We start from the raw sequence: 115,343 nt of genomic DNA, 5'->3' as shown, positions 1-115,343 counted from the left end.
CGGTCAAGCTCGTCGCCAAGACTCCGGTGAAGGTGATGGTGCACAAGAACGGCAGCGACAAGCTGATTGCGCGCGTCGTCTATAGCGGCCCGGTGCGGGCGCCGGTCGAGGCCGGCCAGAAGGTCGGAGTGGTCAGGGTCTGGCGCAGCGGCAACATCGCGGTGGAGACGCCGGTCTATGCGGCTGAAGCAATCGGCACCGGCTCGACCGTTCGGCGCGCGATCGACGGCGTCAGCGAGCTCGTGATCGGCATGTTCCGCGCAGGCGCCGAGAAGCTCTGATCATGAGTGAGAGCGCAGGACAGCGGCCGTCCGGACGCGGACGCTTCATCACCTTTGAAGGCGGCGAGGGCACCGGCAAGTCGACCCAGATCAAGAAGCTGGCCGACCGCCTCAAGGCGGCCAAGCTCCGCATCCGCGTCACCCGTGAGCCGGGCGGCTCGCCGGGCGCCGAGATCATGCGTCATCTGGTGCTGTCGGGGATGGGCAGGCTGCTCGGTCCGGAGGCGGAGACGCTGCTGTTTGCCGCCGCGCGCGACGATCATGTCCGCACCGTGATACTGCCTGCGCTCAACCAGGGCGTCTGGGTGCTGTGCGACCGCTTCGTCGATCTCGACGCGGGCCTATCAAGGCAGCCTCGGCCGCGTGCCTGAAGGCCTGATCAACGCGATGCAGCGGGTCACGATCGGCGATCTCAAGCCGGATCTCACCATCATCCTCGACCTCCCGGTCGAGATCGGCCTCCAGCGCGCCGCCGCGCGCCGCGGCAACGGCACGCCCGACAGGTTCGAAAGCGAGAAGCTCAGCTTTCACCAGGGCCTGCGCGAGGCCTATCGCAAGATCGCTGCGGACGATCCGGCGCGCTGCGTGCTGATCGACGCCAATTCCGACCCTGACACGGTCGCGGCCCGAATCTGGGCTGCGCTGCGCGATCGTCTCCTTCCCCACCCCGGCTTCGGTGATTTCAGCATGAGCCCGCGCCAGTCCGAGCGTGAAACCGCCATTCCGCATCCGCGCGAGACCGGTCGCCTGTTCGGCCATCGCGAGGCCGAGGCGGCGCTGCTATCAGCCTATCGCAGCGGGCGGATTCCGCATGCCTGGCTGATCGGCGGGCCGCAGGGCATCGGCAAGGCGACGCTGGCGTATCGCATGGCGCGCTTCGTGCTCGCCCATGGCCAACCGCTGGCGCCCGCCGTGCAGCACGCCCAGGACCTTGCGGTCGACCCCGATGACGCCGTGGCGCGGCAGGTGGCGGCCGGCTCGCATGGCGGACTCCTGACGCTGGAGCGCACCGCCAACGATCGCGGCGTGATGCGCACCGTGATCACCGTGGACGAGACGCGCGAGACGATCGGCTTCTTCGGCTCGACCGCGGCAGCCGAAGGCTGGCGGGTCTGCATCGTCGATACCGTCGACGAGCTCAATCCCAACGCGGCCAACGCGCTGCTGAAGATTCTCGAAGAGCCGCCGCAGCAATCGCTGTTCCTTCTGGTGAGCCACGCGCCGGCGCGCGTGCTCGCCACCATCCAGTCGCGCTGCCGCAAGCTGCGCCTGCGGCCGCTCGCAACGGACGACGTGGTCGGGGCCGCGGCTGCGGCCGCCCAGCTCGATCCGAGCGATCCTGCGCTGCGCGAGGCGGCGGAGGCTTCCGAGGGCAGCGTTGCGCGGGCCCTGACGCTGCTCGGCGGCGACGCGCTGAAGCTTCAGCAGCGCACCGCCGCGCTGCTGGCGCGCCTGCCACTGGTCGACCCGCGCGAACTGCACACGCTCGGCGATTCCCTCGGCACCAGCGACCGCGTCGCGCTCGCCGCCTTCATCGACGGCATCGATCGCTGGATCGCCGAACGCCTCCATGCGGACGAGGCCAATGCCAACCAGAATTTGCCGCGCCTTGCGCGCTTAAGCGAGGTATGGGGAAAAGATCGTCCGCGCCGCGCGCGACACCGAAACCTACAATCTGGAGCGCAAGCCCTTGGTTTTCTCGGTGTTCGGCTGGCTGGCGGACGCAACGCGCTAGAGCATGATCCGAAAAAGTGCACGGCGGTTCTCCGAGAAGATCATGCTCAAGACAATAACGGAAGCGCAGAACCGTTTCCAAATTCGAGAAGCCGGTAAAGGAATTCGTCGTGGCAACGCGAGCTAAGAAAACCGTGAAGCGCAAGAGCGGCAAGAAGGCTGCGAAGAAGTCCGCCAAGACAGCAGCGAAGACGGCGACGAAGGCGCGCGCGCGCAACGCTGCCAAGAAGGGCAAGAAGGCTGCCACCAAAAAGGGCGTGAAGAAGAGCGCAGCTAAGACGGCAAAGAAGGTCGGCAAGAAGGCTGCGAAGAAGCAGGTCGTCGCCAAGAAGGCGAAGGCGACCAAGAAGCCAGCCAAGAAACCAGCTAAGAAACCAACCACGACTTCGGCGAAGGGGGTCGCCAAGAAGGTCAGGGTAGCTCCTTCGGCTGCGATCACGGCACCGGCTCTCGTGGTGGCGCCGCCGAAAGCTGCCAAGCCGAAGGCGCCGCGCGCGCCGAACCCTGCCGCAGCTTCGCAAGCCGCAGCGCCGGCAGCCACCCCAAAGGCCGCAGCGCCCGTTGCCGCCGCCGCGCGCGACAACGTCTTCTATATCACGACCGCGATCGCCTACCCCAATGGCAGCCCGCATATCGGCCACGCCTATGAGGCGATCGCGACCGACGTGCTGGCGCGTTTTGCGCGGCTCGACGGCAAGGACGTGTTCTTCCTGACCGGCACCGACGAGCACGGCCAGAAAATGGTCCAGACCGCGGCCGGCGAGGGCATGTCCGCAGCAGCCCTCGCAACCCGCAATGCGGGCCGCTTCAAGGAAATGGACGAGCGTCTGAATGTGTCGTTCGACCGCTTCATCCGCACTACCGAGGAGCAGCATCATCGCTCCAGCCAGGAGATCTGGCGGCGCATGGAGGCGAACGGCGACATCTATGCCGACACCTATGCCGGCTGGTATTCGGTGCGCGACGAGGCCTATTACGCCGAGGACGAGACGCGCCTGAACGACGACGGCGTGCGGCTCGGTCCGCAGGGCACGCCGGTCGAATGGGTCGAGGAGAAGAGCTACTTCTTCCGCCTGTCGGCGTACCAGGACAAGCTCTTGAAGCTCTATGCGGATCATCCCGATTTCATCGGGCCGGATTCCCGCAAGAACGAGGTGGTCAGCTTCGTCAAGGGCGGCCTGCGCGATCTCTCGATCTCGCGCACCACGTTCGACTGGGGCGTGAAGGTGCCTGGCGACGAAGAGCACGTGATGTATGTCTGGGTCGACGCGCTGACCAACTACATCACCGGCGTCGGCTTTCCCGACGAGAGCGACAAGAACTGGCGCTACTGGCCGGCCGACGTGCACATCATCGGCAAGGACATCATCCGTTTCCACGCCGTGTACTGGCCGGCGTTCCTGCTGTCGGCCGGCATCCCGCTGCCGAAGCGGGTCTATGCCCACGGCTTCCTGTTCAACAGGGGCGAGAAGATGTCGAAGTCGGTCGGCAACGTCGTTGATCCCTTCAACCTCGCCGACCAGTACGGCGTCGACCAGATGCGCTATTTCTTCCTGCGCGAGGTGCCGTTCGGACAGGACGGCAACTACAATCACGAAGCGATCGTCGCGCGCATCAACGCGGACCTTGCCAACGATCTCGGCAACCTGGCGCAGCGCTCGTTGTCGATGATCGCCAAGCAACTGGGCGGCGTGCTGCCGGAGCCCGGCGAGTTCAGCGACAACGACAAGGCGATTCTGACGATGGCCGACGGCATGGTGGCCGCGTCCCGCGAAGCCATGGCGACGCAGCAGATCCATCACTGGCTCAACGCCGTCTGGGCCGTGGTCGCGGAGGCCAACCGCTATTTCGCCGGCGAGGCGCCGTGGGCGCTCGCCAAGACCGATCCGGCCAGGCAGAAGACGGTGCTCTACGTCACCGCCGAGGTCGTGCGCCAGATCGCGATCCTGGCTCAGCCCGCGATGCCGACGGCATCAAGCTTGCTGCTCGACAGCCTCGGTATCCCGCAAAGCGAGCGCAGCTTCGCCATGCTGGGCGGGGACAAGCGGATCGCGCCCGGCTCGACGCTGCCGGCTCCGACGCCCGCATTCCCGCGCTACATCGAGCCGGCGGCCTAGAGGCATTCGCCGATGCTTGTCGACAGCCACTGCCATCTGGATTTTCCGGATTTTGCTGAAGATCTCGACGGCATCGTGTCGCGGGCACGCGCGGCCGGCATCGGGCGCATGGTCACGATCTCGACGCGGGTTCGGAAGCTCAATCAGCTTCTTGCCATCGCCGAACGCTACGACGACGTCTATTGCTCGGTCGGCACCCATCCGCACAACGCGGATGAGGAGGACGGCATTGCATCGGACGAGCTGGTTGCGTTGACGGAGCATCCCAAGGTCGTCGCGCTCGGCGAGGCCGGGCTCGACTATTTCTACGACAACGGCTCGCCGGACGCGCAGGCGCGGGGCTTTCGCGCCCACATCGCCGCCGCCCGCGCCACCGGCTTGCCGCTGGTGATACACACCCGCGAAGCCGACGAGGACTGCGCCCGCATCCTGGAAGACGAGGCGGCCAAGGGATCGTTTCGCGCCGTGCTGCATTGCTACACGGGTGGGCGCGAGCTGGCGCTGAAGGCGGTGTCGCTCGGGCTCTATATCGGTTTCACGGGCATTCTGACGTTCAAGAAGTCGGAAGCGCTGCGCGCGCTTGCGGCCGAACTGCCCTCCGATCGTATCCTGGTCGAAACCGACTCGCCCTATCTTGCGCCAGGCAATTTCCGCGGCAAACGCAACGAACCGGCCTATGTAGTGGAGGTCGCAAGAGTGCTGGCCGAGACGCGCGGCGTGCCGTTCGACGAGATCGCGCGCCAGACCAGCGAAAACTTCTTCCGCCTGTTCTCGAAGGTGAAGGCTTGAAACCGGGAGCCGCATGACGCTGACATTGACGATCCTGGGCTGCGGCTCCTCCGCCGGCGTGCCGCGCCCGGCGCTCGGCTGGGGCGCTTGCGATCCCAGCAATCCCAAGAACCGCCGCCGCCGCTGCTCGCTGCTGGTCGAACGGAAATCCGAGCATGGCACCACGCGCATCCTGATCGACACGTCGCCGGACCTGCGCGAGCAATTGCTCTCGACCAATGTCGATCACATCGATGCGGTGTTCCTGACGCATGAGCACGCCGACCAGACCCACGGCATGGACGATCTGCGATCGGTCGTGATGCACATGCGCCGCCGCATCCCGACCTATTTCAACCAGTCGACCGCCAAGGACATCCTGTCGCGCTTCTCCTATTGCTTCATCTCGCCGGAGGGCAGCGACTATCCGCCGATCCTGACCCGGCATTCGATCGAGGCCGGCGAAAGCCAGACCATCCTGGGGAAGGGGGGCGCCGTGACGATGACGGCCTTTCTGGTCCAGCATGGCAACATTCCCGCGCTCGGCTATCGCATCGGGAATGCAGCCTACACACCCGACCTCAACGACATCCCGCGCGAAAGCTGGGATGCGCTGGAAAATCTCGACCTCTGGATCGTCGACGGCCTGCGCTACACCAACCACGTCAGCCATTTCAGCATCAATGACGCGCTGTCCTGGATCGAGCGGTTCAAGCCAAAGCGCGCCGTCATCACCAACATGACCGCCGACGTCGATTACGAGGTGATCCGGCAATCGCTGCCCGCGGGCGTCGTGCCCGCCTTTGACGGGCTGCGGCTGGAGACGCATTGAACCTGCGGTAGAAATTCGCCCGCCGGTAGGCATAGTCCTTGCTTGCGCTGGCTCCATCATGTTGATCTAACGTCTGAAAGACAGGGTGTTGGCCAAGGGCGATATTGAGGCAGGATCGGCGGGCGCGCGATATGCGATCGCTGGACCCGCCGAAACGCCTCCGTGCGAGGATGGGATTGCGTGGCAGGGGACGACGTAACGGCTGGGGGACTGGTGCGCCGCGCGCTGGATCTTCTTTATCTAGGGGCAGGCTACGCCGCCGGCGTCTTTCTGGTTGCGATCTTTGCCATCATGATGGTCATGTCGGTCGGTCGCCAGTTTGCGATCAACATTCCCGCCGGCGATGACTTCGCATCGTGGTGCATGGCCGCGATGGCTTTCCTCGGCCTTGCGCATACCTTCAAGCGGGGAGAGATGATCCGCGTCGGCCTGCTGCTGGAGCGCCTGCACGGGCGGACCAAGCAGGTCGCGGAGATCGTGGCGCTGGGTATCGCCACCGTCTTCATTCTCTATTTCACCCGCTATGCTGTGCAGATGACCTACGATTCCTGGCGCTTCAACGACGTAGCGCAGGGCGTGGTCGCGCTTCCGCTCTGGATTCCCCAGCTCGGTTTCGCCGGCGGTCTTGCGATCCTGTCGATCGCGCTCATCGACGAAATGGTCAACGTCGTCGGCGGCGGCCGCCCAAGCTACGAGAAAGGCTCGCCGGACGAGACGCCGGAAGAATTCGTCGAACGCATCTCGCAGGGCGGCGGAGGTTGACCATGGCCAATCTCGGCATGATCGAACTCTCCTTCATCCTGCTCGGCGTCATGATCCTGCTGCTGGGAAGCGGCGTCTGGATCGCGGTCTCGCTCGGGCTCGTCGGCTTCGTGGCGATGTCGTTGACCACGAGCCTGCCGCTCGGCGCGGTGCTTGCGACCACCACCTGGAGCGCCAGCTCGTCCTGGACCCTGGCCGCGCTGCCGCTGTTCATCTGGATGGGAGAGATCTCTTCCGCACCAAATTGTCGGAAGAGATGTTCCGGGGATTGTCGCCCTGGGTGCAATGGCTGCCCGGGCGCCTGACCCATGTCAACGTGATCGGCTGCGGCATCTTCGCGGCGGTCTCGGGTTCTTCGGCCGCGACCTGCGCGACGATCGGCAAGATCGCGCTGCCCGAGCTCGACAAGCGCGGCTACGATAAAGGCTTGAGCCTCGGATCGCTCGCAGGCTCGGGCACGCTCGGCCTTCTGATCCCGCCCTCGATCCCGATGGTGGTCTACGCGGTCACGGCCAATGTCTCCGTGCTGCAGGTGTTCCTCGGCGGCTTCCTGCCGGGCGTGCTGGTGATGGTGCTCTATTCCGGCTACATCGTCGTCTGGTCGCTGCTCAATCCCAAGAAGGTTCCGCCGCGCGATCCGCCGATGCCATTCCGGCAGAAGCTGCGCGAGTCGGCGAAGCTCGCGCCGTGCCTGCTGCTGATCTTCGGGGTCTTCCTTTCGCTCGTGCTTGGTTTTGCGACCGCGACCGAATGCGCCGCCTGGGGCGTCACCGGGGCATTGCTGCTGGCCTGGTGGAGCGGCACGCTCACGCGGAAAAACTTCCTCGAGAGCATCATGAGCGCCACGCGCCTGACCTGCATGATCATGCTGATCCTGGCGGGCGCTGCCTACACCACGGCTGCGATGGCCTATACGGGCATTCCGGCGGCACTCGCCACCTGGGTGCAGGGGCAACAGCTCACGCCGGGAATGCTCGCGCTTTATCTCAGCATCATGTACATCATCCTGGGATGCCTGATCGACGGCATCTCGATGATCGTCCTGACCGCCGTCATCGTGCTGCCCATGGTCAGGCAGGCGGGCCTCGATCTGGTCTGGTTCGGCGTCTATCTCATCATCCATGTCGAAATGGCGCAGATCACCCCGCCGGTCGGCTTCAATCTGTTCGTGCTCCAGAACATGAGCGGGCGCGACACGTTCACCGTTGCGCGGGCGGCGTTTCCGTTTTTCGTGCTGCTGCTCGCCTCCGTGTTCATCATCACGGAGTATCCACAGATCGTGCTGTTCCTGCCCAAGCTCGCCTTTCCAGACTGACGAAGCCACGCTTTCAATTTGACCGGGAGGAGAAGTTCAATGAAGTCTCGTTTCATCGGTGCAGGCCTGATGGCCTGCGCAATTCTGGCGGCAACGCCCGCTTTGGCCCAGACCAAATGGAATCTGCCGGCGGCCTATCCCGCCGACAATCCGCACTCCGAGAATCTCGTCGCCTTCGCCAAGGACGTCGAGGCCGCAACATCAGGCAAGCTGCAGATCACCGTCCATCCCGGCGCCTCGCTGTTCAAGGCACCCGACATCAAGCGCGCGGTGGTGACCGGTCAGGCGCAGATGGGCGAAGTGCTGCTCTCCATCCACGAGAACGAGGATCCCGTGTTCGGCGTCGACGTCGTGCCGTTCCTCGCGACCAGCTTCCCGGACGCGATGAAGCTGTATCAGGCCTCCAAGGCTGCGATCGTCAAAAAGCTCGATGCGCAGGGCCTCAAGCTGCTGTTTGTCGTGCCGTGGGCGCCGCAAGGCGTCTATGTCAACAAGCCGCTCGCGACCATCGAGGACATGAAGGGCCTGAAATGGCGCGCCTATAACGTCGGGACCGCGCGCATCGGCGAGCTGGTCGGCGCGCAGTCTGTCACGATCCAGGCTGCTGAACTGCCGCAGGCGCTGGCGACCGGGGTGGTCAATTCCTTCATGTCGTCGGGCGGCACGGGCTACGACGCGAAGGCCTGGGAGTCGCTCAAATATTTCTACGACGTTCAAGCCTGGATTCCGAAGGACTACACCTTCGTCAACAAGGCCGCGTTCGACGCGCTCGACAAGCCGACCCAGGAAGCCATCCTCAAGGCGGCGGCAACGGCGGAAACCCGTGGCTGGAAGGCCTGGCAGGACAAGAGCACCTGGTATCTCGATCAGCTCAAGGCGAAAGGCATGAATGTCGAGCCGCCGAGCCCGGCGCTCAAATCCGGCTTCCAGAAGATCGGCGAGCAACTGACGGCCGACTGGCTCAAGAAGGCCGGCGCCGATGGTCAGGCGATCGTCGACGCCTACAAGAAGATGTGAGGATGAGGCCTTCCGCCCGCTGCCTTCCGGCGTGCGGGCGGAAGCTCTTCTGCCGTCAGCTCAGGCCGAGATCGCCTTCGCCGATCCGACCTCGTTGCGCAGCAGGAATTTCTGGATCTTGCCGGTGGACGTCTTCGGGATCGGGCCGAACACGACGGCCTTTGGCGTCTTGAAGCCGCTCATGTGCGAGCGGCAGAAGGCGATGATGTCGGCTTCGCTGGCGCTGGCGCCGTCCTTCAGCTCGACGAAGGCGCAGGGCACTTCGCCCCACTTGGGATCGGGCTTTGCGACCACGGCCGCGAACAGCACGGCCGGGTGCTTGTAGAGGATGTCCTCGACCTCGACGGAGGAGATGTTCTCGCCGCCGGAGATGATGATGTCCTTGGAGCGGTCCTTGATGATGACGTAGCCGTGCTCGTCGAGCACGCCGAGATCACCGGTGTGAAACCAGCCGCCCTCGAACGCCTCCCTGGTCGCCTTCTCGTTCTTCAGGTAGCCCTTCATCACGATATTACCGCGGAACATGACCTCGCCGATGGTCTCGCCGTCGCGCGGCACCTGCTGCATGGTCTGCGGGTTAATCACCGTCACGGCTTCCTGAAGCGGGTAGGGCACGCCCTGCCGGCGCTTCATGCGCGCGCGCTCGGGCGCGGGGAGCTCGTCCCAGCCGGGCTGCTCCGCGCAGACGGAGGCGGGGCCGTAGACCTCGGTCAGGCCGTAGACATGCGTGAGCTTGATGCCGATGCTCTCGGCGCCTTCCAGCACCGCGACCGGCGGTGCGGCTCCGGCGATCAGGCCGACGACGCGGCGGGCCGCACTGCCGGTTGACGTTTCCTTGGGCGCGTCGGGGGCGTTGATCAGCGTGTTGTAGACGATCGGCGCGCCGCACATGTGGGTGACGCCGTGCGCCTTGATCAGCTCGAAGATCTTGGTTGGCTCGACCTTGCGCAGGCAGACATTGATGCCGGCGGCCGCCGCGATGGTCCACGGGAAGCACCAACCATTGCAGTGGAACATCGGCAGCGTCCAGAGATAGACCGGATGCTGGCCGAGATTGCCGGCGAGGATGTTGCTGACCGCGTTGAGATAGGCGCCGCGATGATGGGTGACGACGCCCTTGGGATTGCCCGTCGTGCCCGAAGTGTAGCTCAGCGCGATCGCGTCCCATTCGTCGTTTGGCGTGATCGCCGCGAAGTTCGGATCGCCCTCGGCGACAGCCGCCTCATACTCGATCTCGCCGATGCGGCTGCCGCCTTTGAACGATGCGTCGTCGACGTCGACCACGAACGGCCTCGGGCCCGTCATCTGCGCCAGCGCGTCGGTGATGACGCCCGAGAATTCGGGGTCGACCAGGATGATCTTCGCGCCGCCGTGGTCGAGCTGAAACGCGATCGACGGCGCGTCGAGACGGATGTTCAGCGCGTTGAGCACGGCGCCGGTCATGGGCACGGCGAAATGAGCCTCGTTCATCGCCGGGATGTTCGGCAGCATCGCAGCGACGGTGTCGCCGACGCCGATCCCCTTGCGCGCGAGCCAGGACGCAAAGCGCCGGCAGCGCTCACGGGTCTCGGCCCACGTGAAGCTGCGGCCCTCATAGACCGTGCTGACATGATCGGGATAGACGGCGGCGCTGCGCGCGAGAAAGCTCAGCGGGCTCAGCGGCACGTAATTGGCGGGCGTCTTGTCGAGTCCGATATTGTACTGGTTCTGCCGCTCGCTCATCGACACCCTCCTTAAACCGCGCCTCAAAGGAATCCGATCGAGATCCAGGGGAAGATCGCGACGATGATCAATCCCGCCAGCAACGCCAGCAGATAGCCCCAGATCGGCCGGATACCTTCGGCCGGATCGACGCGTCCGATGGCGCAGGCCGCATAATAGCCGACGCCGAAGGGCGGGGCGAATAGTCCGATGCCCATGGCGAGAATGATCACCATGGCATAGTGCACCTCGTGCACGCCGACGGCCCGGGCGATCGGAAACAGCAGCGGCCCGAACAGCACGATCGCCGGAATGCCTTCCAGCACGCTGCCGAGAACGACGAAGGCCAGGATCGAGACGGCAATGAAGGTCGCAGCTCCCCGGGCAATCCGGTCATCGCGGCCGCCAGCGAGCGCGAGAAACCGGATTGCGTCAGGCCCCAGGCCATGCCAGTCGCCGTGCCGATGATCAGCAGGATCGCGCCCGACAGCGCCGCGGTCTCGACCAGCATCGGGAACAGCCGCCGCCCGTCGAAGCGGCGGTAGACGAGGAGGCCGACCAGCGCGCCATAGACGATGCCGATGGTGGAAACCTCGGTCGCGGTCGCGATGCCCTCGACCACGGCGTAGCGGATCACGAAGGGCAATGCGAGCGCGGGCAGGGCGACGACGAAGGTCCTGCCGATCTCGGATGCCGTGGCGCGGCGGACATGGCTCATGTCCTCGTGGCGGTAGCGCCACCACACCAGCATGCAGAGCGTGATCGCGAGCACGACGCCGGGCAGCAGGCCGCCGGTGAATAGCGCTGCGATCGACACGCCGGTGACCGAGCCGATCGTGATCAGCACGAGGCTCGGCGGGATGGTCTCGGTCTGGGCGCCGGTCGCCGCCAGCAGCGCGACGAGATCGCCGGGCTTGGCGCCGCGCTCTTTCATCTCGGGAAACAGCACGGGCGCGACGGCCGCCATGTCGGCCGCCTTGGCGCCTGATATGCCCGAAACCAGATACATGGCGCCGACCAGCACATAGTGCAGGCCGCCCCTGATATGGCCGAGCAGGCTCGCCAGGAACGCCACCATGGCCCGCGCCATGCCGGTCATCTCGATCAGGACGCCCAGGAACACGAACAGCGGCACCGAGAGCAGGATGAGGTGGCTCATGCCCTCGTCCATCCGTCCGACCAGGACCATCACCGGGGTCCGCGTCGCCAGTGCCAGATAACCGAAGATCGCCAGGCCAAAGCCGAACGCAATGGGAACGCCGGCAAAGACGCAGAAGCCGGCGACGCCGACGAAGAAAATGACGAGGTTGAGATTGCCGAGCGAGCGCAGCAGCGGCTCCGCCAGCCAGAACAGCCCGACCAGCACAGCAACCGACAGCATCGCGGCCGCGACCATCCGGTAGTCGGCCGCGCGCAGCAGCCGCAGCAAGGCAAAGGCCGCCATCAGGCCGATGCCGGCCGGCAGCGCGGCGGCGCGCCACATGTTGGAGATCTGGAGCGCCGGCGTCGTGATGTAGCTTTCCTCATAGGCGTAATCGCAGGCGGGCCAGACGATCAGGATCAGGAACGCCAGGGCCGCTGAGGTTGCGACCAGATCGAGATAGGCGCGCATGGCCGGCCGCGCGCTGGCGACGATCGCGGTCATGCGCATGTGCTCGGAGCGGCGGAACGCAACCGCCGCACCCAGCATGGCGAGCCACAGGAACAGGATCGAGGCGAGCTCGTCCGACCAGATCAGCGGCCGGTGCAGGCCGTAGCGCGCGACCACGCCGGCAAACAGGATCACGATCTCGGCGACGACCAGGATCGCCGCCGGGATTTCGACGGCGAGACCGAGCAGGCGCTCGAGCGAAGCCAGCAACGATGGTCGGCGAGGGGGCTGAAACGCCGCCTCGCCCACCACTGCGATCATCTCGACCTCGACATGAGCCATGACGGCCCCAACGCGTTACGACAGCTTGCCGACGGCCTTTTCCAGCAGATCCCAGGCCTGATCGCCATACTTGCCCTTCCACTCGGCATAGAAGCCGGCGGTGCGCAGCTTGTCGCGGAACGGCGCCACCGCAGGCTGATTGAAGGTCAGGCCCTTGGCCGCGAGTTCCTGTTGCAGGTTGGCGTTGAGCTTGGCGGTATCGGCGCGCTCGTTGACTGCGGCGGCGTTGATGTTCTTGGCGACGATGGTGCGGACGTCCTGCGGCAGCTTTTCCCAGGCCCGGCGGTTGGCCAGGAACCAGAAGCCGTCCCACATGTGGTTGGTCAGCGAGCAGTACTTCTGTACCTCGTAGAGCTTGGCCGTCGAGATGATCGCCAGCGGGTTCTCCTGGCCTTCGACGATCTTGGTCTGCAGCGCCGAATAGACCTCGCTGAAATTGATCGAGGCGGGCGCGGCGTCGAACGCCTTGAACATCGAGGTCCAGAGCGGCGAGACCGGCACGCGGATCTTGAAGCCCTTGAGGTCGTCAGGACCGGTGATCGGCTTGCTCGACGACGTGGTCTGGCGGAAGCCGTTGTCCCAGATCTTGTCCATGACCTCGAGGCCGGCCTTCTTGATCTCGCCCCGGACGAAGCCGCCGAGGTCGCCGTCCATGGCCTTCCAGACCGTGTCGTAGTCCGGGAACGCAAAGCCGATGCCGTTGATGGACGCGGCCGGCACCAAGGTCGACAGAATGAGCCCCGACAGCGTGAAGAACTCGACACCGCCGGAGCGGATCTGGCTCAGCATGTCGGTATCCGAGCCAAGCTGGTTGTTCGGGAAGATCTGGAGGTCGAACTTGCCGTTCGTCTCGCTCTTGATTGCCGCTGCCATCTCCTTGGCGCGGACGTTCAGCGGATGGGTGTCGGGCAGGTTATTGGCATATTTGTAGGTGAACTCGGCGCTCTGGGCGCGGGCCACATGGGGCGCACCGATGCCGCCCAGGACCGCGGTCGCGGCGGAGGCCTTGAGAAGCGTGCGTCGGGAAAAGCTCATGGGTTTGCTTCCTCGGAAGGTTTGTTGTTGTTCTGAGACGCAAACCTATACGGACGGAAGGTCAGAAGGTCATCTGCGATCTCGCGAGGTCTTGCTTATTGCAGCCGGCCAAGGGCACGGCAATATCGGCTTTCGCAGAGATCGAGCCGATGCAAAATCTGCAAAACAACCCCATGCACAGTAGCGGCCGAGAACCCGGACCGGGCTTCGAGGCCCGAACCGAAAACCAGCTGAAGCGAAGGCTCAATGGCAGGAATGCCATACAAGTAATTGATCTACCTGTAGATAAAAATATTCCATAATATACCTTATGCGAATTACGGATTGGGCTATGGCCGCACGCGCCTGGCTCGGCCAGATCTCGCCTGACGTCACCCGCGGTATCGATGTGCTCGGAATCGTCGTCGAAGGCTCCCGTATCCACTGCCCCGGCCGAGTCGCTATGCAAGGACCAGCGCAGCAGTTTGGCGTGGCTGCCGCAGGCGCGTCAGTCCGCCGCCAATGATCGCAGCCAGGCCAGTCTCGAGATCGCGCGCTCGGCAAGCCGCTGCAGGCGTTCGAGGTCGGCCGCCTCGCTCGACCGCTCGGCGCCTTCGAGGTAACCGTCGACGAGCGCTTCGGCGATCTCCAATGGACCTTTGCGTTCCATGGACGCCGGAAAGCTCCCGAGGCCCGTGGCGGCGTCGGCCATGTCGACCGCCTGTTGGCGAATGTCCCGGATCCGGAGCGCCGCCGGCCCGCTCAGGCGTTGTTCGATCTCGCTGAGTTGCGCAACCAGGCGGCGCTCGAGCCGAGCCGCATCGATGTGAGGCAGCGTCGTCTCGGCATTGCTCCGGTCGTGCTCATGATGATAAGCGCGCCGCCGCTCCTTTCGCAGTGCGGCGACATGACCGAGTTCCTCCTTGGCCATCGCTTCCGACGCCTTCTTGACCTCGGGGTCGTGCGAGTAGGCGGCCAGATAGGACCAGAAGGCGAAGGCGCGCTCCTCGTTGCGCACCGCGATGGCGAGCGCGCGGTATGGCGTCATCAATTGTGACGTTTTCACCTCGGCCGTGGCTTCCGGAGCCAGTGCTTCCGGCGCCTCCCAGCGCACCATGGCGGGATCCGGGCGTTTGCCGCGGCGCGATTGCGACCACTGCGTCACGCTGTCCACGTGCTCGCGCTCGGCGGCCGCGAGATGTGTGAACACTGCTGCCAGATCATCCTTGCCCTGCCCGCGCATCTCATTGGCAAGAGAATCGTACTTGTCGGCGGCTTCCTCCTCCATTGCATGCGCTAGCGCAAAGAGCTCGTCGAGAGACTCCAATACACCGGCGGGCTCAGCGCTGAGCAATGAAGTGCGCAGAAGCGGCATAGCAAGGTTCCCGACACAAACGGATGAGTAGGTTCCGCGAGGATACAAATATTTTGGTTCGGCTTGACACGGGTAGACGTGCGCGATGAGTGTGGCACGTCAGCGGCGACAAATCATCGAAGAAGAATCACAAGGCATGCGCGGCCCGGTTGGTCGCGCAGATGGCATTTGAATCGAGATGTCGAAGCGGCCGGATAGCGAGATCGCCCTAGGGAGTCGTGCAGCGTTAGCGCTTGCCGGCCTGCTGCTGATATGTCTGACATATATTTCACCTGCGTACGCCGCCGGTGATTTGCCGGCATACCTGCCGAAGATCGCACCCGCGGACTTCTTCACGGGAGCGGATCGCTTCGGCCCCCCGCAAGGCGATCCGCCGATCGTGCCGGTCTACCGCGGCGACCAACTGCAGGGATTTGTCTTCCTCAACTCCGATTTCGCGAACTCTGTCGGCTATTCCGGCAAGCCGATCCACCTGCTGGCCGGGATCGACCCGAAAGGCGTGATCACGGGCATCAAACTGGTCGATCACAAGGAACCGATCGTGCTGGTCGGTATCCCGGAAGCGCGCATCGTCGCGGCCGTGAACGGTCTGATCGGTAAGGACATGAAACCTGTCGCAAGCGGTGCCGAGAGGCCGCCGCAGGTCGACATCGTGAGCGGCGCAACCGTCACCGTGCTGGTGATGGGCGACAGCATCGTCCGCGCCGCGTCCAAGCTCATCCGGAACGGTCGCATCGGCGGCGGTGACGGCGCCGCGGTTTCAGCAGCCCTGCCCCCCGTCATCAAGACGCTCGATCTCGAACGCAGTGACGTCCGCGACTGGGAAAGTCTCGTTGGCGACGGATCGATACGCCGGCTTCATCTCAGCATCGGCGACATCAATGATGCCTTTGCAAAATCCGGCAGCGCGGCGGCGATCCAATACCCTGAGCCAGGCGAGGCCGACGACACCTTCATCGACCTCTATGTCGCGCTCGTGAGTGCGCCAACGATCGGCCGCAGCCTGCTCGGCGAAGACGGCTATCGACGGTTGAAGGACGGCCTGAAGCCCGGGCAGCAGGCGATCATCGTCGCCGGCAACGGTCCCTATTCGTTCAAGGGCTCGGCCTATGTCCGCGGCGGCATCTTCGATCGCATCGAGATCCTGCAGGAAGGCAACAGCACCCGCTTCCGCGACCGCAACCACACCCGCCTTGGCGCACTGGACGCGGTCGGCGCGCCGGAGTTCAGAGAAGTCGGCCTGTTCGTCACCCCTCCCGAGTTCACCCTGGATCCGACGCAACCGTGGCAGCTTCAGCTGCTGGTGCAGCGCAGCCTTGGCGGCCGCGACAAGGCGTTCCTGACTTTCGACCTCGGCTACGCCCTGCCCGACAGCTACATACGCCGCGAGCAGCGCGCGGTGACGGTGCCGGAAAGCGCGGCGCCGCCGGCCTCGCAGGCAAGTGCTGCGGCCGCGCCGTCTGGGGAAGTAGACGAGCCACTCTGGATGCGGATCTGGCGGTCGAGCACGGTCTCGATCGGCATCACCGCCTTCATGCTGGCCGCCCTCACCGGCATCTTCTTCTTCCAGAATCTCCTGGTGCGGCGGCCGGTGCTCTACACCTGGGTGCGGCGGGGCTATCTCGCCGTCGTTCTGGTCTGGCTCGGCTGGTACGCCAACGCGCAGCTCTCGGTCGTGAACGTCGTCACCTTCACCAACGCGCTGGTGACGGGCTTCCGCTGGGAATTCTTCCTTGCCGCGCCGTTGATCTTCATTCTGTGGGCCGCCACCGCGGGCGGGCTCCTGTTCTGGGGCCGCGGGCCCTTCTGCGGCTGGCTGTGTCCCTTTGGCGCACTCCAGGAGCTCACCAACACGGCCGCGAAATGGCTCAAGGTGCCGCAAATAACGGTGCCCTGGGGACTGCACGAGCGGCTGTGGCCGGTCAAGTACATCATCTTCCTCGGTCTGTTCGGCCTGTCACTCTATTCGGTCGAGATGGCCGAACGGTTCGCCGAGGTCGAACCGTTCAAGACCGCGATCATCCTGAAGTTTTCGCGGAGCTGGCCGTTCGTCGCCTACGCCGTCGCCCTGCTCGTTATCGGCCTTTTCATCGAGCGCTTCTTCTGCCGCTACCTCTGTCCACTCGGCGCGGCGCTCGCCATTCCCGGCCGCATGAGGACGTTCGAGTGGCTGCGTCGCTGGGAAGAATGCGGATCCCCCTGCCAACGCTGCGCCAAGGAATGCCCGGTGCAGTCGATCCATCCCGAGGGTCACATCAACGTCAACGAGTGCATCTACTGCATGCACTGCCAGGAACTCTATTACGACGACCACCGCTGCCCGCACATGATCCAGGTGCGGCTGAAGCGCGAGAAGTTCGCGGCCATGTCCTCGCCCTCGATGCGCTCGAGCGGCAAGGGTCCCGCAACCGTCATCACCGCCGGCGGCAAACCTGTCGGGGCGTCGGCAGTCATTTCTCCACCACCAAACTGAAACCGGAAGCCGAGGAGGCAATCATGAGCGACAACGAGAAAACCAAGGGCGTCAGCCGACGTACCGTGCTGGGAACGACGGCGGCCGCAGCGGGCGTGGGCCTTGCCGGCGGAGTGACGCTGAAAGATGGCGGCTTCGTCACACCTGCCGACGCGCAGACCAAGACGGCTGCGCCGAAAGCGCCGGCGGCGCGGCCAGCCGTGCAGAAGACCGAGGTCGCGCCGGGAGAGCTCGACGAATATTACGTGTTCTTCTCCAGCGGCCAGTCCGGTGAGATGCGGGTCGTCGGCCTGCCGTCGATGCGCGAATTGATGCGCGTGCCGGTGTTCAACCGCTGCAGCGCCACCGGCTGGGGCCAGACCAACGAGAGCATCAAGGTCCTGACCGAAGGGATGCAGCCCGCGACCCGCGAATTCCTCAAGAACCGCGGCGGCACCTACCTGAACGGCGATCTCCACCACCCGCACATTTCGTTCACGGACGGCACCTATGACGGTCGCTATGCCTTCATGAACGACAAGGCCAACAGCCGCGTCGCGCGCGTGCGGCTCGACATCATGAAATGCGACAAGATCATCGAGCTGCCGAACCAGCACACCGTCCACGGCCTGCGCCTGCAGAAATATCCGCGCACCGGCTATGTCTTCGCCAACGGCGAAGATGGCGTGCCGCTGCCCAACGACGGCAAGGTGCTCGACGATCCCAAGCAATATCGCTCCATCTTCAGTGCGATCGACGGCGACACGATGAAGGTGGCCTGGCAGGTGATCGTCAGCGGCAATCTCGACAACGTCGACGCCGACTACCAGGGCAAATACTGCTTCGCGACCTGCTACAACGGCGAGGAAGGCGTCACGCTGGCGGAGATGACCGCCGCCGAGCAGGACTGGGTCGTCATCTTCAACATCAAGCGGATCGAAGAGGCCGTGAAGAAGGGCGACTTCAAGGAAATGAACGGCGTGCCCGTCATCGACGGCCGCAAGGGCTCGGCCTACACCCGCTACGTTCCGGTCTCGAACAATCCGCACGGTATGAACACCGCTCCCGACGGCATCCACATCGTGGCGGCCGGAAAGCTCTCGCCGACCGTGACCGTGATGGACGTCCGCAAGTTCGACGATCTGTTCGACGACAAGATCAAGCCGCGCGACGTCGTCGTCGCCGAACCCGAACTCGGCCTTGGCCCGCTGCACACCGCCTATGACGGCAAGGGCAACGCCTACACCACGCTGTTCCTCGACAGCCAGGTCTGCAAGTGGAACATCGAAGCCGCCAAGCGCGCCTTCAAAGGTGAGAAGGTCAATCCCATCCTCCAGAAGCTCGACGTGCACTATCAGCCCGGTCACAACCATACCTCGATGGGGCAGACCAAGGAGGCGGATGGAAAGTGGCTCATCTCGCTGAACAAGTTCTCGAAGGACCGCTTCCTGAACGTCGGCCCGCTCAAGCCGGAGAACGATCAGCTGATCGATATCTCAGGCGATCAGATGAAGCTGGTGCATGACGGCCCGAGCTTCGCCGAGCCGCATGACGCCACCATCGTCCACCGCTCCAAGATCAATCCGATCTCGATCTACGACCGCGCGGATCCGATTTTTGCGGATGCGGTCAAGCAGGCCAAGGCCGACGGCATCAACCTCGAGGCGGATTCGAAGGTCATTCGCGACGGCAACAAGGTGCGCGTCTACATGACGTCCACCGCCCCCGCCTACGGCCTCGATCAGTTCCAGGTCAGGCAGGGCGACGAGGTCACCGTCTTCATCACCAATATCGATGCGGTCGAGGACCTCACGCACGGCTTCTGCATCGTCAACTACGGCATCAACATGGAGATCGGGCCGATGGCCACCTCGTCGGTGACCTTCACGGCCGACAAGCCAGGCGTATACTGGTACTATTGCTCATGGTTCTGCCACGCCATGCACATGGAGATGAAGGGCCGCATGTTCGTCGAGCCCAAATCCGTTTGAAGTCGGTCTGATCGGAGCGACCTCGTGGGTCCATTGTTACGCATGTTTCCGGCGGCGCTGGCCGCCGCCGGATTGTCCGGCTTCGCCAGTGCGGAGACGTTGACGGCCGTGCCCGGCCAGTCGCTGCAAGCTGTGCTGGACGGCGCGCGCGCCGGCGACGTCGTCGAACTCGCTCCGGGGCACTATCGCGGCTCGATCCGCATCGAGCGTCCCCTGCAGCTGGTCGGGAGCCGCGAGGCGGTGCTCGACGGCGACGGCGACGGCAACGTCATCACGGTCAGCGCGCCCGACGTCACCATCCGCGGTCTGACCATCCGCGCCTCGGGCCGCGATCTGCAGGCGATGAATTCGGGGATCTTCCTGCAGAAGACGGCCGAACGCGCGACCATCGAGAACAACCGGCTGGTGGAAAACCTGTTCGGCATCTATGTGCATGGCGCCCAGGGCTCGCGGGTCGTCGGCAACGAGATCGAGGGACTGCGTGGCGGGCGGCTCAGCGAGGCCGGGAACGGCGTCTCGCTGTGGAATGCGCCCGACGTCACCATCGCCGGCAACAATTTCCGCTACGGCCGCGACGGCATCTTCACCATTTCAAGCCGAAAGGACCGCTTCGTCGGAAACCGCTTCGAGCACGTGCGCTTCGCGATCCATTACATGTACACCAACGACAGCGAAGTGAGCGGCAACGTCTCGATCGGCAACCATGTCGGTTACGCCATCATGTACTCGAACCGGCTGGTGATCCGCGACAACATCTCCGATCACGATCGCGACTATGGGATGCTCTTCAACTACGCGAACTATGCCCGGATCGAGAACAACCGAGTGACCGGCGGCCCGCTGAGCGCGGCGCTACAGACCATGCAAGACAGCCCCGACGACGAGCGAGGCATGCTTCCGCAGCCGAAACGGGAGAGCACTCTGAAGAGTGGCCCGGAGAAATGCGTGTTCATCTACAACACCAATCACAACAAATTCCGCGACAACTGGTTCGAGCGCTGCGCCATCGGCGTGCACTTCACGGCCGGGTCCGAAGGCAACGAAATCGCCGGCAATGCCTTCGTCAGCAATGCCAACCAGGTGAAATATGTCGGCACCCGGCACCTCGACTGGTCGACCGGCGGGCGCGGCAATTACTGGAGCGACAACCCGGCCTTCGACCTCAACGGCGACGGCATCGCCGACACGGCCTACCGGCCGAACGACCTCATCGACCGCGTGCTGTGGACGGCGCCCGCTGCGAAGGTCCTGATCAACAGCCCCGCCGTCCAGGTGATCCGCTGGGCGCAGGCGCAGTTTCCGGCGCTGCTGCCGGGCGGCGTGGTCGACAGCCGTCCGCTTGTATCTCCGCCGCGGAGCGCGGCTCCGAAGGAGACGCGATGACCGGCACGGTACGCGTCAGCGACGTCACCAAGCGGTATGGCCGGGTCGAGGCCGTGCGCGATGCCTCGTTCTCGCTTGCGCAGGGCGAGCTGGTCGCCTTGATCGGCCACAACGGCGCCGGCAAGACCACGCTGATGAAGCTCATGCTGGGGCTGATCCGGCCAACCAGCGGCTCCATCGAGGTTCTCGGAGACAATCCGGCCGCCGGCGAATTCGCCGGCCGGCGCCAGCTCGGCTACCTGCCCGAGAACGTCTCCTTCGACCCTGCCCTCACCGGCCGCGAGACCCAGGCCTTCTACGCCCGGCTGAAGCGAGAGCCGACGGCCAGGGCGCTGGAGCTGCTCGACGCCGTCGGGCTGGGCGCCGCCAGCCGGCGCCGGGTGAGCACCTACTCGAAGGGCATGCGCCAACGGCTGGGGCTCGCGCAGGCGCTGCTTGGCACCCCGCGCGTGCTGCTGCTGGACGAGCCGACCACCGGCCTCGATCCGGAATTGCGGCAGACATTCTACGACATCATCGCACGGCTCGCGGCCGGCGGCGCAACGGTGCTGCTGTCGTCGCATGCGCTCACCGAGCTCGAGGAGCGCGCCGGCCGGGTCATCATCATGAACCGCGGCATCAAGGTCGCGGACGGATCGATCGACGAGCTGCGTCGTCTCGCCCGGCTGCCCACCAGGATCCGTCTCAAGGTGGCAGGCCTCGCCCCGAGCGAGATGCCGGGCTGGGCTCCGCAGGATGCGACCTGCCGCCGCCTCAACGGCCACATCGTCGAGATCGACGCCGCGCCGGAGCGCAAGATCGAGCTGCTGCATCGCGCGACGGCCGCCGGCAATGCCGTCGAGGACGTCGACGTGGTGCCGCCGACCCTCGACGAGCTCTACGCTCACTTTCTCCGGCAATCGGAGCAGGCGCCATGAACGTCCTGATCATCGCTGCCAAGGAAATCCACCAGGCCATCCGCAATCGCTGGGTGCTTGCCGCAACGCTCCTGCTCGCCGGGCTTGCGCTGTCGCTGACCTTTCTCGGCAGCGCGCCGACCGGGAACGTCGGCGTTCGCACGCTCGACGTGGTCGTCGTCAGCCTGTCGAGCCTGACGATCTTTCTGGTTCCGCTGATCGCGCTTCTGATCTCCCACGACGCCATCGTCGGCGAGATGGAGCGTGGGACGATGCTGTTGCTGCTAAGCTATCCGGTGGCGCGATGGCAGGTGCTGCTCGGCAAGTTCCTGGGCCACCTTGCCGTGCTCGCCTTTGCGACCTGCCTCGGTTACGGCGCGGCGGTCGGAGCGTTGGCGGCGACCGGCAGCCAGATCGATCGCGACAGTTTCCTGGCCTTCGCGGCCATGGTGGGCTCCTCGGTGCTGCTCGGCGCCGCTTTCGTCGCGATCGGATATCTGATCAGCGCGCTCGTGCGCGACCGCGGCACCGCAGCCGGCATCTGCATCGGATTGTGGCTGCTGCTGGTGCTGATCTACGACATGGCGCTGCTCGGCGTGCTGGCGCTCGATCAGGGACGCAGCATCTCGGCAGCGGTGCTCAACGCCATGCTGCTGGCGAACCCGACCGATGCCTATCGGCTGATCAACCTGACCGGCTTTGCCAATGTCAGCACCTTCGCCGGCATGGCCGGTCTTGCCCAGACCACGTCCCTGACGATTCCAGTCCTGCTGACCGCCCTGCTCGGCTGGACGCTGCTGCCGCTGGGGCTGGCCGCGCTCGCCTTCTCGCGGAGGGAGCTATGAAGCGCCGAACGTTGCTTCTCGCCCTGCTCGTGCCGCTGGCGCTCGCCGGCTGCAACGACAAGCAGGCCGCGAAGGTCCCGCCGCCGCATCGGATGACCGCGGAGGACATCGGTCATTACTGCGGCATGAACGTGCTCGAGCATCCGGGGCCGAAGGGCCACATCTTCGTCGCGAGTCTGATCCAGCCCGTCTGGTTCTCGTCGGTGCGCGACACCATCGCCTTCACCATGCTGCCGGACGAGCCCAAGGACATCCAGGCGATCTACGTGTCCGACATGGGCAAGGCGGCCGACTGGGACAAGCCCGGCGCCGACAATTGGATCGAGGCGCGCAAGGCGCTGTTCGTGATCGAGAGTCGGGTCAAGAGCGGCATGGGCGGCGACGAAGCCGTTCCGTTTTCGGAGCGGGCGGCCGCGGAGAAGTTCGCCGCTGAGAACGGCGGCAGGATCGTCGGCTTCGACGAGGTGCCGCGGGATTACGTCCTGTCGTCGGCAAATGCCAGTGGCGCGGCCGTGGCCGACCAATCCGCCGAGGGCTCGCCAAGCGGACCACCGAGGAGGACGCCATGACGCGCACCCTGACGCGCCGACGCTTCATCCGGATCAGCGCGGCGGCAGCGGGCCTCGGCGCGCTGGCTCCGTGGCATCTCGTTCGTGCGGAGGTCGCGCCGGTGACCTGGCGCGGCACGATTCTTGGCGCGGTCGCGACGATGGAGATCCACGACGAAGATCGCAGGCGTGCGGAGCGGCTGATCGCGCTGGCCCGTGCCGAGGCACGGCGCCTCGAGCGGCTATTCAGCCTTTATCGCGAAGATTCCGCCCTGGTCGTGCTGAACCGGACCGGTATCCTGATCGATCCCGCCGCCGAGATGGTCGATCTGCTCTCGGCCGCGCAGCGTTATGCCACGCTGACCGGCGGCCTGTTCGACGTCACCGTGCAGCCGCTGTGGGAGCTCTATGCCGGTCATTTCGCGCGAGATGACGCGGATCCCGCGGGGCCTTCATCGGCCGCGATCGAGGCCGCGCTGGCGCGGATCGGCAGTCACCGGCTGTCGGTAAGCCGCGACCGGATCGCGATGCCCAGGGGCATGGCCGTGACCCTGAACGGGATCGCGCAAGGCTACGTCACGGACAAGGTGGTCGACCTGCTCCGGGCCCATGGCGTCTCTCACAGCCTCGTCGACATGGGCGAAGCGCGCGCGATCGGCTCGCGTCCGGACGGACGCCCCTGGGAGATCGGCATCGCCGATCCGGACGTTGTGGGCCAGACGACAACCGTGCTGCCGATCGTCGATCGCGCCGTCTCCACTTCGGGCGGCTATGGCTGCCAGTTCGATGCCGGGGCGCGCTTCAACCATTTGTTCGATCCAAAATCGGGCGGCTGCGCGCGCCGCTATCGCAGCGTGACGACGGTCTCCCGCCGCGCGACCGCCGCGGACGCCTTGTCGACGGCGTTCAGCCTGATGCCGGAAGACGAGATTCGATCGTTGCTGCCGCGCGTCGACATCGACCGCGTGCACCTGATCGATGCGGCCGGCATGGCGGTCGAAGTGTCGGCATAAGCTGCGCCTGTTGTTTGCGCATGATCGTTCCGAAAAACGGCGACGCACGTTTCCCGATCATGCCTTAGCGCAACGGCAGCAGATCCAGTTGGCTCTGCGCCTTCATGACCGCCGCCGCGTACCAGCTCTGGCCCGGCGCCTCCTTGGCGAAGCATTTTGTGTAGGCGTCCATTGCCCGGTCTTCCTGGCCATGTCGCCGCGCGGATCCTTCTTGTTGACGGGCTTCGCCATCATCTGCGTCCACACGCGCTCGCAGGCCGGGATCTCCGCCGTCTTCACGCCATCCGACGTGGCGAGGAAGAAGACCTTGTCGCCTTTGATCGCGACGACATCGATTTCATCCGGAGGCCCCTTGAGGCCGCCATTGCCGCGCAGGCCGAGCACCGCGACCGCCGCATTCGCCGATGCGGGCGCGGTGACCGGCAGCTCGGCATATTTGGCGAATGCCGCGTCCTGGATGGCGTGGAAATAAAAGCGATCCGACTTGAACGCCGCCCCCATCTCCTGCGGCATGCCGTCGTCGCGGTGCTCGCGCAGCCAATGGGTCAGCAGCGTGGCGGTCGTCACCACGGCCTGCGTTTTGTAGTCTTCGGTCGCGAAGCTCAGTCCGTCGAGATGGCCGAAACCGATGTCGCTCCGGAACAACGTGTCGACGTTCGACCTGCCGTCCGCGGGAAGCCCCTTGATCGCGATCGGTCCCACCAGGCCGCGCAGCACGCCCGCCAGCTCCTTGAGGGCGGCATCGTGCTGCTTGGAGATCTCGTCGCTCTCCTTGGCCTTCGAGAACTTTGCGATGTAGCGATCGCGCAGGTCGAGATAGTGCCGCTCGGCTGGGGCCGCGTGGACGGGCATCGCCAGGACGAGCAGGCAGAGCAAGGCAGGCAATCTCATTCAACGTCCGCGGACTGGGAGCGATCTCCCATCTTTGTGCGGCTGCGAGGCGCGAAGGTTCATCGGCAACGTACCGCGCTGTTGCGCCCTACTCCGCCGGCGTCAGCTGCCGGGTCAGGCGCACCGCCGCTGTCTCGCGGACACGGACCCGGGCGCGGCGCTTGCGCCACCAGATCACGACGCCGGTGACCGAGAGCGCGGCGACCACGAGGCCCATGATCGAGATCAGGATGCGCCCGAACAAGCCGACGATGCGGCCCGAATGCAGCGGGAACTGCGCCTGGACGAAGATATCGGCGGCGGTGCCGACCCAGGGCAGCCGCTCGCCGATCGGGCGGCCGTCCTCGCTGTCGTAATAGAGCTGCGCCGGGCCGACGCCGCCGGCGCCGTGATCGTCGCCGGGATGGAAGAACGCGGCGGCATAGACGCCGTGGGCGGGGCCGTAATTGATCGAGCCGACCGGGATCGTCCAGCCCCGCGTCTTGCCATCGGCCGCCGCGCGCGCCGCGATCTCGGCGAAGCCGACCTTGGGCTCGACCGGATTGTCGAGATCGCGATAGGGCCGCTGCTCATAGGGCGTCGGCGTATAGTTCGACACCATCTTCATCAGCGGCGAGAACACCTCGAAATAGAGGTTCAGCGAAAACGCGGTGAAGGCGATGATGAAGAGCACGCCCCAGGTCCACAGGCTGAAGGCGCGATGGATGTCGAAATTGATCCGGTAGGCGCTGCCTGACGTCTTGATGGTCCAGGCCGGTGCCCAGCGCGCCCAGAAGCCACGCTCGAGGCTGGCGCGTGACGCTAGGTGCCCGCGCCGCCTTGGCGCGCCGGCGCGAGGGCAGCGTTAGATAGAAGCCGACAAAGCAATCGATGGTCCAGATGATGGCGATGATCCCGAGCACGCGCATGCCCCAGCGATCGCTGCCCCAGAACTCCGGAATGTGCATCGTGTAGTGCAGCTTGTAGAGGAAGGAGACGAAATTCTCCCGCGTCACCGGCCACACCGCTCCCCAATAGCGCCGGCCAAGCTCCGCGCCGGTATTGGGATCGAGAAAGACCTGGTTGTAGTCGAGCGTGTAGCGCTTGCCGGTCGCAGGATCGATCCGCGGCATGACGAAGAACCACAGCGAGTGGCCCTCCTCCGGCGTCATGAAGAGGTAGACGACGCGCGCGCGGGGATCGCGCTGCTCGATCGTCTTGGCGAGCTCGATCGAGGGTATCGCCGGGCCCTTGCTGGTGACGTCGAACAAATGGCTGTTCAGGATGTCGTCGAGCTCGTGATCCCAGGAGATGATCGCGCCGGTGATGCCGGAGAAGAACAGGAAGGCGGCCGTCAGCAGTCCCGCCCAGCGATGCAGTTTGCCGAATATCGCTCTCATCGCTCAGATCTCATTCCACCGCGATCCGGGCCCCCAATTCCCGGAACCGTCTTCACTCGAACCATCGGCAGCCGGTCTGCCTGCCGATGGCCCTTGCGTCCATCGCCTAACGTACGGATCGCGTCAGTGCGAGTGGGCAACATTAGAATCTATCGAGACTGGAAAACGAGCCCTGCGACAAGGCGTTCGGCGCGATCGGCAGCCTGCTTCTCAATCGCTCACGGCCAGTCGGCGAAATTCAGCGTCGGCCTCGATCGTCCGGCTCGCGCCCGTGCCGCGACGCGCCGACGCCATACGCCCGGTGCCTCGCCGGTATGCTTGCGAAAGAAGCGGTTGAAATACGCGGTGTCCGTGAAGCCGAGCGCGAATGCGATCTGCTTCACGGCAATGGTTCCCGCCTCGAGGCCGCGCCGCCGCCTCCTTGACGAGACGCTGCTGGATCAATTCGCTCGGCGAACGCTTCAGCTCGCGGCTGCACAGCGCGTGCAAGCGATCGGGCGTCATGCCGAGCAGCCTGGCGTAATCGCTGACGCGGAGGTGCTGCTGGTAGCGCTCCTCGAGCAACCGGCGGAAGCGGCTCAGGATCTCCGCGCTGCTGCCCTCCTCGCTCCGATTGCCGTCGCCGGCGAACAGGCGCCAGAAGCGCAGCACGCACAGCGTCAGCTCGGCCGACATGATCGAGGCTGCACCACTGCGGGCGGGCGAGGCGATCTCGGCGGCGATCGCGGCGATGGAACGTGCCATCGTGGCGGCGAGGTCGGGCTCGACCGGCAGCGCCATGATGCCGCCGGCGCCCTCGAGCGCTAGATACGGCGCCTCCGCCGAAGGCGGAGGTAGCGATGCCATGTGCCGGCCCGCAATTGCAGCAGCTCCGCGGTCGTCCCCGCCGAAACCTCCAGATAGTCGGCCGATCCCGCCGGGAGCCAGACCATTGCGGGCCCGGCCAACGCAATCGTCTTGCCGGCCCGAGCGATCTCGACGGTCCCGCCGCCGTGAAGGCAGAGCAGATGAATGAACGGCAGGGCTGCGTTCGACATCAGCATCCAGCGCCGCGCCGCATAATGCGATCTGATCAGCTCGGCACCGACGGGCACAGCCCCGCTCGCGCCGGCTGCCGCGGGCGGTCGGGTGGCCGCGACGCCTCGACGCAGCTGGCCATCGTGACCAGAAACGTCCAATCTTTCCCCGGATTTGTCCATTGTGCGAACAAAGCCTGGGATGCTTGCTAGGTCAAGTCCTGGTCGCGGTCGGCGCGATGACGCCATTCCGAAAGAAATCAGGGCCAGAGGAAACGACCACTCACATCGATGCCGACAATCGCTTGAGTGCCACAGGAGGGAGACACGCAATGTTTTCGACCAACCGTCGAACGTTACTTCGCGCCACCGGCCTTGCCGCTCTGACCGCGGCGCTGGGAATCTTTCCGCCCACGGCCGATGCGCAGGAGAAGATCCGGATCGGCTATGCCATCTCCAAGACCGGTCCCTATGCGGGCGGCGCCGGCATCACCACCCTGCCCAATTACGAATTGTGGGTGAAGGACGTGAATGCCGCCGGCGGCATCAAGCTCGGTGACAAGAAGCTGCCGATCGAGATCGTCGAGTACGACGACCGCAGCAGTTCCGAGGAAGCCGTGAAGGCGATCGAACGGCTCGCCAACCAGGACAAGGTCGACTTCATCCTGGCCCCCTGGGGCACCGGCCTCAACCTCGCGGTCGGCCCGACGCTGAACCGTCTCGGCTACCCTCACCTCGCGGTCACGTCGGTGACGGACAAGGCGCCGGAGCTCGCCAAGCGCTGGTCCAACGCGACGTTCTGGCTCGGCACCTCCGCGCAGATCTCCGAGGCGCTGGCCGATCTGCTGGGCAAGCTGAAGGGCGAAGGCAAGATCGGCGGGACCATCGCGATGGTCAGCATCGCTGATCAGTTCGGCATCGAGCTGTCCGCCGCCGCCCGCGAGGCTTTCAAGAAGCACGGCTTTACGCTCGGCTATGACAAGACCTATCCGATGGGGACGCAGGATCTCCAGCCGCTGTTGAAGGACGCCGTCGCGTCCAATCCGGATACGTTCATCGCCTTCAGCTATCCGCCGGATACGATTGCGCTCACCGAGCAGGCGCAGCTGCTGAAGTTCAACCCGAAGATCTTCTATGTCGGCGTCGGCACCGCCTTCCCGCTCTACAAGGGCAAGTTCGCCGCCAACAGCGACGGCGTGATGGGAATCGGCGGCTGGAACGCGGACTCGCCGCAGCTGAAGGACTATCTCGCGCGCCACAAGGCGGCGACCGGCAAGGAGCCGGATCGCTGGGCCAGCTCGATCACCTATGCGAGCCTCCAAGTGCTGCAGCAGGCGATCGAAAAGGTCGGCAAGCTCGATCGCGCCGCGGTCGCGGCGGAAATCCGCGCGGGCACGTTTGAGACCATCATCGGCAAGGTCAAGCTCAAGGACGGACTGCTCCAGGAGGTCTGGAGCGTCGGCCAGTGGCAGGGCGGCGAGTTCTACGCACTCGCGCCGACCTCGCAGCCGGGCGCGCGCGCCGCGGTCGTGCCCAAGCCGCAGTGGCAATAAGACCGGCCGGCAGGCCTTCGATCGCAAGGCCTGCCTGCCGTCCGCTCCGGGGATGCCGCTTCATGCTGCTCGTCGATATCGTCCTGCCGGGCCTCGTGCTTGGCGGCATGTACGCGCTGATCGCGCTCGGGCTGACGCTGCAATATGGCGTGGCGCGGATCATGAACCTTTCCTACGGCGAGTCGCTGGTTGCGGCCGCTTTCGGCGCGTTTTCGCTCTACAGCGGTCTTGGGCTGAGTCCGCTCGCGGCGCTGCTGCTGGCCGTGCCGATCGCGATGGTGCTGAACTGGCTGCTCTATCGTTTCCTGCTGGAACGGCTGATGCGGCGGGGCAAGGACCGGGGCGCGCAGGAAATCGACAGCATCCTCGTCACCTTCGGCGTGTTGTTCGTCATCCAGGGGGCGATGCTGGTCGTCTTCGGAGGGCAGTATTACAGCTATAGCTACCTCTCGATTCCGCTGACGATCCTCGGATCGACGCTCGCGGTCAATCGCCTGGTCGCGTTGCTGTTCGCAGCCCTGGTCGGCGGCGCCGTCTATCTCGCTCTCACCCGCACCCGGATCGGCACGGCCGTCCGGGCCATCGCGGTCGACCCGAACGCGGCGCGCCTCGTCGGGATCGACGTGGCCGCGCTCTCGGGGCTGGCGTTCGCGTTCGGTGGTGGCCTCGTCGCCATCGGCGGCGTGCTCGTCAGCATGTTCCTCACCTTCAATGCCGCCATGGGGGTGGTCTTCACCATGAAGGCGCTGGTCGTCGTCATCATGGGAGGCGTCGGCAACGTCATGGGCGCGCTGGTCGCAGGCCTGCTGCTGGGAGTGGTCGAAACCGCAGTGGCGCGGCTGATCGATCCCGGCCTGACGCTGGCTGCCACCTACACGCTGTTTCTCGGGGTGCTCGTGATCAGGCCGACCGGCCTGTTCGGGCGGGCCGCGTCATGACCTTGCCCGTCCGGATCCTGCTGTGGTGCGGCGGCCTTGCCCTCGCCGCTTGTCTCATCACCTACCCGCTCTACGCCAACGGCTATTATCTCGCGCTCGGCATCAGCGTCCTCTATTTCACGATCCTGGCGACCGCGTGGGCGATGTTCTCCGGCCCTACCCGTTACATCTCCCTCGCGACGGTCGCCTTCTTCGGCTTGGGCGCGTACACCGCCGCAGTGCTCGGCGAGACCATGTCCTGGCCGATCGTGCTGCTGGCCGCGGCCGGCATGGGCGCACTCACGGCCGCGATCACCGGACTGTCGACGCTGCGCCTCTCCGGCATATATTTCGTGATCTTCTCCTTCGGCCTTGCCGAGCTGATCCGCCAGCTCGTGATCTGGTACGAGGTCAACATCCACAAATCGGTCGGCCGCTATCTCTTCAGCGCGGTGACGCAGGACATTCTCTACTGGCAGCTTCTTGGCCTCGCCGCGCTTGTCTTCCTGGTCGGCTGGCTGCTCGGACGATCGCGCTACGGGCTGGCGCTCCGCGCCATCGGTGCCGACGAGACCGCGGCCAGCCATTCCGGCATCGACGCCACGCGGGTCAAGCTCGGCGTGTTCATGCTGAGCGCGACCTTCATGACGATGACCGGCGCGGTGATGGCGCCGCGATGGACCTATATCGATCCTGCCATTGCGTTCAATCCGACGATCTCGTTCCAGGTCGTGATCATGGCCTTGCTGGGCGGCGCCGGCTCGCTGTTCGGGCCGGTGCTGGGCGTCATCCCGCTGGTTCTGCTGTTCGAGGTGCTGACCGCGACGCTGCCCAACCACTTCAGCATCGTGCTCGGCATCATCTTCGTCCTCATCGTCATGGTGCTGCCGAACGGGGTGATCGGACTGCTCGGGGTTGGACGCCGGCGCGTGCCGGCCGACAGGCTCGTCACCGCGTCGGCCCGCACCAAGGATGCACCGCTCCTCGCGGTCGACGGCGTCAGCAAGTCGTTCGGCGGGTTGCGCGCCGTGGACGGGGTCAGCTTTGCGGTCGCGCCCGGCGAGATCGTCGGCATTATCGGCCCGAACGGCTCCGGCAAGACGACGCTGCTCAATACGCTGTCCGGTGCCTTGAAACCCTCGTCAGGCACGATCCGGCTCGGCGGCACCTTGCTCAACGGCCTGCGGGCCCACCAGATCGCGCGCCTCGGCCTCGCCCGCACCTTCCAATTGGTGCGCGTCATGCCGGACCTGACCGTCACCGAGAACGTGGCAGCCGCACGGCTGTTCTCCGCAGCGCCTGGTCTCTCGATCGGTTCGGAGGCGGAAGGCGAGCTGCTCGACCTCGTTGGGCTCGGTGCGATGCGCGAAGCCCCCGCGGGCGAGCTGACCTATATCGACCAGAAGCGTCTGGAGCTCGCCCGTGCGCTGGCGCTGCAGCCGCGCCTCGTGCTGCTCGACGAATGGTTGGCCGGCCTCAATCCGAGCGAGCTCGAGACGGGCATCGCGCTGATCGCCAAGCTGCGCGAGCGCGGCCTCACCGTCATCATGGTCGAGCACGTCATGGATGCGATCCGCGCGCTGTGCGGCCATTGCGTCGTGATGAATGCCGGCAAGGTGATCGCGCGCGGAACGCCCGACGCGGTGCTGTCCGATCCAAAAGTCGTCGCTGCCTATCTGGGGGACGACGATGCTTGAGGTCGCCGCGCTCTCCCATTTCTATGGCAAGCACCAGGCCCTGGCCGACGTCTCGCTGGGCATCAGTCAAGGCGAGATCGTCGCCATCCTCGGTGCCAACGGCGCGGGCAAGTCGACCCTGCTCAAGAGCATTGCCGGCCTGATCAGACCGGCGCCCGGCGCGAGAATCGCGTTCGACGGACAGAGCATCGCCGAGCTGCCGGCCCATCTGATCGTGGAGCGCGGCATAGCGCTCGTGCCGGAGGGCCGCGGCGTCTTCGGCGACCTCACCGTCACGGAAAACCTGCAGCTTGGCGCTTATCCTGCCCGCGCCCGTGACGGCGAAGCGGACCGGCTCGCGAAAGTCCTGCAACTGTTCCCGCGCCTCGCCGAGCGCATGAGGCAGTCCGTCCGCACCATGAGCGGCGGCGAGCAGCAGATGGTGGCGATCGGCCGCGCTCTGATGTCGAACCCGCTGCTGCTTCTGCTCGACGAGCCCTCGCTCGGCCTATCCCCCCTGCTCAGCCGCGAGGTCTTTCGCGCACTGACGCAGATCCGAGCCAGTGGCGTTGGCGTGTTGCTGGTCGAGCAGAACGCGCGCGCCAGCCTCGACATCGCCGATCGGGTCTACCTGATCGAGTCTGGTCGCAACACCGGCAGTGGAGCTGCGGCTGCGATGAAGAACGATCCCGAGATCCAGCGCGCCTATCTCGGCAAGGCGCGCGCCGCATCGTCCTCGCAATGAACCCCAGCAACCCCTCCCGCAATTCTTGGAGAGCTCCATGAACGCCATCGACCTTCTGATCGCCGGCAAGGACCAGGCGGCCAGCAACCAGCGCACCTTTCAGCGCCACAACCCGATCTCAGGCGAGATCGCGACCATCGTCGCGGCGGCCTCGATCGACGACGCGATGCGCGCCGCGGACGCTGCGGCGGCCGCGTTTCCTGCCTGGTCGCAACTTGCTCCGTCCGAGCGCCGCAAGCGGCTCAATGCAGCCGCCGACATCCTGGCGCGCCGGGCGGCGGAATTCACCGCTCTGATGGTGGCCGAGACCGGCGCCACCGCGGGCTGGGCCGGCTTCAACGTCCATCTGGCCGAGGGCATGCTGCGCGAAGCCGCAGCAATGACGACCCAGATTTCCGGCGAGGTGATTCCGACCGACGTGCCCGACAATCTCGCCATGGCGTTCCGCCAGCCGGTCGGCGTCGTGCTCGGCATTGCGCCGTGGAACGCGCCGGTGATTCTCGGCGTGCGCTCGGTCGCGATGCCGCTCGCCTGCGGCAATACGGTGGTGCTGAAGGCGTCGGAAATGAGCCCCGGCGTGCACCGGCTGATCGGAAGCTGCCTGGCGGAGGCCGGCCTCGGTGACGGAGTCGTCAATGTCGTCACCAACGCGCCCGAGGATGCGCAGGCTGTGGTCGAAGCGTTGATCGCGCACCCCGCGATCCGCCGCGTCAACTTCACCGGCTCCACCCGTGTCGGCAAGCTCATTGCGCTGGCTTGTGCGAAGCATCTGAAGCGCGCCCTGCTGGAACTCGGCGGCAAGGCCCCGCTCGTGATCCTCGACGATGCCGATCTCGACGCCGCCGTGAACGCGGCAGCATTCGGCGCATTCATGAACCAAGGCCAAATCTGCATGTCGACCGAGCGGATTGTCGTCGACGACAAGGTGGCGGACGCCTTCATCGCCAGGTTTGCCGCCAAGGCGAAGAGCCTTCCCCATGGCGATCCCCGCAAGAGCAATGTCGTGCTCGGATCGCTCGTCAGCGGTGCGGCCTGTGACCGCGTTCGGGGCTTGATTGACGATGCGCTCGCCAAGGGCGCCGTGGTCGCGGCCGGCGGCCACGGCAGCGGCACCATCATGCCAGCCACGATCGTCGATCACGTCACGCCGGCAATGCGCATCTATGGTGAGGAAAGTTTTGGTCCGGTGGTGACCGTCGTCCGTGTCAGCGGAATAGACGAGGCGGTGCGCGTGGCCAATGACACCGAATACGGCCTCTCCTCGGCCGTGTTCGGCCGTGACATCGCCCGCGCCCTCGGCGTTGCCAAGCGGATCGAGGCGGGCATCTGCCATATCAACGCCCCGACCGTGCATGACGAGCCGCAGATGCCGTTCGGCGGCACCAAGGCGTCAGGTTATGGCCGCTTCGGCGGCAAGGCGGCAATCGACGAATTCACGGAGCTGCGCTGGATCACGGTGCAGACCGGGCCGCGGCACTACCCGTTCTGATTGCCGACAGGCCGCCTCCGTGGCAGCACGGGCCGACGGCCGCTTCTGCCGCATGGGCGGCACCGGATGGTCCGGCTCGTACGCCGGACCATCCGCACCTGACCTCACCAGCGGTAGGTCAGCTTGCCGATGGCTTTCCGTCCTTCGGCGTACATGCAGCCCGACAGGCCGTAGCAGGCGGCGACATAACGTGTGTCCGCCAAATTGGTGACGTTCACCGACAGACGCCAATTGTCCCTGGTATAGGCAAGCAGCGCGTCCAGCACCGTGGCCGATCCCACCTTGAACGTGTTGGCCTCATCGCCCCAGGTGGCGCCGATGTAGCGGATGCCGCCGCCGAACTGCAAACCCGCCAGCAGCCCGTTCTGGAGCGTGTAGTCGCTCCACAACGAAGCGCGGTTGAGCGGCACGGGGATCGGCGCCTTGCCGACATTGACCGGATCCTGCGTGACGACGGCATCGACATAGGCATAGGCGGCCCGCAAGTTCCAGCCGTCAGCGAGCGACATCGAACCTTCGAGCTCGATGCCACGCGATTTCACCTGCCCGATCTGTTCGTAATAAGTGGTTGTAGGCACGTAGACGCCGACGTTGTCGCGCGTCAGGTCGAAGGCGGCGAAAGTGAACAGCGCGTTCCAGCCGAGCGGCTGGTACTTGACGCCGACCTCGTACTGCACCCCGGTCTCGGGATTGAGCATCTGTCCCGCGGCATTGGTCGCCAGCACCGGCAGGAACGATTCCGAATAGCTGAAATAGGGCGCGATGCCGTTGTCGAAATTGTACATGACGGCGGCGCGACCGGTGAAGGCCGAGGCATCCTTCGTGACCGACGAGGGGGTGAATACATCGGTATCGACCTGGGTCGTCACGAAGTCCTCGCGACCTGCGAGCAGGAACGAGAGCCGGCCGAGCTTGATCTGATCCTGCGCGTAGAGGCCGAGCTGCGACTGCTTGACACCCTTGTTGTCGTACATGCCGCCCATGGTCCAGTCGTAGCTGTAGACCGGGTTGAAGACGTTGATTTCGGGCGAGGAGGTCGTGACGGCAAAGGCGGTGTCGCGGAACGTGGTGTTGCGATAGTCGAGCCCGACCAGGGTATTATGGCTGAGGATGCCGGTGACGAACTTGCCCTGGAGCTGGTTGTCCACCGCGAAGGAGTTGATGTACGAGTTGCTGTAACTGCCGAAGCGCCCGAGCTGTCCCGCCGCTTCGTTGGTGTAGCCGGTGCCGTAGAAGACCTTCTCCTCGTTGTGCTGATAGGCGTAGCGCAGGTTCTGCCGGAAGGTGATGTTGTCGGTGAAATTGTGCGACAGCTGATAGCCGGCGGTCGCGATCTCGGTGTTGAACGCGTCGAAGCTCGGCACGCCCGCGAAGAACGAGACCGGGATGGTGCGGCCGTTGTTCGGCCAGACCGTGCCCGAGGCCGGCAGGAACTGAAGGCCCCACCCTGCCCGGTCGCGCTGATAATTGGCGAGCAAGGTGATCGTCGTGTCCTCGTTCGGCTTGAACGTGACCGCGGGCGCGATGAAGACGCGGTTGTCCTTGGTGAAGTCGACCTGCGTCTCGCCGTCGCGGACGACGCCGGTCAGGCGCCACAGCACGGTGCCCTCCTTGTTGGCGGGGCCGCCCATGTCGAACTGGCCCTGGTAGCGGTTGAAGCTGCCGCCGGAGATCGAGGCCTCGCCGAACTGCTGTGCAGTCGGCAGTTTCGTCACGTAGTTGAGGATGCCGCCGGTGCCGCTGCCGCCATACATCGCCGAGGACGGCCCCTTCAGCACTTCCAGGCGCTCGGCGCCGTAGGGATCGAGACCGTTGAAGTGCACGTAGTTGCTCGAGGGAATCCGCAGGCCGTCGACGTAGAGGCCGGACATGGTCGTGTCGAAGCCGCGAATCTGGAGCGCGCCGAAGCGGGTGTCGGAACCGCCATTGACGTCGCCGCTGACGCCGGCGGTGTAGCGCAGTGCTTCGCCGATCGAGACCGCGCCCTGATTCCTGACCTGGTCGGTGGTGATCACGGACACCGATTGCGGAGTCTCGATCAGCGGAATATCCGTCTTGGTGGCGGTGCCGCTCCGCGTGGCAACGAAGCCGCGCACCGGACCGTTGGCGCGTTCGCCCGTAGCGCCGCTCGATGATGCCGACTGGGTTGGTGCGGCCTGCTGCGCGGGAGACCGGCGATTGGCGCGCGAGGTCCGCGTCGCCGCCCTTCGCGACGATGCAATCGCCGCAGGACGGGCGCGTTGAGCCGGCGCATCGACGGTGACCGCCGGAATCTGCGTCTGGGCCTCCGCGGACCCAACCGGGATGACGAGACAAAGCGTGCTGACCGCTCCGAGGCAGAGAATCTGGATCTGGCGAGAACGCGCGTTGTCACGCGAAGAAAATTGGAAGTCGGTCACGTCTTTCGAAGCCCCCACGCACTGCCGGCTTTGCCGGTATCGTTCTTGATGCCTCGCCGTAACGCAGGCAGGTTCGGAGCGCGAGAGATGCGTCGTTAGAATTTATCGAGACTGGGGAATAGACACTGCGACCAATGCGCGCTCGCGCGTCGCCGCTGCGTCGCTACTTTAGAATTGGAATACTTCCAGAGGGGAGCTCGGGATTTGTTCGAGATCCGATCTTTGACATGGCTGCATCGCATGATCAGCGTCGACGAGCCTCAAGGAACGCTTGAACCCTACTTCCCCTTGAAGCGCGGCTTGCGCCGGCCCAGGAACGCCTCGACGCCCTCCTTGTGATCCTCGCTGAAGCTGGCGAGCGCGAACTGATCGACATCCATGTGGCTGGCGAGATCGTCCAGCGCATGCGCGAGCCGGTTGACGGTGAGCTTCGTCATCGCCACCGAGAGCGGTGGCTGCGCGGCGACCTTGCGGGCGAGCTCCATGGCGGCATCGAAGGCATGGCCGGGATCGGTCACCTGTTCCACCAGGCCCCATTCATAGGCCTCATCCGCCGAAATGCGCTGGTCGGCCAGGATCACCGCCTGCTTGGTGCGGGCGGGTCCGATCAGATGCAGCATGCGCGGGATGCTCTGCCAGCTCATGTTCATGCCGAGCCCGATCTCGGGCACGCGCAGATGCGCGTCGTGTCCCATCACGCGGAAATCGAGCGCCACGGCCAGCGCGACGCCGCCGCCGACGCAAAAACCCTCGATCGCCGCGATCGTGATCTGCTCCATCTCCTGCCAGGCGTGCGTCAGGCGCGGCCCGAGCTTGAGGTGCCGGCGCAGCGTGCCGAGGTCCATCTCCTTGCGCGAGCGGCCCTCGTCGTCCTTCAAGTCGAAACCGGCGCTGAAGGCGCTGGTGCTGCCTGTCAGAACCACGACCGAGGTGGCCGCATCGTCTTCGAAACTGCGCGCCGCCGCCGTGAGCTGGCGCAGTGCCTCCGGAGAGAGCGCGTTGATACCATCGCCGCGGTCGAAACGCACCACCGCAATCCGGCCCTCGGGCCCGAGGCCCTTTTCGATCTTCACATAGTCGGTCACCAGCATCTCCCGATCAGCTTTGCGGCGACCCTAGCCTACATCCGGCCTCACGAACATGGGACCCGGTCGCGCTGTCCGGCATACTCGACAGGCCCGGGCCATTGCGCCTATCCTTGGCGCCATGAGCCACGATCACGACCATCATCACGATCACGACCATTCCGAGCTGTCGGAGACCGAGCTGCGCGTGCGCGCGCTCGAGACCATCCTGACGGAAAAGGGCTATGTCGAGCCTGCCGCGCTCGACGCCATCATCCAGGCCTACGAGACCAAGATCGGCCCGCACAACGGCGCACGCGTCGTCGCCAAGGCCTGGACCGATCCGGGCTTCAAGAAGGCCCTGCTGGAGGACGGCTCCAAGGCGATCGGCATGCTCGGCCATGTCAGCCGCGTCGGCGACCATCTCGTCGTCGTCGAGAACACGCCCGAGCGCCACAACATGGTCGTGTGCACGCTATGCTCCTGCTACCCCTGGGAGATGCTGGGGCTGCCGCCGGTCTGGTACAAGGCCGCGCCCTACCGCTCGCGCGCGGTGAAGGACCCACGCGGCGTGCTCGCCGATTTCGGCGTCACCCTGCCGAAGGACATTGAAATCCGGGTGTGGGATTCCACCGCCGAGACCCGCTTCCTGGTGCTGCCGATGCGCCCCGCGGGCACGGAGGGGTGGAGCGAGGAGCAGCTCGCCGAGCTCGTCACCCGCGACTCCATGATCGGCACAGGCTTTCCCAGGACGCCGGGAGCGCCGTCATGAACGGCGTGCACGACATGGGCGGCATGGACGGGTTCGGCAAGGTCGAGCCCGAACCGAACGAGCCGATGTTCCACGAGGAATGGGAGTCACGTGTGCTCGCGATGGTGCGCGCGATGGGCGCGGCCGGCGCATTCAACATCGACACCTCGCGCTTCTATCGCGAGACCCTGCCGCCGCACGTCTATCTCTCGAGCTCCTATTACAAGAAATGGTTTCTCGGGCTGGAGGAGATGCTGATCGCGAAGGGCTACCTCACCCGCGAGGAAGTCGCCGCCGGCCACGCGATGCAGCCCGCAAAGGCGCTCAAGCACGGCAAGTTCGATCTTGGCCAGGTCGAGCGCATCATGGTGCGCGGCAAGTTCGACCGCCCGGCGCCCGCACCTGCCAGGTTCAAGATCGGCGATCGCGTGCGTGCCAAGAACATCCACCCCAAGACGCACACGCGGCTGCCGCGCTATGTCCGCGGCCATGTCGGAATCGTCGAGCTCAATCATGGCTGCCACGTGTTTCCCGATACGGCGGCGATGGAGCTCGGCGAGCATCCGCAATGGCTCTACACCGTCGTGTTCGAAGGCCGCGATCTCTGGGGCGAGAACGGCGATCCGACCCTGAAGGTCTCGATCGATGCCTTCGAGCCCTATCTGGATCCGGCGTGATGAGCAGCGCGCTTGCCGCCGCCGCGACGGCGGCCATTCCGAGCATTCCGCGCGACGACGACGGTCCGGTGTTCCGCGCGCCCTGGGAGGCCCATGCGTTCGCGATGGCCCTGACGCTGCACCAGCGCGGCGTGTTCACGTGGCCGGAATGGGCAGCGGCCCTGGCCTCGGAGATCAAGCGGGCGCAGGCCGCGGGCGACCCTGATACGGGCGAGACCTATTACCTGCACTGGCTCGCCACGCTGGAAGGCCTGGTGGCAAGCAAAGGCGTCGCCTCATTGGACGCGCTGCACCGCTATCGCGATGCCTGGGACCGCGCCGCCGATCGCACCCCGCATGGCAAGCCGATCGTGCTGCAGCCTGAGGATTTCAGCTAGCTTGCGCACGCCCGTGTCCCGGACAAGCTGCAACGCGTAAGCGTTGCTGCGCAGAGCCGGGACCCAGCCGGCGAGACGATGCCCTACCGAAACATGGGCCCCCTCTGCAGCGCACCGCTGAAGGAGCGCTGCGCTGCGTCCGGCGCACGAGCGGAGTACGGCGCGGCCTCAGCGCCCCGCCACGAACTCCCGCCACCCCTTTGCCCGCAGGCTGCACGCCGGACACTCGCCGCAGCCATAGCCCCAGTCATGCTGTGCGCCGCGTTCGCCGAGATAGCAGGTGTGGGAGTGCTCGCGGATCAGATCGACCAGCCCCTCGCCCCCGAGATCCTGCGCCAGCTGCCACGTCGCGGCCTTGTCGATCCACATCAAGGGCGTATGCAGCTCGAACTTCCTGGCCATGCCGAGCGACAGCGCCGTCTGCATGGCGCGGATGGTCTCGTCGCGGCAATCGGGATAGCCGGAATAATCCGTCTCGCACATGCCGCCGACGATGTGGGTGATGCCGCGCCGGTAGGCCAGCGCCGCCGCGAAGGTCAGGAACACCAGGTTGCGGCCGGGCACGAAGGTGTTCGGCAGGCCGTCGGCGCCCATCGCGATCGCGACGTCGCGCGTCAGCGCGGTCTCGGACACCGCCGCCAGCGTCGGGATCGACAGGGTATGGCTGTCGCCGAGCTTTGCGGCCCAATCCGCGCGCAACGCCTTCATGCCGTCGAGCAGCCGCTCGCGGCAGGCGAGCTCGATGGCGTGGCGCTGGCCGTAGTCGAACCCCAGCGTCTCCACGCGCGAGAAGCGGCTGAGCGCCCAGGCAAGGCAGGTGGTGGAATCCTGCCCGCCGGAGAAAAGCACCAGGGCTGTTTGTGATGTAGATGTGTCCTTCATGGGCCTCAGGTAGTCCAGTTCGTCGACGCCATCAATGCAAGGATCACACGTGACGTTCGCGCCGGAGGGCAAGTTGCAGCTGCATGCTCGCGCTGGTAGCGTAACGGAACTGCCATACGATGTGGGGATGGGCGGTGACATGGGTTATTTTCGAGGACTGACCAGCAGCAGTTTCAAGACCACCGAGGACGGACGCCGGCTGTTCTATCCCTGGGGCGTTCTCGGCCGCGGCTACTTGGTCGGCTCAGAGGAGAATTATGGGCGGCTCCGAAAGCAGATGAAGACCTATGCAGATGAAGACCTATATCGTGGTTTCAGTCCTGCTGATCATCGTCGCACCCAGCCTTTTTCGAGGATTCAACCTCGGCGTCTCCGCGGCGCTCGCCGGCGTCTGCTTGGCATTTTATCTCACTTGGATGTGCATTCTGCTCCCCAGCTTGAACGCGACAGACCAAGGGCTGTCTTTGAAGGAGAGCATGACGTCCCAGGCACGCGCGCATGGCCCGATCGCGCTCTGGCTCCTGACAATCGTGTCTTTGGTGCTCGTCGCCGGCGGAGTCCTGATGTTCGTCGCCCAGCCGGGCAGCAGATTGATTGCGCTCGTGCCAATCCTGTTTTTGGATTTTGCGCGGCGCTGTTCATTCGCATGCTCCTGCTTCGGCGGACGGTGGTCTGATCCCCATCAGGCTGCCGGTGGAAATTAGCCCAATTTCTGCTTGTTCCGCTGGGATCAATGCCGGGCTTTTGGCATAAAGCCGGAAACGCGCAACTCCGGTGCCCAATGACCCCTTCCCGCGACATTTCCCGCCTGATCGAGATCATGGCGGCGCTGCGCACGCCGGTGACCGGCTGCCCCTGGGACCTCGAGCAGAATTTTGCGACCATCGCGCCCTACACGATCGAGGAAGCCTATGAGGTGGTGGACGCCATCACGCGCGGCGATCTCGACGATTTGCGCGAGGAGCTCGGCGACCTGCTGTTACAGGTCGTGTTTCACGCCCAGATGGCCTCGGAGCAGAACGCTTTCGCGTTCGGCGACGTCGTCGAAGCCATCACGAGAAAGATGATCCGGCGCCATCCCCACGTCTTCGCCGACAAGGACGGCAACCTCGCCTCCTCTCGCGTCAAGGAAGTCTGGGACCGCATCAAGGCCGAGGAAAAAGCCGAGCGCGCCGCGCGCCGGCCGCCGGGGGAGACACCGGCGCAGAAATCGCTGCTCTCAGGCGTGAAGGCGGGCCAGCCCGCGCTGACCCGCGCCATGGAGCTGCAGCGCAAGGCCTCTACCGTCGGCTTCGACTGGAACGACCCGCGCGCGGTGCTGGCCAAGATCCGCGAGGAAGCCGACGAGATCGAGAGCGCGCTCGACCGTGGCGACAAGCGGGAGCTGGCGGAAGAGACCGGCGACCTGATGTTCGCCCTCGTCAACCTCGCCCGCCACGTCGATGCCGATCCGGAAGCCGCGTTGCGTGCGACCAACGCTAAATTCGAGCGGCGCTTTGCCTATATCGAACGGGCGCTGGAGGCGCAGGGCCGGACGCTGGAGCAGGCTTCGCTGGCGGAGATGGACGCGCTGTGGAACGAGGCGAAGGGCGAGACGAAGCCAACGTCGGAAGAACGCAAGGAAGCCAGCCGCTAACTTTCATGCTCGTCCTGGCGAATGCCAATTCGTAGGGTCGGCAAGGCGACTTGTCCGCCGTAGCCCGAAGAGCGAAGGCGGGAGCGTGCCCACCACCTGTCTCATATCGCGAAATGATGGTGGGCACGGCGCTGTGCGCCTTTGCCCACCCTACGAGCGCTGCGTTGTCCGGGACGACTGGTTATGTGGCGTGATGCGGCACCGCGTCGAACCTCGACACCACGATGTCCCGCTTGGTCTCGTCCACCCGCACCGTCATGTCGAAGCGGCCGTCGTGCAGCTCCTTCGACAGCACCTCGGCATTGCGGTGCAGCCAGCTGATGCCGGCGCCGTCGGCAGCGTCGATGGAGAGGTCGAGCGTGGTGCGCTTGGCGGCAAGGCGTTCCTCGATCGCGGCGAGCAATGCATCGACGCCCTCGCCCGTGACGGCGGAGACCAGCATGGCGGGGTGGTCCGCAGGCCGGCGCGCCGCGATGTTCAGCAGCTCCTCGCGCTGCTCGGCATCGTAACGGTCGATCTTGTTCCAGACCTCGATGATACGGCCTGAATCATCGGGGTTGATGCCGAGCTGGCGCAGCACTGCGTCGACGTCGCTTTGCTGGGCCTCGGCATCCTCATGCGAGATGTCGCGCACATGGAGAATGACGTCGGCCTCGAGCACCTCCTCCAGCGTGGCGCGGAAGGCGGCGACCAGCTGGGTCGGCAGGTTGGAGATGAAGCCGACCGTGTCCGACAGCATGGCCTTGCCGCCATGCGGCAGGTTGAGTGCGCGCAAGGTCGGATCGAGCGTCGCAAACAGCATGTCGGCAGCCTGCACGTCGGCGCGGGTCAGGCGGTTGAACAGCGTCGACTTGCCGGCATTGGTGTAGCCGACCAGCGCGACGACGCGATACGGCACGCGTTGACGTCCCGCACGATGCAGCCGCCGCGTCGCCTGCACCTTCTTCAGCTCGCCCTCGAGCTTGGAGATGCGCTCCTGGATGAGGCGGCGGTCCGCTTCGATCTGCGTCTCGCCGGGACCGCCCATGAAGCCGAAGCCGCCGCGCTGGCGCTCCAGATGGGTCCATGAGCGCACCAGGCGCGAGCGCTGGTAGTTGAGATGCGCGAGCTCGACCTGGAGCGAGCCTTCCCGCGTCTTGGCACGGCGGCCGAAGATTTCCAGAATGAGGCCGGTGCGATCGAGCACCTTGGCGTGCAGCTCCTTCTCGAGATTGCGCTGCTGGATCGGCGCCAGCGCGCAATCCATCACCACGAGCTCGACGTCCAGGGTCTTGATCAGGCCGGCGATCTCCTCGACCTTGCCCTTGCCGATATAGGTGGCGGGGCGGATCTGGCTGACCGGCGCGATGATGGCGTCGGCGACGACGAGATCGATCGCCCGCGCAAGGCCGGCGGCTTCGTCGAGCCGGGCCTCGGCGTCACGCAGGACATGAGTTTCCGACTGCGCGTCGGCACTGCCTGCGCGCACTCGCAAATAGGGGCCGACGACAAGCACCCGCCCCGTTTGCTTAGCCCCTGCCGACCGCGGACGGTCGGCATCCCCGTCGAAATTCCGGGGTTCCAATCAGATCACTCTCAAGCCGGCTGATCCTCGCCGCCTTCGAACAGCTGGATCGGAGCGCCAGGCATGATGGTCGAGATCGCATGCTTGTAGACCAGCTGCGAATGACCGTCGCGCCGAAGCAGCAAACAGAAATTGTCGAACCAGGTCACGATGCCCTGGAGCTTTACTCCGTTGACCAGAAAGATCGTCAGTGGCGTCTTGGTTTTGCGAACGTGATTGAGGAAGGTGTCCTGTAGGTTTTGTGCGCGGTCTGCCGCCATTGTTCTTTTCTCGCTTTGAGTTTCTTTTATTGCGCCGGTCGCGGCCCTCTTTGTGAGGTTCGGGGCCTCTCCCGGTTGCCGCTCCGTCATGAGATCCCCCTCGGACGGAACAGCTGTGCGATTAGAGGACAGGTGGGCCTATTAGGCAAGCCGCTTCAGGTGGCAGCCCCCGCCAGATTGTCCCGAAAAAATACGGAAATCGATGATTTTCCTGCTTTATCCCTGAGCTGCCGCGGCCATGTCGCGGCGCTAGATTCTGTTTTCACGTCTCTTTCCGCATGCGAGCCGGTGGCCGCTTCGCGCGAGGCGCGCTAGCCGACACCGAGCGCCTTCAACTTTCGATGCAGCGCCGACCGTTCCATGCCAACGAACTCGGCCGTACGAGAAATATTTCCTGAGAAACGGCTGATCTGTGCAATCAAATAGTCGCGCTCGAACACTTCGCGCGCCTCGCGCAGCGGCAGGCCCATGATGTGCTCGCCATTGTTGCTGGTCGGCATCGCCGGCACCATGGAGCCGACGTCCTGTGGCAACATGTCCGCCGTGATGATGACCTCCGGCCCGCCTGCCGCGAGAATCATGACCCTCTCGACGTTGTTGCGGAGCTGGCGGACATTGCCTGGCCAGACATGCGATTGCAGCACGGCCATCGCGTCCTGCCCGATCTGCCGCTTCGGCAGGCCGCTGCCGGCCGAGATCTGCTCCATGAAATAGTCGATCAATTCGGGGATGTCCTCGCGCCGTTCCGAGAGCGCGGGCACGCGGATCGGCACCACCGAGAGCCGGTGGTAGAGGTCCTCGCGGAAACGGCCGGCCGCGATCTCCTCTTCGAGGTTGCGCGCGGTCGAGGAGATGATGCGCACGTCGACCTGCACCTTGGCGGTGCCGCCGACGCGCTGGAACGACTGCTCCACCAGCACGCGCAGAATCTTGTTCTGGGTCTCGCGCGGCATGTCGGCGATCTCGTCGATGAACAGCGTGCCGCCATGGGCTTCCTCGAGCGCGCCTGGCTTGCGCGGCTGCTCGCCGTTGGACTGCTCGATGCCGAACAGTTCGTGCTCCATGCGATCGGGGGTGATCGCGGCCGCGTTGATGACGACGAAGGGACCGTCGGCACGGCCCGAGGCCGTGTGCAGCGTGCGTGCGGTCAATTCCTTGCCGGCGCCGGCGGGGCCGACGATCAGGATGCGGCTGTTGGCCTTGGCGGCGCGCTCGATGGTCTGGCGCAGCTGGTTCATGCTGGGCGAGCGGCCGACGAGCTGGCTCGCGCTCGGCGCGAGCTGCTTCAGCTCCTTGACCTCGCGCTTCAGCCGCGAGTTCTCCAGCGCCCGGGTCGCGACCAGGATCAAGCGGTCGGCCTTGAACGGCTTCTCGATGAAATCGTAGGCGCCGCGCTTGATCGCAGCGACCGCGGTCTCGATGTTGCCGTGGCCGGAGATCATCACGACCGGCAGGTCGGCGTTGTCTTTCTTGACCTGCTCCAGCAGCTGCAAGCCGTCGAGCTTGGAGCCTTGCAGCCAGATGTCGAGGAACACCAGGTGCGGCCTGCGGTTGGCGATCTCGGCGAGTGCCGTATCGCTGTCGCGTGCGGTTCGGGTCACGAAGCCCTCGTCCTCGAGAATGCCCGCAACGAGATCGCGAATATCGGCCTCATCATCGACGATCAGAATTTCACTTGCCATGGATCGCGCCTGTCATGTCAGCTGCCTGTTGAGGCTTCGATTTTCGTTGATTCATTGGTCTGTTCGGCGGGCTCTTTGGTTTCGGCCGCCGGCTCTTTTGTTTCCGGCGCCGCCTCTTTCGCCGGCCCCGTCACCGTGTCCTTGGTGATGTCCTTGGCCGCCGGCGCCTGCTCGGCTCCTCGGCTTTGGCGGGTTGCCCGGAGATGGCAAAGCGCAACCGCATCCAGGCACCGCGCTGGCCCTCCCGGAAGTCGGAGGCATCTTTCAGCTCGATACGGCCGCCATGGTCTTCCAGCACGCGGCCGACGATCGCAAGGCCAAGGCCGGTGCCCTTGGCGCGGGTCGTGACGTAGGGTTCGAGCAGCCGCGAGCGCGCGACCTTGGGCAGGCCGATGCCGTTGTCGATGACGTCGATCAGCACATCATCGCCCTCGCGGGAGACGACGACGTCGATCCGGCCTTTGCCGAGCTCTTCGGGCGGGACCTGCTCGATCGCCTCGGTGGCGTTCTTGACGATGTTGGTGACCGCCTGGGAGATCAGCCGGCGGTCGAACTGGGCCCGGAGCGGATCCTGCTTGAACTCGGCCTCGATGTCGATCTCGGGGTGGGCGACCTTCATCAGGAACACGGCCTGCCGCACGGTGTCGGCGACGTCCTCGCCCTCCATCACCGGCTTCGGCATCCGCGCAAAACGCGAGAACTCGTCGACCATGCGGCGGATGTCGTCGACCTGGCGCACGATGGTGTCGGTGCACTGGTCGAAGATCTGCTTGTCCTTGGCTTCGGTGATGTCCTTGCCGAACTTGCGGCGGATGCGTTCGGCCGAGAGCTGAATCGGCGTCAGCGGATTCTTGATCTCGTGCGCGATGCGGCGCGCCACGTCGCCCCAGGCCGAGGTGCGCTGCGCCGAGACCAGCTCGGTGATGTCGTCGAGCGTGATGATGTAGCTGTCGTGCGGCTGATTCTTCTCGGCGCTGACCCGGACCGACAGATTGCGCTCCTGCCCGTCGCGCGTGATCGTGATCTGCCCCTGCACCAGGCGCTGGGTCCCTTCCCGCGCCGCCTTCATCATCTCGTCGAGCTCGGGCAGCACGTCGGAGAGCGGATGGCCGAGCGTCTCGGATTCGGCGTGCCCGATCAGCTTCTCGGCCGAGCGGTTCAAAATGCCGACGCTGCCGGAGGCGTCGACGCCGATGATGCCGGCGCTCGCCGAGGACAGCACGGCCTCGATGAAGCGGCGGCGGCTGTCGATGAGGTCGCTGGCGTTGACGAGCTCGTCGCGCTGGCTGCGCAATTCCTGCGTCATCTTGTTGAAGGTCTCGCCAAGCTGGGCCAGATCGCCTTCCGACTGGTGCACCGGCACCTGGACATGGAGATCGCCGGTCGAGACCGTGTGGGCCGCGTTCATGAGCCGCCGGATCGGCGAGACCAGCGAGTTGGCGAAGTTGAGGCCGATCAGCACCGAGGCCATCAGGATGGTCAGCGCGATCACGGCGAACATCAGCGCGAAGGCGACCTGGATACCGAGCCGGCGCGACTCGATCTGGGCATATTCGGCGACGCTGACCTCTGTCTGCTTGAGCTGATTGACGACGTTGGGATCAAGCGGGCGGGCGACATAGAGGAAGGTGTCGTTGAACGCGCGCAACCGGATCACCGCGGCGACGAAGCTCGCATCGGGGAGCACCGCGATCTCGGGCTCGTTCTCGTTGACGTTGCTGAGGAAGTCGGGCGCCGGCGGCGAATAAGCCAGCCGCATGCCGGTGTCGGCGGATTCCAGGATGTTGGTGTTCTTGTCGATGATCATCGCGCCCGGCAGATTGCGCGAACCGGCGCTGGCGGTCAGCATCTCGCGGAACGAGCGGCGATCCTGGTCGTAGAGCGGCCGGGCATGCGCGATGTCGTTGGCCATGCCGAGAATGTCGCCGCGGATCAGCTGGGCATGGTCCTGCATGTAGGCCCGCGCGATCGTCAGCGAGTTCTGGATCACCTGCTTGGTCGGCCCGGAGAACAGCCGGTCGAGGCCGCGCTCGATGGTGACGTTGGCGACGATGGCGACCAGCACGGCCGGCAGCACCGCCACGATTGAGAACAGGCTGACGATCTGGACATGGAGGCGCGCCGCCGCCCGGCCCCGCCGCCGCGCCAGGATCAGCTGCCAGAGCTCGCGGACGATGATGCCGACCAGCAGCAGGATCGTGGCGGCGTTAATCAGGTAGAACGAGCGGACCACCTCGGGCGTCGGCTCGATCCTGGTGAGGCCGGTCAGGACCAGGAAGGTCAGGAAGGCCGACAGCAGCGCCAACGCCACGGCAAACGGAGCCAGCCAGCGTCGCGCCGACCAACGCCGGGGCTCTTCCGCTGGGGCCGTGTCAAAGTGTGCGGCCGAGGTCTCTGCGCTGGTCATTCCGGCAATGGCGATGCTGAAAAGGGGTCCGCGGGCGCGCGGATACTGATGTATTCGTACCACATTGTTGCCGAATTGCGACAATTCCGCGGCGCTTCCCAGCGCCCGACATCCGCCATCCACAACCACATGCGGCCAGAACGGGAACGGAATCCGGCCATTCCGGCTTGACCCGGCATGGATAGATATTTTCTAGCGACGATGGTGTCGGCCGTTCTGCTGCTGATTGTGGCCGCCGACCTCCTGGTCAACGGCCTGGGCCTCCAGCCGCCGTTGCTGAATGTCGCCAGCGTCACGCCGGCATCGGCCCGGCTGGTCAGATAGTGCGACGCTGCGCCATGCGGCCGGATGACCAATTGATCAGGTCCGGCGGAACATTTCGGCCCCGTCCCGACTTCTGCTCACCGCGTCAGCCACAACGGCCAGCGCGATCCGGACAGGCTCAGCTCTGCCTTGGTAGGGGGAGCTGAGCCACCGTCGGTTCCGCAATGATCAGCCCCCGCTGCGATAGACCTGGATGTCGAGATCCCGGATCTTCTTGCGCAGCGTGTTGCGGTTGAGGCCGAGCAGGTCGGCGGCGCGGATCTGGTTGCCGCGGGTGGCCGCCAGCGCCGCCGTGAGCAGCGGCACCTCGATCTCCTTGAGGATGCGGTGATAGAGGCCGGGCGGCGGCACGCCGTTCGGAAAGCCCTGGAAGTGCGAGGACAGATACGCTTCCACAGCGCCGCCGAGATTGTCGACGCCCTGCTGGACCGCGGCGCCCGGGCTGACCGAGGGCGGCGCAAGCTCGCCGTCGATGACGGACGCCGTGATGACGTCCTGCGGATAAAGCGCGGCGAGACGCCGGGCGAGATTCTCCAGCTCGCGCACGTTGCCGGGCCAGCGGTGCTGCTTCAGCCGCTCCAGCGCCAGCGTGTCGAGCTTCTTCGGCGGCAGGCCGTCCTTCTCGGCCAGCGCAAAGAAGTGCCGCACCAGATCCGGCAGGTCCTCGATGCGCTCGCGCAAGGGAGGCAGCCGCAGCGGCACGACGTTGAGGCGGAAGAACAGATCCTCCCGGAACAGGCCTTGCTGGATCAGCACGCGCAGATCCTTGTTGGAGGCCGCGACGATGCGCACGTCGGTCTTGATCGGCGTGCGGCCGCCGACGGTGGTGTATTCGCCCTGCTGCAGCACGCGCAGAAGCCGCGTCTGCGCCTCCATCGGCATGTCGCCGATCTCGTCGAGGAACAGCGTGCCGCCTTCCGCCTGCTCGAACCGGCCGGAGGCGCGGGTGTTGGCGCCGGTGAAGGCGCCGCGCTCATGGCCGAACAGCTCGGATTCGATGAGGTCGCGCGGGATCGCGGCCATGTTGACGGCGACGAACGGGCCGTTGCGGCGCTTGCCGTAATCATGCAGCGCGCGCGCGACCAGCTCCTTGCCGGTGCCGGACTCGCCCGTGATCATCACGGTGAGGTCGGTCTGCATCAGGCGTGCGAGCACGCGATAGATTTCCTGCATCGCCGGCGAGCGGCCGACCAGCGGGATCGCCTCCATCTCGGCGTCCTCGTCCGGCGTCGAGACGCGCTCCTTCGGCTCGGCCAGCGCACGGCCGACGATGGCGATCAGCTCCTTGAGGTCGAAGGGTTTCGGCAGATATTCGTAGGCCCCGCGCTCGGAGGCGCGGATCGCCGTCATGAAGGTGTTCTGCGCGCTCATGACGATGACGGGCAGATTCGGCCGCATCTTCTTGATCCGCGGCAGCAGGTCGAAGGCGTTTTCGTCCGGCATCACCACGTCGGTGATGACGAGATCGCCCTCGCCCTGGCTGACCCAGCGCCACAGCGTTGCGGCATTGCCGGTGAGCCTGACCTCATAGCCGGCCCGAGACAGCGCCTGATTGAGAACGGTGCGGATGGCGGTATCGTCATCAGCTACGAGAATGCTACCTGCGGGCATCGTTAATCCTCATTTCGCCCCCTGTGACACAGGCGACGACTTCCCGGCAGAGTCGGCGCGACTGCTTTGATCGGCATGTTTCGCCGATGTGGAATACATCGGCATCAGCACGCGGAAGGTGGTCCTGCGCGGCTGAGATTCTGCATTCGATGATGCCCCCGTGATCGCCGACGATCTTGGCGACCAATGCAAGACCCAGGCCCGAGCCGGTCTGCTTGGTGGTCACGAAGGGGTCGAACAGGTTGGGCAGAAGATCGTCCGGCACGCCCGGTCCGTTGTCCTTCACGCAGAATTCGAGCGGCAACGATACCCGGGATTTTTGACCGGGGACTGACAGGCGCACGCCGGGGCGGAACGCGGTGGTGAGCTGGATCTCGGCGTCGGGCACGTCGATCAGCGCCTCGGCGGCGTTCTTCACGAGGTTGAGGAACACCTGGATCAGCTGGTCCTGGTTCGCCAGCACAGGCGGCAGCGAAGGGTCGTAATCCTCGATGAAGCGGATGTTGCGGGCAAAACCCGACTGCGCCAGCCGCTTCACGTGGTCGAGCACGGAGTGGATGTTGACGGGCCCGCGCACCACGGGACGCTCGTCGCCGAACACCTCCATGCGGTCGACCAGCGTCACGATGCGGTCGGCCTCGTCGCAGATCAGGCGCGTCAACATGCGGTCCTCGGACGAGGCCTGCTGCTCCAGGAGCTGCGCCGCGCCGCGGATGCCGGACAGCGGGTTCTTGATCTCGTGCGCCAGCATCGCGGCCAGCGCGATCACCGAGCGCGCCGCGCTGCGATGGGTGAGCTGGCGGTCCATCTTGTCGGCGATGGTGCGCTCCTGCAGCATCACCACGATATGGCCGGGGCGCTCGGTGAGCGGGGCGACATGGAGGTCGACCTGGCGGTCGCCGCCCATGCGCGGCGTGCCGAGATCGACCTTGTATTCATTCACCGGCGAGTTCGACGAGCGCACCTGGTCGATCAGCGCCAGCAACGGGCTGCCGAACGGCACCAGCTCCTTCAGCGACTGCCGCTTCAGGAACTGCGTCGAGATCTCGAAGAAGGCTTCGGTGGCGATGTTGGCGGCGACGATCTTGCCGTCCGGCCCGATCATCAGAACGGGATTGGGCAAGGCATCGAGCATTGCGTCGCTGTCGGATGGCCCGCGATGTTCGGCGGCTGAGCTCATGCAGCAGCGCTCCATGCGAAGTCGTCGAACGCATCCCGCAGCGACTGGTGGACGAGGCGCGGATCCTCCGAGGTGAGGATCGTCTGGCGCCACGACTTCAGCTTCTCGACGGACGCGCCGCTCGCCGCGGCCGCGACGTCGAGGGCCCAGCCGAGATGCTTGCGGGCGTGCTTCAGTCCGACGCGGAGGCCATAGAGCGTGCAGACGCCCTCATAGAGCGTGCGGACGTAATGCAGCTGGGTTTCGAGCGAGGGCACAGCTTCCTCGGCCCCGCCCTTCAGGCGGCGGCCGATCTGGCCGGGCAGCCAGGGCTGGCCCTGCGCGCCGCGGCCGATCATCACGGCGTCGGCGCCGGAGGCCTCGAGCGCCGCGCGCGCCCGCTCATAGGAGGTGATGTCGCCGTTGACGACGAGCGGAATGGCGATGACCTCGCGCACGGCGCGGATGGCATCCCAATCGGCCTCGCCCTTGTAGAACTGGCTGCGGGTGCGGCCGTGGACCGTCACGAGCTTGATGCCGGCGGCCTCCGCGCGCCGCGCCAGCTCCGGCGCGTTGCGGCTGCGGTCGTCCCAGCCGAGCCGCATCTTCAGCGTCACCGGCACCTTCACCGCCGCGATGGTGGCATCGATCAGGCTGACGGCATGGTCGAGGTCGCGCATCAAGGCCGAGCCGGACTGGCCGCCGGTGACGTGGCGGGCCGGACAGCCCATGTTGATGTCGATGATGTCGGCGCCTTCGGCCTCGGCGATCCGGGCCCCCTCGGCCATCCAATGGGCCTCGCAGCCGGCGAGCTGGACCACGTGCGGGCCGATTCCGGCGGCTTCGCAACGCAACCGGGACATCCAATGGCCGTTGGCGAGCTCGTCGCTGGCGGTCATTTCGGACACGACGAGACCGGCACCAAGCTCCGCGGCCAGCCGGCGGACGGGCGAGTCGGTCACCCCCGACATCGGTGCCAGGAAGACCGGAATGGCGACATCAATATCGCCTATCTTCAACGGCTTAGAGCCGGATATTGCCGAACCGGTCACAGGGGTCTCGTGGACTGGGCAGGGCCTCATCGCGCCTGCCATGATCTATCTTGCGCACAATTCTTGTGCAGTCAAGCGTCATGCCTACAGTTTAGACAATTCTGCAGATCTTTCAAGTGCAGTGCAGCAAAATGCCGTTGCGAACAATCCGGGGAAACCCCTTTTTTTGCGAGCCTGCCGTGCTAGAGGCATGCGGCCCCACTCCCCGACTCCCATCACCAACTGAGTATTTGAGTCCTATGGCGAAATCACAGCGCACCGCGGTCGTCCTCGTCGCAGCCGGGCGTGGACTGCGTGCGGGCGCCGGCGGGCCGAAGCAATATCGCGAGATCGGCGGCGTGCCCGTGATCTATCGCGCCATGGAAGCCTTCAGCCGTCACGCCGACGTGTTTGCGGTGCAGCCGGTGGTGAACCCCGATGACAGCGCGATGTTCACGGCTGCGGTCGCGGGGCTCGAGCACGAGCCGCCGGCCAATGGCGGCGCGACGCGGCAGGCCTCGGTGCTATCGGGCCTCGAAGCGCTCGCGCAGTACAAGCCCGACATCGTCCTGATTCACGACGCCGCGCGGCCCTTCGTCTCGGAAGGATTGATCTCGCGCGCGATCGAGGCGGCCAGCCGAACCGGCGCCGCCATTCCCGTCGTCCCTGTCACCGATACGATCAAGGTCACCGGCGCGAGCGGCAATGTCGAGGGCACGCCGGACCGCGCCTCCTTGCGGATCGCGCAGACGCCGCAATCCTTTCGTTTCGACGTCATCCTCGAAGGGCATCGTCGCGCGGCGAAGGACGGGCGCAGTGATTTCACCGACGATGCCGCGATTGCCGAATGGGCGGGATTGACGGTTGCAACCTTTGAAGGCGATGTTGCCAACATGAAGCTCACCACACCCGAGGATTTCGTGCGCGAGGAAGCGCGCCTGGCGGCGCAGCTCGGCGATATCAGGACCGGCACCGGCTACGACGTGCACGCCTTCGGCGAAGGCGACCACGTCATGCTCTGCGGCGTGCGCGTGCCGCATACCAAGGGTTTTCTCGCCCATTCCGACGGCGATGTCGGCCTCCACGCGCTGGTCGACGCCATCCTCGGCGCGCTCGCCGACGGCGACATCGGCTCGCACTTCCCGCCGAGCGATGCGAAGTGGAAGGGCGCCTCCTCCGACCAGTTCCTGAAATACGCCATCGAGCGCGTCACGGCGCGCGGCGGGCGCATCGCCAATCTCGAGGTCACCATGATCTGCGAGCGGCCGAAGATCGGCCCCCTGCGCGACACCATGCGCGCGAGCATCGCCGAGATCTCCGGCGTCGACATCTCGCGCGTCGCGGTGAAGGCGACGACCAGCGAGCGGCTCGGCTTCACCGGCCGCGAGGAAGGCATCGCCGCCACTGCGAGCGCCACCATCCGTCTGCCATTCAACGAAAAGACCTGGGGCGTGTAGGCCATGGGCGGCAGCGACGCACGCGCCCTCTCCCGCTCGCTGCTCGATCTGTGCCGGATGCGCAAGCTGACGGTCGCGACCGCTGAATCCTGCACCGGCGGCCTCGTCGCCGCCGCGCTGACCGACATCCCCGGCTCGTCCGACGTGATCGATCGCGGCTTCGTCACCTATTCCAACGACGCCAAGCGCGCCATGCTCGGCGTCGAAGCCGGCACGCTCGCCAATTTCGGCGCCGTCAGCAAGGAAACCGCAACCGCGATGGCGGTCGGCGCGCTGGAACGCGCCGGCGTCGATCTCGCCGTCGCCATCACCGGCATAGCCGGTCCCGGCGGCGCGACGCCCGGCAAGCCGGTCGGTCTCGTCCACTTCGCCGCCGCGGCACGCGATGGCCGGATCATCCACCGCGAGCATCGCTTCGGCGCGATCGGCCGCACCGCGGTGCGCCAGCGCTCCGTCGTCGAGGCGCTGCGCATGTTGATGGATCTGGCCCGCGGCCCGCAAGCCCAGACCAAGCCGCGCGCCGCCGCAACCCGCCTGCGCCCGCGCGTCACCCGCTCGCCGCGCCGGCACATTGTGAAGCGCAGGCCGCCGCGCTCGCCGCGGGGCTGATGTGGCTCATGCCGCCGCGAGCAATGCGCTCGCCCGATCGAGCACGCACTGCTTGACTGCGTCAGCCTGCGACGGTTTTGCCTTTGCGCTGACCGTCAATTCCAGGATCGGTGTCGCGGGATTGGCGACATCCAGTACCTTCGTGACGGTAACGGCCGGTTGCGAATGATCGTCGATGCGCGAGTCGTTGCGTAATTGCTCCAGGATGCGATCGGCCAGCGTATTGGCCGCGCCGGCCGGGACCGGAAACACCACCTTGATCTCGCCGGTGCCGGGATAGGCGCTGTGGTTGATGATGGCCGCGCCCCACACCTGTCCGTTCGGCAGCAGGATCTGCGTATTGTCGGGCGCGACCAGCTCGGTCATGAACAGCGACAGCGACTGCACCTTCCCGGCCTTGCCGGCCACCTCGACGTCGTCGCCGATGTGAAAGGGCCGGAACAACAGCAGCATCACGCCGGCGGCGAGATTGGACAGCGTGCCCTGGAGCGCGAGACCGATGGCAAGCGATGTGGCGCCCAGCACGGCAACGAGGCTTGCGGTCTGGATGCCGAACAGCTGAAGCACGGCGATGCCGACCACGGCGAGCACGCCGTAGCGCGCCACGCTGCCCACGAACAGCGTGACCAGCGGGTCGACGCGGTGCGTGACGCTCAGCAGGCGCGTGACGAAGCGCTGCATCGCGCCGGACAGATACCAGCCGATCGCGAGCAGCAGGATCGCGTAGATCGCGTTCAGGCCATAGAGGACGAGCGAGGCTTTCAGCGTTTCGAAATTGATGGTCATGGCGGCTCCGACCCGGACAATCCGGAGAGAACTCGCGGCGGCCCGAAATGATCCCGAAAGAACACATCCCGAAGGGCGGATTAGCGCTGCGTAATCCGCCGCATCTCCTGTCCGAGGCGAACAATGGCGGATTACGGCTTCGGCTCATCCGCCCTACGGCCCACAATTCCTTGCGTTGCCCGACGAGCGAAACACGCTAGGCGTGGGGCAAGCCCCTCTCATGAAAATATTCGCCTTTACAGAAGTTCGGATTTTTCGCATCGTCGCGCCACCTCATCCCGGTCAGAGGGGCGTATCGCGATCGTCACGAAACGTGGGGTGAGCTGCGGTGGACGCAAGTCACATCGGCGCGAGAGGCATCGCAGGGCGGGCGACCGTGAGCGACGGCCGGCGCGCACACGACCGGTGTGACATGCGTACGGCAAAACCGTGTGGTCCTGACGCCCGGGGTCTGTGCGTCAAGTCTTGCGGTGATGCGGCGGCCCGGCCGGGTGCGCGCATCAGCGATCTGCAAGGCGACGGGGGCAATAGTGCAACGCTCCCCGGGGAGAGCTCGGCATAAGCCGTCAAACCACTGCGCAGGGAAGGCCGGTTGTCTGGCTTCACCTGTATGCCGCTGTGCAGTTTCTTGACACGCAGGTTTCGCACAGTGGACCGCGGGTGCCCGGCCGGCATCCGGTCTTCCCTGCGCCCTTTGACAGAGGGCGATATGACCGCGCAAGACTCGGACAGGACCTGTCGCGAGAGCGCTGCGTCATGTTCAGTTCTCAAGAATCCCGAGGTTGACTCATTCCGTCTCGCAGCCGTCGCACGTCGCGGTGGATTGAAGTGTGAATTTCGTGCCCCGGACGCAGCGCAGCGCTCCTTCAGCGATGCGCTGCAGAGCTGGGGCCGCTGCAGAGCTGGGGCCATGTCTCCAAAGGCGCGTATGCGGCGGCATGGGTCCCGGCTCTGCGCAGCAGCGCTACGCGCTGCACCGCGTCCGGGACACGAGAGCCGGGCAGCTAAGTCGACGCCAGCTTCGGCCGGCCGTAGATCGCGTCCGCTCGTTTCTCGAACGCGGTGGAGAAGCGCGCGAAGGCGGCATCGAACATCGAGCCCATCAGCAACGCCAGCATGCGGCTCTTGAATTCGTAGGACAGGAAGAAGCCGACGTCGCAGACGCCCTCGCCTTTGGGCTCGAACGTCCAGCGGTTTTCCAGATTGCTGAAGGGACCTTGCAGATACTCGACGAGAATCTTCAGATTGGCGCGGTCGAGCGTCACGCGGCTGGTGAAGGATTCCTCGATCAGCTTGAACGACACCGTCATGTCGGCGACCAGCACCTCGGTGCCGTCGGGCTTGGCCATCCGCTGGCGCACCTTCAGCGCGCTGCAGAGCGGCACGAATTCCGGGTAGCGCTCGACGTCGGCGACCAGATCGAACATCTCGGATGCGCTGTGATTGACACGGCGCTTGCTCGAAAATTTGGGCATGATGGCTCAGATGGCGGTTCAGCGAGCGTGAGCTGCCCGCGCGGCCTTCAGTCTCGCAAAATCCTCGCCCGCATGATGCGACGAGCGGGTGAGCGGGCTCGCGGACACCATCAGGAAGCCCTTGGTGTAGGCCACCTTCTCGTAGGAGGCGAACTCGTCCGGCGGCACGTAGCGCATCACCGCATGGTGCTTGCGGGTCGGCTGCAGGTACTGGCCGATGGTCAGGAAATCGACGTCGGCGGAGCGCAGATCGTCCATCACCTGCTGCACCTCGTGACGCTCCTCGCCGAGGCCGACCATGATGCCGGACTTGGTGAAGATGGTGGGATCGAGCTCCTTGACCCGCTGCAGCAGCCGGATCGAGTGGAAATAGCGCGCGCCCGGCCGCACCGTGAGATAGCGCGAGGGCACGGTCTCGAGATTGTGGTTGAAGACGTCGGGCTTGGCGGCGACGACGATTTCGAGCGCCCCCTCCTTGCGCAGGAAGTCCGGCGTCAGGATCTCGATCGTGGTCGAGGGACACGCGGCGCGGATGGCGCGGATGGTCTGGGCAAAATGCTCGGCGCCGCCATCAGTGAGGTCATCGCGGTCGACCGAGGTGATGACGACATGGGCGAGGCCGAGCTTGGCGACCGCCTCGGCGACATTCTCAGGCTCGGCCGCATCCAGCGCATTGGGCAGGCCGGTCTTGACGTTGCAGAAGGCGCAGGCGCGGGTGCAGGTGTCACCCATGATCATGAAGGTGGCGTGCTTCTTGTCCCAGCACTCGCCGATGTTCGGGCAGCCCGCCTCCTCGCACACCGTGTGCAGGCCGTTCGACCGCACGATGTTGCGGGTGTCGGCATAGCCGCGGGTATTGGGCGCGCGCACGCGGATCCAGTCCGGCTTCGGCGGCGAAGCGGAATCGGGCCGGTTCACCTTTTCGGGGTGGCGCGGGCGCAGCGGGTTCGAGATGGTATCGACGATTACGACCATGGGGTGTCCGGTCTGTTCAGGTCCTACCTAGTCGGTCTGGCGGGGCATCGCAACCCGGCTCGCCCCGCTTCAGGGAACATGGCAGATATGGGCAATATCCTGCTCTGTCCTCTGACGATTCTCATCTCGAATGGCTCCAAGATCGAACGCCTCATCCCCGCGGCTCGGCAAGCCGCTGAAACGTGCCTTTTTCGGCCGCAGAGTCCACGAGGTCGCGCCGGACCTGATCGGCGCGACGATGCTGGTCGACGGAATTGGGGGCATCATCGTCGAGGTCGAGGCCTATCATCATACCGACCCGGCGGCGCACTCCTACAACGGGCCGACGCCGCGGAACCAGGTGATGTTCGGCCCGCCCGGCTATGCCTATGTGTATCGCTCCTACGGCATCCATTGGTGCGTGAACTTCGTATGCGAGGACGAAGGCTCGGCCAGCGCCGTGCTGATCCGCGCGATCGAGCCGACGCATGGTATCGCCACCATGCGCCGCCGCCGTCATCTTCAGGATCTGCATGCGCTGTGCTCGGGCCCGGGCAAGCTGACCGAGGCGCTCGGGATCACCATCGCGCACAATGCTCTGCCGCTGGACCGGCCGCCGATCGCACTGCATGCGCGGACGGAGGATGTCGAGGTCGCAACCGGCATCCGGATCGGCATCACCAAGGCGGTCGAGCTGCCCTGGCGCTACGGCATCAGGGGATCGAAGTTCTTGAGCAAACCGTTTCCGAAGTAGCTGTCGTTCCGGGGCGATGCGCAGCATCGAACCCGGAACCTCGAGATCTCCAGGTGCGCAATTGCGCACTGGAGTTCGGCGCTGCGAGCCGCCCCGGAATGACGATCAACTCACGACGCCTGCTTCAGCCGCTCCAGCGCCTCAAGCAGCTTGGCCTTTCGAGCCAGCGCGGCCTCGCGCTTTTCGCGCTCCTCCTCGACGACCTCCTCGGCCGCGTTGGCGACGAATTTCTCGTTCGCCAGCTTGGATTCGGCACGCTTGATGTCGGCCTCGGCCTTGGCCATCTCCTTGTCGAGACGCGCGCGCTCGGCGGCGACGTCGATCACGCCCTTCAGCGGCAGCGCCGCGACCTCGCCGCGCACCAGCAGCTGGACCGCGCCGTCAGGCGCGCGGTCGGCGAAGGAGATGTCCGACAGCCGCGCCATGCGCTTGATGACGTCGGTCCAGCGCGGCGCGCGCTCCTCGTCTCGCCCGAAGCGCCCGCCAGCACCAGCGCCGTCAGCGTCGCCGGCGGAATGTTCATCTCGGCGCGCACCGAACGGATCTGTGTGATGAGGTCGATCACCCAGCCGATCTCGGCCTCGGCCGCAGGGTCGGTGAAGTCGGCATGATCGAAGATCGGCAGCACCCAGGCGGGGGAGACCAGCGGATCGGTCGTCCCCGTCGTCGCAGCGAGCATCGCAAGCTGCTCAGGCGTCGGCTCGGTCCGCTGCAGCGGCCATGGCGCCAGTGCAAGCAGGCCGTCGCGCTTGGCCGTCACCTCCCACAGCTCTTCGGTGATGAAGGGCATGAAGGGGTGGAGCAGCTTCAGGATCTCGTCGCGCGCCCAGGCGACCATGGCGCGGGTCTCGTCCTTGGCGGGACTGTCCGGCCCGAGCAGCACGGGCTTGGCGAGCTCGACATACCAGTCGCAATAGACGTTCCAGACGAAGCGGTAGATGCTGCCGGCCGCATCGTTGAAGCGATAGGCTTCGATCGCCTCGGTCACCTCGCGCGTGGTGTGCGCGCTCTCATGCGCGATCCAGCGGTTCAGCGTCTCCTTCGCCTTCGCCGGCTCGAAGCCTTCAGGCACGGCGCACTGGTTCATTTCTGCGAAGCGGCAGGCGTTCCAGAGCTTGGTCGCGAAATTGCGGTAGCCTTCGACGCGGCTGGTGGCGAGCTTGATGTCGCGCCCTTGTGCCGCCATCGCGGCCAGCGTGAAGCGCAGCGCGTCTGCGCCGTATTCGTCGATCAGGTTGAGCGGATCGATGACGTTGCCCTTCGACTTCGACATCTTGGCGCCCTTCTCGTCGCGGACGAGGGCGTGGATGTAGATAGTCGAGAACGGCACCTCCTTCATGAAGTGCAGGCCCATCATCATCATGCGGGCGACCCAGAAGAAGATGATGTCGAAGCCGGTCACCAGAGCATTGGTCGGGTAGTAGCGCTGCACCTCAGGCGTGTCATCCGGCCAGCCCAGCGCCGAGAACGGCCACAGCGCCGAGGAGAACCAGGTGTCGAGCACGTCCTCGTCGCGCGTGATGAAGCCCTCGCGCTTGTTGCGGTCGAGCGCCATCTCGCGGCCTTGCTCGGCCGTGATGACCTCCTGCTCGACGTAATAGCCGAGGGCGTGGCTGATCGCCTCCTCCTCGGTCTCGGCGACGAACACCTTGCCGTCAGGCCCGTACCAGGCCGGGATCTGGTGGCCCCACCACAGCTGGCGCGAGATGCACCAGGGCTGGATGTTCTCCATCCAGTCGAAATAGGTTTTCTCCCAGTTCTTCGGCACGAACGTCGTCTCGCCCGAACGCACCGCCGCGATCGCCGGCTTGGCCAGCGTCTTGGCGTCGACATACCACTGGTCGGTCAGGTACGGCTCGATCACGCTGTTGGAGCGATCGCCGTGCGGCACCATGTGGGTGTGCGGCTCGATCCGCTCGACGAAGCCGAACGATTCCAGCCGCTCGACGATGCGCTTGCGCGCAGCGAAGCGGTCGACCTTGTGGAACTCCTCGGCAAATTGCGAAGCCCCTTCGGGCAGGTCGCGCAGATAGTCCTCGTTGTCGACGAGATCGAGACAGCCTTCCCTATCGATCACGCTGATGCGGGCGAGGCCGTGGCGATTGCCGACCTCGAAGTCGTTGAAGTCGTGCGCCGGCGTGATCTTGACCGCACCCGAGCCCTTCTCCGGATCGGAGTAATCGTCGGCGACGATTTTGATCTTGCGGCCGACCAGCGGCAGGATCACGTTCTTGCCGACCAGCTTCTGATAGCGCTCGTCCTCGGGATGCACGGCGACGCCGGTATCGCCGAGCATGGTCTCGGGGCGCGTGGTGGCGACGACGATGAAGCTCGAGGGATCCTCGGGGCTGAACGTCCTGTCCTCGATCGGATAGCGCAGATACCAGAGGTGGCCCTTGACCTCGGTCTGCTGCACCTCGAGATCCGAGATCGCGGTGAGCAGCTTGGTGTCCCAGTTCACCAGCCGCTTGTCCTTGTAGATCAGCCCTTCGCGATGCAGCTCGACGAACACCTTGACGACGGCCTTCGAGAGGCCCTCGTCCATGGTGAAGCGCTCGCGCGACCAGTCGCAGGACGCGCCGAGGCGCTTGAGCTGGTTGATGATGGTGTCGCCGCTCTCGGCCTTCCACTGCCAGACCCGCTCGAGAAATTTGGCGCGGCCCATCTCGCGGCGGCCGGGCTGCTGACGCTCCATCAGCTGCCGCTCGACCACCATCTGGGTGGCGATGCCGGCATGGTCGGTGCCGGGCTGCCACAGCACGTCGCGGCCGCGCATGCGCTCGAACCGGCACAGGATGTCCTGCAGCGTGTTGTTGAGGGCGTGGCCCATATGCAGCGAGCCCGTCACGTTCGGCGGCGGGATCACGATGGTAAAGGGCACGGCGTCGCGGCGGTCGGGGCGGCCGGCCTTGAAGGCAAGGCTGTCCTCCCACACCACGGACATGCGGGCTTCGATATCGGCGGGCTGGTAATTTTTCTCGATCATGGGGGTGTTAGAAAGCCGCGTGCGCGGGTCAAGTCAACGGAAAGCTCGGCGGCAAGAGGGCTTTCCAGCCCGGTCCGCAGGCCGAACATGCCCTGGGAGCAGGCTTTATCGGGGCCGCACCGCCCCTCTCAGCGGCCGCCGCGCGAGACCCGCTCGATTTCGGCCTTCACGATGCGTTCGACGAGGCCCGGCAAATTGTCGTCGAGCCAGGACTTCAGCATCGGACGCAGCATCTCCTTGACCAGATCCTCCAGCGTCCGTGCATTGCTGCTGAGCACCGTATGGGCCAGCGAGTTGAAGGCGGATTCCACCGCCGAGACGGTCGATTGCGCCAGCATGGGCTGCTGCGGCGGCAGCGGCGGGGCATCGAAGTCCACCGGCGCGTAGGACGGCGACGGCTGCGGGCGCGGCGGCGGCGATTCGGAGAATTCGAGATCATCCCGCGGCTCGACCTTGCGGAAGCTCGGCGGCGGCGGAGCCGGCGTCGGATCCATCGCCATCTCGTCGGTCAATTCGAGCACGTCGGGTTCAGGCTCGGGCTCGGGTTCCGGCTCGGGCGCGCGGACCTCGGGCGCCGGCGTGGCCGCGTCGAGCCCCGCCAGCAGCGCGTCGATATCGTCCTGGCTGTTTGGCGATGCTTCGGCCGCAGGTGCGGGAGCTGGGGCCGGAGGTGGAGCGGCCTTCTCGGCAGCCGGTTTGGCCGGTGCCACCTTGGAGGGCGGAATGTCGTTCATCGCCTGCGGCTTCGGCGGCGCTGCGGGGGCCGCGGCTTTCTCAGGCTTGGCGGTCTCGGCCGGCGGCGGCTTGGCCTCGTCGTCGGCAATGATGCGCCGGATCGAGGCCAGAATCTCCTCCATCGAGGGTTCTGTGACCTTTGCAGGCTGCGTCATCTCCGACTCCACATCATCAACGCCCTCGCATGCGTTGTTTTACACCAAGCAAGGCAGGATTGGCCCGGTTCCGGGCGTGCGGCCTGCCATTTTCGTCGCGGCAGCCCGACTTGTCCCCAGATCACGGCTCAACGTGCGGCGGTGCGCCCCTGCCCCCGGCACTCAATCTCTACGCATACGGGATCAATACGAGACGAATCGACCCGCATTGTCCTAGCAAGGCTATGTCAGGGATTTTGATGATTGCAAGCAAAGTGCCGGTCGGCTTCGGCTGTTCGCGAGGCCGACCGGACGATTACGGGGATCAGCGCCCGTCAGGCGTGCGCACGCCGGCCCAGCTGTCGCGGACCTGATGGTAGTGAACGCTCGGATCGTAGACATTGGTCGCAAGACCGAGCACCTGCGGCGCCAGACGGCCGACGGCGGCGAGGACGTTGTAGGACGCGACGACGCGGTCGTGCTGCGCGGTCACGAGCGCGACGCGCGCATTGACCAGCGCCTGCTGCGCGTTGAGCACGTCGAGGGTGGTGCGCTGACCGGCCTTGGCTTCCTCGCGGACGCCGTTCAGCGCGATCTCGGACGCCGTCACCTGCGCCTGCGCCGACTGCACCTGCGCCTTGCCGGCCTGCAACGAACCCCACCATTGCACGATGGTCGCGCGGGTCTGGTCCCGCGTGTTCTCGAGGTTGAGACGCTGCTGCGCCAGGTTTTCCTTGGATTGGCGGATCAGCGAATATTCGCTACCGCCCTGATAGATCGGCACCGAGATCTGCGCGAGCGCGGAAGCGTTGAACGCACGGTACTGGATCAGGGATTGTTCGTAAGCCTGGGTCACGCTGGTCTGCAGGGTGACCGTCGGCAGCAGAGCGCCCTCGGCGACCTTGACCTGCAGGAAATTGACGTCGATGCCGAACATCGCGGCCGTCACATTCGGATGCTCGACGAGCCCGAGCTCGACCGCGGCCGCGAGCGTCGCGGGCAGGAAACGGTCGACGGGCGAGCCGGGCGCCAGGTTCGTCGGCTCGTTGCCGATGATGCGGCGGAAGTTCGCACGGGTCGTGTTGAGATCTGATTCGGCGGTCAGAGCCTGCGTTCTGCCGGCCGCCAGCTGGGCTTCCGATTGCGCAACGTCGGTGCGGGTCACCTCGCCGACGTTGAAACGATCACGGGTCTGCTTCAGCGTCTGCTCGAGCACCCGCACGTTGCTGCGCTGGACTTCCAGCGTCGCCGCATCGCGCAGATAATCCATGTAGGTCGTGGCGGCCTGGAGCAGCACGGTCTGATCGAGACTGCGCAGCGCTTCGCGGGAGCCGGAAACCTGGCTCTCCGCGGCGCGCGTCCTGTTGGCGGTCTGGTTGCCGTTGTACAAGGTCTGGGAAGCCGTCAGTCCGACGCTTCGCGGAATGCCGGGCCCGTGAGCCGGCGCGCCGCCGCGCTGGCTTTGGAAGTCCGAATATTGGTAACCCCCGCTCGCCGTCAGCGAGACCTTGGGGCGATAGCCGGACAAGGCCTGCGGCACGTTTTCGTCAGTCGAGCGCACCTGGGCACGCTGTGCGTTGAGCTGCGGATTGTTCTGATAGGCGCGCACCAGTGCCGCCTCGATCGTGTCCGCCATGGCAGGCACCGGCCCGGCAAGCGCCAGCAGCAGGACCGAAACCGCAGCTCCGGTGAAGAGCTTCACCCCATGCATCCCTGAAATTCCGTTCATTCTAACGCCCGGCTCGTGCCCGCGAGCTGGGTTACCGTCTACCGAGTGGAGTCGTTGCCCCGCCGCAACATAGGATGCGGATCGGCGCGACGGAACTACCCCGGAGTAGTTCCCGGTGGAAACTCTTCACGTGCAGCATCCCGGCCACACTTCTGATTCAGAACGGGATTTTAACGGGCTTTGGGTCGTCAGAAGACGAAAGCGGCCGCCCGTTCGAGCCCGGGAAGGACCGGAGCGGTGGCGTCGAACAGGGTTCGATGGCCTAACTCACCGTGGGTCCGGGTCACGATCATGGCCCGCGGCGGCCGGGATTCGGCGGACACCCCGACCAGGCGCCCGCCCTCCTTCAGCTGCCCGAGCAGCGCCTCCGGCATCACCTCGGCAGCGCCATTGAGGATGATCACGTCATAGGGAGCGGCGGACGGATCGCCTTCGCTGCAGGACGCGGCCTTGCAGGTGACATTGGCGAGCCCCAGCGACGCAAAGGCATCCCTGGCCTTCGCGGCGAGCGTCGAATCGCATTCCGTCGCAGTGACCTGGCCGGCCAGCTTGGCAGCCAGCGCCGCGAGATATCCCGTGGCGCAGCCGACCACCAGCACGCTGTCGCCCTCGCCGATTTCGGCGGCCTGAAGCAGCTTGCCGGTCAGCTGCGGCTTGATGAGGAAACGCTTGGCTGTGCCCTCGCTGACGTCGAGGTCGAGATCGAGATAGGCCAGTGCCTGCCGGGCGGCCGGCACGAAGGCCTCGCGCGGAACCGTGAGCATGGCATCGAGAACACGACGATCGGTGACATCATTGGTGCGCACCTGGCCATCGACCATTTTGAGGCGCGCGGTCGAGAAACCGGACATTTGCGGACCCTGCAATGCGGACGATGCCGCGGACGAAATTCGCGGCATCTTTGGAGCATGCACGGCCAAAACGCAACACGGCCGTTCACCTGCGGGACGAAGGCTTCCGCATCTTACCGCACTGGCCGCCGGAACGGATTATTCGATCGCCACCGCGAGGCGGCCGATCAGAGCTGCGACCTCATCCAGCCGCGCCGAATCGGGCGTCTCGACCGCACGCGCCAGACAGGCGAGGCATTCGTCGTCGCTGAGCTCCGGGATGTCGGCCGGCAGGATCGAGGGGGCCATTCGGGAACGGTCGACCTGGATGTCTGGCATGGGAATCAGCTCCGTCAAAATCCGGCAGCTGTCGAAGCTCGATTTCAATTGAGTCGATTTGGCGCCGTCCGCATGGCGCGACGACGCCCGTCCACACAACTGCTTGAATGCGAAAGTCAGGCAGGAATCGTGGGGCGCGGGCTTCAGAGATCAATGCAACGAGATCGCGCAGCGCGCGAGGACGCGGCTACAACTCATTGAACTTACGGAAAAATTTGGCTCCCCGGGCTGGATTCGAACCAGCGACCATCCGATTAACAGTCGGATGCTCTACCGCTGAGCTACCGAGGAAAAGGCGAACCAGTGGCTCGCGCGCGGCTGCGTATAACAAAGCCGCTTGCGCTTGCAAAGGACGAATTCGTCATCCTCCGAAACGTCCTTGAGGAAGGGCCTGGAAGCCCTCTCCTCCGGACGTCAGCGGCAACCGCTATTCCGCAAGAAACGAGGTGGTCTTGGTGCCAGAATCGTAGCGCAGCCGAAGCGCGGTCATCCTGCAGAGGTTGACGTTCTTCCACAGCACCGCCTCGTCGTAGCTCTGCCAGTCGACGCGGATGTTCCAGACGCAGCCCTCGTCGTCCTCGTCGAACTCGACATAGGTGCTGGCCTGGTTCTGGAGCACCTTCTCGAGCTCGTTGTCCCACTCGTCCAAGCCGTCATCCGGCGCGTTGAAGCCCAGGAATTTGATGGCATAGCCGGTCTCGTTGACGACCGTGACGTTGCGGGCGTCGCCCGCCAGCGACGGCATGGCCGCGATCGACAGACCGATCGCGATCAATCCAGACAGAAAATACTTCATGAAAATCCTCCGATCGAAACAGGTCTCGGCACCTGGCGTCGATCGGCACAGGCGCCGCGGCAACAAAAGCGTTGCCTGACAGGACGTCCGGAGCGCGATCGAGGGGTTCAACACCCCGTCGATCTGCGCTCCGGAACGTTGCGCGACGCGAGACGCGCGGGACCGTTTCTATCGTTTCGAATTCTCAGCAGCAATGAACGGGCATTCATAGATCGGCGGAGTTTGTCTTCGCCGGTGCCGGCGCAGCGACCGGCACGGCTGCGCCGTTGCTCTTCCCGGTCACGGCGCCGACCAGCGCCTGCACGGGATCATCGCCGGGCGCAAAGCCGCCCTGGCGCAGAATCTCGTCGATCATCGGGCGCAGCGCGTGCACCTTGAGCAGCTCGCCGGCGAGACCTTCGCCGAAGCCGACATTGCCTCCGCCGGCACCATTGCCGCCGAACGCGCCGCCGGTGTGCAGGATGCGGACGTCCTTGAGGTTGGCGATCGGCTTGACCATCTCGGCCAGCGCCGACGGCATCGTCTCGATCCGCCTCTTGGCGATCTCGAAGTCGATGATGTTGCTGCCGAGCTTGTTCTGCGCCTCGTTCTTCATGGTGATGACGGCGGCCTCGGCCTCACCGATGTCGCGGACGCCGACGGCCTTGATCTTGTTGGACTCGGCTTCGGCGGTGGCCAGCGTCTTCACGGCCTCGGCGCGATCGAGCGAGGCCTTCTTCTCCGCCTCGGCCGCGACGATCAGCTCGGTCGATTTGCGTTCGGCCTCGGTCCGCGCAGCCAGCACCTGGGTGAGACGGGCGCGATCAGCCACCTCGACCGCACGCGCCGTCACGACCTTCTCCTCCGCGGAGACGGCGAGCGCTTCGGCGGTCTTGGCTTCGGCGACGGCTTCCGAGGTCTCCTTGCTCTTGGCGGCGATCTGGATCTCGTTCTCCTGCGTGGCGATCTGGATCTCACGCTGGGCATCGGTCCTGCGCTTGTTGATCGCCAGATCCGATTCGATCACCGCGGTTTCCTTGACCTGCTTGGCACCGGCCTCCTTCTCGGCGACCGCCCTGTCGGTATCGATACGGGCGTTCTCCTCGGTCAGGCGCGCGGTCTGGGTTGCGGTTGCGACCTCGGCGCGGGTGCTCGCGGTCTTGTTGGCGATGTCGCGCTCCTGCGAAAGCTCGGCTTCCTTTTTGGTCCGCTCGATGCCGAGGGTCTGCTGCCGCGCCTCAAGGTCCTTCTGCGCGATCGCCACCTCGTTGTCCCGCACGATGGCGTTGCGGTCGCGGCGGCGGGTTTCGGTGACGGTCTTCAACTGGGTGAGGCCTTCGGCGTCGAAGAAGTTCTCGGGATTGAAGAACTTGACGTCGGTCTGGTCCAGCTTGGTCAGCGATACCGATTCAAGCTCGAGCCCGTTCGATTTCACGTCGGATCTGACCGTGGACTGAACGTGCTTGACGAAGTCCGAGCGCTTCTCCTGAAGCTCCAGGATGGTCATGGTCGCGGCCACCGAGCGCAGGCCGTCGACGAATTTCGCCTCGACCTGGTTGCGCAGCGCCTCGGCGTCATTGGTCAGCGCGCCCAGCGTCTGGCTGGCCAGCGCGATGCTTTCTTCGTCCGGGCGGACGCGAACGTAGAACTCCGCGACGATGTCGACGCGCAGGCGGTCCTTGGTGATCAGGGATTCCCGTTCCTTGCGTTCCACGGTGAGCCGCAACGTCTTCAGGTTGACGCTGGCATAGGAGTGGAAGATCGGCAGGATCATGGCGCCGCCGTCGAGCACGACTTTCTTGCCGCCAAGGCCGGTGCGCACGAAGGCTTCGTCGCGGGTGGCGCGCTTGTAGAGGATGGTGAAGACGATACCCAGGACGACGATCAGCGCGACGCCGATCATGGCCGGGACTGCGATGTCGAACATGACTTTCTCCGATAATGACCTAGCTGCTGCTTAGACTGGGCTTGGAAGGTTTGAGTTCATCGTCGGCCTTGACCGCCACGAAGCGCGTGCCGGCCCGATCGACGAGCAGGACCGCGGTTCCCTGCGGCAAGGGTGCCGATGACGGCGCCGCGACCGCCGAGACGAAATGGCGGTTGCCATGGACATCGGCGACGCTGACGCGGCCCGGCGGTCCCTGGTCGAGCGGGCCGATGACGACCTCACCGATGCGGCCGACGAGATCGCCGAGGCCGACGGCGTAGCTTTCATCCTTGGGAATGACCCGCGCGATCGCGCGGCTGGCGGCGCGGACCAGCGGAACCGAGATCACGACCGCCCCGACCGAAGCGACCGTCGCCGGCAAGGGACCGGCGACCATCCGTGCGACGTCCTGGATCAGGAAGCCGGTGATGGAGAAGGCGCCGAGCAGGAGCAGCAGGAAGATGAGGAGCGGCACGCCGCCGACATTGATCCAGGAGATGGCGTTGATCACGCCGTTGTCGCTCGGATGACCGAAATCGAAGTGGGTGCCGAGCATCTCGCTCAGGGAGGCCCCGACCAGCATCGAGACCACCTCGATCGAGCCGACGATGACGATCATGGCCGCCGCGATCGCGAACGGCCTCACCTCCGGCGACATGACGTGTTCGAGCAGAGCGCTCATGACACGGCACTCAGGTGCGTGACTTGAGACGCGCCAGCCTCGCCGCAATTTCCTTGTCGCGATGGAGCGTGCTGAGCTCGTCGATGTCGCTCGAATACGGAATGGCCTGGGGCACGCCGGTGGCGCGGGCCACCGCCCTGCCCGCACGCAAGGCCTTGGCTGCGGCGGAAGTGCCGCCCTGCTTGCGGGACGACGTCGAGCCCTGCTGACTTGCGGCCGCCTCGCTCTTTTCGAGCTCGGCGCGGCGCTGCTCGGCGTCCTGGAGTGCCGACAGCACCGCACGCAGCGAGGTGACAGATTGCTCGATCTTATCGTTGTTCTCGTCGATGGCGCGGGAGAGCACGTCGAACTGGGCCTCCAGATCCATCTGCCGCGCGATGCCGGCGCGCGCGAGGTCGTCGCGGCCATCGGCGATCGCGGTTTCGATCTTGGGGGCGAGATTGGCCATCTCGCGCTCGATTTCGGTCCGGCGCGCGTTGAGGCGGTATTCCTCGGCACGCGCGGCAGCGAGCGCGTCGCGCGCTTCGGTCTCGGCGCGCTCGATCTCGCGGATGGCCTGCCCGACCACCCCAAGCTTGTTCTTGCCTTCCGCCTGCTCGATCGCGTCGTAAGCGATCCCGGCGATCAGGCGCCCGACCCGGGACAGGAAATTGTCGGGAGCGGCAGCGATGTTCTCCATAGCGTTCTCCTCCTCTGGCAGAATGTTCGGCGTGACGCCGTAGTGGACTTCGAAACCGTCCTCGGTGCGAACCAGGCACGCGGGCACGCTTTGCCCCCAGCCCTCGGCATAGCCGGCATAGTCGAACGGCACGCTGAAGCGGCCTTGCACGGTCGCAATCGAGAGGGTGGCTGGGCCCTTGATCTTGGCGAGCTTGTCGTCGAGCGGCAGGCGGCGGCCCTGCGCCGCGCGATATTCGCTGCGGTCGCGCAGACCCAGCGTCACGAGACGCGACGGCAATGCGGTTGCCTTGCGGATCGGGTCATAGGCGTGGGCATGCAGCAGCACGACGTTGGAACCGATGTTGTGGCTTCGCGCGACCTCATCCAGGATTTCCATCATGCGGTCATAGGCCTGGAACGTCGCCTCCAGTGCGGCCTTGGCGGGTGCGTCAGGGGCAAGCCTGTAACGCAGTGCGGACGGCGCGTTTCGAGAGGACTGGCTCATGAAAAGCACTAAAGCACCATTTTAGTGCTTTAGGAAGAGGCGCCTTGTTCACATTCCTCTGATCCTTCGGCACTCTGCCGGTTAGTCGCGCCGGTCGCCGCCCACGTTCAAGCCCGGGATACCTCTACTCACAACCGATCAAGATCTTCTACTCGCATAGATTGCAATTTGAGACAAATGAGCACGCTCTCGGCCCACCCTGCCGACCGTCACGGCCGACGGCACACCAGATCGATCTCGATCAACGCATCATAGGCGAGCCCGGTGACCCCGACACAGGTGCGCGCGGGGAGCCGGTCCGGCGGAAAGAACGTACGGTAGGTCTCGTTCATGGCCGTGTAGTCCTCCCTGAAGCGCGTGAGATAGACTCGCGTCATCATGACATGCTCGAGGCCGAGATCGAGACCGGCCAAAACGATCTTCAAATTCGCCATCACCGCGCGGGTCTGCGCGACGATGCCCTCGGGCAGCACGCCCGGCGTCTGCGGCGTGTCCGGCATCTGGCCTGTGACGAAGACGAAACCATCGGTTTCCACCGCGTGGCTGAAGGGCGCGACCGGCTTCGGCCCGTCGCTGATCATGTGGAATTTCAACTCGAGTGTCCTTGCTAGGTTAGGTCCTGGAACAGGCGCTTGCTGAGGATGGCGTGCACGCCCCAATTGCCGTCGACGACCTGGGTGACGCCGAAATCGACGGCGGCCGACATCAGCGCGATGGCCTCGTCCTCGCTGAGGCCTTTGACGTTCATCAGGAAGCGCCGCATCTTGCGGAACGCATCCTTCATGGCGAGATCGAGCGAAGACTTGGCGTAGACCTCGCTTTGTCCTTGGGCGCCGAACTCCGCGAGATAGTTCGGATGACTGAAGCCGGTCAGCACCCAATCGGTGGCGGTCTCGATCAGGGGATAAGAGAGATCGGCGAAAGGCCGGCCGGCAAGTTCGACCTTCTTGTGCAGGATCACCTCGAATGTGCCGGTCATCGAGCATTCGATCGCTGTGCCGCTGAGCTCGCCATCGCCCTGGGCGGCGTGGGGATCGCCGACCGACAGAAGCGCGCCGGGCACGGAAACCGGCAGATAGATGGTTGCCCCCTTCCCCAGCCGCCAATTGTCCAGGTTTCCGCCGAAATAGGACGGCGGCACGGAATCGACGAAATCGACCTCGCGCGGTGCCACCGCGATCACGCCGAAATGGGGACGCAGCGGAATCTTGATGCCGTCGAGCACGGCATGGCGACGCTTGATCGTGGCGGACGCGACGGGTACGCCGGGATAGTCGTAGGTCGTGTGAACGACGCCGAAAGGATCGGTCTGCGGCTCCCAGCGGTAGGAATAGAGGGCGCGGGCGTGCGGCACCTCGGCGTCGTCGAAAATCTCGTAGATGGTAACCGCTTCGCGCGGCTTGGGACCGCCGAGAAACTCGTTGTAATGATAGCCCCACCAAGCCGCGACTGAGGAGCCGAACACGCGGCCCGCATGATCGGGATTGCGGCTCGCCCGCGGCACGATGTCGAGGATGCGCACCTCCAGCACATCACCTGGCTGGGCGTCCTTCACAGCGACGGGGCCGGTGCAGATGTGCACGCCAAAGCCCTCGCCGGCACCGCGGCCGAACACGCTGGCATCCATGGGCCCTGCGCCGCGGCGGTCGACGTTCTTCCTGTCCCGTGTCCAGCCGAACACGCTTTCGGCGGCGGCATCGCCGGCGATCATCATATCAGGGGCGTCGGAGGCGTGCTGCGTCAGCGTCTCGATGGTGATGGTGTCGCCCGAGGCGATCTCGATCTGCGGCGGCAGCGAGCGGCTGAAATAACCCCAATGTACGCGGCTGGCCTCGACCGGGAGATGGTGATGACGGCGTTCGGCGGTCGTGCGCGCCTCGGCGCCGGCGCAGGCGACGCTGCTGCGCGTCTCCACGCTCTGATGGACGCGAAGCTGCGCCAGTGCCTCCTGCGGCCAGCCGCGTTGGCCGGCGACGCCGTGCTGTGCCGTCGCGCGCTCCGCCTCCTGCTGGCGAAACTCGCGCGGCGGCAGGCCGAAGCGATGCCGGAAGGCGCGGCTGAAATGCGCGGAGTCGCCAAAACCGTAGGCGTAAGCGATCTCCGAGATCGAGCGATGCGCCTCGGTGGGGTTGGATAGGTCGGTCCAGGCGCGCTGGAGACGGCGCTCACGAACATAGTGGGTGAAATTGTCCCCGACCGTCTCGAACAGCTTCTGCAGGTAACGTTCGGAAATTCCCTCGGCCTGCGCGACGCGCGCCGGCACCAGATCGGGATCGTCGAGGCGACGCTCGATGGTCTGGCAGATCCGGTGCAGCAGCGCGGCCTGCGTCGCGCTCGATCCAGCATCGGAGGCCGAGGACGCCAGCTGATGCACCAGCGTCAGCAGCAGATCGACGAAGGACTGCGCGACCGAATTCCATTCGGGATCGCTCAGGGTGTCGAGCGTCCGTGCAGTGGCATCGAGCAGACGGGAGAAGACATCGGCAAAGCCGCTCGGCGGAACGACGCGGGGCTCGCCGAGCCGCGGCTTGCCCGAAAGGCGACCGTGCAGCGCCTCCGATGTCACCGACAGCACGATGGCGCGCATGTCGCGCTGGAACACGATGCTCCAGTCGCCGCTGCGCGGCAGCAGCACGAGATGACCGACGGGAACGATACGGTGACTGCCGGCGCTCTTCAGCACCATGCCGTCCTCGACCGGCATCAGCGCGATGGGAAGGTCTTCGCTTGCTCGTGAGAGTGGAACGACGCTCTGCGCACACGCAGCCATGCGCGTCAGCGCGACACCGGCGGCGTGCCGGTGCGATGCGGTCGCGTGTCCGTCCAATACGCTGTGGCCACCCGCCGGCTGCAGGCCGACCGCGGCCAGCACGTCCCGCCAGGCTTCCGGACGGTCGTTTTGCGCGTAGGACTCGCTCGTGAACGGGCGGAAGCTCATCGGATCGACCCAGATTGCAGTCGATCGAAGCAACCTCCGTGCCAGACGCACGCGATCGTCCGTCGCCGCAATGGGCCGCAAATGAGGTTCATTGGTCAAGTGTGCACCCGGGAGTTGGACCGTTCTTCAAAGTGTTGGAGTATGGCCCCTTGGTCAGGCGCGCGCGAGCGCGAACCCGGAATCCATTGCGCAAAGGAGACGGTGGTGAAATGGATTCCGGGTTCGACGCGTTGCGTCGCCCCGGAATGACGAAGCAGAGAAATTCAGTCGCACCGGAAGATGTTCTTGCGGATCGTGCCGTGGACGCCCCAATTGGCGTCGACGACCTGGGTGACGCCGAAATCGGCCCCGACCGACATCAGCGAGATCGCCTCGTCCTCGCTGAGGCGATGCACGGTCATCAGGAAGCGGCGGAGCTTTCTGAACGCATCGCGCATCGCACGGTCGAGGCTGGAGTGATTGGCAATCTCGGTTTGTGCATCGGCGCCGAGCGTGGCGAGATAGTTCGGATAGGTGAAACCGTAGAACGACCAGGCGTGGTCGGTCTCCAGCATCGGGTGGTCGAGGCCTTCGAGGCTGGTGCCGGCAAGGTCGGCCTTCTTGTGCAGGATGAATTCGAAATCGCCGGTCAGCGAGGTCTCGATCGCGGTGCCGCCGAGCTCGCTGTCGCCCTGCGCGGCGTGAGGATCGCCGACCGAGAAATAGGCGCCGGGGACGGCGACCGGATAGAACATCCGCGCGCCCTTGCCGATGCGCCAGTCATCGATGTTGCCGCCGGTATAGCCGGGCGGAATCGAGCTGACGAAATCGGCTTCCGACGGCGCAAGGCCCATCGTGCCGAAATGCAGCCGCGCCGGCACCTTCACGCTGGACAGAATGTTCTCGCGCTTCCTGATGGTGGCGTGATCGACGCGGACGCCGGGATAGTCGATGGTCGAATGCACGATGCCGTCGGGATCGGTCTGCGGCGTCCAGACATAGTTGTAGAGCGCCTTCGCGTAGGGCTCGCCGGCCGTATCGAGTTCGAAGATGGTGATGACCTCGCGCGGCTTCGGCTCCTCGACCAGGTCGTGATAATGAAAGCCCCAGTTCGCAGCGACGTTGGAGCCGAAGCAGCGGCCGGCATGGCAGGCGCTGCAGCTCGGTCGCGGCCGGACATCGAGGATGCGCACCTCCAGAATGTCGCCGGGCTCGGCACCTTCGATCGCGACCGGACCGGTGAGCAGATGCACACCGATCCCCTCGCCTGCACCGCGGATGAACGGGCCTTCCGTCGGACCTGAGCCGCGGCGCGCGACGGCCTTGTGCTCGCGCGTCCACTGGAACACGCTTTCGGCGCCTGGATCACCCTGGATCATTCGCTCGTAATCGTCATTGGCGTGGTGGGTCAGCGTCTCGATCGTGGCGCGATCTCCGGAGCGCAGCGTCAGGGCCGGCGCCACTGTCTTGGAAAAATAGCCCCAGTGGACGGTCTTCGGCGAAACCGGCAACGTGACATGCTTCATGAGGTGGCCTCTTCAGGGAACGCGGTCTTGGAACGTCGTGAGGATGGTCATCGCACCGTCTCCGGGGTCTTGTCGGCTTCCATCACGCTGAGGAATCGTGCCGTCAGCGGATTGCGAGGATTGGAGAGCACATCGTGCGCAGGCCCCTCCTCGATGATCGCGCCGCCGCTCAGGAAGGCGACGCGATCAGCGACCTCGTCAGCGAAGCGGATCTGGTGGGTCGAGATGATCATGGTGAGGCCGTCGTCGATGGCGAGGCGCCGGATCACCTCGAGCACCTCGTTGACCAGCTCCGGATCGAGTGCCGAGGTCGGCTCGTCCAGCAGCAGCACGCTCGGGTTCGGCGCCAGCGCACGGGCGATGGCAACGCGTTGCTGCTGGCCGCCGGAGAGATGCCGCGGCAGCGCATGGGCGCGATGCGAAAGCCCGACACGATCGAGCAGCTCGGCGGCGCGGCGATCGGCATCGATGCGGGTCATGCCGTGAACCCAGCGCAAGGGGCCGGCGATGTTCTCCTTGGCCGAAAGATGCGCGAACAGATTGAACTGCTGGAACACCATGCCGACGCCGACACTGGCGCGCTCATTGGCGATCGCCCGCGGCGACAACGGCCTGCCGTTCTCACCGAAGCCGAGGCGCCGGCCGCCGACGCGCACGGTGCCGGCATCCCAGTTTTCGAGGTGGTTGATGCAGCGAAGCAGCGTGCTCTTGCCGGAGCCGCTCGGGCCGAGCAGCGCGACCACTTCGCCGATGCGCACCGTGAGGTCGAGGCCCCCGAGCACCGTCTGTGGCCCGTAGCTCTTGGTCAGGTCCTTCACTTCGACCGCGATATTATTACGCGCGATCGTCGCGGCGCGGCGGGCCCGCTCCTCGCGGGTCAGGGCCAGCGGCGGCGTGACCGCGAGCTCTGCTGGCGCGGGCTCGGGATCGGCGACGGTCGCATCGGCCAGTTCGAGCTTGGCAGCCAGATCGACGCGGCGCCAGGGCAGATAATCGGCGAGCCTGCGCTCGCGGCGGGTGGTGCGGTCGAGGTCCAGCAGCCATTCGACGAAGAGCTGGATCGCGCTGATGCTGGCGGTCAGCACGAGATAGAGCAGGCCCGAGGCGAAGAAGATCGAGAAGAAATCGAAGGTCGAGGACGCCAGTTGCGTCGAGCGCAAGGTCAGCTCCTGCACCGCGATCACCGAGGCGAGCGAGGAATTCTTCAGCGCGCTCACCGCTTCGTTGCCGAAGGCCGGGATCATGGTGCGGATCGCCTGCGGCGCGATGATCCTGCGCATCAGCACCGATGGCGTCATGCCCAGCGCCTGTCCGGCCGTCAGTTGTCCGCGGTCGACACCGAGCACGCCTGCGCGCAGCATCTCCGCGATGAACGGCGCTTCGTTGCAGGCCAGTGCGAGCCCGGCTGCCAGCACCGCCGGCAGCTTGATGCCGATATGCGGCAGCGCGTCGTAGGCGAACACCATCTGCAGGATCAGCGGGGTGCCGCGGAAGATCACGGTGTAGGCCCTGGCGATCGCCGCCAGGAGCCAGAAGCGGGAGAGCTGCATGCCGGCGAGGATCAATCCGAGGATCAATCCACCGCCGAGCCCGAGGGCAGTCACCTCGAGGGTGACCTCGATGCCCGCGAGCAGATATGGCATGCTCAGGTAGTGAAGGAACAGCGACATCAGTCGGCCGTGAGAATTTCCGGCTCCATGAAGTTGTTCACATCGAGCCCGTACTTCTTCAGAAGCTCCATGTGGGTTCCGGCCTTCTGCACCTCGATCAACGCGGCGAGCACGGCGTCGCGGAATTTCGGCTTGTTCTTGGGCACGGCGATGCCGACGGAATACGGGATCGTCACCGCGATCGCCTTCTCCAGCTTGTCCGGGTAGGCCTTGACGGCGCTGTCGACGGTGTTGACGTCGTTGATGTAGGTGTCGGCGCGGCCGGCGAGGATCGCCTGGATGCAGTTGGCGTTGTTGTCGTAGAGCTGGATGGTCGGCTCGGGCTTGCCGGCCTTCTTGCATTCCGGGATCAGCGCCTGGATCAAGGGCACCTCGACATAGCCGGTGTTTTCGGCCGCGGCGGCGCCGCACAGCGACAAGTTGATGCCGTTGATGCCCTTCGGATTGCCCTTGGCGACCAGCACGCCGTCGAACACCTTCGAGTAGGTGATGAAGTCGGCGGCCTTGGCGCGCTCCTTGGTGGCGTAGATGTCGGAGATCACGATGTCGGCTTGTCCCGCGGCGAGCGTGGTCAGGAGCGCCGCGAACGTCACCGCCTTGTAGGTCAGCTTGAAACCGAGGCATTCGCCGATGGCTTCGCCGAGATCGATGTCGAAGCCGATATACTTGCTGGGATCCTTGGGATCGAGGGTCTCATAGCCCGGCGTATGCGGATTGATGGCGTTGACCAGCGTCTTGCCCTTCCAGTCCGGATATTTTTCCTGGAGCGCGGCGCAGGCGGCGGGCGCGGCGGCCTGAGCGCTCAGCGGTGCTGAAACGAGGAGTCCAAAAGCGACGGCGGCGCCGAGCATGAGCTTGCGCGGTGGCAATGATGCGCGCGCCAATCCCCGCCGCGCCTGCGGCAAAACCCGTCTCTCCATCTCCAGCTCCTTCGCGTTGTCATGGCGCCTGCCATGTTCCAGGTCGACGGCGAAGCTAGGTGGGATCCCGCTCGAAAAGCTTGTCCGCGGGCGTACAAAAAATTGGATCGAGGGGGCCCGCGGTTTGGGCATGGCGCTGCACAAAAACTGGTCGCATGCCAGGGCGCCCGATTCGAGCTTCCAAATGTGCAGGAGACGATAGGTCTTGCTCCGTGCAGCGGCGCTGCCGCAATTCAGCGGTCAACAATCTATCCGCAGCATATCCACAGGGCGGCTACGGGAAATTGGGGTGTGCGCGCAAGCTACTTGCTGCGCAACAACCCACAGGCGGGCTCACCCACCGGCCTGGTCGAACACGCTGCGGCAAGCCTCGCTCAAGCTGGAGCGGTTACGGCGCAGGCAGGCCGTGATGGCGCGGACATTGGGAATTTCGCCAGCGCAGAGCCGGTAGACATCGGGGGTGCAGGCCCGGCGCTGCTCCGCCGTCCCTTGCGCGTGGGCAGCGGAGGCGAACAGCGTCAGGAACAGCCCGACCGTGGACGCGCCGCGCGCCCGGCTCTTCACACCCGCAAACCGCAAGAACCTCGCCTTCATGACCAGTCTCCTGTCGCCCCGCCGCCTCCCGGCCTTCCTGGCCGGTATCCTGCGAAGGGGTAGGAGAAATAAATCGCGCCGGATGTGATTTCTTTCACACTGTGCGCGCTGGGGTGGAACGTAGATTCCCGCCGGGACTTTTAGAAATCGCTAACCAATCAAACCTCGATCGCCGGATCGTTAAAATGCGAACGATCGGCTCAATCAGGTGACAAACCGGCTTTGCGACATTGCGCCATCCGCGTTCTGCGAGGGTGCGATGAGAAGCGAAGCCGAATTCAACTTGCTGCTGGATGCTGTCCGGGACGCCATGGTCATTGAAGATTTCGCTCTCGCGCCGGAGGAGGAATTCGTGCCGCGCTCGTGGGGCTTCGACGCGACACCCAAAGCCGCCAATGACAATGAGGGCGCCTGGCCGCTCCTGCCGTTCCCCGAGGACTGGTACGCGGCCTGCTGAGAGCCGCGTTCAGCGTGAACCGGACCGCCCGCCTCGCGGATGTTTTGCCATGGTGTTGGCGCCGGAAATCCGAGCCGGCAACGATCAGGTCTTGACGCGATCCTCGCCATCCTGCGGCGCCCGGTCAGGCGTGGCCGACGGAAAGATGCTGTCATAGATCGCGCGGGCCTCGCGGATGAGGCGGGCCCGCTCCAGCTCGGATTTCGGGACAAATCGGACGATGTCGCCCATTCGCGGCTCCAGTGCTCGGGTGACGAGATGCATCCCTTCGCAGATGCGAACTCTATGCCAGCGGCCTGAATCGGGGGGTTCCAGCAGGCACCGGGCAAACCCGGTGATCACGCTGGCGCGTTCCTCGGCGGAGCGCCGCGCGCAGCACTGACGCAACCGACGCAAACCCAAATTATGGTGACAGATCAAAGGATTGTTATGGAGGCCACGTCGGGACTCGAACCCGAGTAAACGGTTTTGCAGACCGGCGCGTAACCACTCCGCCACGTGGCCCCGTAAGGGCGGACCAATATAGGGGATCAATGGCTTAGGCAACTGCCTTCATCCGGCTTTGACCGGAGGCGACCCCGGCCAGCGCCCTGCTCAGCCAGTCCACCCTCGTCCTGCCGGCACCAAGATGATCTGGGCCGAAGTCAGCCGCGTTTACGTCGCCGAAAGTCGCGCCGCCCCTTCGGCGCCGGCTTGGGTGCCAATTCCGGCATCTCGGCCTGGACCTCTCGGTAGCGGGTCAACAATCGTTCGAAGCTCGCATGCAGCGTGTCGGCGATATCAGGACGCCGCTCGAGGCCCGCAAGGATCGTTGCCGCGGCCTCGATGGTCGAGAGCCCGTCCTTGCGCGGCTCCTTGCGCAAACGTCCATAGCGCGAGGGATGCGCCGGGTTGAGGATCACGCGCTGGCACTTGAGCATCCAGGGATTGCGCCACCACAGCGCCTTGGCCTGGCTCCAGGTGCCGTCGAGCAACACGATTCCCTCGAGCTTGCCGAGGATCGCGCGCTGGTTCTCCGCGATAGCTCCCTTGCGGTCGAGCGCGACGATCTCGCCTTCCGCCTCGAGATCGGCGGCGCGCGCCGAGCCGAGATAGAGCACGGCCCAGCGCGCGGCGTTCTCGACGGGCCGACCCAGCGCCTTGGACAGGCTCGGCCAGGACAGGCCGACCCGCAACGTCGCGTCGGCGAAATGCCGCGCAAGCAGACGCGCGGTGCCCAGCGCCCTGTCCTGCTCCTGCGGGTGTTGCAGGATCAGGAGCGCCAGCCGATTTTCAATCGGCCTGACGCTGTCGCAGATGCACAGCGGCATCGGCTTCTGGCAATGCGGGCATTCGGGGATCGGATCGGCGATGGCCGTATCTGGTGGGTTCGACATGGGCGCCGCTATACGCTCCATGCGGGGCTTCAACAACCTATTCCGCGGGCGCAGGCAGCGGGCGCGGTGCGGACCGTCGCCGCAGGCGGTCGATCAGCAGGTAGATCACGGGCGTGGTATAGAGCGTCAGGATCTGCGAGACGAACAGGCCGCCGATAATGGTGATGCCGAGCGGACGGCGCAGCTCCGTGCCGGGGCCGGTTGCCACCACGAGCGGGATGCCGGCAAACAGCGCCGCCATGGTCGTCATCACGATCGGGCGGAAGCGCGCCTGGCAGGCCTCGAAGATCGCCTCCGCTGACGACAGGCCGCGCTGGCGTTCGGCGTCGAGCGCGAAATCCACCATCATGATGCCGTTCTTCTTGACGATGCCGATCAGGAGGATGATGCCGACGAAGGCGATCACCGTGAGCGGCGTGTTGGTGAGCTGCAAGGCGAGCAGCGCGCCGAGCCCGGCCGAGGGCAGCGTCGAGATGATCGTGAGCGGATGGGCGAGGCTCTCGTAGAGCACCCCGAGCACGATGTACATCGCCACCAGCGCGCCGAGGATCAGAAGCGGCTGGCGGCCGCTGGTCTTGGCGAAGTCGCCGGCATTGCCGTCAAAGCTGCCGCGGATGCCTTCGGGCATGTGCAGCTCTTCCACCGCGCGCTGGATGCTCTGTGTCGCCGTCTGGAGCTGCACGTCCGGTAGCAGGTTGAACGACACCGTGGTCGAGGGGAATGACTGCGAGTGATAGACCGCGAGCGCGGCGAGGCTGCGCGTGGCGTGCACCACGGCCGACAGCGGCACCTGCGCGTCGCCCGCGCCGGCGACGTAGATGCGATCGAGGTTGGAGGGATCGACCTGGAATTTCGGATCGATCTCCAGCACGGTCATGTACTGGTTGCGCTGGGTGTAGATGATCGAGATCTGCCTCTGCGAGAAGGCGTTGTTCAGCGCGTTGTCGATGTCCTGAACCCGGACGCCGAGCGCCGAGGCCTTCTGGCGATCGATCGCGAGCGTGAGCTGAAGGCCGCCGGGGTCTCTGTCGCTGGAGATGTCGGTGATGCCCTCGACGCTCTCCATGCGCTTGGCCACGATCGGCGCCCACTTCTGCAGCAGACCGAGGTCGGTGCTGGTCAGCGTGTACTGGTAGTCGGAATCGCTCCGCCGCCCGCCGGCACGGACATCCTGGGCGGCGAACATGAAGAGGCGGATGCCGGGCACCGGGTACAGCGCGCGTCTCAGGCGGTCGATCACGGCCTCCGTCGAGACGTGGCCGCGCTCCTCCGGCGGCTTCAGGCTGATGTACATGATGCCACGGTTCGAGGTCGCTCCCCCGGGCCCGCCTCCGGCGCCGACCGTCGAGCCGACGCCGGCCACGGCCGGATCCTTCATCACGATGTCGGCCAGCCGCTGCTGGAGACCGAGCATCGACTGAAACGAGATGTCGGCGGAGGCGCGCGTCGCCCCGATAACGAAGCCGGAATCGTCGGTCGGGAAATAGCCCTTGGGGACCTTGATGTAGAGCGTCACGGTGAGACCGATGGTGGCGAAGAACACCAGCAGCGTCGCCAGCGGGTAGTCCAGCACGGTGCGCAGGGTCCGGGCGTAGAAGGCGACGATGCGCGACAGCGAGCCCTCGATGACGCGGTCGAACAAGGTCGCGGTGCCGGACGGGGTCCGCCGGATGTAATGGGCGCAGATCATCGGTGTCACCGTGAGCGAGACCAGCGTCGAGACCAGGATGGCGAAGGTCAGCGTCAGCGAGAACTCGCGCAAGAGGCGCCCGACGATGCCGTCCATGAAGATCAGCGGCGTGAACGCTGCGATCAGCGACAGGCTGATCGAGACCACGGTGAAACCGATCTGCCTCGCGCCCTCCTGCGCCGCCCGGAACAGGGTCATGCCGTGCTCGAGATTGCGATACATGTTCTCGATCATGACGATGGCATCGTCGACCACGAAGCCGACGGAGATCGCGAGTGCCATCAGCGACAGATTGTCGATCGAGAAGCCCGCGATCCACATGCCGGCGCAGGTGCCGGCCAGCGCCAGCGGCACCGAGATGCCGGCGGCGATCGTCGGCGTCAGCCGCCGCAGGAACACGAATACCACGACCATCACCAGGATCGCGGTGGCCAGCAATGTCCATTGCATGTCGAGCACGCTGGCGCGGATGGTGCCGGTGCGATCGACCAGGGTCGAAATCTCGACACCGGCCGGAATCCATTGCTTCAACTGCGGGACCAGCGCCTTCACCCGGTCGACGGTATCGATGACGTTGGCATCGCCCTGCTTGGTGATCTGGATCAGCACCGCCGGCTGCTTGTTGAACCAGGCGATCGAGCGGGCATTGCGGACGGAATCCTCGATGTCGGCGACGTCGGAGAGCCGCACGAAGTTGCCGTTGGCGCTCTTGATGACGATGTCGCGGAATTCCTTGGCGGTTCGCATCTGCCGGTTGAGCGCCAGCGTCTCGCTCTGGCGTTCGCCGTTGAAGATGCCGACGGGACCGAGTGGGTTGGCGTTGACGATCGCAGTCCGCACGTCGTCGGTGGCGATACCGGCGTTGGACAGCGCGACGGGGTTGAGCTGGACGCGCACGGCTGGCTGATCGGCGCCGGACACGCTGACATCACCGACGCCCGGGACCTGCGAGATGCGCTGCGCCAGGACGGTGTCGGCGACATCGTAAATTGCGCTGGGGGACAGCGTCTTTGAGGTCAGCGCCAGCACGAAGACGGGCGCGCCGGCCGTGTTGGCCTTGCGGAAGCGCGGCAGCGTCGGCAGGTCGCTCGGCAGATCCACCATCGCGGCGTTGATCGCCGCCTGCACGTCGCGGGCGGCCTTGTCGATGCTGCGGCCGATGTCGAACTGGAGCTGGATGGTGGTCGTGCCGAGCGTCGAGGTCGAGGTGATCTGATTGATGCCGGCGATCTCACCCAGCCGCCGCTCCAATGGAGAAGCAACCGTCGCCGCCATCACGGACGGGTCGGCTCCCGGCCGGCTGGCCGAGACGAAGATGGCGGGGAAGTCGACGTTCGGAACCGAGGCGACGGGAAGGAAATGGTAGGCGACCACACCCAGCAGGAACAGCCCGATCGACAGCAGCGTGGTCCCGACCGGGCGGCGGATGAAGGGCTCCGAGATCGATGCCATCACTGCATCCCCTCGGTCGCCCCCGCGACCGGCGGGCCGCCGGATTCGGCCGGCGGCAGCGCCTGCTCGAGGCGGCGGTTGATGCGGTCGAGCGCGAGGTAGATCACCGGCGTCGTGTAAAGCGTCAGCAGCTGGCTCAGCAGCAGGCCGCCGATGATGGAGATGCCGAGCGGGAAGCGCAGCTCGGCGCCGGTGCCGCTCTCGATCGCCAGCGGCAACGCACCGAACAGCGCCGCCAGCGTCGTCATCATGATCGGGCGGAAACGCAACAGGCAGGCCTGCACGATCGCCTCGTTCGGCGACATGCCCTGCACGCGCTCGGCATCGAGCGCGAAGTCGATCATCATGATCGCGTTCTTCTTGACGATGCCCATCAGGAGAATGATGCCGATCAGGCCGATCACCGACAGGTCCTGCCCGCACAGCACCAACGCCAGGATCGCGCCGACGCCGGCCGAGGGCAGCGTCGACAGGATCGTGATCGGGTGGATGTAGCTCTCGTAGAGCACTCCCAGCACGATGTAGATCGTGATCACGGCGGCGAGCAGCAGCCAGGGCTGGCCGGCGAGCGCCTTGGCGAACTCGGCGGCATCGCCGGCATAGACGCCGACGATGCTGTTGGGCATGCCGATCCTCGTCTCGATCGTCTTCACGGCCTCGACCGCATCGCCGAGTGCGGCGCCGGGCGCGAGGTTGAAGCTGAGCGACACCGACGGGAACTGGGCCTGGTGCGAGATCGCGAGCGGCGCGGTGGTGCGCTTCAGCGTCGCCACCGCCGACAGCGGCACCTGCGCGCTCGGCGCACCGGCGGTGGCGCTCGCGGCGCCCGGCAGATAGAGCTTCGACAGGATCGAGGGATCGCGCTGGTACATCGGCAGCGCCTCCAGCACCACGCGGTACTGGTTGGCCTGGCCGTAGATGGTCGAGATCTGCCGCTGCGCGAACGCATCGTTCAGCGTATCCGTGATGGCCTGAAGGCTGACGCCGAGCTGGCCGGCGCGGGTGCGATCGACGTCGAGCTGCGCCCGCAGGCCGCCCTCCTGCGCCTCGGAAGAAACGTCGCGGAACAAGGGATCGCGCCGCATCTCCGTCACCAGCTTGCGCGCCCATTCCGACACCAGCGCCGCATCGGTGCCGGTCAGCGTGTACTGGTACTGCGAGCGGCTCGACTGGGTCGAGATCTGCACGTCCTGCACCGGCTGGAAGTACACGGTCATGCCGGGGATACCTGAAACCCGCTGCTTCAGCCGGGTGATGACGGTCGCGACATCGTCACGCCGCTCGCCGCGCGGCCGCAAGCTCATGACGAGCCGGCCGACATTGGTGGTCGGGTTGACCGAGCCCGCCCCGATCACCGAGACCACGCCGACCACGTCGGGATCCGCCCTGATGGCGTCGGAAGCCTCGGCCTGCCGCTTCTGCATCTCCGCGAACGACACATCGTGGCCCGCCTCCGTCACGGCCGTGATCGCGGCGGTGTCCTGCAGCGGCAGGAAGCCCTTCGGCGCAACGACATAGAGCACCAGGGTCGCGATCAGCGTGGCGAAGGTCACGACCAGCGTGGCGCGCTGACGTTCCAGAACCCAAAGCAGCGTCCAATGATAGAATTCGACGGTGCGGTCGATGAAGCGGCTGATCGCAGCCAATCCCGGCACCGCCAGCTCCTCATGGGTGTGCTTGAGCAGGCGCGAGCACATCATCGGCGTCAGCGTCAGCGAGACCACGGCCGAGGTCACCACCGCGATCGTCAAGGTCAGCGCGAATTCGCGGAACATGCGTCCGACGAGGCCCGACATGAACAAGAGCGGAATGAACACCGCGATCAGCGACACCGTCAGCGAGATCACGGTGAAGCCGATCTCGCTGGCTCCCTTCAGCGAGGCCTCCATCGCGCCGTCGCCGTTCTCCATGTGGCGGACGATGTTCTCGATCATGACGATGGCGTCGTCGACGACGAAACCGGTGCCGATCGTGAGCGCCATCAGCGACAGATTGTCGAGGCTGAACCCGGCGAAATACATGATGCCGAAGCTCGTGATCAGCGACAGCGGCAGCGCGACGCCTGCGATCAACGTTGCGCGCAGCGAACGCAGGAACAGCAGCACGACCAGGGTCACCAGCACGACGGCAAGGACCAGCGTGAACTGCACGTCGCGCACCGAGGCGCGGATGGTGACGGTGCGATCGGAAACGATGGTGAGGTTCACGCCGGCCGGAATCGCGCGCTGCACCTTGGGGATTTCGGCGCGGATCTGGCTGACGACGTCGATCACGTTGGCGCCAGGCTGGCGCTGGATGTCGATGATGACGGCGGGTGTACCCTGGTACCAGCCGCCGGTGCGATCGTTCTCGAGGCCGTCGACGATCTGCGCGACGTCGGCGATGGTGACCGGCGAGCCGTTGCGATAGGCGATGATGACGGGCTTGTAGGCGTCAGCCGCGGCGATCTGGTCGTTGGCCGCGATGATATAGGATTGCTGCGCGCCGTCGAGCGAGCCTTTCGGCCCCGAGACATTGGCACTGGCGATCGCGGTGCGCAGATCTTCCATGGCGATGCCGTAAGCGGCGAGCCGCGCCAGATCGGCCTGGATGCGCACGGCCGGTTTCAGCCCGCCGAGCACCGAGACTCGTCCGACGCCGGAAATCTGGCTCAGCCGCTGAGCCAGAATAGTGTCGGCGATGTCGCTCATCGCTCGCAGCGAGATCGTGTCCGAGCGCAGCGCCAGCGTCATGACAGGCGCGTCCGCCGGGTTCACCTTGGCGTAGGTCGGCGGATAAGGCAGGGTCTTCGGCAGCACGCCCGCCGCGGCGTTGATCGCCGCCTGCACGTCCTGGGTCGCGCCATCGATGTCGCGGTTGAGATCGAACTGCAGCGAGATCTGGCTGACGCCGAACGAGCTCGTCGAGTTCATCGCCGACAGCGACGGGATCTGGCCGAGCTGCCGCTCCAGCGGCGCCGTGATCAGAGAGGCGATCACGTCCGGGCTCGCGCCCGGCAGCTGCGTCGTCACCTGCACGGTCGGGAAATCGACCTGCGGCAGCGCCGAGACCGGCAGCGCGAAATAGCCCAGCAGCCCGCCGATCATGAGCGCGATGCCGAGAAGCGAGGTCGCGATCGGCCGGCGGATGAAGGGTTCGGAGACACCCATGGGATCTGCCTGCCGCGTCAGGCGGCTGTTGTCGGGATCATGGCTGCTTGGCTCCACTTCCTGCTGCCCCCGGCCCCGGGGCCGGCCCGGTCTGTCCCTTCTGGTCGCCTTCGCTGCTCTTGCGCTTGGCCCGGAACTCGCCGTCCTTGCCTTGCACGTCCTTCTGACCGTCCTTGGCGCCATCCTTCTTCTGGGCGTCCGGCCCGCGCGAGCGCTTGCGCGGGGCGAGATCGGCCGACGGGGTCTGGTCGTCGCGGCCGACGATCACCTTGGAGCCGTCGGACAGGTTGGCAAAGCCGGTGGTCACGACCCGGTCGTTCGGCGACAGGCCGCTGGCGATAACGGCATCGTGCTCGTTCTGCTGCGTCACCGTCACGGGCTTGGCCGAGGCCACATTGTCCTCGCCGATGACATAGCTGAACGTTCCGATCGGGCCGCGCTGCACGGCCGATGTCGGCACCACCAGTGCCTGCGTCAAGGTCTCGACCTTGAGGCGGACATTGACGAACTGGCCGGGCCAGAGCTGGTAATTGGCGTTGGGAAATTCCGCCTTGAGCTTGAGCGTGCCGGTGGTCTGGTCGACCTGATTGTCGATGCCGGTCAGCTTGCCGGTGTCGATCACGGTGATGCCGTCATTGCCGAACACGTCGACCGTGAGCGCGCCTTTCGCCGCGGCCGCATTGACGCGCATGATCTGTTGCTGCGGCAGGCTGAACCACACTGCGATCGGCTGCAATTGCGCGATCACCACGAGACCCGTGGTGTCGGAGGCGTGGATGATGTTGCCCTGGTCGACCTGACGCAGGCCGGCACGGCCGGAGATCGGGGCCACGATCTTGGTGTAGCTGAGCGTTGCCGCCGCATTGTCGATCGCGGCCTGGTCGGCCTTGACCAGCGCCTCGGTCTGCGCGACCAGCGCGCGCTGGGTGTCGGCCTGCTGCTTGGAGCCGGCATTGGAGGCGGCGAGCTGCTCGTATCGGGTCAGGTCGATGCGCTGGTTGGCGAGCTGGGCCTCATCCTGCGCCTTCTTGGCGACGGCCTGGTCGTACTGCGCCTGGTAGATCGCCGGATCGATCTCGCCGAGCACGTCGCCCTTCTTGACGTCCTGGCCTTCGGTGAAATTCACCGCGATCAGCTTGCCGTCGACCTGCGAGCGCACGGTCACGGTGTTGAGCGCGCGGATCGCGCCGACGCCGTCGAGATAGACCGGAACGTCCTGGATGCGCGGGGTCGCCGCCAGCACGGGCACCGGCAGATCGGGGCGCTGGTTGTTGCGGTTGGTGGCTTGCTGCTGATGCGTGGCGATCCAGCCGAGATAACCGAGCCCTCCGAGGATCGCCAGCGTGATCAGGGTCACGACGAAGCTGCGGCCGCGCGATTTCCTCGCCGTCCCCTCCTCTACGCCTGGCTTGCCGTCCGGCTTAAAGAGCATTGACCGGTTTCTCCATCCTCGGCTCCCAGCCGCCGCCGAGCGCCTGGTACAGGCTGACGATGGCGAGGAGCCGCGCGAGTTGGGCCTGCCACAGCGCGTCTTCCGCCTGGAACAGGGTCAGTTGGGTGTTGAGCACGGTCACGATGTCGGCGGTACCGGCGCGCAATTGCTGCTCCGACAGATCGAAGGCACGGCGCGAGGCGGCAACGACATCGCGCTGCAATTGCAGCCGGATCGTGGTCTGCTTGATCGAGAACAGCGCGTTGTCCACGTCGGCAAAGGCCTGCACGATGGTCTTGCGGTAGGTCTGGAGCAGCTCGTCCTGCCGCGCCTTGGCGAGTTCGAAATTGCCGAGAATCCTGCCGCCGTCGAAGATCGGCTGCGTGGCGCTGCCGACGAGCTGGAAGAACGCCGCATGCGGCTGGAACAGCGAGACCAAAGCCGCGCTCTGATAGCCGCCATTGCCGGTGAGCTGGATGGTCGGAAAGAACTGGGCACGGGCATTGCCGATGTTGGCCGTCGCGGAGGCAAGCTGCGCCTCCTGGCGGCGGATGTCAGGCCGCTGTGTCAGAAGCTCCGACGGCAGGCCGGGCGTCACGCGCGGGATCGCGATCCGGTCCAGCGAGCCGCCATGCACGCGCACGCTCTCGGGCGGGCGCGAGACCAACACGGCGAGCGCGTTGACGTTCTGGTCCAGCGTCTGGCGCAGCGGCGGCACCAGGGCCTTCTGGTTGGCGAGCACGCTCTCCTGCTGAGCGACATCGAGATCCGTGCCGGTGCCGGCCCTGCGCCGCTCTCTGACCGCATCAAGGATGCGCTGCGCGCTCGCGATGTTGCGCTGGGAGGTCCGGATGCGGTCTTGCGAGGCCAGCACCTGGAAATAGGCGTTGGCGACGGCAGCGAGCGTCGTCAGCGCGACGGTGTCGCGATCGAAGCGGTTGGCGTTGGCGGTTTCCTCCGCGGTCTGCAGCGCAGCGCGGTTCTGGCCCCAGAAGTCGAGCTGATAGCTGGCGCTGAGCGAAGCCGAATAGTTGACGACTTCGCGGCCGCCGATGGACAGGCCCGAGGAGCTTGCGCCCGAAGTGCGCGAATAGGTTTCCGATCCGCCGGTCGATAGGCTCGGCAGCAGCGCCGCGCCCGCCTGCCGCGCCTGGGCATCGGCCTGGACGATGCGGGAAACGGCGGCGGCGATGTCGAGATTGACGGTCTGCGCCTCTTCCATCAGCTGCGTCAGCTCCGCAGAGCGGAAGCCGCGCCACCAATCCAATGACGGCGGCGCATCGCCCTTGCCGGCATATTTGTACTGCGTGGGAACGTCGAGGGCGGGATCAGGAAGGTCCTGGGTCAGCACGCACGCGCCCGAGGTGGCGGCGAGGCACACCACCGCAAGCCAGCGCGCCGCGCGCAGCGTCCGGACCGCGGAACCTTCGGATCGCCGCACGACGATCCCCGGAACACCCTGTGTCACATCCACCCCCGCCGGGCAGATCAAGCCGCCGCGCAACCGGATTAACCGATTCGCGGCGGGACGATCGCGGGGCCTTGGACAACTCGTTCACAGCGGTGATGCTTTCTGCGGAACCTCTAGGCGATACTAGCCGGGCGCTGAACTTGGGGACAGGGCCGCAGTCGCGGGACGGTCCTGCGGACGCGCCTGAAACAGAATCGATGAAAATGCAAAAGGTGCCTGTCCAGCAGCGACTTCTCTTATTCTGAAAACACCGGCAGGCGCGATCAAGCTTACCAAGATTTCATGTGATATTGCTGCCACACCTGCGTTGGCCGCCTTCCATCCAGCCGCGGCTCGCATCAATCCGCTCTCTGGCCGGCATCTCACAAAGCCGTCAACGGCGCTCAATGCCGGACCGTCCGGTCGTTGGAAAGAAGCGTTCGCGGATCGGCGCCGGACGACGGTCATCTTCCATCCTCCGGCGATGTTCGGACATTTCCTCCTCCTGATATCCCGCCTCGCGGCCGCGCCCATCGCCGCGCGGGAATATCACTGTCGGGACAGGCGTTTCCGCCGGTTTCGCCGCAGCGCAAAAGCCTTCCCCTTTGGCCCCCCAAGCACTACGTTCTGGCCAACGAGATCAACCCTCTTGGTGGCGATTTTCCTGACATGAGCATTCGAAACGACGTTGTCGAAGCCATCGGCAACACCCCGCTGATCAAGCTGAAGCGCGCCTCGGAACTGACCGGCTGCACCATTCTCGGCAAGGCCGAATTCATGAATCCCGGCCAGTCGGTCAAGGACCGCGCCGGCAAATGGATGATCCTGGAGGCCGAGAAGCGCGGCGAGCTCAAGCCCGGTGGTCTCGTGGTGGAAGCGACCGCCGGCAATACCGGCATCGGGCTTGCCGTCGTCGCCAGCGCGCGCGGCTATCGCACCCTGATCGTGATCCCGGAAACGCAGAGCCAGGAGAAGAAGGATTTCCTGAAGCTGTGCGGCGCCGAGCTGATCGAAGTGCCGGCCCTGCCCTATGCCAACCCCAACAATTATCAACACGTCGGCCGGCGGCTCGCGGATGAGTTGCGCAAGACCGAGCCGAACGGCGTGCTGTTCGCAGACCAGTGGAACAACCTCGACAACGCCAAGGCGCATCATGAATCCACCGGCCCCGAGATCTGGGAGCAGACCGGCGGCAAGGTCGACGGCTTCGTCTGCTCGGTCGGCAGCGGCGGCACGCTGGCCGGCGTCAGCCGTTATCTGAAGGAGAAGAGCAAGACCATCCGCATCGCCTGCGCCGATCCGTACGGCGCCGGCATGTACGAATATTTCAGGACCGGCGAGGCCAAGGCGACGCCGGGCGGCTCGATCACCGAAGGCATCGGCCTCAACCGGGCGACCGCGATCGTCGAGACCGCGAAGGTGGATGATGCCTATCTCGTTCCCGACGCTGAAGCCGTCACCGCGATCTACGAATTGCTTCAGCACGAAGGCCTGTGCCTCGGCGGCTCGACCGGCATCAACGTCGTCGGGGCGATGCGGCTCGCCAAGCAGCTCGGGCCCGGCAAGACGATCGTGACCGTGCTGTGCGATTCCGGCAGCCGCTATCAATCAAAACTGTTCAACGCGGATTTCATGCGCGCCAAGAACCTGCCCGTGCCCGAGTGGCTGGAGAAGCGCAGCAACATCAAGCCGCCGTTCGTGTGATCGTCGCGCGCCCCCTTGGGTCGGGGCGCACGGTCACAAACGCGACGCAGTTCGACCGGGGCTACGCGAGCTCGCCGCGTTCCGAGGCCGCGGCGCAATGATCGCGCCAGAACTGGCGGTATCCCTCCTCCACCTTGCGCGCGTAGATCTCGACATTGCCGGCGGCCGAGGCTGCGATCCGGGCGGGCAAGTCCGCACGCAGCTTCGCCAGATGGGCCGGCTGCGCGGCATATTTGCAAGCGATCGCGGCGTAACCCTCGTCGTCCTCGGCGACCCAGTCACTGAGGCCGACGGCCGTGACGATGGCGCCGCCGGCGCGCGAAGAGGCGCCGTGGCCAAGCTTGGCAACAACCGGCACGCCCGCATAGAGGGATTCCCAGGTGCTGACGCCGCCGTTCTGCGGAAATGGATCGAGCGAAATATCGACCTCCGCGAAGGCTCGCAGATGCGCCGCGCGCTCGGACGAGCCGAGACAGGTGATGTTCTCTTCCGCGATCCCCTGCGCCACGAAGCGTGCAATCAGACCGTCGCGGACCAACGGGTCGTCGAGCAGCGTGTGCTTGATGATGATCCTCGATCCCGACACCTCCCGCATCACCCTCGACCACACGCGAATGGCCTCATCCGAGATCTTGGAGATGCGATTGAAGACGCCGAAGGTCACATGGCCGTTGCGGAGCATCGGGAGCTCCGACGCCGGCACATCCAGGATCGGATCGGTCGTGATCAGGCACGGCAGATCGTAGACCTTTTCGGCCAGCAGGTGGCGGGCCGATGCCGGAATGAAGATCGGATCCGCAAGCACGTAGTCCATGGTCTGCAGGCCGGTACCGGTGGCGTGCCCAAAACCCGTGACCTGGACCGGAGCCGGCTTGCGGGCGAAGACTGGGAGCCTGTTGCCGGTGGTGTGCCCGGACACGTCGATCAGGATATCGACCTTGTCGGCTTCGATGCGATCGGCCAGCTCGTCATCTGACAGCTGCCAGGCGTCGACCCAGACGTCCGCCAGCGATTTGAATCTGGCGGTCATCTCGTCTCGCAGCGGCGAGCACGAATAGCAGACGATCTCGAATTTGGCGTGATCGTGATGGCGCAGCACCGGCAACAGACCGAACGCTGCCGAATGGTACCAGAACTCGGCCGCGACGTAACCGACCACGATCCGCCTGTCCGGATCGAGCTGCCGGGGCGCGAGCTTGCGCCGTGGCAATCTGGCGTCGATCGCATCCCCCCAGGCCTTGCGCGCCGCCTGCTGGACCGCGAAATCGGCATTGGAGAGAAAGTCCAGAAAGTAGATCTTCCGCGCGAGCAGGTCCGGCTGGTCCGGCGCGATGGCGAGCGCGGCGTCGAGGTGCTCGATCGCAGCTGCGATCTCGCCCTGGTTTGCAAAACACGAACTCAGCAGCGCCAGCGCGATCGCCGAGCGCGGATTTTCCTCGAGCAAGGCCGTGCAGGCCAGGATCGCCTGCGCGGTATTGCCCATGCTCAGCGAGACTTCCGCCTTGCCCCGCAAGGCCACTTCGAGCTTCGGCGCGAGCGCGAGTGCGGCATCGAAATCTGCGGCCGCCTGCTCCGGCCGCGACAGCGCCAAATTGAGCCGTCCGCGGTGTGCGAGGAGCTTCGCCGAGCCGGGCCTGATCGCGAGCGCCGCCGCCAGCGCGGCTTCCGCCTCGTCGTAATGCTTGAGCTCGATGTTAACCACACCCTTGCCGACGAGGGCTTCCGCATGACGCGGCTGGAACAACAGCGCGCGCGCGAAACTCTGCCCGGCGCGGTCGAACCGTCCCAGCGCCAGCTCGGCCAGACCGCGATTGCAGAGCGCATCGGCGTAGTCGGGCTTCAGGGCGATGGCGCGGTCGTACAGCTCGATCGCTTGTTCCGGCAGGTTCAACTGGAGCAAGGTGTTGCCGAGGCCGGCCAGCGCCGGCGGGAAATTCGGCTTCAGCGCGATCGCCTTCTCCAGACAGGCGCGGGCGGCCTCAAATTTCTGAAGGGCGAAGTACACAGAGCCGAGATTGTTATGCGCCTCGTGGGAACGCGGCTCGATCGCGACCGCGCGTTCGAGCAGTTGTTGGGCCTCGTCGAGACGCCCGAGCTGTTGCACGCTCAGGCCGAGGAAATGCGTGGCGTCGAAATGATCCGGAACGGCCTGCACGATCTGGCGGCAGAGCGCCTCGCTCTCGGCATATCTGCCCTGGCCATAGGCGCTCGCCGCAGCGGAGATGATGGCGTCGGCCTGCTTCTTCAACTTCTTCTGCAATCGCGCATTCTGGAATGCGCGCGCGCCGGCGCTGCTCTGCAAGGTGTCTCTCCGGAAAAGGGCCCATGGCGAGTCTAGCTGATTCGCACGGCCGCCCGGCGGGACCTAAAACCCTCGGAATATCCCCGGTGCGCAGGGTCTGCGTGGCTCTCAGGAACCGCCGGGCGTACCCGCCTCCTCTGGCGCTGCGTCGCCGCGTTCGGAGGCCGCGGCACAATAGTCGTGCCAGAACTTGCGGTAGCCCGCTTCGAGCTCGCGGGTGTAGATCTCGACATTGCCGGCAGGCGAGGCTGCGATCTTAGCCGGCAAGCCCGCGCGCAATTTCGCCAGATGCTCGGGCTGCGCGGCAAACTTGCAGGCGATCTCGACATAGCCATCGTCGTCCTCGGCGACCCAGTCGCCGAGCCCGACCGCCGCCACAATGGAGGCGCCGGCACGCGAGGAGGCGCCGATACCGAGCTTGGCGACGACGGGAACGCCCTTGTAGAGGGATTCCCAGGTGCTGATGCCGCCATTTTGCGGAAACGTGTCGAGCGAGATGTCGACCTTGTCGAAGGCCATCAGGTGGTCGTCGCGCGAGGTGGTGCCGAGGCACGTGATGCTCTCCTCCGCAATGCCCTGCGCGACGAAGCGAGCGATCAGGCTATCGCGCAGCAGGGCATCGTCAAGCAGACCATGCTTGAGGATGATCTTCGATCCCGGCACCTCCCGCATGATGCGCGCCCACACGCGGATCGCATCGTCCGAGATCTTGTAGATCCGGTTGAACACGCCGAAAGTGACGTAGCCGTTGCGGAGCATCGGCAGCTCGGAGGGCTGCAGATTTGTGACGGGCTCCATCGTGATCAGGCACGGCAGATCGTGGATCTTCTCGGGAAACAGGTGCCGGACCGAGGGCGGAATGAAGATGGGATCGGCGAGCACATAATCCATGGTCGGCATGCCCGTGCCCGTCGCGTGTCCGAACCCGGTCGCCTGGATCGGAGCCGGCTTCCGCGCGAAGCATTGCAGCCGGTTTCCGGTGGTGTGCCCCGACACGTCGATCAGGATGTCGACATTGTCGGCCTGAATGCGATCGGCGAGTTCGTCGTCGGAAAGCCCCCCAGGCATCGACCCAGACGTCCGCCAATGATTTGAACTTGGCGGTGTATTCGTCCGCCCCCGGCCAGGAATAGTAGCAGATGATCTCAAACCTGGTGTGATCATGATGGCGCAGCACCGGCAGCAAGGTGAGCCCCGCCGAATGCTGGCGGAATTCGGCAGCGACATAGCCGACCACGATCCGCTTGTCCGGATCGAGCGGTCGCTTCGGCAGCGTCCGTTGCGGTATCTTGGAGCCGATCGCATCCCACCAGGATTTTCGCACCGCCTGCTGCGCCACGAAATCGGCCTCGGCGCGGTAGTCCTGCAGGAAGATCTTTCCCCTGATCGCGTCCCCGTAGTCCGGGCGGAGCGCCAGCGCGCGATCGAGATATTCGATCGCGGTGTCCATGTCGCCCTGGTTCGAATAAGCGAAGCCCATCAGCGCCATTCCCATCTCGGAACGCGGGTTTCGCTCGATCAAGGTCGTCGCAGCCGCCATCGCCTGCGCGGTCTTTCCCATGACGAGGCACGCCTGTGCCTTGCCCCGGAGCGCCAGCTCGAGCTTGGGCGAGATCGCAAGCGCCGCCTCGAAATCCGCAAGCGCAGGCTCCAGGCGCTGCAGTTCGTAGCTGAGCCGTCCGCGCTGGGCCAGGATCCTCGGCGCGCCCGGCTTGATCGCCAGCGCCGCGGCAAACTTGGCGGCCGCCTCGTCGTGGTGCCGGAGCTCCATGCTCACCATGCCGCTGCCGACGATGGCTTCGGCGTGACGCGGCTGAAACAGCAGGGCGCGATCGAAACTCTCCTTGGCGCGCATGACCCGCCCAAGCACGATCTCGACCATGCCACGGTTGCAGAGCGCATCGGCGTAGTCCGGCTTCAGCTTGATGGCACGCTCATGCAGCTCGAGCGCCTGCTCGTACTGCCCCATGTGCATCAGCGTGTTGCCGAGATTGGTGAGCGCGACCGCGAAATTCGGCTTCAGCGCGATCGCCCTCTCCTGGCACTTCCGCGCCTCCTCGTAATTGCCGAGGTCGAAATGCACGGTCGCGAGGTTGTTGTGGGCATCGTGCAGGCGCGGATCGAGCGCAATCACGCGCTCCAGCAGCTCTTTCGCCTCCTCGAGGCGCCGGCCGTCGTGGGCGCACATGCCGAGCAGATGCATGGCGTCGACATGATCCGGAAGGGCTTTCAGGATCTCGCGGCACAGCGCCTCGGTCTCGGCGTACCGGCCTTGGCCATAGGCGCTCGCCGCAGCGGCAATGACGGCGTCGGCCTGCTTCGTCAATTTCTTCTGCAATCGCGCGTTCTGGAATGCGCGCGCGCCGCCGCCGCTGTTCTGCAAGGTGTCTCTCCGGAGGATGCCCGAAGCCGAGTCTAACTGATTCGCGAGCCATGGCCGTCCGGTCAACGGACCGGCAATGCCCCCGGGATTTCACGGGGCTCAGCGCAGGATCTGGCTCAGGAACAGCTTTGTGCGGGCGTGCTGAGGCGCCGCGAAGAACTCGTTCGGGGTGTTGGCCTCGATGATCTGGCCGGCGTCCATGAACACGACGCGGTTGGCGACCTCGCGGGCAAAACCCATCTCGTGGGTGACGACCATCATGGTCATGCCCTCCCCGGCGAGGTCCACCATGGTGTCCAGCACCTCCTTGACCATCTCCGGGTCGAGCGCCGAGGTCGGCTCGTCGAACAGCATCACCTTCGGATTCATCGTCAGGGCGCGGGCGATGGCGACACGCTGCTGCTGGCCGCCGGACATCTGTCCCGGAAACTTGTTGGCCTGATGCGGGATCTTGACCCGCTCCAGGAACTTCATCGCGGTCGCCTCCGCGTCCTTCTTCGGGATGTTGCGGACCCAGATCGGCGCCAGCGTGCAATTGTCGAGCACCGTGAGGTGCGGGAACAGATTGAAGCTCTGAAACACCATGCCGACTTCGCGGCGCACGGCATCGACATGCTTGAGGTTGGGCCCGAGCTCGATGCCGTCGACGACGATCTCGCCCTCCTGGAATTCCTCGAGCGCGTTGATGCAGCGGATCAACGTCGACTTGCCGGAGCCCGAGGGCCCGCAGATCACGATGCGCTCGCCCTTGCGGACATCGAGGTCAATGTCGCGCAGCACGTGAAAGTCGCCGTACCATTTGTTGAGGCCGGAAATCTTGACGATGGGGTCGGACATGGGGACCTCGATCAGCTGCGGCGGTGGGCGTTAAGACGATGCTCGACGAACAGCGAGTAGCGCGACATTCCAAAGCAGAAGATGAAATAGATGATCCCGGCAAAGGCGAAGCCCGTGAACGCGGTCGAAGGCGTCGACCATTTCGGATCCGAGAACGAGGCCCTGAGCGAGCCCAACAGATCGAACAGCGCGACGATCGAGACCAGCGAGGTGTCCTTGAACAGCGAGATGAAGCTGTTGACGAGGTTCGGGATGACGTGGCGCAGCGCCTGCGGCAGCACGATCAGCGAGGTCGTCTTCCACCAGGACAGGCCCAGGGCTGCCGCGGCCTCGCCCTGCCCGCGCGGGATCGCGGCGAGCCCGCCGCGGACGTTCTCGGCCTGGTAGGCGCCGGTGAACAGCGCAATGCCAATCAGCGCGCGGACGAGGCCGTCGACGGTGAAATTGCCCGGCAGGAACAGCGGCAGCATGTAGGTGGCGAAGAACAGCACGGTGATCAGGGGCACGCCGCGCCAGAACTCGATGAAGGCGATCGAGAAGATCCGGATCAGCGGAATGGTGGAGCGGCGGCCCAGCGCGAGTGCGATGCCAATCGGCAGCGAGGTGACGATGCCGGTGACGGAGACCACCAGCGTCACCAGAAGGCCGCCCCAAAGATTGGTCGAGACGACCGGCAATCCGCCGTGATCGAGATCCATCAGCCTGATGACGATGGCGATGGCAATGAAGGTGGCGATGCTCGATGCCAGAGCCCGCCCGCCGGTGCGAACGCCGCCGCCGAGAACGAAGGCGACCAGGCACGCGATCGCGGCCGTCGCCGCAAAATCGGCCCAGACCGGCTGGCCTGTCCCCTGGATAAAGTCGCGCAACCAGGTGAGCGGAAAGATCAGCCAATGGACCGCTGTACCGAATAGCACGATGAGGCTTCCGACGCCCCAAAGCAGCGGTCCGATCGCCGAGGTCTTGCTGAGACCGAGCAGCGCCTGTCCGGCGCCAATGATGCTCTCGTCGAACAGCTCCAGGAGACCGGCCGTCCAGCTCAGGCCGAAGCCCTTGATGCCGCCCCCGTGCAGCAGGAAGAATGCGACCACCGGAAACGCGACGAAGAACATGCCGGCGTTCAGGCTCTTCGCCGGCAGCCGCGGTACGAGCAGCGGCACCAACAGGACCACAGCCAGGATGAATGTGAGATCGACCCGCCAGCGTTCGGCCTCGGGATAGAAGCCGTAGATCAGCTGCGGGAGCTTCGCCTGGATGTAGGGCCAGCAGGCGCCGACCGCGAAACCGGCGTTCTCGCCGAGGCAGGCTGTGCGGTCCTTGCCGCTCCAGACCGCATCGACGACCAGGAACTTGACGGAGGGAACGATCGTGTACCAGAGCAGCAAGGCGCCCAGAATCGTGAGCAGGATGTTGGTCGGCGAGTTGAACAAGCGCGTGCGCATCAGGCCGATGAAGCCGGTGGTCTTCACCGGCGCGGGTCGCTCGGCGAGCAGGTCACTCCGGACGAAGCGGGACGAGACGACATCGCTCATGCGCCCAGACTCCGGCTGACCCGCCAACCATAAAGGCTCATGATGGCGCTGGTGACGAGCGAGATCAGGAGGTAAATGCCCATCGTCATGGCGATGATCTCGATCGCCTGCCCGGTCTGGCTCAGCGATGTGCCGGCAAATACCGAGACGAGGTCAGGATAGCCGATCGCGACCGCCAGCGACGAGTTCTTGGTGAGATTGAGATATTGGTTGGTCAATGGCGGCACGATGACACGCATGGCCTGTGGCACGACGATCAGGCGGAGCGTGGCGCCGCGGCTGAGGCCCAGCGAGGACCCCGCCTCCATCTGCCCCTTGTGAACGGACAGGATGCCGGCGCGCACGATCTCGGCGATGAACGCGGCCGTGTAGGTCGACAGCGCCACCACCAGCGCCACGAATTCCGGGATGATGCGCGAGCCGCCTGCGAAATTGATCCCCTCAGCTGCGGCAGCTCGAAGGTGAAGGGCAGACCGAATGCCAGCGTCGTGGCCAGCGGTAGCCCGAACAGCAAGGCCAGCACGTAAGGCCAGATGCGGATCACGTGGCCACGCTGAAACAGCGCTCGCCTTGCGTGGAAGCGCAGGGCCAGCGAGGCGACGATGCCGAGGGCCAGCACCGCCAGGAACGGCTCGAGACCGCTCTGGCCGATCGGACTGGGGATGACGAGGCCGCGATTGCTGATGAAGGCGATGCCGAACAGCGAGATGCTCTGCCGCGGATTGGGCAAGGCCGCCAGCACCGCCAGATACCAGAACAGGATCTGGAACAGGAGCGGCAGGTTGCGGATGACCTCGACATAGATCTCGCCGAGGCGCGACAGCAGCCAGTTCGGCGACAGCCGGCACAGCGCGACGATGAAGCCGAACACGGTGGCGAAGACGATGCCCACCACCGAGACCACGAGGGTGTTCAGGAGACCGACCACGAACACGCGCAGGAACGTATCCGAACCGGTATAGGAAATCAGGGTCTGGTTGACGTCGAAACCGGCGTTGTTGCGCAGGAAGCCGAAGCCGGCGGCAATGTGCTGGTTCTCCAGGTTGGCGCGAGCATTGGAGACGATCTCGTAGCCGATCCAGCCCAGGACCGCCGCGAAGGCAAACTGGACGGCAACGCCGTTCCAGCCTGCCTTGCCGCCCAGAAGGCGCCTGATCTTCAGCGCGATCTGTGGCGGCGGTTTTCGGGCCTCGGTGCTCATGCCGCTGCCAGCGGAGCGGTCAGCGGATCGGCGGCGCGTACTGAAGACCGCCCTTGTTCCAGAGATTGTTGAGGCCGCGGTTGATGCCCAGCGGCGAGCCCGCGCCGACGTTGCGATCGAACACCTCGCCGTAATTGCCGACCGTCTTCACGATCCGCACCACCCAGTCCTTGGTCAGGCCGAGCTGTTCGCCGAAATTGCCGTCGCTGCCGAGAACCCGCTTCATCTCCGGATTTTCCAGCTTCGCCTTCTCGTCGACGTTCTTCGAGGTCACCCCGAGCTCCTCGGCGGTGATCATCGCGAACAGCGTCCACTTCACGATGTCGAACCACTGGTCGTCGCCGTGGCGCACCATCGGCCCGAGCGGCTCCTTCGAGATGATCTCGGGGAGCACCATGTGGTCGTTGGGGCTGGCGAGCTTGAGGCGGTTGGCGTAGAGGCCCGACTGGTCCGTGGTGAAGACGTCGCAGCGCCCGGCTTCATAGGCCTTGACCGTTTCGTCGTTGGTGGCGAACGCGATCACCTCGTACTTCATGTTGTTCGCCTTGAAGTAGTCGGCGAGATTTTGCTCGGTGGTCGTGCCGGTCTGCACGCAGACCGAGGCGCTGTTGAGCTCGAGCGCCGAGTTCACCTTGAGCGACTTCTTCACCATGAAGCCCTGCCCGTCATAATAGGTTACGCCGGTGAAATTGGCGCCGAGCGAGGTGTCGCGCGAGATGGTCCAGGTGGTGTTGCGCGAGAGCACGTCGATCTCGCCCGACTGCAGCGCGGTGAAGCGGTCCTTGGCGGACAGCGGCACGAACTTGACCTTGGTCGGATCGTTGAAGATCGCGCCGGCGATGGCGCGGCAGACGTCGACGTCGATGCCGGTCCAGTTGCCCTTGTCGTCGGGCGAGGAGAAACCGGGCAGGCCCTGGCTGACGCCGCAGGACAGCATGCCCCGGTCCTTGACCGTCTTGAGCGTTTGCGCATCGGCGGCTTGGACGGAGAGACCGGCGGCGAGAGCAAGAGTGAGAGCCAGGGTTACGCGTTTCATGGGCTTTGGGCCTTTCAAAGTCGTCTCAAGGAACGTTGTCTCAGGATCATCCCTGCCGGGCCGGGCATATCAAGACCAGCCTTGCAAGAGTCATGCTGGAAAACCTTGCCGAACACTCGCCGATACCGGGAGGCCATACCTTAATCCCCGCCGCAGGCGCCCGCCGCTATCGGCTGTGCGCAAGGTTCGGTCAGACGATGGATCGAAGGTCGCGGCAGGCCCCTCAACATGCGGCGACTGAATAGCACCTGCGCATCACAGAACGACTGGCGTGCCGGGTCAAGGGGTTGACGGGACTCTTCTGTGTTCTGTTATTAACGACAACGGCCTTGCGGCCGGCCCGTCGGGCGCCAAGCCCCGACCGGAAACGCGGTTTTGAAAGCAGACGCATGGATTCCTCGTACCCCCAAGAGCAGCAGGCCGAGACCCGGCTGGTCACCTCCGGCCGCGACACCAAGGCGCAGAAGGGGTTCGTCAATCCGCCGGTTTTCCACGGCTCGACCGTGCTCTATCCGACCGCCGAGGACCTGCACGCCCATCGCGGCGAGTTCACCTATGGCCGCCACGGTTCCCCCACCACCAAGGCGTTCCAGGAGACGCTGATGGCGCTGGAGGGGCCGCAATGCGCCGGCGTCGGCATCGTGCCGTCGGGACTGTCGGCGATCTCCACTACCCTGCTCGCGCTGCTGAAGGCCGGCGACCATATTCTGGTCGTCGACAACGTCTACCGGCCCTCGCGCAATTTCTGCAACGGCATGCTCGCCCGCTACGGCGTCGAGACCACGTACTTTGACCCGCTGATCGGTGCCGGCATCGACACGCTGTTCAAGCCCAACACCCGCGCGGTGCTGGTCGAGGCGCCGGGCTCGCAATCGTTCGAGATGCCGGACATTCGCGCCATCGCCGAGGTCGCGCATGCGAAGGGCGCGCTCGTCATCGACGACAACACCTGGGCGACGCCGCTCTACCACCGCTCGCTCGAACAGGGCGTCGACGTCAGCATGCAGGCCGCCACCAAATATATCGGCGGCCATTCCGACATCATGTTCGGCACGATCTCGGCCAATGCCAAGGCCTGGCCGATCGTTGCCGAAGGCATCCGCCTGCTCGGCGTCTGCGCCGGTCCCGACGACGTCTTCCTCGCGCTGCGCGGCCTGCGCACGCTGTCGGTCCGGCTGGCGCAGCATCATCGCTCCGGTCTCGACATGGCGCGCTGGCTCGCTGCCAGATCCGAGGTCGCACGCGTGCTGCATCCGGGCTTGGAGACCGATCCCGGTCACGCCATCTGGAAGCGCGACTTCACCGGCGCATCCGGCCTGTTCAGCATCGTGCTGAAGCCGGCGCCGCAGCAGGCCGTCAACACCATGCTCAACACGCTCAAGCTGTTCGGCATGGGTTTTTCATGGGGCGGCTTCGAAAGCCTTGCGATTCCGTTCGATTGCGACGCCTATCGCACCGCGACCAAGTGGGCGCCCGGCGGCCCGACTCTGCGCCTGCACATCGGGCTCGAGAGCACCGACGATCTCAAGGCCGATCTCGATCGCGGCTTTGCTGCCCTCAAAGCGGCAATGTGAGCCTGCTCACAGGGCAGTGCGCCTGCGGACGCGCCAGGCGCGGCGCGGCGGACGCACAAGGTGCGCGGCGGCGGACGCCGAACCTGCGCCGCGGGAACGTGCAACTGTCGTAAACGTTAACGACGACGCGCCAACAAATGATTTGATCCACTGCCGTTTGGCGCTAGCCTCACCGATCGACTCCAATCCGGACACGGAGAATGGGAACGTTGGTTCTGCTCGACCTCATGGGCGGCGTGGCGCTGTTGCTGTGGGGCCTGCACATGGTCCACAGCGGGATTCTGCGCGCCTTTGGTCCTGACCTCAGGCGCCTGCTGGGCAAGGCGCTGGGCAACCGCGTCAATGCGTTTGCCGCCGGCCTCGGGCTCACCGCCCTGCTCCAGAGCAGCACGGCGACCGCGTTGATCACGAGCTCGTTCGCGGCCGAAGGCCTTGTCAGCCTCGCCGCTGCGCTTGCCATCATGTTGGGCGCCAATGTCGGCACGACGCTGATCGTGCAGGTGCTGTCGTTCAACATCGCAGCCGTTGCGCCGGTCCTGTTCGTGCTCGGCCTCGTCGCGTTCCGCTCCGGACCGCGCTCGCGGATCAAGGACATCGGCCGCGTCTGCATCGGCCTCGGCCTGATGCTGCTCTCGCTGCACATCCTGCTCGATACGCTGGCGCCGGCCGAGAACGCGCCCGGCGTCCGCGTCGTGATGTCGGCCATCACCGGCGATCCCATCCTGTGCATCGTCATCGCCGCCCTCGTCACCTGGGCAGTGCATTCGAGCGTCGCCAGCGTGCTCTTGATCATGTCGCTGGCCTATTCGCAGTTCATCACGCCCTACGCGGCGATGGCGTTGGTGCTCGGGGCCAATCTCGGCAGCGCCATCAATCCCGTGTTCGAGGGCGCCAAGCGCGACGATCCCGCGAGCTATCGCCTGCCGGTCGGCAATCTCGTCAACCGCGTGGTCGGGATTGTGCTCGTCCTGCCCTTCCTGGGCACCATCGCCGAGCACATGCACGCCTGGCAGCCCGATCTCGCCAAGATGACGGCGGCCTTCCACATCGCCTTCAATGTCGGCACCGCCGTCGTCTTCATCGGCCTGCTCGACGCCATGTCGCGCCTGCTCACCCGCCTGTTGCCGGATCGCGTGCAGGAGGCCGACCCGGCCCGGCCGCGCTATCTCGACGAGACCGCGCTGGAGACGCCGTCGCTGGCGCTCGCCGACGCCGCCCGCGAGACGCTACGCATGGGCGATCTCGTCGAGGTCATGCTGCGCAAGGTGATGGCCGCGATGATGACGGGCGACCGTGCGCTGGTCGACCAGGTCTCCAAGATGGACAATCTCGTCGATGGTCTCGACGAGGCCATCAAGCTCTACGTGACCAAGCTGATGCGGGGCAGCCTCGACGAGAGCGAAGGACGGCGCGCGATGGAGATCATCTCCTTCGCCATCAACCTCGAGCACATCGGCGACATCATCGACAAGAGCCTGAGCGAGCTCGCCACCAAGAAGATCAAGCGGCGTTTCCAGTTCTCGGCGGAAGGGGCCGACGAGCTCGCCGCCTTCCACAAGCGCACGATGGACTCGCTGCGGATCGCCTTCGGCGTGTTCATGTCGGGCGACGCCAACGAGGCGCGCAAGCTGCTGGTGGAGAAGACGGCGCTGCGCAACACCGAACTCGCCGCGGTGGAGCGGCATCTCGATCGCCTGCGCGAGGGCCGTCCCGAAACCATCGAAACGACGTCACTGCATCTCGACGTGCTGCGCGACCTCAGGCGCATTCATTCGCACATCTGCTCGGTCGCCTACCCCGTGCTGGATGCGGCCGGCGAGCCCTATCGCCGGACCGAGGCGGAGACGGCCGCCCTGCCGGCCTCAGGCGCGGCGTCGGCGCTGCCACGCTAGGCGGCCGGGCACCGACTGAAGTCGGCACGACACGATGCCCGACGATCAGGCTGGTTGGGCGCGTTGGCGCACCTGCGTCATGGCGACGCCTGAGATCGCGAGCAGCCCGCCGGCGATGAGCTTTGGGCTTATGCGTTCGTCGAGGAAGATGACGCTGGAAGTCAATGCGAACACCGGCAGCAGCAGACCGAAGGGCGCGACGCGCGCCATCGAGCATCGAGCGATCAGCCAGAACCAAAGGCCAAACCCGACAATTCCGCCGATGAAGATCGTGTAGGCGAGCGCCAGCCAGCCACGTTCGTCTGCCGTAACGAGGCTCGCCATTTGCCCGGATTCGAGCAGCAACGACATCAGCATGACCTGCGGCACCGTGAACAGCGACGACCAGCCCATCAACATCAGGGGATCGAAGGGGCCATACCGCTTCGTCAAGATGTTGGACACCGCAAATGCGAAAGCTGCCCCGACCACAAGCAGCAGCGGAAGCGCGTTTGCCGACACGCCAGGCCCCGCTGCCAGCACGACCACACCGATGAAGGCAAGCACCACGCCTGCGGACGTCGTTAAAGACGGCCTCTCCGCGAGCAGCGGCCAGGCCAACAAGACGGTGAAAGGTGGGGCGAGTTGATATGCAACGGCTGACATGCTTCCCGAGCCGAGCCCGAGACCAACGTAGAACAGGCCGAAGTTCAATCCACCAAGGAAAAGCGAAATGGCTGCGACAGGTCCGAGCTGCCTGCGCCTCGGCCTTTCGACGAACGGAACGAGCAGCAGCGCGATTGCCAGGAAGCGCAGTGCGAGGAAGAAGAGAGGCGGAAACTCCCTCACGCCCACCTTGATGACCACGAATTGATAACCCCACAGCAAAGGAACGACCACCGCGCAGACAATCTGCACGGCGGACATGGCATCGTTATTTTCAAGACCATTTGGTCCAGATATAGGCCTGCGCACAGGGGAACCGTCCATGGTTTGTCTACCTGACGAAGCGGTCGAGAAGAGCGTCGACGGTGGCCTGCGAAATGATCCGTGTCGGCGCCGTCTTCCCGACCACCCGCATGCCCTCGACGAAACACACGAGAATTCGCGCGGCACTCGAGGGCTCGACACCGTCGGCCAGTTGGCCCGCCGCCTTCGCACGGGAAAATGCACCAGCCACCCGAGCCTCCATGGCCTTGAAAAAGCTCTCGATGCGACGATCAACCTCGACGTCACGGCCCGCCAGTTCCATGGCTGTGGCTACCAGCAGGCATCCGCGCCGGCCACTAGCACCGCTGTTGCGGTCGACGTAGCCGGCAAGGTAGGCCCTTAAGCCCTCGATCGGCTCTCTGCGGTGGTCGAGTTCGGTATCGATCCGCGTCAAGGCAATGGCAATGTAGCGATCGAGCGCACGCAAGAACAGCGAGTGCTTGTCACCAAAAGCGGCGTAAAGGCTGCCACGCGAGAGTTTCGTCGCACGAAGCAGGTCCGGCAGCGCCGTGGCGTGATAGCCGCGCGACCAGAATACATTCATCGCGCGTTCGACGGCGGCTTCCGTGTCGAAACTCCGGGGGCGGCCACGGGGTAGTTGTACTGGGGCGGGGCGACGCATAGCTATATATGAACCAATTGGTCTTGAAATAGCAAGAGTCGATTGGGGCACATATTCCACGGTTTTAGGAGAAGTCCCGGAGGCTGTGGTTTGGGTTCAGCGGTCCAGCGTCTTCGACGCCTTGCCGCGATTCTTGATGATCAGCATGATGTTGCGGATATAGATCACCGTCGCCAGCGACTGTCCGAGGATGATGATCGGCTCGCGCTTCACCACGCCATAGACCAGCGTCATCAGGCCGCCGCCCATCGAGCAGAACCAGAACGCCATCGGCACCACGCTGTTGCCGGCGCGCTCGCTCGCGATCCACTGCACCAGGAAGCGCGCGGTGAAGAACAGCTGCGCGACGAGGCCGAATGCCAGCCAGAAATCGAACTTGGCGACGAAGACGTCGTAGAGATAATTGCTCAGCGCCTGACCGTATTGGATGATCATGCGGTCACCTCAGTCACGTCTGGTGTCGGCTTCTTGCGGCGGATCAGCCACCATACGCCGGCGAGATCCATGATGCCGATCCAGAGCCGGTCGAAGAAACCGTAATTCGACACGCCGGAATGGCGCGGCCGGTCGATCACGTCGACATAGGCGATGTCGTAGCCTTCGCGGCGGACCAGCGCCGGCAGGAAGCGATGCAGCCCGTCGAAATAGGGCATCATCAGGAAGACCTCGCGCCGGAACGCCTTCAATCCGCACCCGGTATCCCGCGTGCCGTCCTTCAGGATGGCGTTGCGGACGCCGTTGGCCACGCGCGACTGGAATTTCTTGAAGCCGGTATCCTTGCGTCCGACGCGCTGCCCCGCAGCGAGGCCGACGCGCCCTGCTCCCTTCTCGACCGCCGCGATCAGGTCGGGCAGGAAGGCCGGGTTGTTCTGGCCGTCGCCGTCGAGCGTCGCCACGATCGTCCCGCGCGCGGCGCGCACCCCGCTGCGTACTGCCGCGGACTGGCCGCCCGATCTGGCATGGCGGAGCTGGCGCAGATTGTCCCGCTGCGCCATCAGCGTCGAGATCCGTTCGCCGGTCGCATCGGTCGAGCCGTCGTTGACGTAGATGATCTCGTAGGCCCAGCGGCCATCGAGCGCCGCGCCGATCTCCGCGATCAGCGGCGCGATGTTGTCGGCTTCGTTGCGCACGGGAACGACGATGGAAACCGAAGGCTGGAAAACCGAAGGCTGGGACGTCGACAAGTGAGGCTCGTGGTTGGAATTAGCCGCCGCGGGAACCGGCGGTCCCGGCAGGCAGCCGCTTTTATGGGGCGGATGCCCCGTGGGCAACCCTTTTGAGGCGGCCCGAGACGGCCCCGGCAAGCGGCACGATGGTGCCGTCGGCGCGGATCGCAAAGCCCAGCCTTCGGGCCGCGAACCAGTAGCGGACTGCCATGGCGCCGACCGTGCCGACCAGGGCGCCGGCCACAACGTCGCTCGGGTGATGCGCGACCAGCACCAGCCGCGTCAGCAGGATCACGATTGCGTAAGTGAACATGAACACGCGCAGGCGCGGCCACAATGCCGATACCGCAAACGCCAGGGCGAACGCGGCCACGGCATGGCCCGACGGCAGACTGGCATAAGCCCCGGTTCCCTCGAACGGTACGAAGTTGAACGGATTGGGCTTGCCACCGACGAACGGACGTCCGCGACCGATGACATATTTCAAGATCTCGGCAACGAAAGCCGATACGGCAATCGACAGAAACACGAACTGCAGCCGTGTGCCGAGCCCGAGCAGCAGCGCGCGGCGCGTTCCGTGCAGCCCTGCCGCGACGAACGCCAACACCACCAGCGCGGCCCCGAGCACCGAGAGCAGATACTCGTCCTTGCCGAAATCGGTCAGGATGCGGATCGGCCACAGGCCGGGCGTGCCGCGCGCCGGCATCAGCTGGATCTCGGTCTGGTCGAACGCGACCATCAGCACGATCGCGAGGGCCGCGCCCGCCGCGCTGAGCCACAGCGAATGCCGCGCCAGTTTTCGCGCGGCCTCGGCGCGGCGTGAATGCGAGGGCGTGCGGACGAGCTGCGCCAGCGCGCGCCTCGACACGGCGAGCAATTGCGCGGGATAGCCCGGGCGCGGCGCGGGGCTGGTCGGGGCCGGCATCCTATTCGGTGCCTTCCGACCGGAAGATCGAAATCGAGATCGCGCGGCCCTGCGAGAAATTGTAGCCGTCGATGCGGGTCCCGACCCTGTAGCGCAGCCCGATCGCCTCGGCGCGCTGCACGAAGCTGCGCTCCGAGCGCTGCTCGATCAGCGCAAAACGGCAGCTGCCTTGCCGCAGGAAATCCGCCGCGCCCGATCCGTCGGTGAGCACGGTCTGGGTGCCCGTCAGGAACACGAGGCTCGGCTCGTGATAGCCGGCTGCAGCCGCCTTCGGCCCGACGCAGGTGACGTTGCGGAGCGCGCGCGCGACCTCGATGCTCGGAAACAGCGGCGTCAGCGACGGCAACACGATGCCATACACGATCACCGCCAGCATCAGCGCCGCGACCAGCGCGTTGAGCAGCGAGCGCTCGGCGCGGTTGTTGTCGTAGAGCCACCAGGCGAACAGGCCGAAGATCAGCGACGCAGCGATGAACGGCCAGGCCACGAAGGCGGGCTGCCGCGTCAGGATTACCGCGCCGACCACCGCGACGATCGAGGCGGCCGCGGGGATCGCGAACCACCAGGCCGAACCGCGCATCAGCCAGGAGCGCGACAGCACGCGCCGCTCCACCGCACCGGCGGTGAGAATGGCGATCGCCGGATAGAGCGGCAGCACGTAATGCGGCAGCTTGGTCAGCACCACCTCGAACACGATCCAGGACGGGATCAGCCAGGCCAGCAGAAACTGCGCGCCGGGCTCACGTCGCGCCCGCCACACCGCGGGCGCCGCCATCGCCGCGAGCGGTGCGCCGGGCCAGAACGTGATCCAGAACAGCGCCAGGTAAAGTCCGGGCGGCGCGCCATGGGATTCCTGGGCGCCCAACTTGCTCAGCATGTCGCCGCCGACGGAGTCCGCAAAGAAGGCCTCGCCCGCGCGCCAGAAGATCGCGACGAACCAGGGCAGCACCAGCACCAGCATCCACATCAGGCCCCAGACCGGGCGCAGCTTCCACAGCCAGGAGGCATCGCGGTCCTGGATCGCCAGCGCAACGATGGTCAGCCCGGCGAACATCAGGATCAGCGGGCCCTTGATCAGGATGCCCACCGCAAGCGCGGTCCAGAAGATCGCGGGCCAGCTCCAGGGCGGATGCGTCTCGTCCTCGGCGCGCTGCCACGACAAATAGGCCCGCGCCATCGCTCCCATCGCAGCGACCACGCAGAGCAGCAGCATCGCATCGGTCTTGGCGAGCCGCGCCTCGACGCCGAGCAGCACCGAGGCGCACATCATCAGCGCCGCCAGCACCGCGGCGCGCCGCGTGACGAAGCCGAGCGCGGCCCAATAGGTCATGAGCACGGCGCCGATCGCCCCGAACAGCGACGGCAGCCGATAGACCCAGATCCGCAACTCGGCCTTCGGCAGCTTGAGCATCGAGGCGGCTTCTACCGTCGCCGATTGCAACCAGTAGATGCCGATCGGCTTCTTGTAGCGGACGTCTTCCTGGAAGCGGATATCGACATAGTCGCCGCTCTCGACCATCTGCTTGGTGGCCTGGGCAAACCGCGCCTCGTCGCGATCGATCGGTGGGATTGTGAAGAAGCCGGGCAGGAACAACAGCAGCGCGCATAGCAGCAGGAAGGCGACGGCGCGGGCATGGCTGGCGGTGACGACATCGAGCATGCGCACGAGTCCGCTGCCCGGATTTGCGGGCGCTTTCGGTTCGCGGGGTGCTCCAAAACGGGGGGCTGGGTAGGTCTCGGCCATCGGTTCCGCTTACGCTGAAACCGCCATCGCCACAACCGGTTAAGGCAGGCTCATTGAATTCGAATGACGACTGTGTCCGCGGCGCCCGTGGCATCGATCACGGTGAGCCGTGCAAAGCCCGGACCGGGCGGATCGATCAGGCGCTGGCGGCGGCCGTCGATCTCGCCAAGCGCCGTGCCGTTAACCATCACGGTCATCGGCAGAACGCCGCCGGCGACCTTGACCGGCATTGCCGCGCTGTCCTGCCCGCCGGAGCGATCGACATCGATCCGCGAGCCGTTCAGCGGAAACTGGATGTGCAGGGCCTGCTCGCGGCCGGTCCGCACCAGCTCCCCGACGGGGCGGAACCGCTTCAACGGCAACGGCAGCTTGGCGTTGCTGGCAACCAGGGTTCCCCTGGGCGGCTTCGGCAGCGGAGCCAGCGTCCTGCCGCTGCGCGCAAACGCGTCGAATAGGATCGGTGCGGCGGCGACGCGCCCGATCAGGCCGGGAACCGGCGCGCCGTCGGGCCGGCCGACCCAGACGCCGATGGTCATCCGGCCGTCGAACCCGACCGACCACGCATCGCGATAGCCGTAGGACGTCCCGGTCTTGAAGGCGATGCGATTGTGAGCGGCATTCTCCGGCGGCGGCGTTCCCAGAAGCACGTTGCCGACCTGCCAGGCCGCGACCTGATCCAGCAGCCGGAGCGGCTCGCGGTCGTCCTTGTCCGCCACAACCTCGCGCAGCGGCTTGGTGGTGCCGAGACGGGCGAAGCCCGCATAGAGCTGAGCCAGATCCTGCAGCGTCACGCCGACGCCGCCGAGACCCATGGCGAGCCCCGGCGCTTCGTCCTTGGGCAGAACCAGATTGCCGCCGGCCTGCCGCAGCCGCGAGGCGAGCCGGCTGGAGCCGACCCGGTCGAGCAGCACGATCGCAGGCACGTTCAAGGACAATTGCAGCGCCTTCCGCACCGGCACCGTGCCCTGGAAGGTCATGTCGAAATTTTCCGGCGCATAGGAGCCGAAGCGAACCGGACGATCGTCGATCAGGCTGTCCGGATGAATGAAGCCGTCCTCGAAGGCGAGCCCGTAGATGAATGGTTTCAGCGTCGAACCCGGCGAGCGGATCGCACGGGTCATGTCGACCTGCCCTGCCCGGCTCTCGTCGAAATAATCGGCCGAACCGACGCGGGCGAGCACGTCCCCGCTCTCGTTGTCGACCACGATGATGCCGACCGAGATGTTCGGTCCCAGCGCAATGGCGCGGTCGCGCGCCAGCGGCTCCAGCACCTTCTGCAGATTCGCATCGAGCGTGAGCTTGACGACCGGCGTGTCCTTGACTGTCGACAGCGCGGTGTCGGAGGCATGCGGCGCCAGGATCGGCATCGGCTTGCGCAGTCTTGGCACGGGCACGGCCTTGGCCTGCCGCGCGTCCTCTGCGCTGACCACGTGCTCCTCGACCATGCGGTCGAGCACGCGGTCGCGCGCCTTGCGCGCGGCCTCGGGATGGCGATCGAGCCGGCGCGTCTCCGGCGATTGCGGCAGCGCCACCAGCAGCGCGGCTTCCGCCAGCGACAGGCGCTTCGGCTCCTTGCCGAGATAGCCGATCGAGGCGGCGCGAATGCCCTCGAGATTGCCGCCATACGGCGCCAGCGCCAGATAGAGGTCGAGGATCTGCTCCTTGCTCAGGGTTCGCTCGATCTCGATCGCGCGCACCATCTGCCGCAGCTTGGCATAGAGCGAGCGCTGCCGCCGCGGCTCCATCAGCCGGGCCAGCTGCATGCTGATCGTCGAGCCGCCCGAGACGATGTGGCCGCGCGTTGCGAGCTGTAGAGCCGCGCGCCCCAGCGCCAACGGATCGACGCCGTCATGGGCGTAGAAGCGCTGGTCTTCGTAGGCGAGCAGCAGCTTGAGATAGGTCGGATCGACGTTGGATCTGGCATCGACCGGCAGCCTCCAGCGGCCATCCGCCATCGCATAGGCACGCAGCAGCCTGCCGTTGCGGTCGACGATGGTGGTGGAGACCTGCCGGGCCTCGTCGAGCGGGAGCGGACCGAGGGAGTAAACCCAGCCGACGAAGCCGATGATGGCGAGGATGAGGGTGAACGCGAGGGCGGAGAGGACGCGATGGCCCCAGCCCGTTCCTTCGCTGCCGTCGTTGCGGGATGGTCCGAAGGACCAGGCCCGGAACCTCGAGATCTCCAGGCGCGCAATTGCGCGCCGGAGTTCGGCGCTTCGATCCGCCCCGGAATGACGAGAGCTGTTGCCACCGTGGCTCACCTCACCACCTCACTTCGCCGCCCGCACCTCGACGGTCCCGGTGCCCGTCCGACCATAGCGCGATGGATTGTACATGTCCTCGACATTGGCCTGCGGCAGCACGTATTTCCCCGGCGAGACCGCGCGCACGACATAGGCGACGGTGAAGACCGATTTGGAGTCCGAGGCCCGGTCGACGGCCGCGGTAAAGCGGTCATCGCGGAACTCGGTGTTTTCGGGCTCCTCGCCGTCCTCGATCCAGTCCAGCGTGCCGCTGTCGCCGGACGAGACCAGCTTCGGGTTGTCGATCTCCAGGCCAGCCGGCAGATAATCCGACACCATGATGTGGCCGTACTCCGGCTTGGCCTCGGTGATCTTCAGCACCACCGCAAAGCGCTGGTTCTGCTTGACCTTGCTGATGTCGGCCGGCTTGCCGTCGAGCGTGAAGTAATTGCGCTCGATCTTGAAGCCGTTCGACGCCGCCGGCTCCGGCGTGACCGGCGAGCCCGACACCGAGACCACGGCCTGCACCGGCGCATCGCCGGTGTTGGTGATCTTCAGCGGCTTGCCGCTCAAGGCATCCGCCTTGTAGCTGCGATAGAGCGCGGTCTTGACCGGTTGGCCGTCCACTTCCATGGACAGGTTCTCCTTGGCCAGCGCGCGCGCCGCCAGCACCAGCCACGCATTCTCCTGCGTGGAGGTGTAGGGCGTCAGCCCGCGCGCGGTCTCGACCCGCGACACCGCCTGCGTCAGCGTCGCCTTCGGCGCGTTGCCTTCGCTGGCAAGCGACACCAAGGCCGCGGCATCGCGAAGCTGCGAGCCGTAATCGGTGCGTCCGAACTCCAGGACGGGCTTCGGCGCGAGGCTGTCGAGCGCGGCGCCATAGACCCGCTCCGCGCGGTTGCGGTCGCCGACCAGGGCGAGCGCCGCCGCGAGCTGCGACTTCGCGATCGGCGTGGCGAGATTGGTCAGCTTGGTGTCGGCGAGATAGCGGAGATCGCCGATCGGCGCGGCCCCGTTGCGCGCCAGCACGTAGAGGCCGTAGGCGAGCTCGCGCCCACCGTCCTTCTCCGGCTCGTTCGCATTGACGACGGAGTTGCGGATGCGGTCGAGCGCGTTCTTGAACGGCACGTCGGGCACCGCAAAACCCTTCTCGCGGGCACGGGTCAGGAAGTCCGTGACATAAGCGTCGAGCCAGGCGTCGTCGCCGCCGGCGAACCAGAGGCCGAACGAGCCGTTCGAGCCCTGACGCGCCAGCAGCCGCTCGATCGCGTCGCGGATGCGCTGGTCGACCTCGGTGTCCATGGCCAGATGCGCGCCGGCCGCAAGGTCATTGACATAGAGCAGCGGCATGGCGCGGCTCGTGATCTGCTCCGAGCAGCCGTGGGGGTAGCGGTCGAGCGCCTTGAGGATCGTCGCGGCGTCAAGCGCGGTCGACAGGCTCGCCGAGACCGAGACGCTGCCGGTGCCCGGCACGAGGTCAGAGAACATGTCCGAGGTCAACGTCAGGCTCTCGCCCTTCGCAAGCGTCCGGATCGAGCGCCGCGCCAGCACCTGCGTCGCCGCCTTGACGTCGAACGCGTAGTGGCGCGCCAGCGTCAGGCCGTTCGGGCCCTTGATGTCGACGTCGAGCGTCGCCTGCCCGGCCGCGGTGGCGTCGAGCGCGAGCGAGAACGCATTACGCTGCTTGGCGGCGAGCTTGACCGTGGTCGCTGGATTGCCCGTCATCTTCACCGGACCACCGGTCTTGACGTTGATGACGTAGTCGCCGGCCTGGCCCTCGACATTGTCGATCTCCAGGTTGACCGTGCCGTGGTCGCCGCTGAGCAGGAAGCGCGGCAGGGTCGTGGTCAGCACGACAGGGTCGCGGATCACGACGTCGGTGTTGGCGCGGCCGAGCTTGGTGGCAGTCCATGCCACCGCCATCACGCGGGCGGTGCCGGCGAACTCCGGAATGTCGAAGCTGACTTCCGCGGTGCCGTCAGCGGCGATTGTCACGATGCCGGAATAGAGCGCGAGCGGCTTTTGCGTGGGCGGCGAGCCCTGCAATTCGCCGGCACCGGCATCACCGCCGGACTTGATCTGGCCGCGCGTGCCGGACATGCCGTCGATCAGCTGCCCGTAGAGATCGCGGATCTCGGCGCTCAGGCGGCGCTGGCCGAGATAGTAATCGTCCGGAGCCGGCGGCTTGTAATTGGTGAGGTTGAGGATGCCGACGTCGACCGCGGCGATCACGATCTTGGCGTCTTCGCCAGGATTGAGGCCGTCGAGCTTGACCGGAATCTTCAACGCCGAATTCGGCCGGATCAGCGCTGGCGGCGACAGCTTCACCTGCAAGGTGCGGGCCTGCTTGTCGATGCCGAACCATTTCAGCCCGATCGCACGGCCCGGCATGCGCTGAGCCGCGACATCAAGCGGACGGCGCAGCGTCGCCACCACATAGGCGCCGGTGCCCCAGTCCTTGCCGACCGGGAGCTTTACCTGGGCGGTGCCTTCCTTGACGTCGATGGTCTGCGTCGTCAGCAGGCGATCGCCGACCACGTTGACGGTCAGCTTGCCGGCGCTGCGGACATTGACCGACACCGTCATGGTGTCGCCGGAGGAATATTGCGGCTTGTCGATCGAGGTCTCCAGCAGGTCCGGCGTGTCGGCGCTGCCGTCGGAGTACCAGCCGACGTCGAACTGCACCGAGGTCACCGGGCCGTCGGCGTCGCTCGACTTCACGTCGAGCCGGTAGCGGCCGGGCTGGGGCGCAAGGGAAATCCGTGCGGGCTTGTCCGCCGCAATGGTCACGTCACCGTCGGCAACCCGCGAGGTCGACTTGACCGGCTCGTACTCCCAGTAATTGTTCTGGCGATACCATTGGTAGCGCGACTCGATCTTCAGGAGCTCGTAGCGCAGGCCGTCGCGGCGCAGCCTCTCACCCTCGGGCGAGACGAACACCACGTCGAACTCGGCCTTGTCGCCCTCGGTGACGTTCTTGTCGCCGAATAGCGGCTTGACGCCGATCTGCGCCGCGCCGGGCGCGACCGGCAGCACGATCTTGCGCTCGACGGCGCGGCCGCCGGTCTCGACCATGCGGACGAAGATCTGCGCCTCCTGCGGCCGGGTCGAGGCCGGCTGCTTGTCCAGCGTCACCGGGAAGGTCGCAACGCCATTGGCGTCGGCCTCGGGCAGGTTCTCGAGCGGCGTGCGCTCGTTCGAATTGGTCTCCTCGTCGGCGACCCCGAACTGGTAGCCGGCAAAGCCCGGCGCTCGGCCGCGGGCGCGATCAGCATGTCGCCTTCGAGCGCAAGCCCCGAGGCCGGCGCGCCATAGAGGAAATGGCCGTCCGCCTTAAGCTCCACTGGAGTGTTAGCCTTGATCAGCTTGTCCTTGGCGGACAAGTCGAATTCGATCCTGTCGGGGACGTAATCCTCGACCATGAAGGTGGTCTCGCCGACCGCGGAGCCCTTCGGGTCGGTGAAGGCGCGCACCCGCCAGGTCCCGGTCGGCACGGCCGAGTTGAGCGGCACGGCCAGCGTCCGGCCGCCGGCGCCCTGGTCGGGCAACGCGGCCCGGCGGTATTCGACACCGTCGGGGCGTTCGATCACCAGCGTCATCGGCCCGCCGGTGACGGCATTGCCCTGCCCGTCGCGCAACAGCGCGGTGAGATAGACGGTCTCGCTGGAGCGGTAGACACCGCGCTCGGCATAGACGAAGGCATCGGCGCCAGCGGGCGCCGCGCGGCCCGAGACGCCGCGGTCGGACAGGTCGAAGGCGGAGGACTTCAGGCTGAGGAAGGCATAATCGGCCTTCTCACCGGTGACCGTCAGCATCGCCGGCGACAGGCCGCCCTCGCCGCGCGCAAGGCCGGCCTCGAACAACACATGGCCACTGTCGTCGGTCTTGCGGGTCGCCAGGATCTCGTTGTTGCGGGCGACCAGCCGCACCTCCGCCTTGCCGATCGGATCGGTCGAGGCCAGCGAGTTGACGAAGACGTGGATGCCGTCATTGCCGGAATAGGCCGACACGCCGAGGTCGGAGACGATGAACCATTGCGTGGCGAGCTGATAATCCTCCGAGCCCGGCCCCTTGGTCGCGGCCGTCATCACGTAGACGCCCGGCTGAAGCTCGCCGAGCGCCTGATCGACCGGGAATGCCGTGGTGACGTCCTGGTTCAGCGTCATCGCGGTCGCGAGCTCGCCGGACCAGACCTTGACGCCGCGCTCGTCGCCGAGACCTGTGAGCTCATACTTGGACAGCATCCTCTGAAAGTCGCTGTCGATCACCGTGTTGATCAGGTTGCGGTCACCGATCCGGAATACGTTGATGTTGACCGCGGTCGTGTTGACGCTGACCACGGGAATGCCGCGCTGGCCGGTTCGCGGCAGCACATAGGCCCGGCTAGTGAAGCGCACGAACGGCTTGCGGTCGCGCACATAGATGTTGAACTCGGCCGACTTCGGCAGGCCTTCCTTCACCGTGGACGGCAGGCCGGCGCGCAAATTGATGTTGTAGCGCTCGCCGTGCTTCAGCCCGTCGACGCAGAGCTGCTTGCCCTCGGCCGACAGCGCCGGCTTGTCCTGCCCCGCCAGCGCCAGGAACGGTGCGAAATCGGTGCGCTTGGCCAGCTCCTCGGAGAACTGGAAGCAGGCGCGCGGGCTCGCCGAATCCGAGTCCACGCTATAGTCGAGCAGCCGGAAGCCGTGCTCGTCGCGCATCTTCTCATATTGGCCGCGGACGTCGGCGACCTCGCGCAGGTCGAGCGACAGCCGCAGCGCATCCAGCGCCGGCCGCCACAGCTTGCGTTCGGCCAGCGACTTGCCGAGCACGGCGAGCGCGTCGGCCTCCTCGCCGGGATTGCCGGCGCGCATGTAGGCGATGTAGGCCGCGGTCGAGGCCCGCTCCAGCAGGAAGGTCTGCTCGCTCGAGCTCTTCGGCGAGATCTGGAAGATGACCTTGGCGAGCCGCAGCCAGTTGCCGGTGTCCTCCGGCGTCGTGGCCGCGATCTGGCCGAGCACCGACAGCCCGCTGCGATAATCGTTGCGCCGGAAAGCGGCTTCGGCGTCCGTCTTCAGCGTCGCGCTGGTCTTGGCGGCCGGCCCCGCCTCGCTCTTGATCTGGGCCTCCAGCTTGATCGCGGAATCGGCGAGGTCATCGCGCTTGAACGCCTTGTCCGCGGCTTGCGCCGCGCAAAGGCCGAGCGCCAGCGTGGCGCAGAGTGTGACGGCGCGAACAAGACCGATCATGATGGACTCCCGGAAATCGCGGACAGCCGCCCGCAGGCAGCATGAGATGCGCGGAAAGGTGACGGACTCAAGGCGATGGAACCAAAGGTGTAAATCGTCGCATTCGCCATAATAGGGCAAGCCCAGAGGAGACCGATCGAGATACCGCCGCGCCCGCCGTCCTGATGGCGCCGCAATACCCGACCCGTCGTCCGGCGGCCACATCCCGGAAGCTTGTCAGCGCTCCCGGCGATGTGATCCATCGTCCGTTGCGCTGCCGCTCGACCCGGCACCCTGACATGCCACCGTCACGCTTTGTCGCGGCATTAAGGAAAACGGTTCGGTTCAGGCTTGGCGAAAGACGATATTTTTCATAATGGCATGCTAGATGAACAGCCAGCCCCCAAACCGGGGCGGCTGAAGACGGTCCCGTAGCTCAACTGGATAGAGCATCAGATTTCTACTCTGAGGGTTGCAGGTTCAGATCCTGCCGGGATCGCCAGTGCCCTGCAGATCAATCCCGTTCACGAACGCGTGGGTCACCATCCCCCGGCCTTTGCACCGGGCCG

General features: G+C 65.6%; 81 protein-coding genes, 3 tRNA genes and 11 pseudogenes (1 of these 95 cut by a window edge). 36 read left to right on the top strand and 59 right to left on the bottom strand.

Features of this window, described 5'->3' with window-relative positions:
* The 9 genes and pseudogenes from ACETMP_RS06585 to ACETMP_RS06545 form a co-directional block, all read left to right on the top strand.
* A protein-coding gene (locus ACETMP_RS06585; protein ID WP_375160332.1) for a D-alanyl-D-alanine carboxypeptidase family protein crosses the window boundary here: on the top strand, positions 1-281 show its end. The gene continues 982 nt to the left of window position 1, outside the view; 281 of the gene's 1,263 nt are visible here — the last part of the coding sequence; its start codon lies off the left edge, out of view; the stop codon is at positions 279-281.
* A 2-nt stretch (positions 282-283) separates the two neighbouring features.
* Positions 284-938, top strand: a pseudogene (tmk, locus tag ACETMP_RS06580) (dTMP kinase); the annotation flags it as partial.
* A gap of 30 nt (positions 939-968) precedes the next feature.
* Positions 969-2,016 (top strand): annotated as a pseudogene (locus ACETMP_RS06575) (DNA polymerase III subunit delta').
* 109 nt (positions 2,017-2,125) lie between these two features.
* The gene (gene metG / locus ACETMP_RS06570) at positions 2,126-4,132 is read left to right on the top strand and encodes a methionine--tRNA ligase (RefSeq protein ID WP_375160331.1); all 2,007 of its coding nucleotides are present in this window, start codon (positions 2,126-2,128) and stop codon (positions 4,130-4,132) included.
* Between the two features lie 12 nt (positions 4,133-4,144).
* Complete coding sequence (locus ACETMP_RS06565; protein ID WP_375160330.1) at positions 4,145-4,921, top strand: TatD family hydrolase; 777 nt, start codon at positions 4,145-4,147, stop codon at positions 4,919-4,921.
* Between the two features lie 13 nt (positions 4,922-4,934).
* Positions 4,935-5,732, top strand: coding sequence for an MBL fold metallo-hydrolase (locus ACETMP_RS06560; RefSeq protein ID WP_375160329.1), 798 nt, complete (start codon positions 4,935-4,937; stop codon positions 5,730-5,732).
* 180 nt (positions 5,733-5,912) lie between these two features.
* Positions 5,913-6,494 carry a TRAP transporter small permease gene (locus ACETMP_RS06555; protein WP_375160328.1) on the top strand — a complete coding sequence of 194 codons (582 nt, stop codon included), beginning with the start codon at positions 5,913-5,915 and terminating at the stop codon, positions 6,492-6,494.
* A gap of 2 nt (positions 6,495-6,496) precedes the next feature.
* A pseudogene (locus ACETMP_RS06550) lies at positions 6,497-7,809 on the top strand (TRAP transporter large permease).
* A 39-nt stretch (positions 7,810-7,848) separates the two neighbouring features.
* Entirely contained in the window at positions 7,849-8,826 is a 978-nt protein-coding gene (locus tag ACETMP_RS06545) for a TRAP transporter substrate-binding protein (protein WP_257179779.1), read from the top strand.
* Between the two features lie 60 nt (positions 8,827-8,886).
* On the opposite strand, the gene ACETMP_RS06540 is transcribed toward ACETMP_RS06545, so the two are convergent.
* The 4 genes and pseudogenes from ACETMP_RS06540 to ACETMP_RS06525 all read right to left on the bottom strand — a co-directional run bounded on the left by ACETMP_RS06540 (position 8,887) and on the right by ACETMP_RS06525 (position 14,849).
* Positions 8,887-10,548 carry an acyl-CoA synthetase gene (locus ACETMP_RS06540; protein ID WP_375160327.1) on the bottom strand — a complete coding sequence of 554 codons (1,662 nt, stop codon included), beginning with the start codon at positions 10,546-10,548 and terminating at the stop codon, positions 8,887-8,889.
* Between the two features lie 23 nt (positions 10,549-10,571).
* Positions 10,572-12,460, bottom strand: a pseudogene (locus tag ACETMP_RS06535) (TRAP transporter large permease subunit).
* Between the two features lie 15 nt (positions 12,461-12,475).
* Positions 12,476-13,495 (bottom strand): TRAP transporter substrate-binding protein, encoded by a 1,020-nt coding sequence (locus ACETMP_RS06530; RefSeq protein WP_375160326.1) that lies wholly within the window; start codon positions 13,493-13,495, stop codon positions 12,476-12,478.
* A gap of 487 nt (positions 13,496-13,982) precedes the next feature.
* Positions 13,983-14,849, bottom strand: coding sequence for a ferritin family protein (locus ACETMP_RS06525; RefSeq protein ID WP_375160325.1), 867 nt, complete (start codon positions 14,847-14,849; stop codon positions 13,983-13,985).
* Positions 14,850-15,027: 178 nt separating this feature from the next.
* On the opposite strand from ACETMP_RS06525, the gene ACETMP_RS06520 reads away from it, so the two are divergent.
* From ACETMP_RS06520 to ACETMP_RS06490, 7 genes are read left to right on the top strand one after another with little or no spacing between them, the layout of a single operon-like run.
* Positions 15,028-17,322: a 4Fe-4S binding protein gene (locus tag ACETMP_RS06520; protein ID WP_375160324.1), complete on the top strand. Its 2,295-nt coding sequence runs from the start codon at positions 15,028-15,030 to the stop codon at positions 17,320-17,322.
* Positions 17,323-17,345: 23 nt separating this feature from the next.
* Positions 17,346-19,292: a TAT-dependent nitrous-oxide reductase gene (gene nosZ, locus ACETMP_RS06515; RefSeq protein ID WP_375160323.1), complete on the top strand. Its 1,947-nt coding sequence runs from the start codon at positions 17,346-17,348 to the stop codon at positions 19,290-19,292.
* A 42-nt stretch (positions 19,293-19,334) separates the two neighbouring features.
* Positions 19,335-20,675: a nitrous oxide reductase family maturation protein NosD gene (locus ACETMP_RS06510; RefSeq protein WP_375161854.1), complete on the top strand. Its 1,341-nt coding sequence runs from the start codon at positions 19,335-19,337 to the stop codon at positions 20,673-20,675.
* A complete protein-coding gene (locus ACETMP_RS06505; protein WP_375160322.1) occupies positions 20,672-21,592 on the top strand; it encodes an ABC transporter ATP-binding protein in 921 nt (306 codons plus the stop codon). The genes ACETMP_RS06510 and ACETMP_RS06505 overlap by 4 nt, the downstream gene beginning before the upstream one ends.
* Positions 21,589-22,416: an ABC transporter permease subunit gene (locus ACETMP_RS06500; RefSeq protein WP_375160321.1), complete on the top strand. Its 828-nt coding sequence runs from the start codon at positions 21,589-21,591 to the stop codon at positions 22,414-22,416. Before ACETMP_RS06505 ends, ACETMP_RS06500 begins: the two co-directional genes overlap by 4 nt.
* A complete protein-coding gene (locus ACETMP_RS06495; protein ID WP_375160320.1) occupies positions 22,413-22,985 on the top strand; it encodes a nitrous oxide reductase accessory protein NosL in 573 nt (190 codons plus the stop codon). The genes ACETMP_RS06500 and ACETMP_RS06495 overlap by 4 nt, the downstream gene beginning before the upstream one ends.
* A complete protein-coding gene (locus ACETMP_RS06490) occupies positions 22,982-23,977 on the top strand; it encodes an FAD:protein FMN transferase (RefSeq protein ID WP_375160319.1) in 996 nt (331 codons plus the stop codon). Before ACETMP_RS06495 ends, ACETMP_RS06490 begins: the two co-directional genes overlap by 4 nt.
* A gap of 64 nt (positions 23,978-24,041) precedes the next feature.
* Here the strand turns inward: ACETMP_RS06490 and ACETMP_RS06485 are convergent.
* The 3 genes and pseudogenes from ACETMP_RS06485 to ACETMP_RS06475 form a co-directional block, all read right to left on the bottom strand.
* A pseudogene (locus ACETMP_RS06485) lies at positions 24,042-24,868 on the bottom strand (hypothetical protein).
* An 88-nt stretch (positions 24,869-24,956) separates the two neighbouring features.
* Positions 24,957-26,247, bottom strand: a pseudogene (gene fsrB, locus ACETMP_RS06480) (siderophore utilization protein FsrB).
* A 218-nt stretch (positions 26,248-26,465) separates the two neighbouring features.
* Positions 26,466-26,630 (bottom strand): helix-turn-helix domain-containing protein, encoded by a 165-nt coding sequence (locus ACETMP_RS06475; protein WP_375160318.1) that lies wholly within the window; start codon positions 26,628-26,630, stop codon positions 26,466-26,468.
* A 4-nt stretch (positions 26,631-26,634) separates the two neighbouring features.
* Here ACETMP_RS06475 and ACETMP_RS06470 point away from each other — a divergent pair, with 4 nt between their 5' ends.
* On the top strand, positions 26,635-27,054 hold the full coding sequence (locus ACETMP_RS06470; protein WP_375160317.1) for a hypothetical protein: 420 nt from the start codon (positions 26,635-26,637) through the stop codon (positions 27,052-27,054).
* Here ACETMP_RS06470 and ACETMP_RS06465 read toward each other — a convergent pair.
* Positions 27,051-27,290, bottom strand: coding sequence for a hypothetical protein (locus tag ACETMP_RS06465; RefSeq protein WP_375160316.1), 240 nt, complete (start codon positions 27,288-27,290; stop codon positions 27,051-27,053). The genes ACETMP_RS06470 and ACETMP_RS06465 overlap by 4 nt on opposite strands.
* Before the next feature lie 305 nt (positions 27,291-27,595).
* Here ACETMP_RS06465 and ACETMP_RS06460 point away from each other — a divergent pair, with 305 nt between their 5' ends.
* The 5 genes from ACETMP_RS06460 (at position 27,596) to ACETMP_RS06440 (ending at position 33,643) form a co-directional block, all read left to right on the top strand.
* Complete coding sequence (locus ACETMP_RS06460; RefSeq protein ID WP_375160315.1) at positions 27,596-28,816, top strand: amino acid ABC transporter substrate-binding protein; 1,221 nt, start codon at positions 27,596-27,598, stop codon at positions 28,814-28,816.
* Positions 28,817-28,878: 62 nt separating this feature from the next.
* On the top strand, positions 28,879-29,754 hold the full coding sequence (locus ACETMP_RS06455; protein ID WP_375160314.1) for a branched-chain amino acid ABC transporter permease: 876 nt from the start codon (positions 28,879-28,881) through the stop codon (positions 29,752-29,754).
* Positions 29,751-31,430, top strand: a complete 1,680-nt coding sequence (locus ACETMP_RS06450; RefSeq protein ID WP_375160313.1) for an ATP-binding cassette domain-containing protein — start codon at positions 29,751-29,753, stop codon at positions 31,428-31,430. The genes ACETMP_RS06455 and ACETMP_RS06450 overlap by 4 nt, the downstream gene beginning before the upstream one ends.
* Positions 31,423-32,154: an ABC transporter ATP-binding protein gene (locus tag ACETMP_RS06445; RefSeq protein ID WP_375160312.1), complete on the top strand. Its 732-nt coding sequence runs from the start codon at positions 31,423-31,425 to the stop codon at positions 32,152-32,154. Before ACETMP_RS06450 ends, ACETMP_RS06445 begins: the two co-directional genes overlap by 8 nt.
* Before the next feature lie 37 nt (positions 32,155-32,191).
* Positions 32,192-33,643, top strand: a complete 1,452-nt coding sequence (locus ACETMP_RS06440; RefSeq protein ID WP_375160311.1) for an aldehyde dehydrogenase — start codon at positions 32,192-32,194, stop codon at positions 33,641-33,643.
* A gap of 104 nt (positions 33,644-33,747) precedes the next feature.
* Here ACETMP_RS06440 and ACETMP_RS06435 read toward each other — a convergent pair whose 3' ends face one another.
* Positions 33,748-35,739: a TonB-dependent siderophore receptor gene (locus tag ACETMP_RS06435; protein ID WP_375161853.1), complete on the bottom strand. Its 1,992-nt coding sequence runs from the start codon at positions 35,737-35,739 to the stop codon at positions 33,748-33,750.
* A gap of 581 nt (positions 35,740-36,320) precedes the next feature.
* Positions 36,321-37,127, bottom strand: coding sequence for an enoyl-CoA hydratase/isomerase family protein (locus tag ACETMP_RS06430; protein ID WP_375160310.1), 807 nt, complete (start codon positions 37,125-37,127; stop codon positions 36,321-36,323).
* Positions 37,128-37,248: 121 nt separating this feature from the next.
* On the opposite strand from ACETMP_RS06430, the gene nthA reads away from it, so the two are divergent.
* The 3 genes from nthA to ACETMP_RS06415 are packed head-to-tail and all read left to right on the top strand — an operon-like array spanning position 37,249 to position 38,911.
* Positions 37,249-37,878, top strand: a complete 630-nt coding sequence (gene nthA / locus ACETMP_RS06425; RefSeq protein WP_375160309.1) for a nitrile hydratase subunit alpha — start codon at positions 37,249-37,251, stop codon at positions 37,876-37,878.
* Positions 37,875-38,534, top strand: a complete 660-nt coding sequence (nthB, locus tag ACETMP_RS06420; RefSeq protein ID WP_375160308.1) for a nitrile hydratase subunit beta — start codon at positions 37,875-37,877, stop codon at positions 38,532-38,534. Before nthA ends, nthB begins: the two co-directional genes overlap by 4 nt.
* Positions 38,534-38,911 (top strand): nitrile hydratase accessory protein, encoded by a 378-nt coding sequence (locus ACETMP_RS06415; protein WP_375160307.1) that lies wholly within the window; start codon positions 38,534-38,536, stop codon positions 38,909-38,911. Before nthB ends, ACETMP_RS06415 begins: the two co-directional genes overlap by 1 nt.
* Positions 38,912-39,079: 168 nt before the next feature.
* Here ACETMP_RS06415 and queC read toward each other — a convergent pair whose 3' ends face one another.
* A complete protein-coding gene (gene queC, locus ACETMP_RS06410) occupies positions 39,080-39,793 on the bottom strand; it encodes a 7-cyano-7-deazaguanine synthase QueC (RefSeq protein WP_375160306.1) in 714 nt (237 codons plus the stop codon).
* A 293-nt stretch (positions 39,794-40,086) separates the two neighbouring features.
* Here queC and ACETMP_RS06405 point away from each other — a divergent pair, with 293 nt between their 5' ends.
* Positions 40,087-40,497 carry a hypothetical protein gene (locus ACETMP_RS06405; RefSeq protein WP_375160305.1) on the top strand — a complete coding sequence of 137 codons (411 nt, stop codon included), beginning with the start codon at positions 40,087-40,089 and terminating at the stop codon, positions 40,495-40,497.
* A 77-nt stretch (positions 40,498-40,574) separates the two neighbouring features.
* Positions 40,575-41,429 (top strand): nucleoside triphosphate pyrophosphohydrolase, encoded by an 855-nt coding sequence (gene mazG / locus ACETMP_RS06400; protein WP_375160304.1) that lies wholly within the window; start codon positions 40,575-40,577, stop codon positions 41,427-41,429.
* Between the two features lie 181 nt (positions 41,430-41,610).
* Here mazG and hflX read toward each other — a convergent pair whose 3' ends face one another.
* From hflX to ACETMP_RS06380, 4 genes and pseudogenes are all read right to left on the bottom strand, one after another.
* Positions 41,611-42,993: a GTPase HflX gene (gene hflX / locus ACETMP_RS06395; protein ID WP_375160303.1), complete on the bottom strand. Its 1,383-nt coding sequence runs from the start codon at positions 42,991-42,993 to the stop codon at positions 41,611-41,613.
* Between the two features lie 11 nt (positions 42,994-43,004).
* A complete protein-coding gene (hfq, locus tag ACETMP_RS06390; protein WP_007591126.1) occupies positions 43,005-43,253 on the bottom strand; it encodes an RNA chaperone Hfq in 249 nt (82 codons plus the stop codon).
* 311 nt (positions 43,254-43,564) lie between these two features.
* On the bottom strand, positions 43,565-44,935 hold the full coding sequence (locus ACETMP_RS06385) for a sigma-54-dependent transcriptional regulator (RefSeq protein ID WP_375160302.1): 1,371 nt from the start codon (positions 44,933-44,935) through the stop codon (positions 43,565-43,567).
* A 17-nt stretch (positions 44,936-44,952) separates the two neighbouring features.
* Positions 44,953-47,342: pseudogene (locus tag ACETMP_RS06380) on the bottom strand (ATP-binding protein).
* Between the two features lie 177 nt (positions 47,343-47,519).
* Here ACETMP_RS06380 and ACETMP_RS06375 point away from each other — a divergent pair.
* The gene (locus ACETMP_RS06375; RefSeq protein WP_196236024.1) at positions 47,520-47,666 is read left to right on the top strand and encodes a hypothetical protein; all 147 of its coding nucleotides are present in this window, start codon (positions 47,520-47,522) and stop codon (positions 47,664-47,666) included.
* Positions 47,667-47,834: 168 nt separating this feature from the next.
* Here ACETMP_RS06375 and ntrC read toward each other — a convergent pair whose 3' ends face one another.
* The 3 genes and pseudogenes from ntrC to dusB all read right to left on the bottom strand — a co-directional run bounded on the left by ntrC (position 47,835) and on the right by dusB (position 51,407).
* Complete coding sequence (gene ntrC, locus ACETMP_RS06370) at positions 47,835-49,277, bottom strand: nitrogen regulation protein NR(I) (RefSeq protein ID WP_028136498.1); 1,443 nt, start codon at positions 49,275-49,277, stop codon at positions 47,835-47,837.
* Positions 49,278-49,286: 9 nt separating this feature from the next.
* A pseudogene (locus tag ACETMP_RS06365) lies at positions 49,287-50,457 on the bottom strand (nitrogen regulation protein NR(II)).
* A complete protein-coding gene (dusB, locus tag ACETMP_RS06360) occupies positions 50,454-51,407 on the bottom strand; it encodes a tRNA dihydrouridine synthase DusB (RefSeq protein WP_375161852.1) in 954 nt (317 codons plus the stop codon). The pseudogene ACETMP_RS06365 and the gene dusB overlap by 4 nt, the downstream one beginning before the upstream one ends.
* A gap of 320 nt (positions 51,408-51,727) precedes the next feature.
* Here dusB and ACETMP_RS06355 point away from each other — a divergent pair, with 320 nt between their 5' ends.
* Together ACETMP_RS06355 and ACETMP_RS06350 are read left to right on the top strand one after the other, a co-directional pair.
* Positions 51,728-52,924, top strand: coding sequence for a bifunctional 2-C-methyl-D-erythritol 4-phosphate cytidylyltransferase/2-C-methyl-D-erythritol 2,4-cyclodiphosphate synthase (locus tag ACETMP_RS06355; RefSeq protein ID WP_375160301.1), 1,197 nt, complete (start codon positions 51,728-51,730; stop codon positions 52,922-52,924).
* 3 nt (positions 52,925-52,927) lie between these two features.
* The gene (locus tag ACETMP_RS06350) at positions 52,928-53,533 is read left to right on the top strand and encodes a CinA family protein (RefSeq protein ID WP_375160300.1); all 606 of its coding nucleotides are present in this window, start codon (positions 52,928-52,930) and stop codon (positions 53,531-53,533) included.
* A 6-nt stretch (positions 53,534-53,539) separates the two neighbouring features.
* On the opposite strand, the gene ACETMP_RS06345 is transcribed toward ACETMP_RS06350, so the two are convergent.
* The 3 genes from ACETMP_RS06345 to lipA form a co-directional block, all read right to left on the bottom strand.
* The gene (locus ACETMP_RS06345) at positions 53,540-54,319 is read right to left on the bottom strand and encodes a mechanosensitive ion channel family protein (protein ID WP_375160299.1); all 780 of its coding nucleotides are present in this window, start codon (positions 54,317-54,319) and stop codon (positions 53,540-53,542) included.
* Between the two features lie 1,004 nt (positions 54,320-55,323).
* A complete protein-coding gene (locus tag ACETMP_RS06340) occupies positions 55,324-55,794 on the bottom strand; it encodes a type II toxin-antitoxin system RatA family toxin (protein WP_375160298.1) in 471 nt (156 codons plus the stop codon).
* A gap of 18 nt (positions 55,795-55,812) precedes the next feature.
* Positions 55,813-56,769 (bottom strand): lipoyl synthase, encoded by a 957-nt coding sequence (lipA, locus tag ACETMP_RS06335; RefSeq protein WP_375160297.1) that lies wholly within the window; start codon positions 56,767-56,769, stop codon positions 55,813-55,815.
* A gap of 130 nt (positions 56,770-56,899) precedes the next feature.
* On the opposite strand from lipA, the gene ACETMP_RS06330 reads away from it, so the two are divergent.
* Positions 56,900-57,502 carry a DNA-3-methyladenine glycosylase gene (locus ACETMP_RS06330; RefSeq protein ID WP_375160296.1) on the top strand — a complete coding sequence of 201 codons (603 nt, stop codon included), beginning with the start codon at positions 56,900-56,902 and terminating at the stop codon, positions 57,500-57,502.
* Positions 57,503-57,612: 110 nt separating this feature from the next.
* On the opposite strand, the gene ACETMP_RS06325 is transcribed toward ACETMP_RS06330, so the two are convergent.
* From ACETMP_RS06325 to ACETMP_RS06245, 17 genes are all read right to left on the bottom strand, one after another.
* A complete protein-coding gene (locus tag ACETMP_RS06325) occupies positions 57,613-57,927 on the bottom strand; it encodes a hypothetical protein (RefSeq protein WP_375160295.1) in 315 nt (104 codons plus the stop codon).
* Positions 57,834-60,488 (bottom strand): valine--tRNA ligase, encoded by a 2,655-nt coding sequence (locus ACETMP_RS06320; protein ID WP_375160294.1) that lies wholly within the window; start codon positions 60,486-60,488, stop codon positions 57,834-57,836. Before ACETMP_RS06320 ends, ACETMP_RS06325 begins: the two co-directional genes overlap by 94 nt.
* 128 nt (positions 60,489-60,616) lie before the next feature.
* A complete protein-coding gene (locus ACETMP_RS06315; RefSeq protein WP_375160293.1) occupies positions 60,617-61,378 on the bottom strand; it encodes a PopZ family protein in 762 nt (253 codons plus the stop codon).
* A 304-nt stretch (positions 61,379-61,682) separates the two neighbouring features.
* A complete protein-coding gene (locus ACETMP_RS06310; protein ID WP_375161851.1) occupies positions 61,683-63,068 on the bottom strand; it encodes a TolC family outer membrane protein in 1,386 nt (461 codons plus the stop codon).
* Positions 63,069-63,274: 206 nt separating this feature from the next.
* The gene (locus ACETMP_RS06305) at positions 63,275-63,937 is read right to left on the bottom strand and encodes a protein-L-isoaspartate O-methyltransferase (protein ID WP_375160292.1); all 663 of its coding nucleotides are present in this window, start codon (positions 63,935-63,937) and stop codon (positions 63,275-63,277) included.
* Positions 63,938-64,075: 138 nt separating this feature from the next.
* A complete protein-coding gene (locus ACETMP_RS06300) occupies positions 64,076-64,255 on the bottom strand; it encodes a hypothetical protein (RefSeq protein ID WP_257179674.1) in 180 nt (59 codons plus the stop codon).
* 216 nt (positions 64,256-64,471) lie between these two features.
* A tRNA-Asn gene (locus ACETMP_RS06295) sits at positions 64,472-64,546 on the bottom strand.
* A gap of 136 nt (positions 64,547-64,682) precedes the next feature.
* Positions 64,683-65,051 (bottom strand): hypothetical protein, encoded by a 369-nt coding sequence (locus tag ACETMP_RS06290; RefSeq protein ID WP_375160291.1) that lies wholly within the window; start codon positions 65,049-65,051, stop codon positions 64,683-64,685.
* Between the two features lie 205 nt (positions 65,052-65,256).
* Positions 65,257-66,957: a flotillin family protein gene (locus ACETMP_RS06285; RefSeq protein ID WP_375160290.1), complete on the bottom strand. Its 1,701-nt coding sequence runs from the start codon at positions 66,955-66,957 to the stop codon at positions 65,257-65,259.
* 19 nt (positions 66,958-66,976) lie between these two features.
* Entirely contained in the window at positions 66,977-67,639 is a 663-nt protein-coding gene (locus ACETMP_RS06280) for an OB-fold-containig protein (RefSeq protein ID WP_375160289.1), read from the bottom strand.
* Positions 67,640-67,649: 10 nt separating this feature from the next.
* Complete coding sequence (locus ACETMP_RS06275; protein WP_375160288.1) at positions 67,650-68,813, bottom strand: PspA/IM30 family protein; 1,164 nt, start codon at positions 68,811-68,813, stop codon at positions 67,650-67,652.
* A gap of 200 nt (positions 68,814-69,013) precedes the next feature.
* Entirely contained in the window at positions 69,014-69,397 is a 384-nt protein-coding gene (locus ACETMP_RS06270) for a RidA family protein (RefSeq protein WP_375160287.1), read from the bottom strand.
* Between the two features lie 14 nt (positions 69,398-69,411).
* The gene (locus ACETMP_RS06265) at positions 69,412-71,742 is read right to left on the bottom strand and encodes an acetamidase/formamidase family protein (RefSeq protein ID WP_375160286.1); all 2,331 of its coding nucleotides are present in this window, start codon (positions 71,740-71,742) and stop codon (positions 69,412-69,414) included.
* 263 nt (positions 71,743-72,005) lie between these two features.
* Entirely contained in the window at positions 72,006-73,247 is a 1,242-nt protein-coding gene (locus ACETMP_RS06260; protein WP_375160285.1) for an acetamidase/formamidase family protein, read from the bottom strand.
* A gap of 47 nt (positions 73,248-73,294) precedes the next feature.
* A complete protein-coding gene (locus ACETMP_RS06255) occupies positions 73,295-74,917 on the bottom strand; it encodes an amino acid ABC transporter permease/ATP-binding protein (protein ID WP_375160284.1) in 1,623 nt (540 codons plus the stop codon).
* Entirely contained in the window at positions 74,917-75,837 is a 921-nt protein-coding gene (locus ACETMP_RS06250; RefSeq protein ID WP_375160283.1) for an ABC transporter substrate-binding protein, read from the bottom strand. The genes ACETMP_RS06255 and ACETMP_RS06250 overlap by 1 nt, the downstream gene beginning before the upstream one ends.
* Positions 75,838-76,170: 333 nt before the next feature.
* Positions 76,171-76,431: a hypothetical protein gene (locus ACETMP_RS06245; protein ID WP_257179666.1), complete on the bottom strand. Its 261-nt coding sequence runs from the start codon at positions 76,429-76,431 to the stop codon at positions 76,171-76,173.
* 259 nt (positions 76,432-76,690) lie between these two features.
* On the opposite strand from ACETMP_RS06245, the gene ACETMP_RS06240 reads away from it, so the two are divergent.
* Positions 76,691-76,888 carry a hypothetical protein gene (locus tag ACETMP_RS06240; protein WP_375160282.1) on the top strand — a complete coding sequence of 66 codons (198 nt, stop codon included), beginning with the start codon at positions 76,691-76,693 and terminating at the stop codon, positions 76,886-76,888.
* A gap of 84 nt (positions 76,889-76,972) precedes the next feature.
* Here the strand turns inward: ACETMP_RS06240 and ACETMP_RS06235 are convergent, their stop codons facing one another.
* From ACETMP_RS06235 to ACETMP_RS06205, 7 genes are all read right to left on the bottom strand, one after another.
* On the bottom strand, positions 76,973-77,119 hold the full coding sequence (locus ACETMP_RS06235) for a hypothetical protein (protein ID WP_196236025.1): 147 nt from the start codon (positions 77,117-77,119) through the stop codon (positions 76,973-76,975).
* Between the two features lie 199 nt (positions 77,120-77,318).
* A tRNA-Cys gene (locus ACETMP_RS06230) sits at positions 77,319-77,392 on the bottom strand.
* Between the two features lie 140 nt (positions 77,393-77,532).
* Positions 77,533-78,264, bottom strand: coding sequence for a tRNA-uridine aminocarboxypropyltransferase (locus tag ACETMP_RS06225; RefSeq protein ID WP_375160281.1), 732 nt, complete (start codon positions 78,262-78,264; stop codon positions 77,533-77,535).
* A gap of 37 nt (positions 78,265-78,301) precedes the next feature.
* Positions 78,302-81,406 (bottom strand): efflux RND transporter permease subunit, encoded by a 3,105-nt coding sequence (locus tag ACETMP_RS06220; protein WP_375160280.1) that lies wholly within the window; start codon positions 81,404-81,406, stop codon positions 78,302-78,304.
* On the bottom strand, positions 81,406-84,555 hold the full coding sequence (locus ACETMP_RS06215; RefSeq protein WP_375160279.1) for an efflux RND transporter permease subunit: 3,150 nt from the start codon (positions 84,553-84,555) through the stop codon (positions 81,406-81,408). The genes ACETMP_RS06220 and ACETMP_RS06215 overlap by 1 nt, the downstream gene beginning before the upstream one ends.
* 37 nt (positions 84,556-84,592) lie before the next feature.
* Entirely contained in the window at positions 84,593-85,987 is a 1,395-nt protein-coding gene (locus tag ACETMP_RS06210) for an efflux RND transporter periplasmic adaptor subunit (protein ID WP_375160278.1), read from the bottom strand.
* Positions 85,977-87,461, bottom strand: coding sequence for an efflux transporter outer membrane subunit (locus ACETMP_RS06205; RefSeq protein ID WP_375160277.1), 1,485 nt, complete (start codon positions 87,459-87,461; stop codon positions 85,977-85,979). The genes ACETMP_RS06210 and ACETMP_RS06205 overlap by 11 nt, the downstream gene beginning before the upstream one ends.
* A 645-nt stretch (positions 87,462-88,106) precedes the next feature.
* Here ACETMP_RS06205 and ACETMP_RS06200 point away from each other — a divergent pair.
* Positions 88,107-89,141 carry a cysteine synthase A gene (locus ACETMP_RS06200; protein WP_375160276.1) on the top strand — a complete coding sequence of 345 codons (1,035 nt, stop codon included), beginning with the start codon at positions 88,107-88,109 and terminating at the stop codon, positions 89,139-89,141.
* A 61-nt stretch (positions 89,142-89,202) separates the two neighbouring features.
* On the opposite strand, the gene ACETMP_RS06195 is transcribed toward ACETMP_RS06200, so the two are convergent.
* From ACETMP_RS06195 to ACETMP_RS06170, 6 genes and pseudogenes are all read right to left on the bottom strand, one after another.
* A complete protein-coding gene (locus ACETMP_RS06195) occupies positions 89,203-91,443 on the bottom strand; it encodes a tetratricopeptide repeat protein (RefSeq protein WP_375160275.1) in 2,241 nt (746 codons plus the stop codon).
* A 108-nt stretch (positions 91,444-91,551) separates the two neighbouring features.
* Positions 91,552-93,826 (bottom strand): annotated as a pseudogene (locus ACETMP_RS06190) (tetratricopeptide repeat protein).
* Positions 93,827-93,925: 99 nt separating this feature from the next.
* Positions 93,926-94,663 (bottom strand): amino acid ABC transporter ATP-binding protein, encoded by a 738-nt coding sequence (locus tag ACETMP_RS06185; protein ID WP_028136531.1) that lies wholly within the window; start codon positions 94,661-94,663, stop codon positions 93,926-93,928.
* Positions 94,664-94,674: 11 nt separating this feature from the next.
* Positions 94,675-96,195 carry an amino acid ABC transporter permease gene (locus ACETMP_RS06180; RefSeq protein ID WP_375160274.1) on the bottom strand — a complete coding sequence of 507 codons (1,521 nt, stop codon included), beginning with the start codon at positions 96,193-96,195 and terminating at the stop codon, positions 94,675-94,677.
* Positions 96,192-97,396 (bottom strand): annotated as a pseudogene (locus tag ACETMP_RS06175) (amino acid ABC transporter permease). Before ACETMP_RS06175 ends, ACETMP_RS06180 begins: the two are co-directional and overlap by 4 nt.
* Positions 97,397-97,415: 19 nt before the next feature.
* Entirely contained in the window at positions 97,416-98,432 is a 1,017-nt protein-coding gene (locus tag ACETMP_RS06170) for an amino acid ABC transporter substrate-binding protein (protein WP_375160273.1), read from the bottom strand.
* A 389-nt stretch (positions 98,433-98,821) separates the two neighbouring features.
* Between ACETMP_RS06170 and metC the strand changes: the two genes are divergently transcribed.
* The gene (gene metC, locus ACETMP_RS06165) at positions 98,822-100,006 is read left to right on the top strand and encodes a cystathionine beta-lyase (RefSeq protein WP_375160272.1); all 1,185 of its coding nucleotides are present in this window, start codon (positions 98,822-98,824) and stop codon (positions 100,004-100,006) included.
* Positions 100,007-100,206: 200 nt separating this feature from the next.
* Positions 100,207-101,898: a Na/Pi cotransporter family protein gene (locus ACETMP_RS06160; protein ID WP_375160271.1), complete on the top strand. Its 1,692-nt coding sequence runs from the start codon at positions 100,207-100,209 to the stop codon at positions 101,896-101,898.
* A gap of 45 nt (positions 101,899-101,943) precedes the next feature.
* On the opposite strand, the gene ACETMP_RS06155 is transcribed toward ACETMP_RS06160, so the two are convergent.
* From ACETMP_RS06155 to ACETMP_RS06120, 8 genes and pseudogenes are all read right to left on the bottom strand, one after another.
* On the bottom strand, positions 101,944-102,804 hold the full coding sequence (locus tag ACETMP_RS06155) for a DMT family transporter (RefSeq protein ID WP_375160270.1): 861 nt from the start codon (positions 102,802-102,804) through the stop codon (positions 101,944-101,946).
* 70 nt (positions 102,805-102,874) lie between these two features.
* Complete coding sequence (locus ACETMP_RS06150; protein ID WP_375160269.1) at positions 102,875-103,489, bottom strand: TetR/AcrR family transcriptional regulator; 615 nt, start codon at positions 103,487-103,489, stop codon at positions 102,875-102,877.
* 96 nt (positions 103,490-103,585) lie between these two features.
* Positions 103,586-103,924, bottom strand: coding sequence for a lipid-A-disaccharide synthase N-terminal domain-containing protein (locus tag ACETMP_RS06145; RefSeq protein WP_028136539.1), 339 nt, complete (start codon positions 103,922-103,924; stop codon positions 103,586-103,588).
* On the bottom strand, positions 103,921-104,673 hold the full coding sequence (locus ACETMP_RS06140) for a glycosyltransferase family 2 protein (protein ID WP_375160268.1): 753 nt from the start codon (positions 104,671-104,673) through the stop codon (positions 103,921-103,923). Before ACETMP_RS06140 ends, ACETMP_RS06145 begins: the two co-directional genes overlap by 4 nt.
* A gap of 61 nt (positions 104,674-104,734) precedes the next feature.
* The gene (locus ACETMP_RS06135; protein WP_375160267.1) at positions 104,735-105,580 is read right to left on the bottom strand and encodes a phosphatase PAP2 family protein; all 846 of its coding nucleotides are present in this window, start codon (positions 105,578-105,580) and stop codon (positions 104,735-104,737) included.
* 1 nt (position 105,581) lies between these two features.
* Entirely contained in the window at positions 105,582-107,324 is a 1,743-nt protein-coding gene (locus ACETMP_RS06130; protein WP_375160266.1) for an ArnT family glycosyltransferase, read from the bottom strand.
* 50 nt (positions 107,325-107,374) lie between these two features.
* Positions 107,375-109,402, bottom strand: coding sequence for a penicillin-binding protein 1C (pbpC, locus tag ACETMP_RS06125; protein ID WP_375161850.1), 2,028 nt, complete (start codon positions 109,400-109,402; stop codon positions 107,375-107,377).
* Positions 109,403-109,594: 192 nt separating this feature from the next.
* Positions 109,595-114,795 (bottom strand): annotated as a pseudogene (locus ACETMP_RS06120) (alpha-2-macroglobulin).
* A gap of 404 nt (positions 114,796-115,199) precedes the next feature.
* Here ACETMP_RS06120 and ACETMP_RS06115 point away from each other — a divergent pair.
* Positions 115,200-115,276: transfer RNA gene (locus tag ACETMP_RS06115), tRNA-Arg, on the top strand.
* Positions 115,277-115,343 lie beyond the last annotated feature (67 nt).

Source organism: Bradyrhizobium dasycarpum, assembly GCF_042019905.1.
GTDB lineage: Bacteria > Pseudomonadota > Alphaproteobacteria > Rhizobiales > Xanthobacteraceae > Bradyrhizobium > Bradyrhizobium japonicum_B.
This window is presented reverse-complemented; position numbering and strand designations above follow the sequence as displayed.

Coding starts and splice junctions, on each gene's coding strand:
- ACETMP_RS06565 (WP_375160330.1), top strand. CDS start 4,145: ATGCTTGTCGACAGCCACTGCCATCTGGATTTTCCGGATTTTGCTGAA.
- ACETMP_RS06560 (WP_375160329.1), top strand. CDS start 4,935: ATGACGCTGACATTGACGATCCTGGGCTGCGGCTCCTCCGCCGGCGTG.
- ACETMP_RS06545 (WP_257179779.1), top strand. CDS start 7,849: ATGAAGTCTCGTTTCATCGGTGCAGGCCTGATGGCCTGCGCAATTCTG.
- ACETMP_RS06540 (WP_375160327.1), bottom strand. CDS start 10,548: ATGAGCGAGCGGCAGAACCAGTACAATATCGGACTCGACAAGACGCCC.
- ACETMP_RS06530 (WP_375160326.1), bottom strand. CDS start 13,495: ATGAGCTTTTCCCGACGCACGCTTCTCAAGGCCTCCGCCGCGACCGCG.
- ACETMP_RS06525 (WP_375160325.1), bottom strand. CDS start 14,849: ATGCCGCTTCTGCGCACTTCATTGCTCAGCGCTGAGCCCGCCGGTGTA.
- ACETMP_RS06520 (WP_375160324.1), top strand. CDS start 15,028: ATGTCGAAGCGGCCGGATAGCGAGATCGCCCTAGGGAGTCGTGCAGCG.
- nosZ (WP_375160323.1), top strand. CDS start 17,346: ATGAGCGACAACGAGAAAACCAAGGGCGTCAGCCGACGTACCGTGCTG.
- ACETMP_RS06510 (WP_375161854.1), top strand. CDS start 19,335: ATGTTTCCGGCGGCGCTGGCCGCCGCCGGATTGTCCGGCTTCGCCAGT.
- ACETMP_RS06505 (WP_375160322.1), top strand. CDS start 20,672: ATGACCGGCACGGTACGCGTCAGCGACGTCACCAAGCGGTATGGCCGG.
- ACETMP_RS06500 (WP_375160321.1), top strand. CDS start 21,589: ATGAACGTCCTGATCATCGCTGCCAAGGAAATCCACCAGGCCATCCGC.
- ACETMP_RS06495 (WP_375160320.1), top strand. CDS start 22,413: ATGAAGCGCCGAACGTTGCTTCTCGCCCTGCTCGTGCCGCTGGCGCTC.
- ACETMP_RS06490 (WP_375160319.1), top strand. CDS start 22,982: ATGACGCGCACCCTGACGCGCCGACGCTTCATCCGGATCAGCGCGGCG.
- ACETMP_RS06470 (WP_375160317.1), top strand. CDS start 26,635: ATGGTTCCCGCCTCGAGGCCGCGCCGCCGCCTCCTTGACGAGACGCTG.
- ACETMP_RS06465 (WP_375160316.1), bottom strand. CDS start 27,290: ATGCTGATGTCGAACGCAGCCCTGCCGTTCATTCATCTGCTCTGCCTT.
- ACETMP_RS06460 (WP_375160315.1), top strand. CDS start 27,596: ATGTTTTCGACCAACCGTCGAACGTTACTTCGCGCCACCGGCCTTGCC.
- ACETMP_RS06455 (WP_375160314.1), top strand. CDS start 28,879: ATGCTGCTCGTCGATATCGTCCTGCCGGGCCTCGTGCTTGGCGGCATG.
- ACETMP_RS06450 (WP_375160313.1), top strand. CDS start 29,751: ATGACCTTGCCCGTCCGGATCCTGCTGTGGTGCGGCGGCCTTGCCCTC.
- ACETMP_RS06445 (WP_375160312.1), top strand. CDS start 31,423: ATGCTTGAGGTCGCCGCGCTCTCCCATTTCTATGGCAAGCACCAGGCC.
- ACETMP_RS06440 (WP_375160311.1), top strand. CDS start 32,192: ATGAACGCCATCGACCTTCTGATCGCCGGCAAGGACCAGGCGGCCAGC.
- nthA (WP_375160309.1), top strand. CDS start 37,249: ATGAGCCACGATCACGACCATCATCACGATCACGACCATTCCGAGCTG.
- nthB (WP_375160308.1), top strand. CDS start 37,875: ATGAACGGCGTGCACGACATGGGCGGCATGGACGGGTTCGGCAAGGTC.
- ACETMP_RS06415 (WP_375160307.1), top strand. CDS start 38,534: ATGAGCAGCGCGCTTGCCGCCGCCGCGACGGCGGCCATTCCGAGCATT.
- queC (WP_375160306.1), bottom strand. CDS start 39,793: ATGAAGGACACATCTACATCACAAACAGCCCTGGTGCTTTTCTCCGGC.
- ACETMP_RS06405 (WP_375160305.1), top strand. CDS start 40,087: ATGAAGACCTATATCGTGGTTTCAGTCCTGCTGATCATCGTCGCACCC.
- mazG (WP_375160304.1), top strand. CDS start 40,575: ATGACCCCTTCCCGCGACATTTCCCGCCTGATCGAGATCATGGCGGCG.
- hfq (WP_007591126.1), bottom strand. CDS start 43,253: ATGGCGGCAGACCGCGCACAAAACCTACAGGACACCTTCCTCAATCAC.
- ACETMP_RS06385 (WP_375160302.1), bottom strand. CDS start 44,935: ATGGCAAGTGAAATTCTGATCGTCGATGATGAGGCCGATATTCGCGAT.
- ACETMP_RS06375 (WP_196236024.1), top strand. CDS start 47,520: ATGGATAGATATTTTCTAGCGACGATGGTGTCGGCCGTTCTGCTGCTG.
- ntrC (WP_028136498.1), bottom strand. CDS start 49,277: ATGCCCGCAGGTAGCATTCTCGTAGCTGATGACGATACCGCCATCCGC.
- dusB (WP_375161852.1), bottom strand. CDS start 51,407: ATGTCGGGGGTGACCGACTCGCCCGTCCGCCGGCTGGCCGCGGAGCTT.
- ACETMP_RS06355 (WP_375160301.1), top strand. CDS start 51,728: ATGGCGAAATCACAGCGCACCGCGGTCGTCCTCGTCGCAGCCGGGCGT.
- ACETMP_RS06350 (WP_375160300.1), top strand. CDS start 52,928: ATGGGCGGCAGCGACGCACGCGCCCTCTCCCGCTCGCTGCTCGATCTG.
- ACETMP_RS06345 (WP_375160299.1), bottom strand. CDS start 54,319: ATGACCATCAATTTCGAAACGCTGAAAGCCTCGCTCGTCCTCTATGGC.
- ACETMP_RS06340 (WP_375160298.1), bottom strand. CDS start 55,794: ATGCCCAAATTTTCGAGCAAGCGCCGTGTCAATCACAGCGCATCCGAG.
- lipA (WP_375160297.1), bottom strand. CDS start 56,769: ATGGTCGTAATCGTCGATACCATCTCGAACCCGCTGCGCCCGCGCCAC.
- ACETMP_RS06330 (WP_375160296.1), top strand. CDS start 56,900: ATGGCTCCAAGATCGAACGCCTCATCCCCGCGGCTCGGCAAGCCGCTG.
- ACETMP_RS06325 (WP_375160295.1), bottom strand. CDS start 57,927: ATGGCGCGGCTGTCGGACATCTCCTTCGCCGACCGCGCGCCTGACGGC.
- ACETMP_RS06320 (WP_375160294.1), bottom strand. CDS start 60,488: ATGATCGAGAAAAATTACCAGCCCGCCGATATCGAAGCCCGCATGTCC.
- ACETMP_RS06315 (WP_375160293.1), bottom strand. CDS start 61,378: ATGACGCAGCCTGCAAAGGTCACAGAACCCTCGATGGAGGAGATTCTG.
- ACETMP_RS06310 (WP_375161851.1), bottom strand. CDS start 63,068: ATGCATGGGGTGAAGCTCTTCACCGGAGCTGCGGTTTCGGTCCTGCTG.
- ACETMP_RS06305 (WP_375160292.1), bottom strand. CDS start 63,937: ATGTCCGGTTTCTCGACCGCGCGCCTCAAAATGGTCGATGGCCAGGTG.
- ACETMP_RS06300 (WP_257179674.1), bottom strand. CDS start 64,255: ATGCCAGACATCCAGGTCGACCGTTCCCGAATGGCCCCCTCGATCCTG.
- ACETMP_RS06290 (WP_375160291.1), bottom strand. CDS start 65,051: ATGAAGTATTTTCTGTCTGGATTGATCGCGATCGGTCTGTCGATCGCG.
- ACETMP_RS06285 (WP_375160290.1), bottom strand. CDS start 66,957: ATGTTCGACATCGCAGTCCCGGCCATGATCGGCGTCGCGCTGATCGTC.
- ACETMP_RS06280 (WP_375160289.1), bottom strand. CDS start 67,639: ATGAGCGCTCTGCTCGAACACGTCATGTCGCCGGAGGTGAGGCCGTTC.
- ACETMP_RS06265 (WP_375160286.1), bottom strand. CDS start 71,742: ATGAGCTTCCGCCCGTTCACGAGCGAGTCCTACGCGCAAAACGACCGT.
- ACETMP_RS06260 (WP_375160285.1), bottom strand. CDS start 73,247: ATGAAGCATGTCACGTTGCCGGTTTCGCCGAAGACCGTCCACTGGGGC.
- ACETMP_RS06255 (WP_375160284.1), bottom strand. CDS start 74,917: ATGTCGCTGTTCCTTCACTACCTGAGCATGCCATATCTGCTCGCGGGC.
- ACETMP_RS06250 (WP_375160283.1), bottom strand. CDS start 75,837: ATGGAGAGACGGGTTTTGCCGCAGGCGCGGCGGGGATTGGCGCGCGCA.
- ACETMP_RS06245 (WP_257179666.1), bottom strand. CDS start 76,431: ATGAAGGCGAGGTTCTTGCGGTTTGCGGGTGTGAAGAGCCGGGCGCGC.
- ACETMP_RS06240 (WP_375160282.1), top strand. CDS start 76,691: ATGAGAAGCGAAGCCGAATTCAACTTGCTGCTGGATGCTGTCCGGGAC.
- ACETMP_RS06235 (WP_196236025.1), bottom strand. CDS start 77,119: ATGGGCGACATCGTCCGATTTGTCCCGAAATCCGAGCTGGAGCGGGCC.
- ACETMP_RS06225 (WP_375160281.1), bottom strand. CDS start 78,264: ATGTCGAACCCACCAGATACGGCCATCGCCGATCCGATCCCCGAATGC.
- ACETMP_RS06220 (WP_375160280.1), bottom strand. CDS start 81,406: ATGGCATCGATCTCGGAGCCCTTCATCCGCCGCCCGGTCGGGACCACG.
- ACETMP_RS06215 (WP_375160279.1), bottom strand. CDS start 84,555: ATGGGTGTCTCCGAACCCTTCATCCGCCGGCCGATCGCGACCTCGCTT.
- ACETMP_RS06210 (WP_375160278.1), bottom strand. CDS start 85,987: ATGCTCTTTAAGCCGGACGGCAAGCCAGGCGTAGAGGAGGGGACGGCG.
- ACETMP_RS06200 (WP_375160276.1), top strand. CDS start 88,107: ATGAGCATTCGAAACGACGTTGTCGAAGCCATCGGCAACACCCCGCTG.
- ACETMP_RS06185 (WP_028136531.1), bottom strand. CDS start 94,663: ATGTCCGACCCCATCGTCAAGATTTCCGGCCTCAACAAATGGTACGGC.
- ACETMP_RS06180 (WP_375160274.1), bottom strand. CDS start 96,195: ATGAGCGATGTCGTCTCGTCCCGCTTCGTCCGGAGTGACCTGCTCGCC.
- ACETMP_RS06170 (WP_375160273.1), bottom strand. CDS start 98,432: ATGAAACGCGTAACCCTGGCTCTCACTCTTGCTCTCGCCGCCGGTCTC.
- metC (WP_375160272.1), top strand. CDS start 98,822: ATGGATTCCTCGTACCCCCAAGAGCAGCAGGCCGAGACCCGGCTGGTC.
- ACETMP_RS06160 (WP_375160271.1), top strand. CDS start 100,207: ATGGGAACGTTGGTTCTGCTCGACCTCATGGGCGGCGTGGCGCTGTTG.
- ACETMP_RS06155 (WP_375160270.1), bottom strand. CDS start 102,804: ATGTCCGCCGTGCAGATTGTCTGCGCGGTGGTCGTTCCTTTGCTGTGG.
- ACETMP_RS06150 (WP_375160269.1), bottom strand. CDS start 103,489: ATGCGTCGCCCCGCCCCAGTACAACTACCCCGTGGCCGCCCCCGGAGT.
- ACETMP_RS06145 (WP_028136539.1), bottom strand. CDS start 103,924: ATGATCATCCAATACGGTCAGGCGCTGAGCAATTATCTCTACGACGTC.
- ACETMP_RS06135 (WP_375160267.1), bottom strand. CDS start 105,580: ATGCCGGCCCCGACCAGCCCCGCGCCGCGCCCGGGCTATCCCGCGCAA.
- ACETMP_RS06130 (WP_375160266.1), bottom strand. CDS start 107,324: ATGGCCGAGACCTACCCAGCCCCCCGTTTTGGAGCACCCCGCGAACCG.